This is a genomic window from Massilia rhizosphaerae, assembly GCF_016093545.1.
GTDB classification, from domain to species: Bacteria; Pseudomonadota; Gammaproteobacteria; order Burkholderiales; family Burkholderiaceae_D; genus Telluria; species Telluria rhizosphaerae.
In genome coordinates this window covers 1-113661 of the sequence record NZ_JADKYX010000024.1, presented here as the reverse complement: position 1 = coordinate 113661, position 113661 = coordinate 1, and the positions used below count along the sequence as shown (strand labels likewise).

At 66.2% G+C, this 113661-nt stretch carries 101 protein-coding genes and 2 pseudogenes (1 of these 103 only partly in view); 31 read left to right on the top strand and 72 right to left on the bottom strand.

Annotated elements, in window-relative coordinates:
• Positions 1 to 1157: the 5' portion of a DUF3108 domain-containing protein gene (locus tag ISF28_RS26645; RefSeq protein WP_198120208.1), read on the bottom strand. 19 nt of this gene lie to the left of the window's left edge; only the first 1157 of its 1176 coding nucleotides appear in the window; it begins with the start codon at positions 1155 to 1157; the stop codon falls past the left edge of the window.
• Positions 1158 to 1279: 122 nt separating this feature from the next.
• Here ISF28_RS26645 and ISF28_RS26640 point away from each other — a divergent pair, with 122 nt between their 5' ends.
• The gene (locus ISF28_RS26640; protein ID WP_198120207.1) at positions 1280 to 2023 is read left to right on the top strand and encodes a PhaM family polyhydroxyalkanoate granule multifunctional regulatory protein; all 744 of its coding nucleotides are present in this window, start codon (positions 1280 to 1282) and stop codon (positions 2021 to 2023) included.
• A 98-nt stretch (positions 2024 to 2121) separates the two neighbouring features.
• Here ISF28_RS26640 and ISF28_RS26635 read toward each other — a convergent pair whose 3' ends face one another.
• The 4 genes from ISF28_RS26635 to ISF28_RS26620 form a co-directional block, all read right to left on the bottom strand.
• Positions 2122 to 3795: a tetratricopeptide repeat-containing response regulator gene (locus ISF28_RS26635; RefSeq protein WP_198120206.1), complete on the bottom strand. Its 1674-nt coding sequence runs from the start codon at positions 3793 to 3795 to the stop codon at positions 2122 to 2124.
• Entirely contained in the window at positions 3792 to 4514 is a 723-nt protein-coding gene (locus ISF28_RS26630; protein WP_198120205.1) for a sensor histidine kinase, read from the bottom strand. Before ISF28_RS26630 ends, ISF28_RS26635 begins: the two co-directional genes overlap by 4 nt.
• Before the next feature lie 72 nt (positions 4515 to 4586).
• A complete protein-coding gene (gene mnmC1, locus ISF28_RS26625; protein WP_198120204.1) occupies positions 4587 to 6245 on the bottom strand; it encodes an FAD-dependent 5-carboxymethylaminomethyl-2-thiouridine(34) oxidoreductase MnmC1 in 1659 nt (552 codons plus the stop codon).
• A 4-nt stretch (positions 6246 to 6249) separates the two neighbouring features.
• Positions 6250 to 6813 (bottom strand): DNA-3-methyladenine glycosylase I, encoded by a 564-nt coding sequence (locus tag ISF28_RS26620; RefSeq protein ID WP_198120203.1) that lies wholly within the window; start codon positions 6811 to 6813, stop codon positions 6250 to 6252.
• Between the two features lie 68 nt (positions 6814 to 6881).
• Between ISF28_RS26620 and ISF28_RS26615 the strand changes: the two genes are divergently transcribed.
• From ISF28_RS26615 to ISF28_RS26600, 4 genes are all read left to right on the top strand, one after another.
• Positions 6882 to 7907: a serine/threonine-protein kinase gene (locus ISF28_RS26615; protein ID WP_198120202.1), complete on the top strand. Its 1026-nt coding sequence runs from the start codon at positions 6882 to 6884 to the stop codon at positions 7905 to 7907.
• An 18-nt stretch (positions 7908 to 7925) separates the two neighbouring features.
• On the top strand, positions 7926 to 9089 hold the full coding sequence (locus tag ISF28_RS26610; protein ID WP_198120201.1) for a GAF domain-containing protein: 1164 nt from the start codon (positions 7926 to 7928) through the stop codon (positions 9087 to 9089).
• 75 nt (positions 9090 to 9164) lie between these two features.
• Positions 9165 to 9989, top strand: coding sequence for a PP2C family protein-serine/threonine phosphatase (locus ISF28_RS26605; RefSeq protein WP_198120200.1), 825 nt, complete (start codon positions 9165 to 9167; stop codon positions 9987 to 9989).
• 140 nt (positions 9990 to 10129) lie between these two features.
• Complete coding sequence (locus ISF28_RS26600; RefSeq protein WP_198120199.1) at positions 10130 to 11314, top strand: PEP-CTERM sorting domain-containing protein; 1185 nt, start codon at positions 10130 to 10132, stop codon at positions 11312 to 11314.
• Positions 11315 to 11321: 7 nt separating this feature from the next.
• Here the strand turns inward: ISF28_RS26600 and ISF28_RS26595 are convergent.
• Positions 11322 to 11423: pseudogene (locus tag ISF28_RS26595) on the bottom strand (NAD(+)--rifampin ADP-ribosyltransferase); the annotation flags it as partial.
• 89 nt (positions 11424 to 11512) lie between these two features.
• On the opposite strand from ISF28_RS26595, the gene ISF28_RS26590 reads away from it, so the two are divergent.
• Entirely contained in the window at positions 11513 to 12172 is a 660-nt protein-coding gene (locus tag ISF28_RS26590; RefSeq protein WP_198120198.1) for a glutathione S-transferase family protein, read from the top strand.
• A 9-nt stretch (positions 12173 to 12181) separates the two neighbouring features.
• On the opposite strand, the gene ISF28_RS26585 is transcribed toward ISF28_RS26590, so the two are convergent.
• A complete protein-coding gene (locus tag ISF28_RS26585) occupies positions 12182 to 14095 on the bottom strand; it encodes a glycoside hydrolase family 2 protein (RefSeq protein ID WP_198120197.1) in 1914 nt (637 codons plus the stop codon).
• A gap of 181 nt (positions 14096 to 14276) precedes the next feature.
• Between ISF28_RS26585 and ISF28_RS26580 the strand changes: the two genes are divergently transcribed.
• Positions 14277 to 16001, top strand: a complete 1725-nt coding sequence (locus tag ISF28_RS26580; RefSeq protein ID WP_198120196.1) for a PAS domain-containing sensor histidine kinase — start codon at positions 14277 to 14279, stop codon at positions 15999 to 16001.
• A 58-nt stretch (positions 16002 to 16059) separates the two neighbouring features.
• Positions 16060 to 16362 carry a YciI family protein gene (locus ISF28_RS26575; RefSeq protein ID WP_198120195.1) on the top strand — a complete coding sequence of 101 codons (303 nt, stop codon included), beginning with the start codon at positions 16060 to 16062 and terminating at the stop codon, positions 16360 to 16362.
• 25 nt (positions 16363 to 16387) lie between these two features.
• Here ISF28_RS26575 and ISF28_RS26570 read toward each other — a convergent pair whose 3' ends face one another.
• On the bottom strand, positions 16388 to 17851 hold the full coding sequence (locus ISF28_RS26570) for an FAD-binding oxidoreductase (protein WP_198120194.1): 1464 nt from the start codon (positions 17849 to 17851) through the stop codon (positions 16388 to 16390).
• A gap of 468 nt (positions 17852 to 18319) precedes the next feature.
• Between ISF28_RS26570 and ISF28_RS26565 the strand changes: the two genes are divergently transcribed.
• The 3 genes from ISF28_RS26565 to ISF28_RS31320 are packed head-to-tail and all read left to right on the top strand — an operon-like array spanning position 18320 to position 19518.
• Positions 18320 to 19132 (top strand): PAS domain-containing protein, encoded by an 813-nt coding sequence (locus tag ISF28_RS26565; protein ID WP_198120193.1) that lies wholly within the window; start codon positions 18320 to 18322, stop codon positions 19130 to 19132.
• A 6-nt stretch (positions 19133 to 19138) separates the two neighbouring features.
• Positions 19139 to 19465: an ATP-binding protein gene (locus tag ISF28_RS31325; protein WP_370663503.1), complete on the top strand. Its 327-nt coding sequence runs from the start codon at positions 19139 to 19141 to the stop codon at positions 19463 to 19465.
• Positions 19435 to 19518 (top strand): hypothetical protein, encoded by an 84-nt coding sequence (locus tag ISF28_RS31320; protein WP_370663502.1) that lies wholly within the window; start codon positions 19435 to 19437, stop codon positions 19516 to 19518. The genes ISF28_RS31325 and ISF28_RS31320 overlap by 31 nt, the downstream gene beginning before the upstream one ends.
• 47 nt (positions 19519 to 19565) lie before the next feature.
• Here the strand turns inward: ISF28_RS31320 and ISF28_RS26555 are convergent, their stop codons facing one another.
• From ISF28_RS26555 to ISF28_RS26510, 10 genes and pseudogenes are all read right to left on the bottom strand, one after another.
• Positions 19566 to 19877: a DUF1330 domain-containing protein gene (locus ISF28_RS26555; RefSeq protein WP_198120191.1), complete on the bottom strand. Its 312-nt coding sequence runs from the start codon at positions 19875 to 19877 to the stop codon at positions 19566 to 19568.
• On the bottom strand, positions 19878 to 20165 hold the full coding sequence (locus tag ISF28_RS26550; RefSeq protein WP_198120190.1) for a DUF1330 domain-containing protein: 288 nt from the start codon (positions 20163 to 20165) through the stop codon (positions 19878 to 19880).
• Positions 20166 to 20187: 22 nt separating this feature from the next.
• Positions 20188 to 20958, bottom strand: a complete 771-nt coding sequence (gene fabG, locus ISF28_RS26545; RefSeq protein ID WP_198120189.1) for a 3-oxoacyl-ACP reductase FabG — start codon at positions 20956 to 20958, stop codon at positions 20188 to 20190.
• A 92-nt stretch (positions 20959 to 21050) separates the two neighbouring features.
• Positions 21051 to 22448 (bottom strand): annotated as a pseudogene (locus ISF28_RS26540) (FAD-binding oxidoreductase); the annotation flags it as partial.
• Positions 22445 to 23353 carry a fumarylacetoacetate hydrolase family protein gene (locus ISF28_RS26535; protein ID WP_198120187.1) on the bottom strand — a complete coding sequence of 303 codons (909 nt, stop codon included), beginning with the start codon at positions 23351 to 23353 and terminating at the stop codon, positions 22445 to 22447. The pseudogene ISF28_RS26540 and the gene ISF28_RS26535, both read right to left, overlap by 4 nt.
• Positions 23354 to 23355: 2 nt before the next feature.
• Positions 23356 to 23787, bottom strand: a complete 432-nt coding sequence (locus ISF28_RS26530; protein WP_198120186.1) for an acyl-CoA thioesterase — start codon at positions 23785 to 23787, stop codon at positions 23356 to 23358.
• Position 23788: 1 nt separating this feature from the next.
• Positions 23789 to 25603, bottom strand: coding sequence for an acyl-CoA dehydrogenase family protein (locus ISF28_RS26525; RefSeq protein WP_198120185.1), 1815 nt, complete (start codon positions 25601 to 25603; stop codon positions 23789 to 23791).
• A 10-nt stretch (positions 25604 to 25613) separates the two neighbouring features.
• Positions 25614 to 26858 (bottom strand): beta-ketoacyl-[acyl-carrier-protein] synthase family protein, encoded by a 1245-nt coding sequence (locus tag ISF28_RS26520; RefSeq protein WP_198120184.1) that lies wholly within the window; start codon positions 26856 to 26858, stop codon positions 25614 to 25616.
• Positions 26855 to 27091 (bottom strand): acyl carrier protein, encoded by a 237-nt coding sequence (locus ISF28_RS26515; protein WP_198120183.1) that lies wholly within the window; start codon positions 27089 to 27091, stop codon positions 26855 to 26857. Before ISF28_RS26515 ends, ISF28_RS26520 begins: the two co-directional genes overlap by 4 nt.
• A 39-nt stretch (positions 27092 to 27130) precedes the next feature.
• Positions 27131 to 28177 carry a beta-ketoacyl-ACP synthase III gene (locus tag ISF28_RS26510; RefSeq protein WP_198120182.1) on the bottom strand — a complete coding sequence of 349 codons (1047 nt, stop codon included), beginning with the start codon at positions 28175 to 28177 and terminating at the stop codon, positions 27131 to 27133.
• A 185-nt stretch (positions 28178 to 28362) separates the two neighbouring features.
• On the opposite strand from ISF28_RS26510, the gene ISF28_RS26505 reads away from it, so the two are divergent.
• From ISF28_RS26505 to ISF28_RS26485, 5 genes are read left to right on the top strand one after another with little or no spacing between them, the layout of a single operon-like run.
• Positions 28363 to 28872 (top strand): flavin reductase family protein, encoded by a 510-nt coding sequence (locus ISF28_RS26505; protein ID WP_198120181.1) that lies wholly within the window; start codon positions 28363 to 28365, stop codon positions 28870 to 28872.
• A gap of 13 nt (positions 28873 to 28885) precedes the next feature.
• The gene (locus ISF28_RS26500) at positions 28886 to 29548 is read left to right on the top strand and encodes a glutathione S-transferase family protein (RefSeq protein WP_198120180.1); all 663 of its coding nucleotides are present in this window, start codon (positions 28886 to 28888) and stop codon (positions 29546 to 29548) included.
• Positions 29545 to 30657 (top strand): 3-isopropylmalate dehydrogenase, encoded by a 1113-nt coding sequence (leuB, locus tag ISF28_RS26495; RefSeq protein WP_198120179.1) that lies wholly within the window; start codon positions 29545 to 29547, stop codon positions 30655 to 30657. The genes ISF28_RS26500 and leuB overlap by 4 nt, the downstream gene beginning before the upstream one ends.
• A gap of 24 nt (positions 30658 to 30681) precedes the next feature.
• Positions 30682 to 31995 carry an LLM class flavin-dependent oxidoreductase gene (locus ISF28_RS26490; protein ID WP_198120178.1) on the top strand — a complete coding sequence of 438 codons (1314 nt, stop codon included), beginning with the start codon at positions 30682 to 30684 and terminating at the stop codon, positions 31993 to 31995.
• Positions 31988 to 33379 (top strand): MFS transporter, encoded by a 1392-nt coding sequence (locus ISF28_RS26485; protein WP_198120177.1) that lies wholly within the window; start codon positions 31988 to 31990, stop codon positions 33377 to 33379. The genes ISF28_RS26490 and ISF28_RS26485 overlap by 8 nt, the downstream gene beginning before the upstream one ends.
• A gap of 10 nt (positions 33380 to 33389) precedes the next feature.
• Here ISF28_RS26485 and ISF28_RS26480 read toward each other — a convergent pair whose 3' ends face one another.
• The 26 genes from ISF28_RS26480 to pdxR all read right to left on the bottom strand — a co-directional run bounded on the left by ISF28_RS26480 (position 33390) and on the right by pdxR (position 66357).
• The gene (locus tag ISF28_RS26480) at positions 33390 to 36653 is read right to left on the bottom strand and encodes an ATP-binding protein (RefSeq protein WP_370663501.1); all 3264 of its coding nucleotides are present in this window, start codon (positions 36651 to 36653) and stop codon (positions 33390 to 33392) included.
• A gap of 7 nt (positions 36654 to 36660) precedes the next feature.
• Positions 36661 to 37308: a response regulator transcription factor gene (locus tag ISF28_RS26475; protein WP_198120175.1), complete on the bottom strand. Its 648-nt coding sequence runs from the start codon at positions 37306 to 37308 to the stop codon at positions 36661 to 36663.
• Positions 37309 to 37677: 369 nt separating this feature from the next.
• On the bottom strand, positions 37678 to 38286 hold the full coding sequence (locus ISF28_RS26470) for a transposase (protein WP_229519408.1): 609 nt from the start codon (positions 38284 to 38286) through the stop codon (positions 37678 to 37680).
• 6 nt (positions 38287 to 38292) lie between these two features.
• Positions 38293 to 38415, bottom strand: coding sequence for a helix-turn-helix domain-containing protein (locus ISF28_RS30765; protein WP_229519407.1), 123 nt, complete (start codon positions 38413 to 38415; stop codon positions 38293 to 38295).
• Between the two features lie 109 nt (positions 38416 to 38524).
• Positions 38525 to 39142 (bottom strand): type VI secretion system-associated protein TagF, encoded by a 618-nt coding sequence (tagF, locus tag ISF28_RS26465; protein WP_198120174.1) that lies wholly within the window; start codon positions 39140 to 39142, stop codon positions 38525 to 38527.
• Positions 39139 to 42666 (bottom strand): type VI secretion system membrane subunit TssM, encoded by a 3528-nt coding sequence (tssM, locus tag ISF28_RS26460; RefSeq protein WP_198120173.1) that lies wholly within the window; start codon positions 42664 to 42666, stop codon positions 39139 to 39141. The genes tagF and tssM overlap by 4 nt, the downstream gene beginning before the upstream one ends.
• A gap of 25 nt (positions 42667 to 42691) precedes the next feature.
• Positions 42692 to 44020, bottom strand: a complete 1329-nt coding sequence (locus ISF28_RS26455; RefSeq protein WP_198120172.1) for a DotU family type VI secretion system protein — start codon at positions 44018 to 44020, stop codon at positions 42692 to 42694.
• A gap of 43 nt (positions 44021 to 44063) precedes the next feature.
• Positions 44064 to 45395 carry a type VI secretion system baseplate subunit TssK gene (gene tssK / locus ISF28_RS26450; RefSeq protein ID WP_198120171.1) on the bottom strand — a complete coding sequence of 444 codons (1332 nt, stop codon included), beginning with the start codon at positions 45393 to 45395 and terminating at the stop codon, positions 44064 to 44066.
• Between the two features lie 36 nt (positions 45396 to 45431).
• Complete coding sequence (gene tagH / locus ISF28_RS26445) at positions 45432 to 47012, bottom strand: type VI secretion system-associated FHA domain protein TagH (RefSeq protein ID WP_198120170.1); 1581 nt, start codon at positions 47010 to 47012, stop codon at positions 45432 to 45434.
• Positions 47013 to 47068: 56 nt separating this feature from the next.
• A complete protein-coding gene (locus ISF28_RS26440; RefSeq protein ID WP_198120169.1) occupies positions 47069 to 48553 on the bottom strand; it encodes a serine/threonine-protein kinase in 1485 nt (494 codons plus the stop codon).
• A gap of 14 nt (positions 48554 to 48567) precedes the next feature.
• Entirely contained in the window at positions 48568 to 49446 is an 879-nt protein-coding gene (locus tag ISF28_RS26435) for a c-type heme family protein (protein WP_198120168.1), read from the bottom strand.
• Positions 49447 to 49483: 37 nt separating this feature from the next.
• Positions 49484 to 50383 (bottom strand): hypothetical protein, encoded by a 900-nt coding sequence (locus ISF28_RS26430; protein ID WP_198120167.1) that lies wholly within the window; start codon positions 50381 to 50383, stop codon positions 49484 to 49486.
• 7 nt (positions 50384 to 50390) lie between these two features.
• A complete protein-coding gene (locus ISF28_RS26425) occupies positions 50391 to 52460 on the bottom strand; it encodes a type VI secretion system Vgr family protein (RefSeq protein ID WP_198120166.1) in 2070 nt (689 codons plus the stop codon).
• Positions 52461 to 52480: 20 nt separating this feature from the next.
• Complete coding sequence (locus tag ISF28_RS26420; RefSeq protein ID WP_198120165.1) at positions 52481 to 52870, bottom strand: DUF4280 domain-containing protein; 390 nt, start codon at positions 52868 to 52870, stop codon at positions 52481 to 52483.
• Positions 52871 to 52889: 19 nt separating this feature from the next.
• Positions 52890 to 53306 (bottom strand): hypothetical protein, encoded by a 417-nt coding sequence (locus ISF28_RS26415; RefSeq protein ID WP_198120164.1) that lies wholly within the window; start codon positions 53304 to 53306, stop codon positions 52890 to 52892.
• 28 nt (positions 53307 to 53334) lie between these two features.
• Entirely contained in the window at positions 53335 to 53856 is a 522-nt protein-coding gene (locus ISF28_RS26410) for a hypothetical protein (RefSeq protein ID WP_198120163.1), read from the bottom strand.
• A 32-nt stretch (positions 53857 to 53888) separates the two neighbouring features.
• Positions 53889 to 56591 carry a type VI secretion system ATPase TssH gene (gene tssH / locus ISF28_RS26405; RefSeq protein WP_198120162.1) on the bottom strand — a complete coding sequence of 901 codons (2703 nt, stop codon included), beginning with the start codon at positions 56589 to 56591 and terminating at the stop codon, positions 53889 to 53891.
• A 21-nt stretch (positions 56592 to 56612) separates the two neighbouring features.
• The gene (tssG, locus tag ISF28_RS26400) at positions 56613 to 57620 is read right to left on the bottom strand and encodes a type VI secretion system baseplate subunit TssG (RefSeq protein WP_198120161.1); all 1008 of its coding nucleotides are present in this window, start codon (positions 57618 to 57620) and stop codon (positions 56613 to 56615) included.
• Positions 57605 to 59485, bottom strand: coding sequence for a type VI secretion system baseplate subunit TssF (gene tssF / locus ISF28_RS26395; protein WP_198120160.1), 1881 nt, complete (start codon positions 59483 to 59485; stop codon positions 57605 to 57607). The genes tssG and tssF overlap by 16 nt, the downstream gene beginning before the upstream one ends.
• Positions 59482 to 59988: a type VI secretion system baseplate subunit TssE gene (tssE, locus tag ISF28_RS26390; protein ID WP_198120159.1), complete on the bottom strand. Its 507-nt coding sequence runs from the start codon at positions 59986 to 59988 to the stop codon at positions 59482 to 59484. Before tssE ends, tssF begins: the two co-directional genes overlap by 4 nt.
• Positions 59981 to 60775: a type VI secretion system accessory protein TagJ gene (locus ISF28_RS26385; RefSeq protein WP_198120158.1), complete on the bottom strand. Its 795-nt coding sequence runs from the start codon at positions 60773 to 60775 to the stop codon at positions 59981 to 59983. Before ISF28_RS26385 ends, tssE begins: the two co-directional genes overlap by 8 nt.
• A gap of 81 nt (positions 60776 to 60856) precedes the next feature.
• On the bottom strand, positions 60857 to 61348 hold the full coding sequence (locus ISF28_RS26380) for an Hcp family type VI secretion system effector (protein ID WP_198120157.1): 492 nt from the start codon (positions 61346 to 61348) through the stop codon (positions 60857 to 60859).
• A gap of 72 nt (positions 61349 to 61420) precedes the next feature.
• Positions 61421 to 62908, bottom strand: a complete 1488-nt coding sequence (tssC, locus tag ISF28_RS26375; protein WP_198120156.1) for a type VI secretion system contractile sheath large subunit — start codon at positions 62906 to 62908, stop codon at positions 61421 to 61423.
• Positions 62909 to 62932: 24 nt separating this feature from the next.
• Positions 62933 to 63433 (bottom strand): type VI secretion system contractile sheath small subunit, encoded by a 501-nt coding sequence (tssB, locus tag ISF28_RS26370; RefSeq protein WP_198120155.1) that lies wholly within the window; start codon positions 63431 to 63433, stop codon positions 62933 to 62935.
• Between the two features lie 48 nt (positions 63434 to 63481).
• The gene (gene tssA / locus ISF28_RS26365; protein ID WP_198120154.1) at positions 63482 to 64546 is read right to left on the bottom strand and encodes a type VI secretion system protein TssA; all 1065 of its coding nucleotides are present in this window, start codon (positions 64544 to 64546) and stop codon (positions 63482 to 63484) included.
• A gap of 320 nt (positions 64547 to 64866) precedes the next feature.
• Entirely contained in the window at positions 64867 to 66357 is a 1491-nt protein-coding gene (gene pdxR, locus ISF28_RS26360; RefSeq protein WP_198120153.1) for a MocR-like pyridoxine biosynthesis transcription factor PdxR, read from the bottom strand.
• A 102-nt stretch (positions 66358 to 66459) separates the two neighbouring features.
• On the opposite strand from pdxR, the gene ISF28_RS26355 reads away from it, so the two are divergent.
• Positions 66460 to 66933: an OsmC family protein gene (locus ISF28_RS26355; protein WP_198120152.1), complete on the top strand. Its 474-nt coding sequence runs from the start codon at positions 66460 to 66462 to the stop codon at positions 66931 to 66933.
• The gene (locus ISF28_RS26350) at positions 66924 to 67499 is read left to right on the top strand and encodes an FMN-binding negative transcriptional regulator (RefSeq protein ID WP_198120151.1); all 576 of its coding nucleotides are present in this window, start codon (positions 66924 to 66926) and stop codon (positions 67497 to 67499) included. Before ISF28_RS26355 ends, ISF28_RS26350 begins: the two co-directional genes overlap by 10 nt.
• A gap of 12 nt (positions 67500 to 67511) precedes the next feature.
• Here ISF28_RS26350 and ISF28_RS26345 read toward each other — a convergent pair whose 3' ends face one another.
• Positions 67512 to 68324: a DUF4142 domain-containing protein gene (locus ISF28_RS26345; RefSeq protein WP_198120150.1), complete on the bottom strand. Its 813-nt coding sequence runs from the start codon at positions 68322 to 68324 to the stop codon at positions 67512 to 67514.
• Positions 68325 to 68713: 389 nt separating this feature from the next.
• On the bottom strand, positions 68714 to 70381 hold the full coding sequence (locus tag ISF28_RS26340) for an acid phosphatase (RefSeq protein WP_198120149.1): 1668 nt from the start codon (positions 70379 to 70381) through the stop codon (positions 68714 to 68716).
• A 187-nt stretch (positions 70382 to 70568) separates the two neighbouring features.
• Here ISF28_RS26340 and ISF28_RS26335 point away from each other — a divergent pair, with 187 nt between their 5' ends.
• Both ISF28_RS26335 and ISF28_RS26330 read left to right on the top strand, forming a co-directional pair.
• Positions 70569 to 71957, top strand: coding sequence for a S41 family peptidase (locus ISF28_RS26335; protein ID WP_198120148.1), 1389 nt, complete (start codon positions 70569 to 70571; stop codon positions 71955 to 71957).
• 205 nt (positions 71958 to 72162) lie between these two features.
• A complete protein-coding gene (locus tag ISF28_RS26330; protein ID WP_229519406.1) occupies positions 72163 to 72747 on the top strand; it encodes an O-methyltransferase in 585 nt (194 codons plus the stop codon).
• Positions 72748 to 72872: 125 nt separating this feature from the next.
• Here the strand turns inward: ISF28_RS26330 and ISF28_RS26325 are convergent, their stop codons facing one another.
• On the bottom strand, positions 72873 to 74393 hold the full coding sequence (locus tag ISF28_RS26325; protein WP_198120147.1) for a CYTH and CHAD domain-containing protein: 1521 nt from the start codon (positions 74391 to 74393) through the stop codon (positions 72873 to 72875).
• Between the two features lie 239 nt (positions 74394 to 74632).
• On the opposite strand from ISF28_RS26325, the gene ISF28_RS26320 reads away from it, so the two are divergent.
• Positions 74633 to 75382 (top strand): DUF6345 domain-containing protein, encoded by a 750-nt coding sequence (locus ISF28_RS26320; RefSeq protein WP_198120146.1) that lies wholly within the window; start codon positions 74633 to 74635, stop codon positions 75380 to 75382.
• A 2-nt stretch (positions 75383 to 75384) separates the two neighbouring features.
• Complete coding sequence (locus ISF28_RS26315) at positions 75385 to 76329, top strand: hypothetical protein (RefSeq protein WP_198120145.1); 945 nt, start codon at positions 75385 to 75387, stop codon at positions 76327 to 76329.
• A 31-nt stretch (positions 76330 to 76360) separates the two neighbouring features.
• Here the strand turns inward: ISF28_RS26315 and ISF28_RS26310 are convergent, their stop codons facing one another.
• Positions 76361 to 77572, bottom strand: a complete 1212-nt coding sequence (locus ISF28_RS26310; RefSeq protein WP_198120144.1) for a CaiB/BaiF CoA transferase family protein — start codon at positions 77570 to 77572, stop codon at positions 76361 to 76363.
• 485 nt (positions 77573 to 78057) lie between these two features.
• Here ISF28_RS26310 and ISF28_RS26305 point away from each other — a divergent pair, with 485 nt between their 5' ends.
• The 3 genes from ISF28_RS26305 to ISF28_RS26295 all read left to right on the top strand — a co-directional run bounded on the left by ISF28_RS26305 (position 78058) and on the right by ISF28_RS26295 (position 79377).
• Positions 78058 to 78384 carry a hypothetical protein gene (locus tag ISF28_RS26305; protein WP_198120143.1) on the top strand — a complete coding sequence of 109 codons (327 nt, stop codon included), beginning with the start codon at positions 78058 to 78060 and terminating at the stop codon, positions 78382 to 78384.
• A 120-nt stretch (positions 78385 to 78504) separates the two neighbouring features.
• Entirely contained in the window at positions 78505 to 78891 is a 387-nt protein-coding gene (locus ISF28_RS26300; RefSeq protein ID WP_198120142.1) for a lysozyme inhibitor LprI family protein, read from the top strand.
• A gap of 258 nt (positions 78892 to 79149) precedes the next feature.
• Positions 79150 to 79377: a hypothetical protein gene (locus tag ISF28_RS26295; RefSeq protein ID WP_229519405.1), complete on the top strand. Its 228-nt coding sequence runs from the start codon at positions 79150 to 79152 to the stop codon at positions 79375 to 79377.
• Between the two features lie 792 nt (positions 79378 to 80169).
• On the opposite strand, the gene ISF28_RS26290 is transcribed toward ISF28_RS26295, so the two are convergent.
• The 3 genes from ISF28_RS26290 to ISF28_RS26280 are packed head-to-tail and all read right to left on the bottom strand — an operon-like array spanning position 80170 to position 83393.
• Complete coding sequence (locus ISF28_RS26290) at positions 80170 to 81789, bottom strand: right-handed parallel beta-helix repeat-containing protein (RefSeq protein WP_198120140.1); 1620 nt, start codon at positions 81787 to 81789, stop codon at positions 80170 to 80172.
• Between the two features lie 36 nt (positions 81790 to 81825).
• Positions 81826 to 82620 (bottom strand): PEP-CTERM sorting domain-containing protein, encoded by a 795-nt coding sequence (locus ISF28_RS26285; RefSeq protein WP_198120139.1) that lies wholly within the window; start codon positions 82618 to 82620, stop codon positions 81826 to 81828.
• A gap of 32 nt (positions 82621 to 82652) precedes the next feature.
• Positions 82653 to 83393: a PEP-CTERM sorting domain-containing protein gene (locus tag ISF28_RS26280; protein ID WP_229519404.1), complete on the bottom strand. Its 741-nt coding sequence runs from the start codon at positions 83391 to 83393 to the stop codon at positions 82653 to 82655.
• Positions 83394 to 83885: 492 nt separating this feature from the next.
• On the opposite strand from ISF28_RS26280, the gene ISF28_RS31315 reads away from it, so the two are divergent.
• From ISF28_RS31315 to cysS, 6 genes are all read left to right on the top strand, one after another.
• Entirely contained in the window at positions 83886 to 84335 is a 450-nt protein-coding gene (locus tag ISF28_RS31315) for an SMI1/KNR4 family protein (RefSeq protein WP_198120138.1), read from the top strand.
• A 152-nt stretch (positions 84336 to 84487) separates the two neighbouring features.
• Positions 84488 to 84727: a hypothetical protein gene (locus ISF28_RS26270; RefSeq protein WP_198120137.1), complete on the top strand. Its 240-nt coding sequence runs from the start codon at positions 84488 to 84490 to the stop codon at positions 84725 to 84727.
• A 199-nt stretch (positions 84728 to 84926) separates the two neighbouring features.
• Complete coding sequence (locus ISF28_RS26265) at positions 84927 to 85418, top strand: GNAT family N-acetyltransferase (RefSeq protein WP_198120136.1); 492 nt, start codon at positions 84927 to 84929, stop codon at positions 85416 to 85418.
• A 1482-nt stretch (positions 85419 to 86900) separates the two neighbouring features.
• Positions 86901 to 87737 carry a hypothetical protein gene (locus tag ISF28_RS26260; protein WP_198120135.1) on the top strand — a complete coding sequence of 279 codons (837 nt, stop codon included), beginning with the start codon at positions 86901 to 86903 and terminating at the stop codon, positions 87735 to 87737.
• A 21-nt stretch (positions 87738 to 87758) separates the two neighbouring features.
• Positions 87759 to 88445, top strand: a complete 687-nt coding sequence (locus ISF28_RS26255) for a hypothetical protein (protein WP_198120134.1) — start codon at positions 87759 to 87761, stop codon at positions 88443 to 88445.
• Positions 88446 to 88627: 182 nt separating this feature from the next.
• Positions 88628 to 90007: a cysteine--tRNA ligase gene (gene cysS, locus ISF28_RS26250; protein WP_198120133.1), complete on the top strand. Its 1380-nt coding sequence runs from the start codon at positions 88628 to 88630 to the stop codon at positions 90005 to 90007.
• 6 nt (positions 90008 to 90013) lie between these two features.
• On the opposite strand, the gene ISF28_RS26245 is transcribed toward cysS, so the two are convergent.
• From ISF28_RS26245 to ubiE, 21 genes are all read right to left on the bottom strand, one after another.
• Positions 90014 to 90787 carry an enoyl-CoA hydratase gene (locus ISF28_RS26245; protein ID WP_198120132.1) on the bottom strand — a complete coding sequence of 258 codons (774 nt, stop codon included), beginning with the start codon at positions 90785 to 90787 and terminating at the stop codon, positions 90014 to 90016.
• Between the two features lie 72 nt (positions 90788 to 90859).
• On the bottom strand, positions 90860 to 92056 hold the full coding sequence (locus ISF28_RS26240) for an acetyl-CoA C-acyltransferase (RefSeq protein WP_198120131.1): 1197 nt from the start codon (positions 92054 to 92056) through the stop codon (positions 90860 to 90862).
• 29 nt (positions 92057 to 92085) lie between these two features.
• On the bottom strand, positions 92086 to 94482 hold the full coding sequence (locus tag ISF28_RS26235; protein WP_198120130.1) for a 3-hydroxyacyl-CoA dehydrogenase/enoyl-CoA hydratase family protein: 2397 nt from the start codon (positions 94480 to 94482) through the stop codon (positions 92086 to 92088).
• Between the two features lie 34 nt (positions 94483 to 94516).
• The gene (locus ISF28_RS26230) at positions 94517 to 96307 is read right to left on the bottom strand and encodes an acyl-CoA dehydrogenase C-terminal domain-containing protein (protein ID WP_198120129.1); all 1791 of its coding nucleotides are present in this window, start codon (positions 96305 to 96307) and stop codon (positions 94517 to 94519) included.
• Between the two features lie 35 nt (positions 96308 to 96342).
• A complete protein-coding gene (locus ISF28_RS26225) occupies positions 96343 to 96972 on the bottom strand; it encodes a TetR/AcrR family transcriptional regulator (protein ID WP_198120216.1) in 630 nt (209 codons plus the stop codon).
• A gap of 166 nt (positions 96973 to 97138) precedes the next feature.
• Complete coding sequence (locus ISF28_RS26220) at positions 97139 to 97522, bottom strand: RNA-binding S4 domain-containing protein (protein WP_198120128.1); 384 nt, start codon at positions 97520 to 97522, stop codon at positions 97139 to 97141.
• Positions 97523 to 97536: 14 nt separating this feature from the next.
• Positions 97537 to 98697: a cardiolipin synthase ClsB gene (gene clsB, locus ISF28_RS26215; RefSeq protein ID WP_198120127.1), complete on the bottom strand. Its 1161-nt coding sequence runs from the start codon at positions 98695 to 98697 to the stop codon at positions 97537 to 97539.
• Positions 98698 to 98699: 2 nt separating this feature from the next.
• Positions 98700 to 99527, bottom strand: a complete 828-nt coding sequence (locus tag ISF28_RS26210) for an endonuclease/exonuclease/phosphatase family protein (RefSeq protein WP_198120126.1) — start codon at positions 99525 to 99527, stop codon at positions 98700 to 98702.
• 104 nt (positions 99528 to 99631) lie between these two features.
• Positions 99632 to 99826 (bottom strand): hypothetical protein, encoded by a 195-nt coding sequence (locus ISF28_RS26205; protein ID WP_198120125.1) that lies wholly within the window; start codon positions 99824 to 99826, stop codon positions 99632 to 99634.
• A 305-nt stretch (positions 99827 to 100131) separates the two neighbouring features.
• Positions 100132 to 101808 (bottom strand): ATP-binding protein, encoded by a 1677-nt coding sequence (locus ISF28_RS26200; RefSeq protein ID WP_198120124.1) that lies wholly within the window; start codon positions 101806 to 101808, stop codon positions 100132 to 100134.
• On the bottom strand, positions 101805 to 103088 hold the full coding sequence (locus tag ISF28_RS26195) for an HD-GYP domain-containing protein (RefSeq protein ID WP_198120123.1): 1284 nt from the start codon (positions 103086 to 103088) through the stop codon (positions 101805 to 101807). Before ISF28_RS26195 ends, ISF28_RS26200 begins: the two co-directional genes overlap by 4 nt.
• A 134-nt stretch (positions 103089 to 103222) precedes the next feature.
• Positions 103223 to 104899 carry a diguanylate cyclase gene (locus tag ISF28_RS26190; protein ID WP_198120122.1) on the bottom strand — a complete coding sequence of 559 codons (1677 nt, stop codon included), beginning with the start codon at positions 104897 to 104899 and terminating at the stop codon, positions 103223 to 103225.
• Positions 104900 to 105003: 104 nt separating this feature from the next.
• Entirely contained in the window at positions 105004 to 105459 is a 456-nt protein-coding gene (gene nudB / locus ISF28_RS26185; RefSeq protein WP_198120121.1) for a dihydroneopterin triphosphate diphosphatase, read from the bottom strand.
• Positions 105460 to 105550: 91 nt separating this feature from the next.
• Positions 105551 to 107344 (bottom strand): aspartate--tRNA ligase, encoded by a 1794-nt coding sequence (aspS, locus tag ISF28_RS26180; RefSeq protein WP_198120120.1) that lies wholly within the window; start codon positions 107342 to 107344, stop codon positions 105551 to 105553.
• 88 nt (positions 107345 to 107432) lie between these two features.
• Positions 107433 to 108053, bottom strand: coding sequence for a DUF502 domain-containing protein (locus ISF28_RS26175; protein ID WP_198120119.1), 621 nt, complete (start codon positions 108051 to 108053; stop codon positions 107433 to 107435).
• A 78-nt stretch (positions 108054 to 108131) separates the two neighbouring features.
• Positions 108132 to 108434 (bottom strand): FmdB family zinc ribbon protein, encoded by a 303-nt coding sequence (locus ISF28_RS26170; RefSeq protein WP_198120118.1) that lies wholly within the window; start codon positions 108432 to 108434, stop codon positions 108132 to 108134.
• Between the two features lie 283 nt (positions 108435 to 108717).
• Positions 108718 to 109341, bottom strand: a complete 624-nt coding sequence (locus ISF28_RS26165) for a methyltransferase domain-containing protein (RefSeq protein WP_198120117.1) — start codon at positions 109339 to 109341, stop codon at positions 108718 to 108720.
• Positions 109341 to 110909: a ubiquinone biosynthesis regulatory protein kinase UbiB gene (ubiB, locus tag ISF28_RS26160; protein WP_198120116.1), complete on the bottom strand. Its 1569-nt coding sequence runs from the start codon at positions 110907 to 110909 to the stop codon at positions 109341 to 109343. The genes ISF28_RS26165 and ubiB overlap by 1 nt, the downstream gene beginning before the upstream one ends.
• On the bottom strand, positions 110909 to 111562 hold the full coding sequence (locus ISF28_RS26155; RefSeq protein ID WP_198120115.1) for a ubiquinone biosynthesis accessory factor UbiJ: 654 nt from the start codon (positions 111560 to 111562) through the stop codon (positions 110909 to 110911). The genes ubiB and ISF28_RS26155 overlap by 1 nt, the downstream gene beginning before the upstream one ends.
• Before the next feature lie 233 nt (positions 111563 to 111795).
• Positions 111796 to 112737 carry a Tim44 domain-containing protein gene (locus tag ISF28_RS26150; RefSeq protein ID WP_198120114.1) on the bottom strand — a complete coding sequence of 314 codons (942 nt, stop codon included), beginning with the start codon at positions 112735 to 112737 and terminating at the stop codon, positions 111796 to 111798.
• A gap of 9 nt (positions 112738 to 112746) precedes the next feature.
• Positions 112747 to 113481, bottom strand: a complete 735-nt coding sequence (gene ubiE / locus ISF28_RS26145; RefSeq protein ID WP_036238917.1) for a bifunctional demethylmenaquinone methyltransferase/2-methoxy-6-polyprenyl-1,4-benzoquinol methylase UbiE — start codon at positions 113479 to 113481, stop codon at positions 112747 to 112749.
• Positions 113482 to 113661: the final 180 nt, after the last annotated feature.

The window sequence follows — 113661 nt, the reverse complement described above, 5'->3', positions numbered from 1 at the left end:
ATCACGATCTTGTTCACGGTCTGGGTCGTCACAGCCCCGCTCGCCTCGACGTTGCGGATCTGGACCGGATACCAGCCATAAGCCGGCGCCAGCCACAGTTCCAGCCGCGAATTGTACGAACCGGGCTTGGGCGGACGCACGAGGTGCCACGTGGCGATGCGGCCCAGCGGCGTGTCGATCTGTTCCTGTCCCGCCACCATGAACGTAAAAACGCTTGCGTCGCGGTCCTCGCCGACAAGGATGTCGATATTTCCCGACAATTGTTTTGGGTCACCGCGCGCGATGGCCGCCAGCTGCAGCGGCACGCTGGCCTTGTCCTGCGCGCCCGGCACCAGCGGATACGTCGCCGCCGACGCCGAAAACGTCAGCGTGCCCGCCTGGCGATTGAAATGCGTCGCCGTCATGGCGCGCCCGCGCCGCTTCTCCGTCATCAAGGTGGGCACGAATCCTTCGTCGCCCACCGTGCCCTCGCTCGTGAGGGCGAGCAGGTTCACGTGCGCGAACATGATGCTGATGCCCGCCTCGATGCGCACGCGGTAGCTGGACGGCGCCACCCGCCACGACAGCAGCGCATCGCCGCTCCACTTCGTGCCGTTCGCGTCCGTGCGCGCGACGTCGAGCGTGATGTCGGCCGACGGCGGCATGTCGACCTTGTAGCGGTGCGCTGCCGGCGCGGCCGGCGGCGGTGCCGGCGCCGCGGCGGCCTGCTGCGGCGATTGTACGGTGAGCGGGCCGGGGGCGGCGCCATCCTGACCCGTTTGCCGTCCGGCGGCGCCCGCGGCGGCGATACCGTCGGCTTGCGGCGTCAGTACGGGCACCGCATCGGCCGCCGTCCCGTCGGGCGTCCCCGGCGCCGGCACGGCATCGGCCGGGCCCGGCGGCGGTACGGCGGGGACCACGGGCACGAGCGCCACCTCGGGCAAGGGCGGCGGGGCCAGCGCGGGCTGCGGGGGCGGCATGGGCGACGGCGGCCGCGACTTGGGCGCCTCGACCAACTCGGCCGTCATGGACGCGGCTCGTGTCCGCAGCGGACGGTCGGGCAGGCGGCCCACCTGGCCGGCGAACCAGACGAACACGAGCACGTGAAACAGGATGGTGAGCACGCCCAGCACCAGTTGCCGGCGGCGGCCGCGGTTCGTAGCGTAAGCGGGACTCATCCGCGTAGTGTAGCCGGTCCCGCCACGCGCCGCCGGCCGTACGCACGCCCTACCTTGCATTCGCATCTATATCCGCTCTTATTTATCTGTTACGCTAGCGGCGACCAATTCGGGAGACCACCATGCTGAAACCCTCCGCCCCCATGCCCGGCATGACGGACACGCTGGACTTCGTCAAGAACCTGTGGGGATCCATGCAGATCCCCGGCACCGGCCTGTCCGGGATGCCGGGCATGGCCACGCCGCCGATGTCGGCAGATGATCTGGACAAGCGCATCGCCGACCTCAAGGCCGTCGAATCGTGGCTGAATCTGAACCTCACGATGCTGCGCGGGACCATCCAGGCCCTCGAAGTGCAGCGCGGCACGCTGGCGACGCTGAAATCGATGGGCGCCTCGATGGCCGAAGCGATGCGCCAGTCCGGCGTCAGCGCGGAAAAGATGGCAGGGATGCCGTTCGCGCCCTTCTTTGGCGCGCAAGCCCAGGGCGGCAGCGCCGCCGCGAAGGCGCCGGCGGCCAAGCCGGGCGCGCCGGCCGCGCCCGCGCCAGGTGCGGCGGCACCGGCTGCGGCTGCGGCGGCTGGCGGCGGCACGGCACAGCCGGGCACGGCCACGCCGCTGCCGTCCGGCGCACCGGATGCGTCAGCCAACCCGGCGGCCATGGCGATGCCGGCCGCCGTCGCATGGTGGAATATGCTGCAGGAACAATTTACGCAGGCGGTCGCCAGTGCGATGACGCCGGCGGCGGAGCCCGCAGGCGGCGCACCGAAAGCGGAGACGTCCAAGGCGGCGCCCAAGCCGGAAGCGGCACCGAACGGTGTCAATGGCAAGCCGCGCGCAACCCGCACAAAAGCCGACAAACCCTGACGTAGGGTGGGCATTTGAGGCCGGGGGCCTCAAATGAAATGTGCCCACCATTCAACGTTTGCGATACGCCGGCGTTTGGTGGGCACGGGGTGCCCACCCTACGCTGCTTCTGGCTCGGCCGTAGGCTGCAACTGCGCCAGCTGCTCCATCAATTGCGCAAAGCGCTGCTGCCCCGGCAGCAGGCGGTCGACGTGGTGCAGCACGTCGTAGGCTTCGTCCGACAGCGCGGCATCGTAGCCGTGCTGCTGCATGTGCGAGACGAGGATCTGGGCCGCGTTGAACAGGATACGCTGGTTGTTCGGCACCTTCTTGCGCGCCTGCCGCATCCACTCGACGGCGTCCTTGAGCTTGCCTGTCTTCCACAGCAGCACGCCCTGGTTCATCAGGTCGGTCGCCTCCTTCTTCGTCGCGCGGATCAGGTCCTGGCCTTCGTCGCCGAGGCGGGCCTTGTCGAAGATTTTCTGCACCTCGTCGAGCAGCAGCGGGTTGTCGTGGTTGTTGCGGATCACGTAGCACAGCAGCTCGACCGGCGCATCCTTCACGCCCACGGCGAACAACAGCGTGGCCAGTTCCAGGCAGGTCGGGATGTCGGGACGGTCCTCCGTCGCGTTCAGCAGATCCTCCAGCTCGTCGCCGGCCTTGCGCGCGCGCCGGTAATCGCCGCTCTCGTGGTAGACGAGGCCCTCCGTGATCTTGGAGCGCAGCGCGATGTCCGGATAATCGGCGGCGAAGTCGCGCTGGACCTGCAGCAGCAGCTGCAAGGCCTCTTTCGGATCGTTCTTCTGGCCGCACACGCGCGCCAGGCCCAGGTAGGCGTCGGGCGTCTTGAGGATCGAATACTCGCCGATCGCGATGCATTTGCGGAAGGCCTTTTCGGCCAGCTGCACATTGCCAACCTTGAGCGCGACGTTGCCGAGATTGCGCTGGCGCGGCACGGAATTCGGCGACAGCTTGGCGGCCCGTTCCAGGATCGCGCACGACTCTTCCAGCTTCCCCAGGTTCTGGTACGCGAGCGCGAGGTGGTCGTAGGCGTCGATGTAATAACGGTTTTCCGCGATCACGCTCTGGAAGGCCTGTCTCGCCTGTTCGAACTCGCCGTTGGCCATGCGGATCTTGGCGATGCCGGCGCGCGCCCACTGGTACTCGCGCTGTTCCAGCACGCGCTCGTACACGTCGCGCGCCTTGACCGGTTCGCCGCTCTTTTCCATCAGCTTGGCCTTCATGCGCAGCAGGTCGATCTCGTGCGCCTTGTGCGCCTCGACGGCCGCGTCGCACAGGCGCGCCGCGCGCAGGTAATCCTTCTCGGCATAGGCCTGGTCGATGAGGCGGAAGATCTGCTTCTTGTGCCACACGCGGTTCAGGCGCGTGAGCAGCACGCCTTCCGTGATCGGCTTGATCAGGTAGGCGTCCGGCTGGTGCTCGGCCGCGCCCATCACGGATTCCACGCTTTTTTCGGCCGATACCATCAGCCATACGGTGCTCGGATTGACGAGGTTGCGCACGCGCGCTTCCTCCAGCACCTGCTGGCCGTTCTTGCCGTCGCCCAGGTTGTAGTCGCACAGGACGACGTCGTAGCGGATGCGCGCGAGCAGGCCCATCGCCTCGCCGCCGGACGACGCCTGGTCGATGTTCTTCGCGCCCAGGCTGCGCAGGCTTTCGCGCAGCAGCTGGCGCACGCCGACGAAGTCGTCGACGATCAGGTAGTTCTTGTCGGCCCAGTCGATCTCGGCCACCGCCACGGCCTTGACGGATGCGTTGGCGGGCGCGTTCATGGCAGGCTCAGGATGAAGCAGCCGCCGCCGTAGCGGCCGCCGTTCTCGAGGCGCAGCGCGCCGCGCCGCTCGCGGTGGCGGTGCATCTTCGCGACCTCGCTCGAGAAATACAGGCCCAGGCCCGCGCTATTGGTCAGGAAATTCATCCCGCCCGCCGTGTCGCGGGTGGCGATCGCGCCCGCTTTCAGCAACGCGGGCGGGTAGCCGGGGCCGTTGTCCTCGACGCGCAGCTCGAGCCAGCCGTCCTCCGTCGCGCGGATCGCCAGACGCACCGTGTCGCAGGTGTAGTGGATGGCGTTGTTGATCGCATGCGAGAGCACGCCCACGATCAGGTCCTCGTCGAAATGCCAGACGAGTTCCGGGTCGTAGTCCAGCTCCAGCTTCATGCCGCGCGACGTCAGCAGCACGCGTTCCAGCGCCACCACCTGGTCGACCAGCTGTCCCAGCTCGAGCGGCTGCACGTCGAACGGGTACGCGGGCGTGCCCACCTGCTTGTACAGCGCGAGCAGCTGCATCAGGTTGTCGTTCAGGCGCTTGGTCTGGTACAGCATGTGCGCCATCTGCGTGTACTCGGGGTCCGTCTGCGGCGATGCCTGCGAAGAATGCGCGACCAGCAGCCGCTCCAGCGTCCCGGACAGGACGCTGATCGAATTCTTCATATCGTGCGCGGTCGAGGCGAGAAACAGGGACAGCTCTGGCGCGTCGGGGGTGTCGTCCATGTCCGGTGTGTGCGTAAAATGTTGCTCCGCACACATTATATACCGTTGAAACTTTCGGTTTCTCGAAAGAAATCAATTTCCGGCTTGTGCCCCCCGCGGCGCGCGGCGTGCGCGCAACACGAAGCGGGCCGGATCGAGGGCGTCGACGAGGCTGGATTCCAGCGGCAGCGGCTCGCCCTCGATCTGCGCGGCCAGCAATTCGGCCGCCAGGCCGGCCCAGATCAGGCCGCGCGACGCATACCCGAGCAATGCGTACAGGCCCGGATGGCGCGGCACGTCGCGCAGGCGCTCGGTGGTGCCGGCGGCGGCGAAATCGGGCAACCGGCCCACGAGCGGCAGGCGGTCCGGTGCGATGCAGCGAAACCCGACCCGCCCTTCCAGCGGCGCGTCGCGGGCAGCATCCGGGTCGGACAGCAGGCCGCGCAGGCGCTCCAGGTTTTCCGCGTGGCTGGCGGGCGACAGGGCCGGATCCGGGTCGGCGTCGTAGGTGGCGCCCGCGCTGCACACGCCGCCGGACGGCGGCGTCAGATACGCTTCGCGGCACAGCACGACGGGCAGCTTCGGCACCATGTCGGCCGGCACGTGCGACACCTGCCCGCGCAGCGTCGCCAGGGGCAGCGGCGCGGCCTGCGGGACCTGCACGGCGCCCGCGCCGTTGGCGAGGATCAGGTTCGGCGCGCAGGCCACCGTGGCGCCCTGCGCGTCCTTCAGGCGCCAGTGCTCGCCGGCGCGTTCGATGCGCACGTCGCCCACGCCGAAGCGGCGCTCCAGGCGGCCGCCGCACGCCGCCAGCATGGCCTCGCAGACGCTGCCGGGCCGCGCCCAGCCGGCGCCGCGGAACAGCCAGCCGCCGTCCGGCGCCGGCAGGCCGAGCAGCGCTTCCGCCTGCGGTTTTTCCAGCCACTCGGCGAAATCGGGCGGCAGGGACTTGTCCGCGGCGATGGCGCGCTGCACGGCCGCGTGATCGGCGTCGCGCGCCAGTTGCAGCACGCCGCACGTGTCGCCCTCGATGGCGCGGCCGATGCCGCCCAGGCGGTCCCAGTGGCGCAGCGCGTACAGGTAGGCGGCGCGCGTCAGGCGCGTGGGCACGTTGTCGTCCTTCGACAGCAGCGGCATGAAGATGCCGGCCCGGTTGCCCGACGCTTCCATCGCGGGCTGCGGCTGGCGGTCGACGAGGGTCACCTGCCAGCCGCGCGCGCACAGGCGCTCGGCCGCGGCGGAACCGGCGATGCCGGCACCGAGCACGATGGCGCGCCGCTCGGGCTTGGGCGGCGCCGGCGGGCGCGGCTTGCGGCTGGCGAAACGCGCGCGGCGGCCGTCGGCGTCGAACACGAAGCCCTCCGCCTTCAGCGCGGCGACTTGCTCCGGCGTGAGGCCTTGCGCGAGCACACGGGCGTCCCGCGCGGCCAGGCGCGCCACGTGGCGCGCGAAGTCGGTGCCGGCGTGTTCGATGTCGTGCAGGCGGAACAGGTCGACGCGCGCCGACAACTGGGCGAGCGCATCCGCGAGCGGCGCGCTGATCAGGTCGAGGGTCAGGCCCGGCTCCGCCTGCGGCATGCGGTGAAAGCCCGGCAGCAGGTGGTCGCACAGGGCGATCACGTGCAGGTTGGGCGAGCGGTGCGGGTCGGTGCGCCAGACGTCCGTCAGGACGCGGACCGCGGTCCCGTCGCCGTAGTGCGAATCGAAGACGGTATAGCGGGCCCGGGTGCACCAGCAGGCGCGGTAGTCCATGGGATCACCTCCGGCGGCGGCACAGGCAGGCGGGGTCGTGATCGTCCACCATGCCGATGCCCTGCATGTAGGCATACACGATGGTCGATCCGACGAACTTGAAGCCGCGCCTGGACAAGTCTTTCGAGATGCGGTCGGACAGTTCCGTGCGGGCCGGCCGGCCGCCCGCCTGCCAGTCGTTGACGATGGGCGCGCCGTCGACGAAGTCCCACAGGTAGTCGTTCAACGTCAGGCCCTGCTCGCGCAGGCGCAGATAGGCCCTGGCGTTGTTGATGGCGGCCGCGACCTTCAGGCGGTTGCGCACGATGCCCGGATCGGCCAGCAGTGCCGCCACCTTGGCGTCGTCGTAGCGCGCGATTTTTTCCGCGTCCCAGCCGTCGAAGGCGAGGCGGTAACTGTCGCGCTTGTTCAAGATCGTTTCCCACGACAGGCCGGCCTGCGCGCCTTCGAGATTGAGCATTTCGAACAGCGTCGTCTCGTCGTGGCACGGCACGCCCCACTCGTGGTCGTGATAGGCGATGTAGCGCGGATTGGCCGGATTGGCCCAGCTGCAACGGATGTCGTTCATACATCAAGTATAAACCCGCGGCGCCGGATTTCATTATCGGCAAGCCAATTTGATTTACACTTGCGGCCATGAACCAACCGACGCAGTTAGGCAGATACCGGATCGTGCGCGTGCTCGGACGCGGCGCCATGGGCGAGGTCTACGAAGGCCTCGATCCGCGCCTGGACCGCAGCGTCGCGATCAAGGTCATCTCCACCGCCTGCGGCGCCGATCCGGAGCTGCGCGCCACCTATTCCGCCCGCTTCATCCGCGAGGCGCAGGCCGTCGCCCGCCTGAATCACCCGCACATCGTCGGCCTGTACGACTTCGGCGAGGAAAACGACGTCGCCTACATGGTGATGGAGCTGGTGCGCGGCGAGGAGCTGGCGGCGTACTTCGACATGACCCAGGACTTCCACCTCGAGTTCACGCTCGAGGATGCCGTGCGCATGACGTGCGAGCTGCTCGACGCGCTCGGCTACGCGCACAGGAACGGCGTGATCCACCGCGACATCAAGCCGGCCAACGTCATGCTGAGCCACGACCTGTCCGTCAAGCTGACGGACTTCGGCGTGGCCCATATGGCCGCGCTGAACGCGGCCGTCCAGGACGCCGACGGCGCCGAGATGGTCGGCACGCCCAGCTTCATGTCGCCCGAACAGATCACGGGCCAGGCCGTCGGCCCGCAGTCGGACATCTTCGCCGTCGGCATCATCCTGTACCAGTTCCTCACCAACGAGCGGCCGTTCCGCGGCGCCGGCATGTTCGCCGTGCAGCAGAAGATCCTGCACGAACAGCCGGTCCCGCCCACGCTGCTCAATCCCCTGCTCGGCCCGGCCTTCGACCGCGTCGTGATGCGCGCGCTCGCCAAGCGCCCGGACCAGAGATATCCCAGCGCCGAGGCGTTCCGCGACGACCTGCGGCGCGCCCTCGACGGCGACGCGCTCGCGCCCTCGCCCTGGCGGCCGCTGGACACGGTCACACCACGCTCGCCGGCCGACGTCGTCCGCCATGCGCAGGACGATGCGGACGCCACCCGCGTGCAGCCGCGCGCGCCGCTGGCGGCAAGCGACGACGCCGACGCCACCCGCCTGGCGCCCTTGACCCGGCCATGAGGCGGCCATGAGGCAAGCATGAACGACGCAACCGTCATGGCCGGCGCGGAGGCGCGCGGCGACTTCTTCCGCCAGCTGCAGCAGCTGACCACTCGCATCCACGCCACGCGCAACGTCGACGAGATCATGCTCGACCTGTCCGAAGGCATCTGCGCGCTGTTCGGCGCGGACCGCCTGACGATCTACACGGTCGGCGAGGACAAGGCCAGCCTCGTTTCCAAGGTCAAGACGGGCATGGCGTCGTTCCGCCAACTGCGCCTGCCGATCTCCGCGCAGAGCGTCGCGGGCTACGCCGCGCTGGCGCGCCGCCTGCTCAACCTGAACGACGTCTACGACGCGGCCGAACTGCAGCGCTACGCGGCCGACCTGCGCTTCCAGCAGGGCGTGGACCGGCGCACGGGCTACCGCACGACGCAGATGCTCGTCGTGCCGATCATGCACGACGGCGAAGTGGTCGGCGTCTTCCAGCTCATCAACAACCTGCGCGGCGGCCCGTTCGACGGCACCGTCGTCGAAGGCGCGCGCTACCTGTGCGACACGCTCGCCATCGCGTTCGCCCAGCGCCGGCAGATCGCTCCGCGCGAACGCACGGGCTTCGTCGGCGCGCTGGGTTCACGGATGCTTTCGCGCGAGCAGGTCGAGCAGGCGGTGGAGCAGGCGCGCGCGCAGGGCCGCGACGTGGAGGACGTGCTGCTCGACGACTTCAAGCTGAAACTGCCCGTCGTCGGGCGCGCGCTGGCCGACCACTTCGCCGTTCCCTACCTCGCCTTCCACCCGGGACGGCGCGTGCCCGCAGCTCTCCTCGACGGCATGGACCGCGCGGCCGCCGAAGTGCGCCAATGGCTGCCGGTGGAACGCAACGAGCACGCGCTCTACGTCGTCTGCATCGACCCGGACAAGGTCAAGGCGGACAACGCCGTGACGGCCCTGTTTCCGCAGGCGCGTCCCGTGTTCTGCGTGACGACGCGGCGCGATTTCGCGGCGCTGCTCGACCAGTATTTCGGCCCGGCGTCCACGTCCGCGCTACCGCCCGCGCGCGCCGACAAGCTGGTCGACACTGTGGCGGCGCTCGTGGCGGGCAGCCATCGCGAAGGCTTGTCCGACCTGCGCATCGAGACGGCACCGGGCGAGCGGCCCGGCGAGATCCGCTTCACGGTCAGCGGCATCCTGAAGCTGCCCTGAAAATCGCCAACTTGCCCGGGGCCCGTGCTAGCATGCAGCCCTCGTATTGTATTGATATCGGAATCCGCGCCGTCGATGAGCACCTGGAAGCAGCTTACCCCGAGCATCTATCACCGCCTCGCGTTCGGCTGCGCGTACGGCATGACCGACGTCGGCCTCGTGCGCCAGTCGAACGAAGACAACTTCCTCATCGACCCGCTGCTGCGCCTGGTGGCCGTGGCGGACGGCATGGGCGGCCATGACGGTGGCGAGATCGCGGCCTGGCTGGCCCTCGAAACCGTGCGCGACGCCCTGGGCGCCGTCGACCCGAAAAAATCCAGCCCGGGCGACGCCCTCGACCCCGACGCGACCTGGCAGGACGAGCACATGCCCGCCATCGTGGCGGTGCACGAAGCCGTCGATGCCGCCAACGCGCGCGTGTACGGCGCCAACGTGCAGAACGGGCTGGGCGAAGGCGGCGGCATGGGCACGACCTTGACGGGCTTCTGGCAAAGCCTGCCGGACGGCCCGCTGGTCATCTTCCACGTCGGCGACAGCCGGCTGTACCGCTACCGCGACGGCGAACTGGCCGTGCTGACGCGCGACCAGACCATGTACCAGCAGGCGCTGGAAGCGGGCGTCTCCGGCGACTTCCCGCCGCGTAACCTGCTGCTGCAGGCGATCGGCCCGACGGCCGCGATCGCGCCCGACGTGAACGCCTGCACGCCGCGCGCCGGCGACCTGTACCTGCTGTGCAGCGACGGCCTGTACGGCAACACGCCCCACGCCGCCATCGAGCAGGTGCTGGCCGGCGCGCACGCGCAGTCGCTGGAACACTGCTGCGCGGACCTCATCGCCCTGGCCAAGACGCACGGCAGCCGCGACAACATCACGGCCGTGCTGGCGCTCGTCGAGCGCTGACACCGCCGGCGGGCGCGCCCGCGCCGGCGTGTCTCTATTTACACAATGCAAATGAAATTTCTCTATAAGAATGTTGATTTGTTATGGGGAAAGATGCTAGTCTGTAGGATCTCTCCTACTCCATCCTTCCCGAGCCGCGCATGGACTACCGTAGCGCCTACAATCGCCGGAGCCGAAAAGGGTCGCGCCTGAAACGACGCGCGGCTGTTTTCGTCCTGGCCGGCGCGGCGGGCTGCGCGGCCCTGTTCGCGCTGGCGCTGCGCGTGGCCGCCCCGCCGGCGCCGGGCGCGCAGGCACACACGGCCGCCGCGACGGCGACGCTGGCGCCGGCCGTGCTGCGTACCGCGGCGCAGGTGGAGGCACAGGACAAGCTGAAAAAGACGCGGCGCGTCTATCCCTATTCGATCGTGCCCGGCGGCCTGGCCGACCGCCAGGAACTCCAGCACGCCATCGTCGCGGACAAGGTCGTGGCGGTGCACTATGCCACATTCGACGCGGCCAGGGCCACCGTCGAGACGGTCCGCAAGGCGCGCGCCGTGTACGTCTCGTACCGCAAGGGCGACAAGGTGTACTGGACGGCGAAGAAACTCCATCTGGCCGAAGGCGAGACGCTGCTGTCCGACGGCCAGAACGAAATCCGCGGACGCTGCGGCAACCGCATTTCCGACACGCCCCGGCAGCCCGTCGAAGCGAAGGGCCCGAGCGAGGAAGAACTCGATGCGTCCGTCGAGGTGGCCCAGGACGGCGACGGCAGCGTCGAACAGGTGGCTCTCCCGGCCGAAGAGAATCCGGCGGGCGGCAGCTACCAGCTCAAGACGTTTGCGACCGGCAACCCCGCCCCGACCGGCGGCACGGCGCAGACGCCCGGCGGCACCTTCCCGGCGATCCCCGGCAGCAGCGGCACCGGCACCATCTGGGGTGGCGGCACGCTGCCCGTCGCCCTGGCCAGCAAGGTGTCGAGCGACACGGTGGGCACCGGCACGTCGGGCACCCCCACGTCGGATCCCGGCAGCCCGGGCACGCCGGACCCGGGCGGCACCAGCACCGGCGGTTCGGGCACCGGCGATCCGGGCACGAGCGGCACGCCCACCGGCGGCACGTCCGGCACGCCGGGCGGCACGCCGCCGACCACCGGCACGAACCCGGCGCCGCTTCCCGCCACGCTGCTGCCGCCGACGACGGACCTGCCCGGCAAGACCAACGATCCGGCCAAGACACCGACGAAACCTGCCAACGTGCCGGAACCGGGCACGCCATGGCTGGGCGCTGTCGGCGTCGTGGCGCTGCTGGCCGCGCGGCGCGCGAAGAAGCGCACGCGGCGCTGAACCGCGTGACGGTCGCCGGCGCGCGTGTGCGGTACGACTGCGTCGGGTTGCCGGGAAAGCGCTTGTTCGTCAGGTTGGGATCGTCCTCGAACGTCCCCGTCGGCTCCATTCTTGATGGGTCATGGTTGCATTGCTCCTCGATGCCGTTGCGCTTGCGGCTCGTGCTATCCTTGAGCCTCCTCCGAAAGCGATTCTGCCATGCCACTCGCACTCTACGGTCACCCCTTCTCGTCGTACACGCAGAAAGTGCTCATCGCGCTGTACGAGAACGACACGCCTTTCGAGTTCCGCTGCCTCGGGCCGGACACGCCGCAGCACGCGCAGGAATGGCTGCGGCGCTGGCCGCTGCGCAAGTTCCCGGTGCTCGTCGACGGGGCGCGCAACGTCGTCGAGACCAGCATCATCATCGAATACCTGCACCTGACGCACCCCGGCCCCGTGCGCCTGCTGCCGGACGATCCCCTGGTGGCGCTCGAAGTGCGCTTCATGGACCGGTTTTTCGACCTGCACGTAATGAACATGGTGCAGCATGCGGTGAATGGCGCGCTGACCGGCGACGCGACCAAACGCGCGGACGGCCTCGCGAAGGCGACGGAAAAACTGGCGCTCGCCTACGACTGGCTGGAGGGTTATCTGGCCGGCCGCACCTGGGCCGCGGGCGCGGACTTCTCGCTGGCCGACTGCGCCGCGGGTCCGGCGCTGTTCTACGCCGACTGGACGCATCCGATCCCGGACCGCTACCCGGTGCTGCGCGCCTACCGCGCGCGCCTGCTCGCGCGGCCGTCGTTCGCCCGCGCGGTGGACGAGGCGCGGCCGTACCGGCCCCTGTTCCCGCTGGGCGCGCCCGATCGCGATTGACGCGCCGCGTCAGCGCGCGGACTTGCCCTCGTAGCGCCGCTGCACGTCGTCGTAATAGCGCTTGAGGGTCCAGAACGCGAGCTTCTTCTTGCCGTCGTCCGAGATCAGGCCCTTGCGGTTCCAGAAGTCCTGGAAGTACGGATGCTGGCGGCGCGGCGAGCGGAAGTCGACGAGCACCCACGGCGTCATCCCGCGCAGTCCCGGGATCGCGGACAGCATCTTGAACTGGTTGCGGTACAGCGCGTCCTGGTACTCCTCGCTCCAGCGCGTGTCGGCGTCGGCGTGGTAGCCGCCCAGCGCCTCCGCGCCGAACTCCGAGATCACGACCGGCTTGTCATAGTGGACGTCGAAGCGGTAATTCAGCATCTCCGCGTTGCTGGCCCAGTACCAGCCGGCGTATTCGTTGAAGCTCGCGAGGTCGAGCGAATCCGCGAGCGGATCCTCCACCGTGATGTCGTTGCCCTTGCGGCGGATTTCCAGCGCCGCCGCGACGAGGCGCGTGTCGTCCAGCGCGCGCGCCGTCTTCGCCAGGTTGCCCATGAACGTGTTGCGCGGCGCGCTGACCGGCGTCTCGTTACCCACCGACCAGATGACGACGCTCGCGCGGTTCTTGTCGCGCGTGACGAGGTCCGTCAGCTGCGCGCTGGCGTTGGCGTAGGTGTCCGGGTTCGTCCACGAGATCGTCCAGTACACGGGCACCTCCGCCCACACCATCAGGCCCATCTCGTCGGCCAGGCGGATCATCTCTTCGCTGTGCGGGTAATGCGCGAGCCGCACGTAGTTGCAGTTCATCTCCTTGGCCCACTGCAGCAGCATGCGCATGTCGCCCGGACCGCGCGGACGGCCCGGGATCAACGGGTTCTCCTCATGCATCGAGATCCCGCGCAGGAACACGGACTTGCCGTTCAAGAGGATGTCCCGGCCGCGCGTCGCGATGGTGCGAAAGCCGATGCGGTCCTCCACCTTGTCGCCGCCGCCCGCCAGCTCCACCGTGTACAGCTTGGGCTGTTCCGGCGACCAGTACGTGAGTTTACCGACGGGGATGTCGAGCACCGCGCGGCCGTTCGCGTCCGTGCGCACGGTGGCCTTGATGCCCGCTTCGGGAATGGACACCGTCACCTGCTGCGCCTTCGCCGCGCCCGCCATCTGGACGAACCCCGCGATGCGGTGCGCGTCGCCTTTCGCCAGCTGCACCTTGTAGTCGGCGATGTACGTGGCGGGCAGTTCGGCCAGCAGCACGTCGCGCGTGATGCCGCCGTAGTTCCACCAATCGGTGTTCACGGTCGGGATCTCGTCCTGGTGCCGCGTGTTGTCCGCCTTGACGACGACGACGTTGCGGCCCTTCGCCAGCTTGTCCGTCACGTCGAACTGGAACGGCGTGAAGCCGCCCTTGTGCATGCCGAGCTTTTTCCCGTTCAGGTAGACGTGCGCCTCGTAGTTGACGGCGCCGAAATACAGCGCGTAGTGCTTGCCCGGCTTGGGATCGGCCTGGAACACCTGGCGCAGCCAGATCGTCCCCTCGTAGAACTGCAGTTTTTCGGCCTGCGAATTCCAGTCGCCCGGCACCTTCATCGTCGGCGCGCGGTCGAAGTCGTACTCGACCCAGTCCGTCTTGTCCTTCGGCTTGCGGTCGTCGTAGAAGCCGCCCTTGCCGCTTTCCGACTGGTCGAAAGGCACGTGGCGGTAGTCGTAATAACCGTTCTCGTACGGATCGATGATGTAGCTCCAGCGCCCGTCCAGGCTCACGTGGCTGCGGCCGTAGATGTTCTGCGTGGGCGCCATCAGGCTGCCGGCCTGCGCCGCCTGCGCTGGCTGGCCGGCCAATTGCACGTCGATCGGGCCGGCGTGGGCGGCGCCGGCAGCGACCCACGTCAAGGCGGAAAAATGCAGCACGGCCGTCAGCCGGGCAAACGGGTTTGTCATGAAGTCTCCTGATAATGGGTAGTTAGCGCTACCGCTGTTATTGCAGGAATGTTATCGCCGTGGCGTGTCTGGAGCAATATTTACAACTGACTTGGGACGGATACGACAGGCAGTGTGGCTATTTGGCGCATCGCGTTGAATTCAGTTGTTCGCATGGGCAGAAGCTGTGAGAATTAATTCCATGTCGAAATTAACGTTCCCAGAAAGCAAATCCGATGCGCTGGCGCTCGCAGCGCTCGCACAAGGATTGCATCGCATCGCGGCAGCCGCCGTCGCGGACAACGTGCGCCAGGAAACGGTGGCCGTTGCGGTGACGCTTTGCGGTGCCGAGCGCGGTGTTTGGCTCGGCGAGGCGGACGCCTGCGCCGGCGGCGCATCGGTCGCGGAGATCGTCGAACACGTGCGCCGCACGCGCGAGGTCGTCTGCACCGGCGGAACGGCTTGTTTCGCCGTCGGCGGCCCGGCCCGCACATCCGGCGTGGTGCTTCTGGAGCACGTGCGGGCGGCCGAATCCGGAGCAGCACTTCCCGACATCCTCGACATCATCGCCACGGCGGCGTCGGCCGCACTGGCGAACGCAACCCTGCGTGAACAAACCCGGCGTGCCCGCGACATGCGCGACAAGTCGGCCGCGGACCTGGCCTTCGAACAGACCCTGCTGCGCACCCTTGTCGACAATATTCCATTCCGTGTCTACGCCAAGGACCGCGACAGCAGATTCTTATTCGGTAACAATCGCATGGCCCGCCTGGCCGGCGTCGAGGCGCCCCCGCAATTGATCGGCAAGACCGACTACGATTTCTTTCCGGCCGAATTGGCGGCCAAATATTTTGCCGACGAAAAGCAGGTGATGGATTCGGGCCAGTCCCTGTTCGATTACGAGGAATTGGTCGAGGACCAGGATACGGGCGAACTGGGTTGGACCGTGACGACCAAAGTCCTGTTGCGCGATGAAGACGGTTCGGTGAACGGCATCGTCGGCATCGGTTACGACGTCACCCAGCGCAAGCAGATGGAGGCGCGCCTGCGCGAGCGCACCCAGGCCCTGGAAGAGGCCAATGCGAGGCTGGAGACCGAAAAAGCACACCAACAAATCCTGATTCGCAAACTGAGCGACATGCAGGGCCAATTGCTGCAATCCGAAAAAATGGCGTCGATCGGCCTGCTGGCCGCGGGCGTCGCCCACGAGATCAACAATCCGCTCGCATTCATCAGCTCGAATTTCGGCGCGCTCGAACGCGACGCCAAGGATATCCTGCGGCTCATCAGCGCTTTCGAAGGCGTCGAAGGACTGTTGCCGGGCGACGCCCGCGCGCCGGTCGCCTTCATGAAGCAGGACATCGGGCTGGACGACATCCGCCAGGACCTCGATGCCCTGTTCAGCGAATCGCGGGAAGGCCTGCAGCGGGTGAAACACATCGTGCAGAACCTGAAGGATTTCTCCAGGCCGGGCGGCACCACGAAAGAAATGGCCGACCTCGAACAGGGATTGAACAGCACCCTGAACGTCGCCTGGAACGAAATCAAGTACAAGGCGGACGTCGTCAAGGAATACGCCGGCGTTCCGGAACTGTATTGCCTGCCGTCGCAGATCAACCAGGTCTTCCTGAACCTGCTCATCAACGCGGCCCACGCGATCGAAGACAGGGGCCGGATCGTGGTGCGCACCGGATACGACGACAAGGCCGTCTGGGTCGAGATCGAAGACAACGGCAGCGGCATCGCGCCCGAGCATCTCGACCACATTTTCGAACCGTTCTTCACCACCAAGCCGATCGGCAAGGGCACCGGGCTCGGTTTGTCGATCGTGTACGGCATCGTGCAGAGCCACAATGGCACGATCGACGTGAAGAGCACCGTCGGCAAGGGGACGGTGTTCAGGGTGACGTTGCCGCGGGCGGCGTAACATGTACCGATAACGCCGGCGCTGCGCTACACTTGAGTTCCCAAAAAAAGGGGACTCCATGAACGAATACATCTTATTCATGCACGACGACGTCGCCGACGCCGCCATCGCCACCGACGAACAGCGGTGGACGCAATACATGTCGGCCCTGCGCGCCTCCGGCCAGTTCGACGGCGGCAGCGCGATCGGCAAGGGAATGGTGTTCAGGAAGGACCGTGCCGGCCAGGCCGCGACGACGACCGTGTCCGGCTATCTCCGCGTGCGCGCCGAGAACGCGGAAGCGGCGCAGCGATTCCTGGTCGGGAATCCGAACTACGACGCGGGCGGCACGGTGGAGATCCGGGAACTGCCGCGCACCTGACCCCGCAACGCGGCGGCGAGTCGTCTCAGTCGCCAGTATCCGCGGGCGCCCAGCTGCGCCGCGGCGCGTCCTCCCCGGCCACGCCCCACAACACCTTGCCGGGGTTGAGGATGTGCTGCGGATCGAATACTCGCTTGATGGCGCGCATCAGTTCGACGGCGGGCAGTCCGGCTTCCTGCACCAGGAAATCCATCTTGTGCATGCCGATGCCATGCTCGCCCGAACACGTGCCGTCGAGGCGGATCGCGCGCGCCACCAGCTGGGCGTTGAGCCGCTCGGCGCGTTCGCGCTGTTCCGGCTCGTGCGGATCGATCAGGTAGCCGAAATGGAAGTTGCCGTCGCCGACATGCCCGACCAGGAAATACGGCATGCCCATCTCGTCGGCCTCGCGCACCGACTCGAGCAGGCATTCCGCGAGGCGGCTGATCGGCACGCAGGTATCGGTGCTGATCGCGCGGCAGCCGGGCATCGAGGCGATGGCCGCGAAATACGCGTGATGGCGCGCCGTCCAGAGCCGCGTGCGCGCCTCGGCATCGGTCGCCCAGGCGAAGGCCGCGCCGCCGTGTTCCGCGGTCAGGGCCTCGACCGATTCCGCCTGTTCGCGCACGGACGCCGGCGTGCCGTGGAATTCCATCAGGAGCATCGGTTCTTCGCGCAGATCCAGCTTGGAATACCGGTTCACCATCCGCACGGCATTCACGTCGAGCAGCTCCATGCGCGCGATCGGGATGCCGGATTGGACGACGTCGATCGCGGCGCCGACGGCGTCGGCGATACCCGGAAACGAGCACACGGCCGCCGACTGCGCTTCCGGCAGCGGATGCAGGCGCACCACGATCTCGGTGAACACGCCGAGCGTGCCTTCGCTGCCCACCATCAGCCGGGTCAGGTCGTAGCCCGCGCTGCTCTTGCGCGCACGCGTTCCCGTATGAACGATCTCGCCGGCGGCCGTGACCACCTGCAGGGCGAGCACGTTCTCGCGCATCGTGCCGTAGCGCACGGCGTTGGTGCCGCTGGCGCGCGTGGCGCACATGCCGCCGATCGACGCGTCCGCGCCCGGATCGACGGGGAAGAACAACCCCGTGCCCTTGAGCGCCTGGTTCAGCTGCATCCTCGTCACCCCCGGCTGCACGGTCGCCGTCATGTCCGCCGTATCGATGGCGAGCACGCTGTTCATGCGGCTCACGTCGAGGCTGATGCCGCCCCGCGCCGCCAGCAGGTGGCCTTCCAGCGACGACCCCGCGCCGAACGGGATCACGGGCACCGCGTACCGGCCGGCCAACGCGAGCAGCGCCTGGACGTCAGCGACGCTCTCGGCGAACACCACCGCGTCCGGCGGATTCACGTCCACGAACGACGATTCGTCGCGCCCGTGCTGGTCGCGCACCGCGGCGGCGGTCGAGAAACGGGGGCCGAAGCGGGCTTGCAGTTCGGCCAGCACCGGTGCCGGCAGGCCCTGCCCCGCGTCCGATGTCATGCGGTCATTCATTCAAAACTCCTTGTCGATTGATGCGTTCCAGCGGATAGCCTCTCATGTTTTCACAAAAAGCGGAAATTCTGTTAACGACGCCCGCGCGCCCGGTTCGTGGACGAGTGTGGTGAATTTGCGGATGACGTCGAATTCCGTTGTTCGCGTGGGCAGAAGCTTCAAGAATTAACTTGTCATGTAGAAACAAAATTCCCAAAGAGACAACTCACAAGGGCTGGCGCTGGACGTGCTCGCGCAAGGATTGCGCCGCATCTCCGCATGCGCGAGCATGGAGGCAGTGCGGCAGTAGACGGTGGCCGTCGCGATGACGCTGTGCGATGCCGGCAGCGGCTACTGACTCACCGCCGATGACGCGCGGGGCCTCGACGCCGCGGTCGCGGACATCGTCGGGCACGTGCCCCGCACGCGCGGAGTCGTCTGCACGGACGACACGGCCTGTTTCGCCATCGGCGGCCAGGCGGCGTGGTCGTGCTGGACAACGTACAGGCGGCCGAATCCGCAGCCGCCATGCTCGACATCCTCGCCATGTCGGTGTCGGCCGCGTTGGAGAATGCGGCGCTGCGCAGGGAAATCCGGACCGACGGCGACGCACACGACGCATCGGCGGCGGACTTCGCCTTCGAGCGGAAACTGCTGCGCACCCTCGTCGACAACATTCCATTTCGCACCGACGCCAAGGACCGCGCCAGCCAATTCCTGTTCGGTAACAACCGGATGGCCCGCCTGGCCGGAGCCGGCACACCGGCGCAACTGATCGGCAAGACCGACTACGATTTCTTTCCGGCCGAACTGGCGGCGAAAGACTTTGCCGACGAAAAGCAGGTCACGGGTTCGGGCCAGTCGCTGTTCGATTACGAAGAACTGGTGGAAGACCAGGATACGGGCGAACTGGGCTGGACCGTGACGTCGAAGGTGCTGCTGCGCGATGACGACGGCACGGTCAACGGCATCGTCGGCATCGGCTACGACGTCACGCAGCGCAAGCGGCTGGAAGAGCGTCTGCGCGAACGCACGCAGGCCCTGGAGCTTGCGAATGCCAGGCTGGAAGCGGAGAAGGACTGCTGCCGGGCGATGCGCGCACCGGTCACGTTCATGAAGCAGGACATCGGACTGGACGACATCCGCATGGACCTCGACGCCCTGTTCAGCGAATCCCGCGAAGGCCTGCAACGCGTCAAGCACATCGTGCAGAACCTGAAGGATTTCTCGAGACCGGGCGGCACGACGAAGGAAATGACCGATCTCGAACAGGGCCTGGGCAGCACGCTGAACGTCGCCTGAAACGAAATCAAGTACAAGGCGGACGTCGTCAAGGAATATGCCGGCGTTCCGGCGCTCCATTGCCTGCCCTCACAGGTCAACCATATCTTCCTGAACCTGCTGATCAACGCGGCCCACGCCATCGCCGGCAAGGGCACGATCATCGTGCGCACCGGGTACGACGACAAGGCCGCCTGGGTCGAGATCGAAGACAACGGCAGCGGCATCGCGCCCGAGCATCTCGATCACATTTTCGCCCCCTTTTTACGACCAAGCCGATCGGCAAGGGGACTGGGCTGGGCCTGTCGATCACGTATGGGATCGTGCAGGGCCATCGGGGCACGATCGATGTGAAGAGTGTCGTGGGACGGGGGACGCCGTTCAGGGTGACGTTGCCGCGGGCTTGAGAAAGCCCGTTCGGCACGCCCCTGGTTTGCGGATCGTCTCCGACCGATTACCCGACGACGGGTGGCGCACCGTCGTAGCCTTCGACGATCAGCAAGTCGGCCGTCGAATATGGCAGACGCCTGGCCATCACGTCCGCGTACTCGCCCGATTCGTAACACGCCAGGGCCGTCGCGTAGTCGTCGAACTCGATGACGACCGTGCGCGCCCGGCTTGCGCCCTCCTTGACCACATGTTGCCCGCCGCGCACGACGAAGCGCGCACCGTACTTGGCGAAGACGTCGGCGTTGGCGCGAATATAGTCCTTGTATCCCTCGGGATCGGCGACGTCGACGTGACCGATCCAGTATCCCTTCGCCATTTACACGCCCTCCACCAGTGCCAGGTCGGCGACGGCAATACCGATGCGATGCCGCATCGCCGCCTGGTATTCCGGCGAAAAATAATAATGACGCGCCAGTTCGTAGGACTCGAATTCGAGCACCACGTTCCGCGGCCGTCCTTCGCCCTCGAGCGTTTCGCAACGTCCGCCGCGCACCAGCACCTTGCACCCGTGATGGGCGATCGCCGCGCCGGCGGCGGCGACGTAACGTTCGAAACGCTCGGGATCGGTGACGCTGAGGCGTCCGATGATATAAGCCCGTGCCATCAATTCTCCTGTTTGAGTTGGCTCATCCGGTCAATCCGCCGTCCACCACGAGCACCTGCCCGGTGATGTACGACGCATCGTCTCCAGCCAGGAACGCCACGGTCCTGGCCACTTCTTCCGCACGCCCGATACGGCGCATCGGGATCTGCGCGGTGGCCGCGTCGAGGCGCCTTTCGCCCAGCGCACGCGTCATGTCGCTGTCGATATAGCCTGGCGCGACCGCGTTCACCCGGATCCCGCGCGACGCCGTCTCGGCGGCAAGCGCCCGCGTCAAGCCGATCAGGCCGGCCTTGCTGGCACAGTAGTTCGCCTGGCCCGGCACCCCGATCATGCCGGCAACCGACGCCATGTTGACCACGGCACCGGCGCGCTGCTCCAGCAAGTAAGGCATCACGGCCTTGCAGCTGAAGAAGGCCCCGTCGAGGTTGGCGACGAGCACGCCGCGCCAGTCGTCCTCGCCCATGGCGTGGAATGCACGGTCGCGCGTCACGCCCGCATTGTTGACCAGCGCGTCGATGCGTCCGAAGCGCGCCAGGCAGCGCTGTGCAACCGCGCGCATCGCATCCGCGTCGCGCGCATCGGCCCGCACCGCCATCACACGTTGCGGACCGCACGCGCGCACCAGCGCCTCGGCCGCGTCGTCGTTGCTCAGGTACGTGAAACACACCTGGCCGCCCCGTTGCGCCAGTTCCCGCACCACCGCCGCGCCGAGACCGCGGGCTCCGCCGGTCACCAGCGTCGTACGGACCGGCGCCGTGGCACCCGACTCCTGTCCTGCCGTCTGTTCACTCATCAATCTTCTCCATTGTCCGAATCCGCGCGGATGACGTGGCCGGGTCCGGCCCAGCTGCGCCGCGGCGCGTCCGGTGCCGCCGTGCCCCACAACACTTTGCCGGGGTTGAGGATGTTCTGCGGGTCGAACACGCGCTTGATGGCGCGCATCAGTTCGAGCGCCGGCAGCCCGGCTTCCTGGACCAGGAAATCCATCTTGTGCATGCCGATGCCATGCTCGCCCGAGCACGTGCCGTCGAGGCGGATGGCGCGCGCCACCAGCTGGGCGTTGAGCCGCTCGGCGCGTTCGCGCTGCGCCGGCTCGTGCGGATCGATCAGGTAGCCGAAATGGAAGTTGCCGTCGCCGACGTGCCCGACCAGGAAATACGGCATGCCCATCTCGTCGGCCTCGCGCACCGACTCGAGCAGGCATTCCGCGAGACGGCTGATCGGCACGCAGGTATCGGTGCTGATCGCGCGGCAGCCGGGCATCGAGGCGATGGCCGCGAAATACGCGTGATGGCGCGCCGTCCAGAGCCGCGTGCGCGCCTCGGCGTCGGTCGCCCAGGCGAAGGCCGCGCCGCCGTGTTCCGCAGTCAGGGCCTCGACCGATTCCGCCTGTTCGCGCACGGACGCCGGCGTGCCGTGGAATTCCATCAGGAGCATCGGTTCTTCGCGCAGATCCAGCTTGGAATACCGGTTCACCATCCGCACGGCATTCACGTCGAGCAGCTCCATGCGCGCGATCGGGATGCCGGATTGGACGACGTCGATCGCGGCGCCGACGGCGTCGGCGATACCCGGAAACGAGCACACGGCCGCCGACTGCGCTTCCGGCAGCGGATGCAGGCGCACCACGATCTCGGTGAACACGCCGAGCGTGCCTTCGCTGCCCACCATCAGCCGGGTCAGGTCGTAGCCCGCGCTGCTCTTGCGCGCACGCGTTCCCGTATGAACGATCTCGCCGGCGGCCGTGACCACCTGCAGGGCGAGCACGTTCTCGCGCATCGTGCCGTAGCGCACGGCGTTGGTGCCGCTGGCGCGCGTGGCGCACATGCCGCCGATCGACGCGTCCGCGCCCGGATCCACGGGGAAGAACAGCCCGGTGCCCTTGAGCGCCTGGTTCAGCTGCATCCTCGTCACCCCCGGCTGCACCGTCGCCGTCATGTCCGCCGTATCGATGGCGAGCACGCGGTTCATGCGGCTCACGTCCAGGCTGATGCCGCCGCGTACCGCCAGCAGGTGACCTTCCAGCGACGATCCCGCGCCGAACGGGATCACGGGCACCGCATACCGGCCTGCCAGCGCGAGCAGCGCCTGGACGTCAGCGACGCTCTCGGCGAACACCACGGCGTCCGGAGGATTCACGTCCACGAACGACGATTCGTCGCGCCCGTGCTGGTCGCGCACCGCGGCGGCGGTCGAGAAACGGGGGCCGAAGCAGGCTTGCAGTTCGGCCAGCACCGGTGCCGGCAGGCCCTGCCCCGCGTCCGGTGTCATGCGGTCATTCATTCAAAACTCCTTGTCGATTGATGCGTTCCAGCACACAGCCCTTCGTCCCGCACCGCTGCGATACACCGCCGCCGCTGCAGTCCCAGGGGCACGACTTCGGCCTCGACGACATCCCCCGGCCGCAAAAAGGGCTGGCCGGGGCGGCCGTACGCCATGCCCGACGGACTGCCCGTCAGGATCACGTCGCCGGGTTCGAGCACCATGCACAGGCTGAGGTAGTACACCAGCGTATAAACATCGAACACCATGTCGGCGGTTTCTTCACTCTGCATCAGAACCCCGTTGACGCGGCAGCTCAGACGCAACCGGGCCGGGTCGCCGACCTCGTCGGCGCTGACCATGTACGGTCCCAGCGGCGCGAAGCCGGAGAACGACTTCCCCTTGATCCATTCGCCGCCGCGCTCGAGCAGCCAGCGCCGATCGGAGATGTCGTTGGCCGTGCAATAACCCGCGATGTGCGCGCGGGCCGCCTCCGGGCTGGCCAGATATTGCGCGCGCCGGCCAACGACCACGCCCAACTCCACCTCCCAGTCCGTGTGCGCGGACCCCGGCGGCAACACCAGCGGATCGAACGGTCCCGCCAGCGCGTGCACGGACTTGCTCGACACGATGGGCTCGGCCGGCAGCGGCAGGCCCGCCTGGGCCGCATGGCGGCGGTAATTCAGCCCGATGGACACGATCTGTCCGGGGCGTACCGGTGGGCCGATGCGCCCGGCGGCCAGGTCGACGACCGGCAATTCCTTCCACGCGCGCGCCAGCCGCACCGCCAGTGCGGCAAGCGCATCCGGATCGAGCACCGCGCCGCGCCAGTCGTCGACCCAGGCCGACAGGTCACGCGCGCTGCCGTCCGGGGCCAGCGCGCAGGGTCGTTCGCGTCCCGGCGGCCCCACTCGCAACAGGCGCATGGTCAGCTCCTCGCGCCGATGGCGCGCCGGTCTTCGAAATGGCGCTCGAAATAGGCGATTTCCTGCGCGGTCATGCGGCGCGGGTGCCGCCCTTCGTACGAGTAAGCCGCCATCGTCGTCGTCGCCTGCGCATACACCGTGTCCCCCTCGCGCACCTCGCACTCGATCGTCACGGCGGCGGCCTGGATGCTCGACACCCACATGTGGATCTCCACCGGCGCGTGCCGGTGCACGAGCGGCGCCTTGTATTCGATCGCGTGACGCACGACCACCGAGCCGCCGCCCAGGAAGGCGTCGCCCGGATTCGGCCCAAGGTTCCACACGAGGTCGACCCGCGCCTCCTCCAGCAGGCGCAGGAACGAGACATTGTTGACCACGCCGTACACGTCCATGTCGGACCAGCGCACCGGGCATCGATACACGTGGACGGCCATGTCAGGCGTCCCTGCGTGCTTGTGCCGCGGCCTCGCGGCAGAACGCGTCGATGTAGCCGTCGGCGGCGATCGGTGCGCGCAGCAGTTCGGGAGCCAGCGCAAAGCCGTCCAGCAGCAGGTCGATGTGGGGCCGCAGCGCGACGCACAGGTCGTCGGCGACGGCTGGCAGGTCCAGCACCTGTTCAGCGTCCAGCAGGCCGTGCGCCAGGTACCACCCGGCGTCGCGGCGCAGTTCGTTGATCCCGAACAGGCCGCATAACGCCCGCAGCGCTTCGCGCACCGAGCCGTCGGTCGCGCCCGCCGCACGGTGCAGGCAGGCCAGCGCTGTGCGGATGCCGCGCAGGCGCGCCATCTCGATGCCTTCGTTGCTGATGGCATTCCAGGCATCGAAATATCCGGCGTCGGCACGGGCCTCGCGCCGGCGGTTCAGATCCTCCCAGAGCCGCTGTTCGCGGAACAGGAACAGTTCGCCCAGCCAGGCGGCGTCCGGCACACCGCGTCCGCGCGCCTGCGGCGCCGGAATCCGCTCCGGCCACGAGGCCGCCAGCAGTTGTCCGGCCACCGTGGACAGCAGGACCTGGTTGTCGCCTTCGGCCGTGATCAGGCCCTGCAGCAGCAGGATGTAGTCGGAAATGCGGTTGACGTTGAAAATGCCCTGCGCCCCGCAGCGCTCGCGGCAGGTCGACGCCACGTCGGCCATTTCCCAGGTCGATACCGCCTTGGCGATGTTGACCATGTTGAGCACGTCGGCCGACGGTTCCTGCAGTTGCGCCAGGTAGTCGCGCTTGACCTGGTTGACCATCAGCGTGATCGCATACGCTTTCGCCAGCGCACCGAACGTGGCCAGTTGGTGGCTGCGGTATTCGATGACCGGCATGGCATTGGTGCCCGGCGCGTTGGTCAGGCGCTGCGCGGCGTGGCGCAAGGCGATGTAGACGCTGGCGCGGCCCATGCCGACGGCCGAGCTGGACACGCACAGGCGCCCCGGCACGATGCGCGACATGGCACGCAGGAAGCGCGAGCGCGCATTGCCCACCAGCGGTTCGAACCGGCCGTCATCGGTGATGCGCGCGCTCCTGCCAGGCAGCATGCTGTGCAGCGGCAGGCGCACGCCGTCGAACGCGGTCAGGCCGTTGTCCAGGCCCTGCACCGGCTTTTCCGGGCAAGGCAGGGCACGAATGCCGTCGCACAAGCCCTGCTCCGTCGACATCCTCACGATGAACGGGAACACGCCGCAATCCGCGTCGTCGACCTTCAGCCGCGCCATCACGACGGCGATCTTCGGAATATCGGTAAAGCCGCTGTACGACATGTATTTCTGCGCCTGCGGCGACGGCGTGCGCAGGATGAAGCTGCGGGTGGCGTGCTCGTACACGGCTTCCGTCTGCAGCGCGGCCACGTTGTTGCCGTAGCCGAGCTCCGTCGCCATGTAAGGCCCGAACGCGCGCAGCGAATTCAGCTCGTCGACGTAGCCGGCCAGTTCGGGGCGGTCGATACCGTGGTCGAACACCGTGCCCAGGCACAGGTTGTAATGCACCATCAACAGGGAAAAGCAGGCTACGTCCACGAGGCTGGGCCATTCGGCCAGCGCGAACAGGCGCTGGGGATTGCGCAGGAAGGCCAGCGGCTCTTCCAGGCGGCCGTGCACCAGCCGGCTGCGCGCGTACGACACGCGTCCGGCCTGCTCCAGCGTCAGGCCCGCGTGCGGGTCGAACGCCGGGTCGAACAGGACGGCACGGATATCCTCGTGCACCCGTTCGTAGTTACCGTCGAAGACGATGTCGCGCAGCACGGCGCTCGTCGAAGTTGACGTCATGGGATTCCCTTCAAGCTTGGCCGGCGCGCCCTTGCGGCGCGCCGATGATCAATGAAACGTTCTGGCCACCGAACCCGAACGAATTGGACAGTCCGACCCGCACGGCGCACGAACGCGCCGCGCCGGCGACCAGGTCGACTTCGATGCCAGGGTCGGGTTCGCGCAGGTTCGCCGTCGGCGGCAGTTGCCCGCGCGCCACGGCGAGCGCCGTGTAGGCCGCCTCGATGGCGCCGGCAGCGCCCAGCAGGTGACCGGTGACGCCCTTGGTCGAACTCACCGGCACACGCGTTCCGAACAGCGCCGCGATGGCGCCCGCCTCGACGACGTCGTTGCCCGGCGTCGACGTACCGTGCGCGTTGACATACCCGACCTCCGCGGCGTCCAGGCCGGCGTCGCGCAGGGCGGCGCGCATCGCCAGCGAGGCGCCGCGGCCATCGGGATGCGGCTTGGTGACGTGGTAGGCGTCGGCCGACGCGCCATAGCCGAGCAGCCGGGCGCGCACGCGCGCGCCGCGCCGCGCCGCATGCTCCTCCGATTCGAGCACGAACATGCCGGCGCCCTCGCCGATGACGAAGCCGTCGCGCGCCGCGTCGAACGGACGCGACGCACGGGCCGGATCGGGATTGCGAGACAGCGCCCGCATGCGCGCGAACGAGGCCACGTACAGGGGGGTGATCGGCGCCTCGCTGCCGCCGGCGATGACGATGTCGGCGGCGCCGCTGCGCAGCAGGTCGCGTGCGATTCCGAGCGCCGACGCGCCCGATGCGCACGCCGAGCACGGCGCCATGCAGGGCCCGCGCGCGCCCAGTTCGATCGCCACCTGGCCGGCGGCCATGTTCAGCAATCCCATCGGCAGTGTCAGCGACGAGATGTCGTCGGCGCCGTGCGCCAGCAGCACGGCATGCTGCTCTTCCAGCGTCGTGGTCCCGCCGGCGCCCGAGCCGAGGATGACGGCCACGCGGCTGTCGTCGTCCCACGCATGCGCCGTCAATCCGGCATCGCGCAACGCCTCCTGCGCCGCGACGAGGGCGAACTGGGCGTAGCGGTCCCATTGCCAGGGATTGCGCACGCCGGCGCCGGCGAAATCGAATCCGGGCACGCGGCACGCGATCCCGACCGGCAGGCCGGCCAGCGCGTCGTCATGCGCGGCCGCCGTCCGTCCGGACAGCACGCGCTGCCAGTTCTCCTCGATGCCGATACCCGCCGGGGTGACCAGACCGATACCGGTGATGGCCGCTGCGAACGGTGTCGTCATGCGAGTGCCACGGCATTCAGCGCGTTCAGGATGTCACCGATGTTCGCCATGTCATTGAGTTGCTCGTCGCTCAGGCGCACGCCCATCTTCTTCTCCAGCAGGACGGCCAGGTCGACGATCGACAGCGAGTCGAAGCCGAGTTCCTCGAAGCCCGCCTTCAGGGTCACTTTGGCGGGATCGATCTTGAAGCGTTCGGCGATGATTGCAGCCAGGGTGTCCAGGGTCATTTTCATAAATTGCTCTCAGTAGTGGTGGAAAGATTGTGTGATGAATCAGGCGGCCAGCGCGGCGCTGGCGCCATCCCATTCGGCGCTCTCGATCGCCAGCGGGGGCCATTGCAGCGAGACCGAGCCCCAGGACAGGCCGGCGCCGAACGCGCTGACGAGGACGCGCTGGGATGGAACGAGCCGGCCGTCCAGCGCCAGCTCGTTCAACAACAGCGGAATCGACGCGGTAAGCGTGTTGCCGATACGGTCGATGTTCACGGCGATACGGTGCTCGGCCAGTCCGAGCTCGAAGCCGACGGTGCGCAGGATGCGGGCATTGGCCTGGTGGGCGACGAACCAGTCCACGTCGCCGACGTTCCAGCCCGCACGTGCGAGCGCGGTACGGGTCGATGCGCTCATTCCGGCCACCGCGCGTTCGTAGACGGCGCGCCCGTCCATCTTCAGATACCAGTCCTCGGCCGCGAGCATGCCGTGTCCCAGGCCGCAGGCGGCGCGCTGGCGCGATCCGCCGGCAGCGATCGACAGCAGGTCGGCGCGCTCGCCGTCGCTGCCGACGTCGATGGGGCCGAAGGCGCCGGGCTCGCCGGCCACGCCGCTGCGCACCACGATGGCGCCGGCGCCGTCGCCGAAGATCGGCCGGGTAATCCGGTCGGCCGGATTGACCAGCGGGGTGAACGCTTCCGCCGCGATCAGCAATACGTGGCGCGCGACGCCCGCCGCGAGCAGGCCGGATGCGGTGGCCAGGCCGTACACGAAGCCGCTGCAGCCGGAGTTCAGGTCGAACGCCATCACGTTGCCCAGCCCCAGCGTCGCGGCCACCTCGGGCGCGACGGCCGGGGTGATGCGGTCGGGGGAACAGGTCGTCACCAGCACCGCGTCGATGCGCGGATGGCCGGCGGAGGCCAGCGCGCGGCGTCCGGCGACGATCGCCAGGTCGCGCGTCGACAGGCCGCCCGACACCATGCGGCGCTGCGCGATGCCGGTCATGCGGCGGATCCACTCCGGCTTGGCCTGCAGGGAGGGCGAGATGTCTTCGTTGGTCACCACTTGCGGCGGCAGGCAGCCGCCAATTCCGGTTAACACCATTGTCATGGATAGGCTCGATGTGAATGGGGATGGACAAGGTTCGCGGCGGCGCCGGACAGGCGGCAGGCGAATGGCGGCCATGATCGTGAGAATCGGCCGGAGGAGCAACTACCCGGCCGGGTAGTTGCTCCCGCGTGCCGGTTTGCCGATCATGTGTCGCCTGTACCACTCGACCCGCTCCGCTATCGACCATGTCCACGCTTGCTTCGCCCACCCGCCCGCATGCGCAATTGCGTGCCGCGCTGGGGATGTTCCCCACCGGCGTCACCATCGTCACCACGGCCGGCCCGGAAGGCCGCCCCATGGGGTTGACGGTGAATTCGTTCAATGCCGTCTCGCTCGATCCGCCGCTCGTCGCCTGGAGCCTGAATAACGGCTCGCGCTCGCGCGCCGCGTTCGAGCGGGCGGACGCGTTCGCCATCCACGTGCTGGCCGCCGGACAGCAGGCGCTGGCGCAGCGCTTTGCCGCGAAGCTGGACGATCCGTTCGACCAGATCGGCTGGCGCGGCGGCTGCGCCGGCGTGCCGCTGATCGACGGCGCCGCCGCCGTGTTCGAGTGCCGCGTGCACGCCCGCGTCGACGGCGGCGACCACGTGCTTTATCTCGGCCGGGTCGAACGCTTCAACTACCAGCTGGAGCGCGCGCCGCTGGTGTTCGCGAGCGGACGCTTCTGCCACAGCCCGCTCCCGCTGTCCGACTGACCGTACGCCGACCATGAACCCACCCACTCTCTACTACTGCCCCGGCCACATGTCGTTCGCGCCGCACGTCGTCCTGTACGAAATCGGCAAGCCGTTCGAGGCCGTGCACGTCGCGATCAAGGAAGGCGCGACGCAATCCGCCGAATTCAGGCGACTCAATCCAAAAGGGAAGATTCCCGTCCTGCTGGCGGATGGCCACGTCATCACGGAGTCGGCGGCGATCATGTACTACCTGGCGCTCAGGCATCCGGACAGCGGCCTGCTGCCGGACGACCCGCTGGGCGTGGCGCGCGCCGTCGAATGGACCAACTGGCTCAGCGCCGTGCTGGCGTCGTCCGTCAGCCAAACCCTCCACCCCGGGCGGTTTTCACCCGACGTTGCGACCCATCCCGCCGTCAAGGACAAGGGCATCGCCAATCTGCTCGACGCCTTCACCCACATCGACGGGCGCCTGGCGGAACAGGAATGGGCGCTGGCGTCGGGCTATTCGGTCGTCGATCCGATGCTGCTGATCTTCTTCCGCTGGGGCCACGTTCTCGGACTGGACATGGACCGTTTTCCAGCCTGGAGCGCGCACGTGCACCGGGCCGGACAGCGCCCGGCCGTGCAGGCCACGCTGCGCGCCGAGGGTATCACGATTCCACTTATCGTTTTTTCCAAAGGATGTAACGCATGACTACCCACAAACTGCTGATGCTGCCAGGCGACGGCATCGGTCCCGAGGTGATGGAACAGGTGCGCCCGCTGGCCACCCTGCTGGGCCAGGCCGGCGTGGCACGCTTCGAGGTCGAGACCGGCCTGGTCGGCGGCTGTGCCTACGACGCGTGCGGGCGCGCGATTTCCGATGCCGACATGGCCCTGGCGCAGGCGGCCGACGCCGTGCTGCTGGGCGCCGTCGGCGGCCCGCGCTGGGACGGCGTCCCGTACGACGTGCGCCCCGAGGCCGGGCTGTTCCGGCTACGCAAGGAGCTGCAGCTGTTCGCCAACCTGCGCCCCGCCGTCTGCTACCCGGCCCTGGCCGATGCCTCGTCGCTGAAACGCGAATTGGTCGATGGCCTGGACCTGATGCTGGTACGCGAGCTCACCGGCGGCATCTATTTCGGCGAACCCAAGGAAATCCTCGATCTCGGCAACGGCCAGCGCCGCGGCATCGACACCCAGGTGTACGACACCCACGAGATCGAGCGCGTGGGCAGGGTCGCGTTCGAACTGGCGCGCCAGCGCGGCAACAAGGTCACGTCGGCGGAGAAGCGCAACGTGATGAAGTCGGGCGTGCTCTGGAACGAGGTGATCACGGCGCTCCACCGCAACGAATATCCCGACGTTCACCTGGAACACCAGCTGGCCGATTCCCTCGGCATGCAGCTGGTGCGCGCACCGAAGCAGTTCGACGTGATCCTGACCGACAACCTGTTCGGCGACCTGTTGTCCGACGTGGCGGCGATGCTCACCGGTTCGATCGGCATGCTACCCTCGGCCTCGCTCGGCGCGGCCGACGCGGCCGGCGGCGGGCGCCGCGCCCTGTACGAACCGGTGCACGGTTCCGCCCCGGATATCGCCGGCAAGGCGCTGGCGAACCCGATTGCGATGATCAATTCCTTCGCCATGTGCCTGCGCACGTCGTTCGGCCTGGTCGATGCGGCCGGCCTGGTCGAACAGGCCGTTGCCAACGTGCTGGCAGCCGGGCTGCGTACGGACGATATCCGCACGCCCGGCACGCGCACGCTGTCGACCGGGGGGATGGGCCGCGCCATCCACGACGAACTGGCGCGCCTGCTTGGCTGAACCGCCACCACCGAGGAGCAATTCGTGAACAAACGACTCATCCTGGGCGCCTTCATGCGCCCGATCTCCCTGCACACGGCCTGGTGGAAGCACCCGCAAGCCGCACCGGACGCGAACATGAGCTGGCCGATCCTCAAGGATCTGGCGCTGAAACTGGAGCGCGCCTGCTTCGATGCGATCTTCATGGCCGACCACCTGGCCGTCATGTCGATGCCGCAATCCGCCCTCAGGCGCAGCGCCACGATCACATCGTTCGACCCGCTGATGGTGATGCCTGCGCTGGCCGCCTGCACCAGCCGGATCGGCCTGATTGCGACCGGCAGCACCAGCTACGAGGAGCCCTATCTCGTGGCCCGCCGCTTCGCCTCGCTCGACCATTTGAGCGCCGGCAGGGCCGGATGGAACATCGTCACGACCGTCAATCCGGAGGCTGCCTACAACTTCGGCTTCGAGAGCGCGGCGCGACACGCCGACCGCTACGACCGCGCCCGCGAATTCTTCGACGTCGTCACCGGGCTGTGGGACGGCTGGGACGACGATGCGCTGCTGATGGACAAGGACAGCGGCATCTTCTTCGATCCCGCCAAGGTACGCGCCCTGAACCACAAGGGCAGGTTCTTTTCCGTGAAGGGCCCGCTGAACGTGGCGCGCCCGGTGCAGGGCTGGCCCGTGATCACGCTGGCCGGCGGTTCCGACGCGGCGCGCCAGATGGGGGCCGAAAAGGCCGACTTGTTCTTTTCGAACTCGAGTACCTTCGATACGGCGCGCGCGTTCTATGCCGACGTCAAGGCGCGCGCATGCGCGGCCGGCCGCGACCCGGACCAGTTGAAGATCCTGCCGGCGAACCAGGTATACGTGGGACGCACGACGGCCGAGGCACACCGCAAGAAGGCGTTCATGGACGACCTGGTGCATGTGGACAGCCATCTGCCGAACCTGTCGCTGAAGCTGGGCGTGGACGCGTCGCAGTTCGATCTGGACAAGCCGCTGCCGGAGCTGCCCGAGACGGAACGAAGCAAGGGCCACCAGCAGGAATGGGTCGCGCTGGCACGACGCGAAAACCTGACCGTGCGGGAGCTGGCCCGGCGCGCCGCGCGCTCGGGCATCGGAGAAATGATCGGCACGCCCGGCGAGATCGCCGACCAGATGGAAAAATGGCTGCTCGGCGAAGCGTGCGACGGATTCATCATGGTGTTCCATTCGGCGCCGGAAGGCCATGACGACTTCGTCGAGATGGTGGTACCGGAGCTGCAGCGGCGCGGCCTGTTCCGCACCCGCTACGAAGACGACACGCTGCGCGGCAACCTCGGCCTGTCCCGGCCGCGCACCCATGGATAAGCCAACCCCGACCATCGCCGCCGCGCTCGCGGCGACAACGCCGGACGGCCTGCCGCCGCGGCAACGCGCCTTCGCCTTCCTGGCGATTGCCATTGCCGTCACGATGGCGGTGCTCGACACGGCCATCGTCAACGTGGCCCTGCCGTCCATCAGCCAGGCCCTCGCCGTCGACGCGGCGCAGGCGGTCTGGGTCGTGAATGCCTACCAGCTCGCGGTGACGGTATCGCTGCTGCCACTGGCCGCCCTGGGCGACCGGCTCGGTTACAAGAGGGTCTACTGGGGCGGGCTCGCCGTGTTCACGCTCGCCTCGCTGGCCTGCGCGCGCGCGCCCACACTGGCACTACTGGCCGGCGCGCGCGTCGTGCAGGGCCTGGGCGCGGCCGGGATCATGAGCGTCAACATCGCGCTCGTGCGCAGCCTGTTCCCGAAAGCGCAACTCGGCGTGGGCATGGGTTATGCCTCGCTGACCGTGGCCGTCTCGTCGGCCGCCGGTCCCACCCTGGCGGCGGCAGTGCTGGCGGTGGCCGACTGGAAGTGGCTGTTCCTGATCAACGTCCCACTCGGCGCGATCGCGCTGCTGGTGGCCGCGCTGGCCCTGCCGGCGTCGCCCACCTCCCACCGCCGCGTCGATGCCCTCAGCGTCCTGCTGAATGCCCTCACGTTCGGTCCGCTCATCGGCGGCCTGGGGTACTTCGGCGAAGCCGGCGGCGCGCAGCGGGGCGGCGCGCTCGTTGCCGTTGGCCTGGCGTGCGGTGCCGCCCTGCTGCGCCGCGAACGCCGCAGCGCGCATCCGGTGCTGCCGCTCGATCTGCTGCGCCTGCCCGTGTTCGTGCTGTCCCTGGCCACGTCGATCGGCGCGTTCGCCGCCCAGACCATGGCATTGATCGCCTTGCCGTTCTACTTCGAACGGACGCTCGGCATGTCCGAGACCGCGACCGGCCTGTTGATGACACCCTGGCCGTTGGCGACGGCGCTCGTCGCTCCGCTCGCCGGACGCCTGTCGGACCGTTTCGCACCAGGGCGCCTGTGCATCGCCGGCATGCTGTGCCTGGCGGCTGGACTGGCTGGCGTTGCGGCGCTCGGCGGCACGCCGGACCGTATCGGGATCGCCTGGCGCCTGGCCGTGTGCGGCTTGGGCTTCGGCCTGTTCCAGTCGCCGAACAATCGCGTGATCATGGGCAGCGCACCGCGCGAGCGCAGCGGCGGTGCGAGCGGCCTGCAGGCGCTCGGGCGGCTGCTGGGCCAGTCGCTGGGTGCGGTAGCCGCCGCCCTCCTGTTCGCCCTGGGGCCGGCCGACCCGACGGCGGCGCTGGCAACCGGCGCGGCGTCACTCGCGCTGCTGGCAGCCGGCACCAGCGCCATGCGGCGCAAGCCCGCCCCGTGAAAGACCGTCGTCATGGCGCCGCGACCCGGGCCGAAAACGCAGCCAGGATCGCGCGCGCAGCGCGATAGTTGAGCTGGTCGACGGCACGGCCCAACTCATCGAGCCGGGCGGCCCCGCCGGCGTCCGCCGCCGCATGGCGCAGCTGTGCGACCAGGCCGGCCGCGCCCATGCTGTTGACCGCCAGCGCGTCATCGAGCAGGCCGACCAGTTCCGATACGCTGCGACCCGGTCGCGGCGCCGGCGCGGCCACCACGGGCACGCCCGGCGGCAGTCCCGCGATCGATTCAAGCGCTCGACGCAATGCTTCCTCGAGCGCGGCCGGCATCGTCTCCGGCACCGGAAGGCCGTGCCGTGCAATGAACATTTCCACATGTCCCGCGCGCGCGGCCACCTGCCCCGCACCGAGGGCGGCTGCGGCACCGCGCAGGGCATGCGTCATGTGGTGCGCGCGTGCGCCGTCGCCGCTCGCCAGGGCGTCGCGCAACGCGGAAATCCAGTCGCCGAAGCGCGTACGGAATATCTGGAGCAGTTCGCGCAGCAGGATGTCGTTGCCGTTCACCCGGTCCAGCGCTTGCTCGAGCCCGTCGAAACCGGCCAAAGCCGGCGGCAGGGCGGTCCCCGCCGGGCGCGCCGGTTCCACGGACGCCGCGGCCGGCGCATGGCGTCCGGTGTGCGACGCGATCGCCGCCAGCAGCTGGTGCGGGTGGAAAGGCTTGGCCAGATGCGCATCCATGCCGGCCGCGATGCAATGCTGCACGTCCTGGTCCATCGCATGCGCCGTCATGGCGACGATCGGCAGACGAGCAAGGCCCGCCGCCCGGATCCGCCGGGCAGCTTCGATCCCGTCCATGTCGGGCATGCGCACATCCATCAATACCAGGTCATACGAGGCCGTCGGCGCCAGCGCCATGGCCAGCGCCTGCACGCCGTCCGCGGCCGTGGCGCAGACGACGCCCTGCGCCTGCAGGATTTCAAGCGTCATGCGCCGGTTGATCTCGTTGTCTTCGGCAATCAGCACGCGCACGCCACGCAGGCTGCGCTCCGCCGTCGACGCGGGCGCGGCCGCCACCGGCAGGGTGTCCGCCGGCGTCGCCCGCAACGGGCAGCCGAACGGCAGCCGCACGAGGAAACGGCTGCCCGCGCCAGGCGTGCTGTGCAAGGCAATGCTGCCTCCCATGGCTTCCGTCAGCTTCTTGCTGATGGCCAGTCCGAGTCCGGTGCCGCCATGGCGCTGCGTACTGCTCTGGTCGGCCTGACAGAACGGTTCGAACACGCGCTCGACGTTATCCGGCGTGATGCCGACGCCGGTATCGGCGACGATGAAGCGCAGCGTATGTGCCTGGCCCGGCTCGCATCCGAGCTCCACCGACACCTCGCCGCGCGCGGTGAACTTCACGGCATTGTCGACGAGGTTGAGCAATATCTGGCCAACCCGCATGGGATCGCCGACCACGGCGCGCGGCACCTCCGGCGCCGCCCGCACGACGAAGCGCAAGCACTTCGCGCGCGCGCGCAAGCCGATCATCGCCTCCAGGCGGGCCAGGACATCGCGCGGATCGAACCGGACCTGCTCGATCTGCATCTTGCCTGCCTCGATCTTGGAAAAGTCGAGGATATCGTTGATCACGCCGAGCAGCGCCGTCGCGGCGGCGTTCACGTTGGCCAGGTACCCTTGCTGGCGCGCATCCGGGCCGGTCTGGAGCGCCAGGTCGGTCGCGCCGATGATTGTGTGGATCGGCGTGCGGATCTCGTGGCTCATCGTCGCCAGGAATTCGGACTTGGTCCGGTTCGCCGCCTCGGCCGCTTCCTTGGCAGCCTCCAGCTCCGCGGTACGCTCGTGCACACGCTGTTCGAGCGTCCGGTTGAGTTCCTGGATCTCGTCCTCGGCACGCTTGCGGTCCGTGATATCGGTGGACACGGCGCAGATGGCGCTGATCGCCCCGCTTTCGTCGAACAGCGGGAACTTGGCGGACAGGTAGGTACGCACGCCGCCCGCCACCGGGATCGGTTCGTCGAACTGGTCGCCCTGGCCGGACCGGATCACCCGCTGGTCGTTGGCGGCCCAGATCCGCGCGAACTCCTCCGGAAAGAGCTCGTGGGCCGAGCGGCCGACGACCTCGCGGAGGGCGAGTTCCCTGAAGCGGCGGTTCGCCAGAAGGTAGCGCCCCGCCAGGTCCTTCATGTGGATCACCGCGTCGCTGTTGTCCACGATGGTCTGGAGGCGCTTCTCGCTTTGCCGCAGTGCTTCGTCACGGCGCGACAGTTCCGCCGTCACCAGCCGGTTCTGGTACATCCAGCGATGCACCAGAACGATGGTGGCGCACAGCAGGGTCAGGGCCACCAGCACGGCTGCGAGGACGTGCAGGATGATCGGCTCCCAATACTGCTCGGCGTCGACGTACAGGTAGATGCGCGCGCCCAGCGCCGCCGAATCGAACGATTTCTGGACGAAGCTCCGTCCCGGCAGGTCGGCGAAGCGCACCAGTTCCAGGCGCGGGCCGAGCACCTTGGCGACCGTGACCGGCAGCGGCGGCAGGGCGTTGTCCGCCGGGCTGCCAAGGGCGTGAAAGCGCCATCGCTCTTCCGGACTCGCCAGCACCATGCCGCGTGGGTCCGCGAGCAGGACGATCTCCCCGTTGCGCGTCCAATACTCGCGCAGATGTGCATTGAAGGGTTCGAGGGAGAGGCGCATGGCGACGACCCCGCGCAGCACGTGGTCGACGACTACCGGCCGCGCGAGGTAATAACCGATCGTCCGCCGTGTGACGCCGAGGCCCATGAACCATCCCGTCTGGCCCGCTTTCGCGTTACGGAAATACGGACGGCCGCCGTAGCTCGCACCGATGATCGACTTGCGCTGGCCGCAGTGGTTGGCCGCGAGCACCACGCCCTCGTGATCCAGCACATAGATGTCTTCCGCTTCGGTATGCTGGGCCAGCATGTCGAGGACGCGGTTGACCCGGGAGACGCCGCTGGGCCCGGGCCGTGTCAGCAGCTGCGTCACGTCGTCGGAGCTGGCGACGATCTCGGGAATGAGCCGGTAGCGTTCGATCGCCTGCGTGAGGTATTGGTGATGCGAGTTGATGCGAGAATCGAGAAAACGGTCGACCCGGGCGAGCGCCACGTCCGTGCCGCGCTGGTACGCGGCGCCAACCAGGAGCACGAGGCCGGCCAGATAGGCCTTCAGCAGGCCCCGCCAGTGGCCGGCGATGAAGCCCAGTACACGGCTGCTGCGCGGCAGGCCGGTGACTTGCGGTCCAGCCGGTGAATGCACGGACAAGCTATACGATGCCGCGCGGGTCGATGCGCGGATGGAGCGCCGCCACGAGCGTACGGTTGGACACGTCGAACACCCGCATGATCTTCTTCATGTGGTACTTCACGTTATCTTCCGAACAGCCAATGATCCGGGCGATTTCCCAATTGGTCTTGCCGGCCTGTACCCAGGCGAAGATTTCCTTCTGGCGTGCACTGAGCGCCGCAAGATCGGGTTCCGGAGTCGTCTGCATTCCGCTGGCGGCGGTCTGCGCGCGGCGGTAGCCGATATGCTTCTGCACCCGCGCCTTGACGGCCGAAAGGCGCAGAGGCTTGGTCACATAATCGATCGCCCCGGCTTCGAAGCCCTTGACCTCCTGCTCCACCGCATCCAGCGATGTGATGAAGATCACTGGAATGTCGGCGGTGGCGGGATCGCTCTTGAGCCTGGCGCAGACGGTATAGCCATCGAGATCCGGCATCACGACGTCGAGCAGGATGACATCCGGCGTCTGCGCCTGCGCGAGTTGCAACGCCTCGGCTGCGCTGCATGCGAACAGTACCTCGCATTCATCGGCCAATACGTCGGCGATCATTTTTATATTGATGACCTCATCGTCGACGATCAATACCGTGGGTTTGCCCTGCGTACGGCCGTAAGCAACAGAATGCATAAAAATCGAGTGGTGGGTTTATTTTATTTACTTAGTCGATATAACTTCCATCAATACTTTGACTTAAATTGCAAACAATGTCAACTAGATAAAATTTAGTTTTTCCGTTTAACATTTTCTCTTCGCGCGTCCGATTAAACCGCAACAAGAAGTGGCTATGCTTCCCGCATTTGAAATATCACGAATTATTTCAAAATCGGCGATGTCCGAATTTTCATATAATTCGGAAATTTTCATTAACCGAATGAAATAAATGCATTGCAAATGGCCGTGCACGACCGCCAACGAGACCGTGGGATCTGCTGAAGAAATTCCGGAACAAACCGGGCAGCTTCTGAATGCTGCGCAACGCACCGATGGCCAGCCGTTTCATCTCAGCCTTGTCGGTGACCAGTTTGCGCGACACCTTGGATTTGACGTGTGCCCATACCTGTTCGTCGGGATGCAAATGCGGCGAGTATGGGGCAGGAAAAACAGCTTGAGCCTGCCGTTCTGTTCGGCGACGAAGCGCTTCACCGCCGCCGACTTGTGGACGGGGTGACCGCCGACGATGAGAAAGGCGGGTTGTTCGGAGCCGATCAGGAGCCGCTTGAGGAACGTGATGAAGACAGCCGAATCAACCATCCCTTCATGGATCATGAAGCGGAAATCGCGCGTGGACTGACCGCTGAAATCATGTTGAAGGAGAAGCGGCGCCCGTCGCGCTGACGAACGGCGTTTCCCCTTTCGGCGCCCAGGTGGTGCCGGTGTGATAGTCCGAACGCAGCCCGGATTCATCGGCGAAAAACACCATGCCGACGACAGCACCAACGACTTGCCGAACTGGCGCTCGATCAGGCTACCGATCAACGACAGGGCCCAAAGGCCGACCTCGAACTTGAACTGCTGCGGCGAATGTTCGCGGATGTTCTTCGCCAGCCACGCCAGTTCTTCCTCCGTCACCTTGGACGGCCTGCCTGGAATCGCTTTGGCCAGCAAGGCGTTCTATCCGCCATTGGCAAAGTCGGCCAGCCAACGGTACACCGTCCTCACGTTCAGACCGAACGCGGCGGCATCCTGCGGCGCCGGCAGCCCTTCACGTACCGCCTTTACGGCTTGTTGGCGCATCGTCTGCAAGGCTTAAGGCTGTGCGCGCGGCCATCGGAGGAACGTTTGCATTTCATGCAGACATTATGTCTGAGAAAGTGGCTTTACTTTACGAAAAGTTAGTAATAAGTCAGATCCAGCTTCCATCCAACATCGCCCCAAACCCCTGCACCCTCGGCATCCCAGCACACACCAGCATCAACGGCTCGACACTTGAAGAACCTTCGGTCCACCACAAACTATGCCCCTGCAACACAGCCGCAACAACGCTCTCGCCAACCCCCTTATCGAGCGCAAACCGCCACGTCCCGCCCACCGGTGCGACCTGCGGGCCCGTCGCCACTCCAGGCTCCGGCAACCCATCGAACCGCTCCAGCCTGAACCCCACATCCAGCGACGCCCGCGCCAGATCCTCGATGGCGTCGTACCAGCCCGCATGCTTGTGAAACCAGTCCAGCAAAGGCGGCGCACCGACGGCGGCTATCATCAGCGGAAAATAACGCCCGACCCGATCCACACTGGGCATCATCACGCCGCCCAATCCTTCAGGGCCGAGAATCCCGGGCGCGATCGCAAACCGCCACACGGGACTGGTAAGATAGTGATTCAACCACTGATCGCCCAACTGCTGCTGGCTCGCATGAATGCACTGCTGCAGCCACGCATCCCACGCCGCGACCAGCCCGTCCGGCAGCCCGCGCGACACGAAGTCGCCGAGCGTCGAGACTTTGCCGAAGTACCCGGTCACAGCTTGTCCACGCAGCGGAACTGTTCCAGCACGGCGCGGCGGAACGGGTTGACGACGCTGTTCGCGGTCAGCTCCAGTGTGGTCTTGCGGCCGTCGGCGTCGAAGGTGACGTTGTAACGCTCGCCCTGCGCCGTGGGCACGACGGTGGCCTTGTCGAGCATGCGGAACCACGCCCACGGGCCTTCCGTGTGCAGCGAGCCGTGCGCGCTCGCGGGCGTCACGTCCAGCTTGACCTGGCCGCCGCCCTTCCCGCTCGGCAGCTGGAACGATGCAGCGGACAATGCGCCCGGCGCAGCACTCAGGACTTGTCCGTCGATGTCGAGCACGAACTTGGTGATCGATGGGTCGAGCGCCACCGGCTTCAGGTCGAAGCGCATCGACGCCTGGCGGCCGCCGTTCGCGAAGAACGCGTCGCGGATCTTGGCGGCGCGCTGGAAGTCGTCGAGCGTGGATTGCGGGATGCCGAGCGTGGCATCGTTCGCCGTCGCGCGCCAGCGCCACTGGGCGCCGCCCATGTCCACGTATTGGGCGAGGTTCTTCGCGAAGAAGTCGTCGATCAGGCCACCCGGGGCGAACATGCGGCCGAAATCGTCGGCGGTGACGTCCTGCGCGGCCGATTTCACGATCGGGTAGCGGCCCGCGACCGCCTGGCGGCAGAACTGCGCCGGGCCTGCGGTCCACAAGGCGTTCAGGCGTTCGCGCTCGCTGCCGGACGTGAGGCCCGCGCCGCCGCTGTCGATCGACTTGAGCATCGTGCCCAGCGGGGCCGGCTTGCCGTCCGCTTCCAGCTTGACTTTCGCGAGCGCGTCGCCCGGCGGCGGCGGCGCGCCCGTGCGCTTGGCGGCGGCCGCGCTGTCCAGGTAGACGGCGACGTCTTTCAGCATGCCCAGCGTCTGGTCCAGCGGCGACGGCGTACCGGCCGTCATCTTGTGCAGGTCTTCGAAGTGGGCGTCGACGGGGTTCGCGGCCTTGACGGGCGCGGTGGACGCGGCATCGTCGCCGCTCGCCATCGCGCTTTCCAGCTTCTTCTTGTACGCGTCCAGCTTGCCCTTGACGGCCGCCGTGACGGACGCCGCGAGCGGCGTCTTGGTGCCGCCCAGCGTCGTCTGCTTGCTGGCCTCGACGAGGAATTTACGCATCGGCGAATCCGCGCCGGACAGCAGGTTGGTGATGCGCGCGCCCTGCTCCAGCGTGCCGAACGGACGCAGGCTCACGTCGGCCAGCAGCGCATCCCATTGCGCGATGTAGTCGTCGTAGTACAGGCGCAGCACGGCCTGGCGGACCTGGTCGCGGTCGGCGGCCTGCGTGGCTTCCTGCTGCGCGAGGATCCAGCGTTCCTTCTGGACGTCGTCCACGGCCTCGTTGCTCATCTCGAGGAATTTGGCGTAGCCGGCGGGCGAGAACATGCCGTTCACGCCACGCGTGATCGGCTCGCCGCTCTTGCGCACGAAGACGTTCGCGGCCTCGCGCCCGCCCGCGCTCGCGGGACTGAACTCGGGCAGCTTCTCGCGCATCAGCTGGCGTTTCAGGCGGTTGTAGACGCGCTGTTCGAGCGGCATGCGCGCGAGCGTCAGGCGGGTGTCGCTGATCAGTTGCGGATCGAGCGTCGGCATCGCCTGGCCGTCGCGGAAGTTTTCCATCAGCGCCAGCTCGTGCGCGGCCAGCGCCTGTTTCTGGTCGTCGCTCGCGTCCTTCAGGTTGCGCGCGTCGTCCAGCGCGGCCCACGCCGCGACGGATTCCGCGTCGAAGTGGCTCGCGTCGCCCAGCATCAGGTAGACGCGCAGGACTTCGTACAGATACTCGGGGCTGTTGGCGCTGCTGCGGCGCAGCTGGTCTTCCATGCGCTGCTGCAGGCGCGGCAGCAGCGTGTCCTGCAAGACCTTGCGGTAGGCGATGCGCGCGGCTTCGCCCAGCTTGTCGCCCTGGTACAGGCCAAAGCGCATCAGGAACGGCGCGCCCTTGTCGCGGTCGTCGTAGCCGCCCGGCAGCCGGCGGAGCAGATCCAGCACGGGCAGCAGCTGCACGGTCGACCCTTGCGCGGGCAATGCGGCCACCTGCTTGGCGATGTCGGCGGACTTCGCCGCCATGTCCGCGACGTAGGCCCGGTTGCGCACGTAACTCGTGATCATGCCGGCACCCAGCAGCACGAAGGCGACGGCGATCGCGCCGACCGCGCCCCACTGAATCAGGCGCCGGCGCTTTTCCAGCGCGTGGTTCACGCCGGCCAGTTCGGCCTCGGGGAAGATCACCTGCTGCAGCAGGTTCGTGATGAAGTAGCTGCGGCCGCTGGCGGCGTTCGGCGCCAGCGCCTGGCGCTCCAGCCCGAACGACGCCGCCATCGCGCTCATCACGCGGTCCAGCGGGCTGCCTTCCTGCGTGCCGCTGCTGAAATAGACGCCGCGCAGCAGCGCCTCGCGCTCGTAGCGGTTCGACGCGAACACGTCGTCCAGGAAGCGTTTCAAGACGTCCTGCACGCCGGCGAACTGCTGCGGGAAGCTGTAGACCAGCGCGCGCTTGTGCGGATCGCGTTCCTGCTGCATGCGGGCCAGCACGCGGTCCTGCAGGCGCTGTTCCAGCTGTTCGAATTCGGCCGGGAACGCGGCCAGCGCGGCGTCGCCATCCATCCCGCTCTGCAGCGGGAACGTCATGCCCCAGACCTGCGCGCGCTCCTCGCGGCCCAGCGCATCGAAGAATTCGACGAAGCCACCCAGCAGGTCGCACTTCGTCACGAGCACGTAGACCGGAAAGCGCACGCCCAGCTGGTCGTGCAGTTCCTTGAGGCGGTCGCGGATCGCCTGCGCCTGCGCTTGCCGGCCTGCTTCCGTGTCCTGCAGCAGGTCGCTCACGGGCACGGCGACGATGACGCCGTTGATGGGACGGCGGCGGCGGTATTTTTTCAGCAGGTGCAGGAAGCCCGTCCACGCGGCCTTGTCGGCGCCGGCGTTGCTGTCCTGCGTCGTGTAGCGGCCCGCGGTGTCGAGCAGCACGGCGTCGTCGGTGAACCACCAGTCGCAGTTGCGCGTGCCGCCCACGCCCCCGATGGCGCCCTTGCCCAGCGCGTCGGCGAGCGGGAATTTCAGGCCGGACTGCGTCAGCGCCGTCGTCTTGCCGCTGCCCGGCGCGCCGATGAACATATACCACGGCAGCTGGTACAGGCCGCCCTTGCCGCCGGTCTTCGCCTTCTTGAGGATTGCGATGGCGTCCTGCATCCGCTTGTTCAACTGGGCCACTTCGGCGGCGCCTTCGGGCGCGGGCGCCGGTGCGGACTTCTCATCCTCGCCGGCCACGCTCTTCATCAATTCGCGGTTGGCGCGCCATGCCTTGAACCAGCGCCAGCCGAGCCAGCCGGCCCACAGCGCGAAGAAGATGAGGATGAAGGTCCAGCGCACCGACTCCGATGCGAACGGGAAGTGGCCGTCGTAGGACACCAGCGGCGCCTCGAACCAGATGACCAGCGCGAGCAGCAGCACGCCCAGGAAGGCCAGCACGGCGGGCTTGATCAGCCAGGTGAAGAACTTTTTCATTGCGGGTCGGGTTGTCGTGTTGGGTTCAGGGCGCCGTCGCGGGCGTCAGCAGGACGATCTCCACGCGGCGGTTGCGCGAGCGGCCGGCCGGCGTGTCGTTCGTCGCCAGCGGTTCCGTATCGCCGCGGCCTTCCACGCTGTAGCGCGCTTCGGGTCCCGCGCGTTCCGCGAGCAGGTCGCGCACGGCGGTCGCGCGTGCCTTCGAGAGTTCGTAGTTGGACGGGAAGCGCGCCGACAGTCCGGGTTGCGTGTTGTCCGTGTGGCCGATGACGATCACCTTGCCGGGCACGGTCTTCAACGCGTCGCCGATGCGGCCCAACAGGCCGAGATAGGCGCCGGAGACGTCGCCGCTGCCCGACGCGAACACGCCGTCGCCGCGCAAGGTGACGACGGAGCGGTCGGCGCTGTCGACGACGCTGACGAGGCCTTGCGCGATCTCGGGCGCGAGGAAGCCGGCCAGGCGCGGCACGGTCGGCGCCGGCGCCGCGGGTACAGCCACGGGCGGCGGCGCCGTCTTCAGCGACAGCAGGCTGGCGAACACGGGGTCGGACGCGTTGCCCAGGCGGTGGCCGAGGAACAGCTGCAGCAGGATCAGGATGACGGCGGCGCCGGCGGCCATGATCCACACGGGCACCATGCGCCACAACGGCTCGCCCTTGCCGGTGGCGCCCTTCCAGTGCGGCGACAGCTCGGCTTCAGCCGGCGCCTTGTGCTGCGCGATCAGCTGCTGCAGGCGTTCGCGCAGCGCGTCCAGCTGGCTGCGGCCGTTGTCGATGACGCGGTAGCGCCCTTCCAGCCCAAGCGCCAGGCACAAATACATCAGCTCCAGCGCGTCGATGTTCGCCTTCGGCGCCTGCGACAGCTTTTGCAGGATCAGGAAGAATTTCTCGCCGCCGAACGCCTCGTTGTGGAACGCGACGAGCAGGCTGCGGCTGGCCCACACGCCGCCGCCGCCCCACGGCGTCGACGAGATGGTCTCGTCCAGCAGCGTGCACAAGGCATAGCGCGCGGCCGCGATCTGGTCGTGCTCCACGTGCGCCGCCTTGGCGGCCGTCTCGAAGGTCTTGATGGCGCCGACGAGCTGCATGCGCAGCGTCTCGACGTCCGGATGCGACGCCATGCGGCGCAGCGGCGGCACGAGGTCGAGCAGCGGGTTCGCGGCGCGCACGAGCGGGTTCAGGCCCGCGCCATGCAATTGCGTCGGCAGTCCGCCCGGCGCGGAGCGCGGCGGCGGGTCGATTGACGGCGTGGCCGGCGTGGCCGGCGGTTGCGACGGCGCCGTGCGGCGCCCGCCGGGTGCGGGCACCAGCACGGTGCGGTCGGGGTCCTGCATCGGGTTGACGGGATCGCTCATGCGGTCTTCCTGTGTTCGTGGGATCGCCCGGCGATCCTCCAAATTACTTGCGGATCGCCCAGAACTCCATCTGCAGGCCCGGGTACTCGTTCGGGATGTGCATCGCGAAGCCGACGGAATTCTGCAGCTGGGCCCAGTGCTCGCCCGCCTTGTCGAGTTCAAAATAGGTGTAGCCGGCGTGGAACGGCAGCTGGCGCGGCGCCACGGGCAGTGCGCGCAGGGCGATGCCCGGCAGCTGCAGGTTGACCAGGTCGCGGATCTTTTCGATCGACCCGATCTTGACCATCGCCGGGAAGCCGGTGCGCACGGCTTCCGGCGGCATGTGCGCATTCACCGCCAGCACGAACGTGGCGCTGCGCAGCAGCTCCTTGTCCGGCACGACCGCGACGCGGATGCCGAACTGGCGTTCTTCCAGCGCCAGCGCGACGGCGCGCGGGTCGACGACGAGCGACAGCGCCGCGCGCACGTCCTCGATCAGCGGCGCGAAGCTTTCGTTCAGGTGGTCGTGGCGGTACACGGGATACGTGGCGGCGCGCTTGTCCGGGCGGCTGAACGTCGACAGCTCGCCCGCCAGTTGCGCCAGTTCCGCGTACAGCTGCTCCGGATGCAGCCCCGTCATGCCGGCCAGGTGGCCGAACAGCGGCAGGCTGCGGTTCAGCAGTTGCAGCATCAGGAAGTCCGCGATCTCGGCGGCGCCGGCGACGCCCGGCTGGCTCAGTCGCCCCGCCAGCGCCTGCGCGCGCTGGTTCAACAGGCCCACGAGTTCGTCCGCGAAGGCCGACAGGCGCGGCGCGACGCGGAAGTCCAGGCACGGCGGGCAGTACGCCGGATCGAGCACGACCCGGTTGTCCGGCCGGCGTTCGATTACGCGCGCGATGCCGAGTAGCGTGTAGGCGTTGGCGACGTCCTTCTCGAGCGCGACGCGCAGGCGCAGGTTGCCCACCTGCATCAACGCGCTGTTGTCGAGGCCATTGCTGTCCATCGCCTCGTAGTCGACGGGGCGGTGGCGCGCGAAATTGTCGGGGCCGAGGTCGTCACTGGTCTCGGCGATGCCCATCCGGCGCAACGGTAGCGCCAGCACGATCAGCGCGTCGCGCGCGTCCTCGGGGATGTCGAGCGGCTCGGGCAGCGCGTCGTCCTGCGGCAGGTTCAGCGTGGTGCCGTCCGGGAGCACGGCGCTGGCCGCCAGCAACGCGAGCTTGCCCTGGGCGAGCAGCTGTTCGTCGATGACCAGCTTCGTGAAGCCCCACGCGTAGGCGCGCACGCCCGCGACGCGTTGTTCGATCACGCTGTGCAGGTAGCGGTCGTGCTGTTGCAGGTGCTGGGGCTGCAGCAGCATGCCCTCCGACCAGATGACTTTACTATTCCAGGACATTCGTTGGCAGGGGTTTTAAGTTCGGTTGATGGGAGTTCAGCGGCGCGCCTGGCGCAGCAGCGCGATCTGTTCCTCGTAGGCCTGGCCGAAGGCTTCGCCGAACAGACGATGGAAATCGCTGTCCGCTTCGACGGCCATCTGCGTGTACAGCTCGACCATGCGGTCCCACATCTTGGCCTTGCGGTTCGCCGCGAGCACCTTGTCCATCACGGTCGGCACTTGCAGCCGGGCCTCGATGGCGGCCGGGTCGAAGCGTTCGAGCACACCCGCCAGCGCGGCGCGCATGCCGGCCATGATCGCCAGCTCGTGCGCCTTCAAGTCGTCGAAGGCGTTGGCGAACGCGCGCGCCGGCTGCATATAGCCCGGCATCGTCCCATTGATCATCTGCGTCAGGGCGCTGTCGGCGTCCGGGAAGAATTTCAGCGGATTGTTGGCGGCGGCCGAGATCATCGTCATGTCCAGACGGCTCTCGCGCTTGGTCATGGCGCGGCCCATCAGCACGCCCATCGTGCCCGCCGTCGCTTCGCGCAGCATGCTGCCCGCCAGTTCCGCGATCTCCTCGGCGCTGCGTTTCGTGTTCAGTTCCGACAGGCCCAGGCCGCGCATCAGGGCCTGGATCACGGGGTCGTCCGCGGCCGTGGCGCCGGCCGCGCGCGGGACCGCGGCTGGGGTCGGGGGCGGCGTCGGAGTCGGGGCCACGGCCGCCGGCGCCGGTTCGGCGACGGGAGGCGGCGCGGCCGGCACGGGCATCACGGGCGGCGTGGCGGGTGCGAACGCCGTCGCTTCGGCTTCCCCGGCCGGCATGGCGGGCGGCAGCGGCGCCGGTGCGGGCATGGGTGCGGGCGCCGGAGCCGGAGCGGGCGGCGCCGCCGCCTGCACGCGCGGCGGCAGAAAGTCGGCCAGCGGATCGTAATCGTCCGGGATCGCCATCGCGGGCACCGCTTGCGGCTGCGGCTGCGCCACGACGGGCGGCGGCGCGAAGTTGAGCGCGGGCGCGGGCTGAGGCATGTGCGGCGGCGGCGCGAACGGCAGCTGCTCCGGCGGCACGTGGTCGCTCTCGGCGCCGCGCCACGCCGGCACGCTCGGCGCGGCGGCCGGCGCCGGGCTGCCGAACAGGTTCAGGCCGAGCGGATCGAAGCTGGGATTGAGCGGATCGCCGCCCACGTCCAGGATGCCGGCGCTGGCCAGCGAATCGTCCGGATTCACGGGCAGTTCGGTCGCGACGGCGGCCGGCGCCGGTTCCACCTGCAGCGGCGACGGCGGCAGCGGCGCGGGTGCGGCGGGCATGAACGCCGTCGCCTCGCTCTCCACGCTCGCGAGCAGTTGATAATCGCCGATGGTGACGCGGTCGCCGTCTTCCAGCTGGACCGAGCGGCCGGCGCCGACGGGGCGGTCGTTCACGAGGCTCGGGTTGCTGCCGACGTCGACGAGCCAGAAGGCGTCGTCGCGGTACTCGACGCGCGCATGCAGGCGCGAGATGTATTTACCGGGATCGTCGAGGACCAGGTCATTGCCGGGCGCGCGTCCGATCGCGCCGCCCAGGCGGTCGAAGCGCCGCGTCAGCGCCTGTGCCGGCGCCGCGTTGCGGTACGTGTAGACGCTCAGAATGATGGGCATGGGAGTCCTGGGGTAGTCGAACGATTATACAGTTGCATGTTGTCGGAACCCAGCCCTCAGCCCTTGGCCACGTCCTTGAGGAAGCGTGCCCGTTCCTGCGGATCCGGCAGGTTCTCGGCCAGCAGCCGATAGAACTCGTCGACGTTCCCCGTCATCTTGGAGGCGCGCTTGGCCAGCACTTTCGCGATGGGGCCGACGTAGACCGCAAGCTTCATCTGCGCGGCCTCCATCAGCTCGGGGCTCAGTTGCAGCAGCGTGGGCATGCCCGTCATCTGCGTCAGCTGCGTGGCCGGCTTGCCGGTGCCCGTCTGGCTGCGGCCGCTCATCGTGGACAGCGTGGACAGGCCGTGCTTCTTCTTGATGTCGCGGACGCGTTCCTGGAATTGCGCGCGGCCCGCGTCCGAGCCGATGTGCGGCATCAGCTTGTCGCACAAGTCGTCCAGGTCGGCGGCGTCGCGCGCGGCGTTCTTGAGGACCAGTTTCGCGACGGGGCCGATCTGCGTCGACAGCGCGGTCTGCAGCTCGGGCGCGAGGCCCTGCAGCCAGTCCGGCGCGCTGGCCGTGAGGCCGGACGCGCTGCCCGTGGCGGCGGGCACGCTGCTGCCGTGCTGCGACACGCCGGCCGGGTGCGCGGGGCGCGCCGGTTCCGGGACGGCGGGCCGCTGGAACGCGAGCACCGTCCGTTCGTTGTCCTCGTCGGTGAGCGGCACGCCGCCCGTCTGCTGCATGTACGCGGCGCTCAGCGCATCCAGGAAGGCTTGCGCGCTCGGGTAGCGGTCTTCGAGGCGCTTGGCCATGGCCTTGGCGAGCACCGTGTCGAAGGCCGGATTCAGCGCCGGCTGGCGCTCGCTGGGGCGCGGCGGCGTCTCGTGGATGATCTGGTGCATGACGGTCGACGCCGGCCCGGAAAACGGCCGCACGCCCGTCAGCATCTGGTACAGCACGATGCCGACGGCGAACAGGTCGGAGCGGCCGTCGACGGTCTCGCCCTTGAACTGTTCGGGCGACATGTAGCTCGGCGTGCCGATCACGGCGCCCACCTGCGTCAGCGTCGAGGACTCGATCTTGGCGATGCCGAAGTCGGTGATCTTGACCTGCGCGTCGGCCGTGATGAGGATGTTGGCCGGCTTGATGTCGCGATGGACGACGCCGCGCGCATGCGCGTAGTCGAGCGCGCGCAGCAGCTGCGTGATGCAGGTGATGCTGGCCGCGAGGTCCATCGGCACGTCCTTGACGAGGAAGGCGTTCAGCGGCGTGCCGTCCACGTATTCCATCGCGATGTACGTCGTGTCGCCATACGCGCCGAAGTCGTACACGGCCACGATGTTCGGGTGCACGAGGCGTCCCGAGGCCTGCGCCTCGTTGCGGAAGCGCGCGACGATGTCCGCTTCCTGCAGGCCGTCCAGCAGTTCGTGCCGGATCGTCTTGAGCGCGACCGTGCGCGCGATGTCGGCGTCGAACGCCTTGTACACCACACCCATGGCGCCGCTGCCCAGCACGCCGTCGATGCGGTACTTGCCTATCCTGTCGATCGTTGCCATTGTCCTGCCTTGCCTTACTCTTCCAGCATCTTGAGTGCGCTATTCAAGCTCGTACGCATGCGGTTGAACGAGCGACCCAGGCCGCTGATCTCGTCGTTGCCCTTGACGTCGAATTCGTCGGCCTCGAACTTGCCCATGCTGACGTCGTCGGCGACGAGCGCCAGGCGCTTGATGCGGCGCGTGACGAACAGGTGCACCATCACGTTGAGCGCGATGAAGACGGCGACGAACACGCCGAACAGCGACAGCATGAAGGTCTTGAAAATCGAGTTGGCGCGCGCCAGCGGCACGGCCATCGGCACCGAGATCACCTGGGCGCCCACCACTTCGTTCAGCTTCCAGCCGAAGCCGTTGTTCGGGCCGTAGATGTCGACCATGGTCTTCGGCGCCTCGTTGGCCGTCGTGTGGCAGCTCAGGCAGACCGGGTCCTTGATCTGCAGCGGGCGCGCGATGTACAGGCTGTGGCCAGTCGCGGTGTCGCGCTCGCCGACGAATTCCTTCATGTCCGGCTTGTTGCGCAGGGTCTGGATGACGTCCACCTCCCAGTCCGACGCCTTGTCGCGCAGGTTGGTCGGATTCAGCGTCGCCTCCTTGTACGCGAAGTCGGGGTAGGACTTGAGGATCACGTTGAGGTTTTCAACGGCGGAATACGACGGCACCGACTGCGGGTGGAACTCGAATTTCATCTGGTTCTTGAGCAGCGGCTGGATCTGGCTCGCGGTGTAGCCGCGCACGCTCTTGGCCGCTTCCAGCAGCAGGCGCGCGTTCTGCAGGGTTTCCTCGCGCGCGCTCTGCTTGAGCAGGCGGTCGGCGACGACGCCGGCGGCGAGGAAGCCGACGGCGAAGATCGACACGAACACCAGGTTGAATTTGGCGGCGATCGAAAGTTTCATGATGTGTTCTCCTGATTGAATTCTGTGTGGCCCGGCGTCAGAACAGCGAACCGTCGGACGCCTTGGCCGGATGCAGCACCGGTTTCCACTCGGGGCTGCGGCCGAGCGCGCGGTCGAGCGCCTTGCGGAAGTCCGGATCGGACAAGCGCGGTTTGAAACGCGCGACGAAGCGCCGGCGCGCCGGCAGCGTCGACGCCAGCCAGTCGTCGACGTCGGCGAAATCGGCTTCGCGTTCCCTGGTCGGCGCCACCTTTCCGGGGTTTTTCACGTCCGGCGCCGGCGCCAGATGGTCGCGGAAGGACGGCGGCAACGCGCTCACGAACGCATGCGGCGGCCGGCCCGGCGCCAGGCGCGGCTTGCCGGCTTCGACGCCGGCATACTGTTCGACGGCCAGCTTGAGCGCGGGGCCCGCCCGGCCCTTGTCGTCCACGCGCGCCACCTGCTGGTCGCCCTCTTCCGCGAACACGGCATCCAGGTCGCCGCCCGCGTGCACGATCGTCGAGCCGGACGCCAGCGTCACCTGCAGCGCGGGCGTGACGACGACCGCGCGGCGGCCCTTCGCGTACACCTTGATCCAGCCCTGCAGCAGCTCCATCTCGACCGGCGACTTGCCATCCACCGCCAGGCTCGCCACGAGCGCGCGGCTGTGCGGGCCGAGGGCCACGATGGCGCCGGCGCCGGCTTCGACCTGCGCGCCGACGTCCGCGGTTTCGAGGATGTCGTCCTTCTGCACGGCGACGCCGCTGCCGGCCCGGTAGACCGCCGCGCCGCGGATCAGGCGCAGCGGCTGGTCGGCGACCGTCAGCACCGCGCGCTGCGCGGACTGCGCCTGTGCGGCCGGCGCGCCCTCGGCCGCGGCAGGTTCCTCGGCCCGGAGCGTCGCGGCGGCCAGCGTCAGGCAGGCGAACAGGATACGAGTACGGAAACGGATACGCATGGCTTTCTCAATTGATCTTCACGAGCGCGCCTTCGATGGTCATGATGGCGCCGGACTTCACCGTCATCATCGCGCCGGCCTTGATCTCCGTGTTGGCGTCGGACTGCACCGCGATTTCCGGCGACTTGATCGTGATCTTGGCCGCCTCGATCTTGATGCTGCTGCCGCCGACCTTCAGCTCGATCGACGTGGTGGCCTCCATGACGATGGTCTTCGACACGGTCACCTTCTGGTCGCCCGTGACCGACACCTTATGGTTGCCGGTGATGGCCGTGGTCTGGTCGCCGCCCACGTCGAGCTTGCGGTCATTGGTGATGTTCAGGGTCTGGTTGTTCTCGACCTTGCGCGTCTCGTCGTTCTTGACCGTCGTGGACAGGTTGTTGTCGATGGCGACCGTCTGGTCGTTCGTCACGTGCACCTTGCGGTCGTTGCCGACGTCGAGGCTCTGGTCGTTGGCGATCTGGATGGTCTGGTCGCCCTTGTCCTTCTTCTCGAAGCCGACCTTGAGCGTGTCGTTGTTCTTCACGACGCGGTTGAAATCCTTCTCGGCCTGGACGAAGATTTCCTCGCTGTCCTTCTTGTCCTCGAAGCGGATCTCGTTGAAGCCGTTGCCGCCCTTGGACGTGTTCGACTTGACGGTCGATTTGGTCTGCTCGTCCGGCAGCGTGTACGGCGGCATGCTGTCGCTGTTGTAGACGCAGCCCGTGACGAGCGGCCGGTCCGGGTCGCCCTCCAGGAAGGTGACGACGACTTCCATGCCGATGCGCGGCACGAACATCATGCCCCAGCCCTTGCCGGCCCAGCCCTGCTGCACGCGCACCCAGCACGAACTGGCCTCGTCGCTCTTGCCGTCGCGGTCCCAGTGGAATTGCACCTTGATGCGGCCGTACTTGTCGGTCCAGATCTCCTCGCCCGACTTGCCGACGACCATCGCCGTCTGCGGTCCCTGCACGAACGGCTTGCGCGCCGTGGCCGGCGCGCGGTAGCTGTGCTCCTTGCCGATCGCCTGGAACCGGCAGCGGAAATCGGGCCCGCCGGCGCCCCCGTCGGAGCGGTAATCGGTGCCCGTGATGTCCGTCTCGGCGGACGTGACCAGGAAGACGCGATTCTGGTCGTCGCGCGGATGCTCGGCCAGCGTGAACAGCGCGCCCGTCGTCAGCCCGCGCGCATTTCCTTCCGCGTCGATGCGTTCGCCCTGCCCGTGCAGCGCCTCCATGCGGCCGCGCGCGAACGTGTTGCCCGTATCCGTCACGAGGTAGCGCCCGGGGTAGTCGTAGTGTTCGTAACTCTTCTGCCCGAACGGCGCCGGCACCGTGGACTTGACCAGCAGGCCGCCATCGACGCTGGACGAGGCCTTCTCGAAATCGAAGTCGTTCAGCACCATCACGCTCGGCGCGATCTCGCCGCTCGGATGGAAGCGCGTCACGGCTTCCTCCAGCGCGTCGCGCGCGGTTTCCTCGTCGCGGAACGGGATGGTGTCGTAGCCGCTCGCGGTGGCGTGCGCGCCGTAGCCGTCGGCCAGCACCATCGTGTGCTTGTCTTCCGCGTGCGTGAAGTAGAAGTAGATGCCCTCTTCCTCCAGCAGGCGGCAGACGAAATTGAAGTCGCTTTCGCGGTACTGCACGCAGTATTCGCGCACCGCCGGCGTGCCCGACAACATGCGCTCGTCCAATTCGATCGCCACGCCGTACGCGCCGGTGACGGCCTTGACGATGTCGATCGCGCTCTTCTCCTGGAAGATGCGGCAGTTGGTCGCGCGCGTCAGCAGCCACAGGCTCGGATGCACGACCGCGAGATAGGCCGGCTTGCCGTCGCGCCAGCCCTGGTAGGCGAACCGCGTCACGATGCCGTGGAAGTGGCGCTTCCCGCCCTGCGGCAGGTCGAGGCTCACGGTCATGCCCTTGCCGAGGACGTCGGCGATCTTGACGTCGCTCCGCTCGGACGCCAGCTCGATGTGGAATTCGAACAGGCGGCCCAGCGCCTCGCTGCATTGCATGCGCTTGAACAGCAGCACGTCGTCGCCGAGGGTGGTCTTGACGGCGACTTCGCGGTGGGTCTGGGTGGGCAGGATGGGCATGCGAAAACAGGCTGGCTAGGTTAAGGGATCATGGTCTTGACGGTGCCGGCATTCGTGAAGCCGATCACGCCGCCCCAGTTGCACATGCACTTGGAGACGTTGTCGAGCGCCGGCATGTTGGAGATGAGGACCGTCGGTGCACCCGGCACCCACGGCGCGGACGTCGCCGGCACGCACGGCATGGGCGTGAGCACGCCCAGCGCCGCGGCCGTGGCGGCGGCCACGGTCGGGTTGGCGGGCGAGTTGCACACCCCGAACGGCATGATGTTCACGAGCGGGATGTGGTCCATGATGTTGGCGGCCGGCGGACCCTCCGCCAGCACCTTGTTCTTCGGCAGGACCACGAGCGAAGACGGCGCGGCACCGAAAGTACACGTCATCATGGCGCCCATCGACACTTGGTTTGGCATGGCGTCGTCCTCGGCGCCGTCAGCCGGACACCGGCGCCTGCACGTCGATATGGTTCAGGAATTCCATCACGGTCGTCCAGTTCAAGCTGGTCCTCTTGTCCGGTGCATTGGCCGGCACGACCGCGACGATATCGTTGTACAGCTGCGCGCGCATCGGCGACGCCGGGTGGTTTTGCCACTCCTGTTCCGGGTTCGCGGCGCCGTGATGGCCCTGGAGCCAGAAGCCGCCCAATGCCTGCAGGGCGCCGGCATTGTCGTAATGGACGTCCTGGCACACCCATGGACGCACCACGCCGCCGACAGTCGCCGTGACCCAGATCTTCACGAAGGTATTCGGGTACGCCGCCTGGTAACGATAGACGAACAACTCCTTCACGCATGGAAAACCTGCGTTGGCCCAGTTCGCGATGTGGCCGACAAGAATAGGTGACAGCATGATCGTTCCCCTTTCGTTTCGTTAGAAATCACCCGGCGACGGGAAAGCCGCCGTTGGACACCGCAAAAAAGGTCTGGAACGTCATCTGGTTATACGCCCACACATAGTTGCCGCGGTGGGTGACCAGGATGTCGTTCAGGTTGGCGTCGTTCACGTACACGTAATGATCGGTCGGGAAGTGCAGGACGTTGAGCTTCACCGAACCGTGGTTCGCGTCCTTCCAACTCCAGCGCCGGGTCAGTTCGTCGCGCTTCATGAAGTGGAAGCCGCCCGCATTCGTCAGCATCGCGACCAGATAGCTGTTGGCGGGCACGATCGGCAACGCCGACGGATCGCCGCCCAGCTGCTGGACCAGATGGCCGCCGTCGGCGAGCACGCCGGCGATCAGTTGCGCGACATTGCCGTTGTTCTGCACCGGCTGGCCGCCGGCCACGCCGGGACGCGCCGTGCGCGGCGGATTGCCCACTGCCGGATGCTGGCAATTGCAGGCAAACGCGTAGCAGTTCGCGTTGGCGCCCCAGTTATATTCTTCCTGATGTCCCAAACTCATGGTCCGATTCCGTTTCAGTTAAGTCGAGTGGTTCAAAACACGTACTGGAAATTCCCGTCGGCGACGCCGACCTGCACGCGCTCGACGGGCTTCCCATCCATCATCCGCGCCAGGAACTCTTTCGACACGTCCGGCAGCATCGTATTGGTCAGGATCGCGTCGATCATGCGGCCGCCCGATTCGCTCTCGGTGCAGCGCGACACGACCAGCTTGACCACGTCCTCGCCGTACTCGAACGGAATCTTGTAGCGCGCCTCCACGCGCTTCTTGATGCGGTTGAGTTGCAGCTTGACGATCTTGCCCAGCATGTCGTCCGACAGCGGATAGTACGGGATCGTCACGATGCGGCCCAGCAGCGCCGGCGGGAACACCTTCAGCAGCGGCGCGCGCAGGGCGCCGGCCATGCCTTCCGGATCGGGCATCAGGTCCGGGTCCTTGCACAGGCCCGCGATCAGGTCCGTGCCGGCGTTCGTCGTCAGGATGATCAGCGTGTTCTTGAAATCGATGAAGCGGCCCTCGCCGTCTTCCATGAAGCCTTTGTCGAAGACCTGGAAGAACATCTCGTGCACGTCCGGGTGCGCCTTTTCCACTTCGTCGAGCAGCACGACGGAATACGGCCGGCGGCGCACGGCCTCCGTCAGCACGCCGCCCTCGCCGTAGCCGACGTAGCCCGGCGGCGCGCCCTTCAGCGTGGACACCGTGTGCGCTTCCTGATACTCGCTCATGTTGATGGTGATGAGATTCTGCTCGCCGCCGTACAACGCCTCGGCCAGCGCCAGCGCCGTTTCCGTCTTGCCCACGCCGGACGTACCGGCCAGCATGAACACGCCGATCGGCTTGTTCGGATTGTCCAGGCCCGCGCGCGACGTCTGGATGCGCTTGGCGATCATCTCCATCGCGTGGTCCTGGCCGATCACGCGCTGGCTCAGGGTGGACGCGATGTTGAGAATCGTCTCCATCTCGTTCTTCGCCATGCGGCCGACCGGGATGCCGGTCCAGTCGCCGACGACGGCCGCCACGGCCTGGTAGTCGACGGTCGGCAGGATCAGCGGAGTCTCGCCCTGCAGCGCGGTCAGCTTCGCCTGCACGGCCTGCAGCTGTTCCTTCAGCGCGGCGCGCGTGGCGTCGTCCTGCGGCGGCGTCGAGTCGGCCGCCGCTTCCAGTTTGGAGCCCGTGCCTTCGACCGGCTGGGCGCCGTCGCGCAGCTGCGCGCGCAACGCCAGCAGCTCGTCGACGAGCGCGCGCTCCTCGTTCCAGCGCGCTTCCAGGCCGGCCAGGCGGTCCTTCTCGGCGGCCAGCGCGGCTTCCGTCTCGTGGGCGCGCGCGGCCACCTCGATGCCGATCGCGCCTTCGCGGCGGATGATCTCCATCTCCACGTTCAGCGCCTCGATGCGCTTGCGGCTGTCGTCCACCTCGGCCGGCGTCGCGTGCAGGCTCACGGCCACGCGCGCGCACGCCGTGTCGATCAGGCTCACCGATTTATCCGGCAGCTGGCGCGCCGGGATGTAGCGGTGCGACAGGCGCACGGCCGCTTCCAGCGCTTCGTCGAGGATCTGCACCTTGTGGTGTTTTTCCATCGTCGACGCCACGCCGCGCATCATGCGGATCGCCCGCTCCTCGCTCGGCTCGTCCACCTGGATGCTCTGGAAGCGGCGAGTCAGCGCCGGGTCCTTCTCGATGTGCTTCTTGTACTCGGCGAACGTGGTCGCGCCGATCGTGCGCAAGGTGCCGCGTGCCAGCGCCGGTTTCAGCAGGTTGGCCGCGTCGCCCGTGCCGGCCGCGCCGCCGGCGCCGACCAGCGTATGGGTCTCGTCGATGAACAGGATGATGGGCTTTTCGCTGGCCTGCACTTCGTCGATGACGGAACGCAGGCGCTGCTCGAACTCGCCCTTCATGCTGGCGCCGGCCTGCAGCAGGCCCACGTCCAGCGCCAGCAGCTGCACTTCCTTCAGCGCGGGCGGCACGTCGCCGCGCGCGATGCGCTGGGCAAAACCTTCCACGACGGCCGTCTTGCCGACGCCGGCCTCGCCGATCATGATCGGGTTGTTCTGGCGGCGGCGCATCAGGATGTCGACCATCTGCCGGATCTCGTCGTCGCGGCCGACGATCGGATCCATCTTGCCGCTTCTCGCCTGCTCCGTCAGGTCGACGGTGAACTTCTTCAGCGCTTCCTGCTTGCCCATCTGCGCCGGCGCGATGGCGCCGGATTCCTCGCCGGGGGCGGCGGCCTGGAAGCCGTCGCTGGCGCCCAGCTTCGCTTCCGGCGAATCCTTCAGCAAGGTGCCGAAGCGATCCGACAGGTCATCGGCCTTGACGCGCTCGAACTGGCGGCTGATCGCGTACAGCGCGTTGCGCAGGTTCGAGGTCTTGAGCATGCCGAACACCAGGTGGCCGCTGCGTACCGACGATTCGCCGAACATCAGCGTGCCGTACACCCACGCGCGTTCCACCGTCTCTTCCAGCTGCGACGACAGGTCCGTCACCGACGTGGCGCCGCGCGGCAGGCGGTCCAGCGCGGCCGTGATGTCGCGCGCCAGCACGGCCGCGTCCAGCTCGTAGTGGCGGATGATGCGGTGCAGGTCGGAGTCCTGCAGTTGCAGGATCTGGTGCACCCAGTGGACCATCTCCACGTACGGGTTGCCGCGCAGCTTGCAGAACACCGTACTGCTTTCGATCGCGCGGTAGCACAGCGCGTTGAGTTTTCCAAACAGTGCGACACGGGAGATTTCGGCCATGATCGGTTCTTTCGCGTGGGGTCAGCCCTGGCGGGCGGTCGGGTTGATCAAGAGTTGACGGGCGTCGCGCGCGGCCGGGCCGCTCGCGAGATAGGTGGTCCAGCCGAGCTTTTGGCTGCCCAGCTTCAGGGGGGGAATCTCGGGGCGCTTGAGCACCAGGCGCACGTCCCAGTCGAGCACCGTGCCGGCATAGCTTTTCACCCAATCGACGAGGCGCACCATGCTGGCGCCGCCGGGCAGCATGCGTTCGTAATCGTCGTAGTCGAGCGGGCCGATCACCAGGCGGAACTTGTGCTGGCAATCCCAGACTTTCTTCCCCAGCACGGCCGACGTGCCGAGGCGGTTGCCGCGGTCTTCCATGCCGATGCGGGTCTGGCCGTCCAGCGGGATCTTCATCCAGTGGCCGACGAACTGCTCGATCTCGACGGGCAGCTTGAAGTAGGCGCGCAGGATCGTCACGAGGCCCGCGGCCGGGCGGCGCTGGTTGGCCATCAGGCCGGCGAAATGCAGCTTGGCGAAGTCGCCGATCTCGTCGCGCCCGCGCATGGTCGGGGTGCCGATGCCGAACAGGCTGCCCACGTACTCGGCGAAGCGGTCGCTGTCCGGCCGGTCCACGCTGAGGGCCGGGTCGGCCGCGGCGCGGGCGCGGTAGAACAGCGACACCATCCGGTGGTGGAACACGTCGAGGAACGCGACCATCGTGTGGTCGCCGTGGTTACGGGCACGGTCGCGCGCATATTCCGTCAGGTGCAGCGGCAGCGGGCCGTTGGCGCCGAACAGCCCGAAGAAGTTGACGGCGAGGCGCGCTTTCACCGCACCGGTCGCGGGCGTAAAGCCGGCCAGGGCGCCGGGCTCGAAGCCGAGCGACGGGTCGCGTCCGAAGCGCACGGCGTCGTCGCGCGGGCGCAGCGACGCGCCGATGCGCGGCTTGTCCGGGTGCGCGTTCTCCAGCAGGCGCAGGGCCTGGAAGAAGTCCATGGCCGCCGCAGCTTCGCCCAGCTGGCGCTCGACGTCTACAGGATCGCGCATACGCCCTCGCGCGCCTTCCAGCGCATGATTTCGCCGCGGCCGACGGTGCGCACAACGGTCTCGGTGAACGAATTGATCGATACGTACTGCGCGAAGAAGTGGCTCAAAACGCCGCCCAGCACGAAGGCGCCGGCGCCCTCGAACGCGCCGTCGTCCATGGTCACCGTGATCTCCAGGCCGCGCCCGAACGTGATGGCGCCCGGCGCCGGCATGCGCCGCGTGATCGGTCGCGCCGACACGGAGCGCACGCCCTCGACCTGGCGCTGGCTCGCCACGTCGAGCGGATGGCAGTACAGCGCGAGCAGTTCGCGCAGGGCCGACGCGCCCTGGTCGGGATCGGTGTCCGCCAGCGACAGATAGTTCAGCGACAGCTGGTTGATCAGGCGCCACGCCATGCCGCCCTCGGCGAACGAGGGGAAAGGCTGGCTCGGACCGCCCAGCACGCGCACCGACTGCACCGGTCCGCCCTGCTCGAGGATGAAGTCGGTCTTGCCGACGCCGAGCGGCATCGCCAGCGGCAGGTCGCGGTTCGTGCACCACACGACGAGGCCGAGCTGGCGCAGGTCGTGGCGGTACGGCGCCTCCTGGGCGTCGACGAGCGTGATGAACGTCTCGCTGCCGATGTACGAGGAGCGCGGCCCGCGCTGGCGCTGGCGCTGCGACAACAGGCGCGGCTCGCGCCGGATCTGGTAGAACGCCTGGCCGGACAGCGTGGTTTCGCCGAGGTCGCGCGCGCTGTACAGCGGGTGGAATTCCTGTTCGGCGTCGGCGCCGGTGCCGTAGCCGGTCACGCTCTCGACCTGGTGCACCTCGAAGTCCATGGGACGGGTGCGATCGGGCAGCACGTGGTATTCGAACTGGTCGCCGGACAGGTTGATGCGGTCGGCGCGGCGCTGGAACAGGTTCACGACGGGCGTGCAATTCAGTGCGAAATTGCTGTGGTCGAGCGACTGTTCCAGGCGCGCGTCGCCGCGCGACAGCAGCACGACGATCTCGATCTCCTGCTCCGCGCACGCGGCCACTGCGGTCTTCAGGCCGGCCAGCTCGACGAACAGGAAGCGCTGCGCGAACGCGAAGTATTCCTGCAGCAGGCGGTAGCCCTGGAAGCTGCGCTGGCCGCTGGGCAGCAACGCATCCTCTTCGGCAAAGCCGCGCGGGCGCAGCGCCGTCTGCGGCAACAGGGTATGGCGGCCCTGGCGGCTGCCCGGCAGCACGAGCACGCCGACGGTGGCGCCCAGCAGTTTTTCGTAGATCTGGCCGGGCATCTCGTCGCTGCCGCGCAGGTGCAGCGTCAGGCGGTCCAGGGCCAGCTTGGAAAACGGCGCGCCGTTGGTCGTGCGCAGGCGCAGGCGCAGGCCCGCCTTCACGTTCGCGGGCAGGCGCGCGTCGACGCCTTCGATGCGGCCGCCGTGCGTGAAGAATTTCGCCTCGACGAGCTCGATCGGCCACAGGGTCAGCTCATGCGCCGTGCGGTATTCGCAGGCGGTGACGTCGTCCTTGCCGAGGACGCTGCGCATCGGGGCGCCGCGCGCGATGCGATAGCCGGCGTTCAGCGCCGGGTTGCCGAGGTCGGGCTGCACCTGCACGATCGCCATCGACGGCGTCGGCGCGAGGAAGTGCGGGTAGACGAGTTCGGACAGGTGCTGGGTGAAGCGCGGGAACTCGGCGTCGATCTTCAGCTGCACCCGCGCGGCCATGAAGGCGAAACCTTCCAGCAGGCGCTCGACGTACGGGTCGGCGCACTCGAAGCCTTCGAGCCCCAGGCGGCCGGCGATCTTCGGGTACTGGGCCGCGAATTCGCCGCCCATCTCGCGCAGGTGCTGCAGCTCCTGGCTGTAGTAGCGAAGCAGGCGTGGATTGGTCATGTCCGTGCGCCGGCGAATTCGGTGAGGCTGATCTGGGCCAGATCGAGATCGAGCTCGGTCTTGAGGAACAGCCGTTCCGGGTAAGGCTGGGCCCACATGTCGGCCTGGATCTCGAACATGATCTTGCTGATCGATTCCTGCTGCGGCACGACCTTGACCGACACGGAGGAGCGGATCAGGCGCGGTTCGAAATCCCAGATGGCCTGGCGGATCGCGCGTTCCAGGTCGGCCGCGCTCATGTTCGCCAGCGATGCCCCGGACATGTCCGGCATGCCGTAGTTGAGGACGGAGTTCGCCAGGTGCGGCAGGCGCGGCACGTCGGAGACCGACAGCAGGTTGGTCGTGTTCAGCAACCACGCGAGGTCGCGCAGCACGCCTTCGCGCAGGCCGCGCACCGACAACACGCGCCGTTCGCGCGACTCGACCTCCTGGTCGGGTTCATCGTCGGTGAGTCGGTCGAGCAGCGAAGGTTGCAGGCGCTCGCGCGGTGCCAGTTCAGCCATGGTCGCCGGTACTGTCGTTCAGGTCGAATTCGATCAGGCGCGCGTCCATCAGCGGATAGTCGGCCTCGCCGCTGGTGAACATGCGCTGGCCGAGCGGATGGTCGCCGGTCCACTCGGTCTTGCGCGCCAGTTTCAAGGCGTCGTCGCTCGCGTCGACGCTGCCCGGGTAGCGGGTCGGGATCAGGCCCACGGTCTGGGCGCCGTTGGACCACGTGAAGTTGGCGGCCGTCCAGACGGCGTCGCGCAGGTCGGCCGGCGGTTCGATCTCGATGCGCGCGATGCGCATGAACGGCACCCATACGTAGCGGCCGTTGACGATCGCTTCCAGCACGGGGCCGAGGCGGCCGTCGGCGTCGGCCAGCCAGTCGAAGCGCGTGTCGTCGATGGCGCCGGGAAACGCCGGTGCCGCGTCGAACGCGGCGGCGCGCAGTTCGGCCGCGGCGGCGGGGTCGGCGGCGTCCAGCTTCAGGGCTTCGGCCAGCTGCGCCATCCAGGGCTGCGGCTCGCCGAAGATCACGGGCGCGCGGCGACCGGCAAAGATCTCGGCGCGCAGGGCCTCGCACTGGATCGCCTCGCGATAGGTCTGCACCATCGGCAGCGCGCCGGCATCCAGTTCGCCCGCCACTTTCAGTTGCGTCAGGGCGCGGTTCCACTGGCCCAGCACGGACAGCAACTGGAACAGGAACACGCGCAGTTTCGGGTCGGCGCTGTTCTTGCGCACCGCATCCTGCAGCGCGGCGAGTGCGCCGGCCAGGTCTCCATCACGAATCAGCTGTTGCGCAAGCATTCGAACGCTCCCCTCCAAGAATTCTGTAAAACCGGCTTGCCGGCCGCTCGAACGCGGCGGCAAGCCATGCGCGATGCTCGATTAAGCAGCTGCGTTTTCGGCGATGTTCCAGGCGAAGGTCTTGTCGCCTGCCACGGTGCCCTTGCTGTCCTGCGGGGTGTAGGCGAAGGTCACCTTGCCGAAGTTCAGCGTGACGTTTTCGGTCAGGCGGTCTTCGCCGCCGCTGCCGCCGGTCGAGATCGACGTCACCAGCACTTCTTCCATGGTGATCAAGATGTACTTCTGCTGGCCTTCGCCGGCTTTACGCACCATCAGCACGGCCTTCTCGATGTGCGAGCCCTTGGCCAGGGCGGTCATCAGCGCGTTGGACGAGCTGTCGACGTACTTGGTGAACGAGATGTCCTGGAAGTTGGCCTTGCCGGCGCCGCCGCCACCGCCCGTGTGGGTGGTGCCCGACTGGCTCATGCCCCAGCTCCAGGCCAGGATGTCGATGTCGCCCTTCGGACCCTGGACCTTGTCGCGCGACTCGCCCTTGATCTTGTCGCCCATGTTGATGAACATATCCAATGCCATGTCTTTTCTCCTTGTTGGTTGAACTTCCTAAAGCGCGCGGACGACGGTCCGCGCGGGACTTCAAAAAAACGATCAGCCTTTTGCCGACGGCAGCTTCGACACGAGGCGCAGCGACACCGTCAGGCCTTCCAGCTGGTAGTGCGGGCGCAGGAAGAACTTGGACGTGTAGTAGCCCGGATTGCCTTCGACTTCTTCCAGCACCACTTCGGCCGCGGCCAGCGGCTTTTGCGCCTTGGTGGCTTCGCTGGAGCTGCCCGGGTCGCCGTCCACGTACTGCATGATCCACTTGGTCAGCCAGCGCTCCATCTCGTCGCGTTCCTTGAACGAGCCGATCTTGTCGCGCACGATGCACTTGAGGTAGTGGGCAAAGCGGCAGGTCGCGAACAGGTAAGGCAGGCGCGCGGCCAGGGCGGCGTTGGCGCTGGCGTCCGGATCGTCGTACTCGGCCGGCTTGTGCAGCGACTGGGCGCCGATGAAGGCGGCGAAGTCCGTGTTCTTCTTGTGCACCAGCGGCATGAAGCCGTTGGCGGCCAGCTCGGCCTCGCGGCGGTCCGAGATCGCGATCTCGGTCGGGCACTGCATGTCGACGCCGCCGTCGTCGGTCGGGAAGGCATGCACCGGCAGGCCTTCGACCGCGCCGCCGGATTCGATGCCGCGGATGCGCGAGCACCAGCCGTATTCCTTGAACGAGCGGTTGATGTTGACGGCCATCGCGTAGGACGAGTTGGCCCAGGTGTAGTTCTTGCTGCCCGGCGCGCTGGTGTCTTCCTCGAAGTCGAATTCCTCGACCGGGTTGCTCTTGGCGCCGTACGGCTGGCGTGCCAGGAAGCGCGGCATCGTCAGGCCGACGTAACGCGAATCCTCGGACTCGCGGAACGAGCGCCACGCGGCGTGTTCCGGGGTCTGGAAGATCTTCGTCAGGTCGCGCGGATTGGCCAGCTCGTTCCACGACTCCATCAGCATGACGGACGGTGCGGCGGCCGAAATGAACGGCGCGTGCGCGGCCGAGGCGATCTTGGCCATCGACGACAGCAGCTCGACGTCCGGCGCGGTGTTGTCGAAGTAGTAGTCGGCGACGATGGAACCGAACGGCTCGCCGCCGAACTGGCCGAATTCTTCCTCGTACATCTTCTTGAAGATCGGGCTCTGGTCCCAGGCCGTGCCCTTGAACTTCTTGAGGGTCTTGGCCAGGTCGTTCTTCGAGATGTTCATCACGCGGATCTTGAGCATCTCGTCGGTTTCGGTGTTGTTCACCAGGTAGTGCAGGCCGCGCCAGGCGCTTTCGACCTTCTGGAACTCCTCGGTGTGCATGATCAGGTTGATCTGCTCGGTGAGTTTCTTGTCGAGCGCTGCGATCAGGCTCTGGATCGTGCCCAGCACGTCGCCGGAGATCAGGCTGGTGCCTGCCAGCGCCTGCTCGGCCAGGGTGCGCACGGCGACTTCGACCGATTCCTTGGCCTTGTCGGATTGCGGCTTGAATTCCTTCTGCAGCAGCGAGCTGAAGTCGCTCATCTCGAGCGTACCGGACTCCTGCTGGGATTGTGCGAGGGCTTCGGACATGTCGTTCTCCTGTTCTCTCGTGCGTTATTCGGTGGGCTTCGGTGCGGACGTCAGCGCCTGCATCAGGGCCGGTTCGGCCAGCAGCTTGGCGATCAGCTCTTCCGCGCCGGTCTTGCCGTCCATGTAGGTCATCAGGTTGGCCAGCTGGCCGCGCGCCTCGAGCAGCTTGTTCAGCGAATCCACTTTGCGCGCGATCGCGGCCGGGGTGAAGTCGTCCATGCTTTCGAAGGTCATGTCGACGGCCAGGTTGCCCTCGCCCGTCAGCGTGTTCGGCACCTGCACCGCGACGCGCGGCTTCATGGCCTTCAGGCGCTCGTCGAAGTTGTCGACGTCGATCTCGAGGAACTTGCGTTCCGCGACCGGCGCCAGCGGCTCGGCGCTCTGGCCGGACAGGTCGGCCAGGACGCCCATCACGAACGGCAGCTGCACCTTCTTCTCGGCGCCGTACACTTCGACGTCGTACTCGATCTGCACGCGCGGCGCGCGATTGCGTGCGATGAACTTCTGGCTACTTTCTTTGCCCACGGTTTACTCCTCCTTGATTGAACTGCCTGAACTGCCGGCCTGCCGGATTCAATAATCGTCCGATCCGTTCGACTCGCCCGGTTGCGGTCCACGGATCACGTTCAACTGATGCATGCTGTCCGGCGCCAGGTTCTCCATGACTTCCATGAAGCTCATCGGCGCCAGGCGCTTGGCCCGCTCCAGCAGCATCGGCACGGGGCTCGACGGCTCGTAGCGCTGGTAGTAGGCGAGAATCTTGTCGATCATGCGGATCACGTCGGCGCGGCTGGCCACGTCGCCCGTGATGGCCGCGGCGCGGGGCGCGGCACCGCCGCCGCCCTGCTCCACCGCGCCGTCGTCGGCGGCCGGCGCATCGGCCGGGACGTCCTGCGCAGCCTGCGCACGGCTGGCCAGCAGGTCCGCCATGCGGCGCAGCTGGCGCGTCAGCGGGCCGAGGCTCAGCGCCTGCGTGCTGCCCACGTGGCGCACGAGCGCGGCCTCCAGGTTGACCGCACTGTCCAGCGCGCCGTTGACGGCGGCGCTGGCCACTTCCATGGCTTCGTCGGACACGTCGGCCAGCGCGGCGTCGATCGATCCGGGCGACAGCGCGGCCTGCCCGTCCGGCACGGGCGCCTCGCCGTGCGCCTGCTCCAGCACGCGCAGGGTCAGCGGGCCGAGGCCGGGCAGCATGACGAAGGCGGTCTCGCGCAGGTCGAGCAGGACCGTCGCCGGGTCGGTCAGCTGGGCCAGGGAATTGATGCGCAGCGTGGGGTCGTTGTCGTCGTCCGGATCGAGCTCGGGATGGACGCCGTCCCAGCGCTCCACGACGAGGCGCTCGAGCAGGCGCATGCCGTCGGCGAACCCGGGCAGCGCGTGCAGCGCCAGCAGCGCGCGCACGAGCGGCACCGCCACCCGCAGGTCGCGCGTGCGGGCGAACAGGTCGAGGGCCTGCTTCTTGACTTGCTTCCACTCGGGGGGGACGGCAGGGACGAGGGTGTCCCCATACTGGACTTCTGGCTTGCCGAGCGCACTCTGCTCGAGCTCCAGGAATGCGGGGTCGTACTCGAGGTTCGGCCCGCAAGGGGCGGCCTCCTCCAAATCCTCGAGCAGGACATCGACGTCGACAATACTCATGATTGTGCGCGTTCTAACTAGTTTTAGGACAATTGTCGAACTCGTCGTCACAGCGTCGAACGCCATGCGCGGATTCTTGCTTAATAGTTTTTTTCGCGGAGATATTACCCCACGAATCGCGCACTATACGCCATTTGGCGGCCCCATCGTTAGCAGGAAGCCTAATTTTTTTTGCACTGAAATCTGTGCGGAATGGTTGACAACAGTTTTAGAACACGCTCGTTTTTCGGAACAGCCGAGCCAAGACGGGGAGCAGTGGCCAAGCCTCATGAAACGCTGTCGATATTTTTACGACAAGCGACGTCAATACCGGTCCGCGCCTATCCCTTCGCGGACCGGGACGCCCGCTCGATGGCCTGCGCCAGGTCCGCCACGCCGGCCCGGATCACGTCCGGCGCGAACGCGGAAAACCCGAGCAATAATCCGGGCGCGACGGCGCAATCGGCGCCGGCCGCCGGGTTCGTGTAATAGCCCAGCGTGCGCACGTCGGCGCCGACGTCGCGGGCGTGGCGCGCGACGGTCTCCTCGTCCAGCGCTTCCGTAAAATGAACGCACAGGTCGAGGCCCGCGTCGGACGGTCCCTGGCGCAGCCGGCCGGCCAGGCGCGCGTCGAGCGCGTCGACGAGGGCCTGCCTGCGCTCGCCGTACGCGTCGCGCGTGCGCCGGATGTGGCGCGCGAAATGACCGCCGGCGATGAAGTCGGCCAGCGCGGCCTGCGCCACGAACGGACTGTGGCGGTCGACGACGGCCTTGGCCCGCGCCAGCGCGACGGCCAGCGGCGCCGGCGCGACGACGTAGCCCAGGCGCAGCGCCGGAAACAGCACCTTCGACAGCGTGCCCACGTAGATCACGCAGCCCGCGCGGTCCAGGCTTTGCAGCGATGCCAGCGGCGGCCCCGTGTGGCGGTACTCGCTGTCGTAGTCGTCCTCGACGATCCAGGCGCGATTCGCCTCGGCCCAGCGCAGCAGTTCGAGCCGCCGCCGCAGAGTCATCGTCACGCCCAGCGGGAGCTGGTGCGACGGCGTCGCGAACGCCAGGCGCGCGTCCGGATAACGCCGGGCCGCGTACGCGACGTCCATGCCCTCGGCGTCGACGGGCACCGGGCAAACGCGCGCGCCCGCCACCGCGAACGGCGCCACCGCGCCCTGGTAGCCGGGCGATTCGATCCACATCGCTTCGCCCGGCGCGAGCAGCAGTTGGGCCAGCAGGTACAACGCCTGCTGGGAGCCGGATGTGATCACGACCTGGTCCGCCGTGCACTGCACGCCGCGCGACGCTTTCAGATAGGCGCACAGCAGCTCGCGCAGCGGCGCGTGACCGGCGGCGCCTGCATAGCCGAGCGACGCGGTCGAATGGCGCCAGTGGCGCGCCTCCAGCCGGCGCCAGACGTCGAACGGAAACAGGTCCAGGCCAGGCATGCTGGCGCGGAAGGCGCGCAGCGGCCCCGCGTGATGCAGCACGCGCGCCATGCCGCCCGCGATCAGTTCGCCGCGCGGCGACAGCGGCCGCACCATCGCCGGCGCGGCGTCGGCCTTGCCCGCGCCGGCCGGCAGCGACGCGCTGACGAACGTCCCCTTGCCGACCGTGCCTTCCAGATAGCCCTCGGCCATCAATTGCTCGTACGCGGCCAGCACGGTCTGGCGCGACACGTCCAGCAGGCGGCACAGCGTGCGCGTGGCCGGCAGGCGCACGCCGGCGCCGATGCGGCCGTCGAGGATCGCCGTCTTGAGGTGGACGTACAACTGGCGGAACAGCGGCGTGGCGGCGCTGCGATCGAGCGTGGCGGCGGCGAGGATGTCGTGGACGTGCATGGCGGGTCGTCGAAATTGGTACGATCATCTTCGCGATAATTGGTCATTTGAGCAAGCCACCTGCCGTCCTAAGATGGAAGCTCTTTCGCACATGGGGACACGATGCAACGATTCGAAGCCACCCTGGCCTGGCAACGCGGCGACCAGGCCTTCACCGACCAGCGCTACAGCCGCGCGCACCGCTGGCGCTTCGACGGCGGCGTGGACGTGCCCGCGTCGTCATCGCCGCTGTCGGTGCCCGTGCCGATGTCGGACCCGGCCGCCGTCGATCCGGAGGAAGCGCTCGTCGCGGCCGCCGCGAGCTGCCACATGCTGTTCTTCCTGTCGCTGGCGGCCGCGCGCGGCTACGTCGTCGAGCGCTATGACGACCACGCCGTCGGCACGCTCGATATCGGCGCCGACGGCCGCCTGGCCATCACGCGGATCGTGCTGAATCCGGCCATCGCGTTCGGCGGCGCGCGCCAGCCCGACCGGGCCGCGCTGGCCGAGCTGCATCACGAGGCGCATGCGCGCTGCTACATCGCCAATTCACTGAAAGGGGACATCGTCGTGGAGGGATTCGAATCATGTACGTGACGTCGCCATTCGCGGCGGACTCGCAGTCCGACATGCTGGCGCTGGTCGCCGCCCATCCGCTGGGCGCGCTGGTGCGTACCGGCGCCGGCGGCCTGGAAGCGGATCACATTCCGTTCGAGCTGGTGCCGGCGTCGAGCGACGCGCCGTACGGCGTGCTGCGCGCCCACGTGGCGCGCGCCAATCCCGTCTGGCGGTCGGAGGGGAGGCCGGTGCTCGTGCTGTTCCAGGGTGCGTCGAGCTATGTGTCGCCGCTGCTGTACGACCTGGAGGCGGCCGGCGGACGCGCCGTGCCGACGTGGAATTACGCCGTCGTGCATGCGCACGGACGCTTGCGCGCGATCGAGGATCCGGCGTGGATCCTCGGGCAGATGAGCAGGCTGACGCGGCATCTCGAGGACGCGCGCGCCGGCTGGAAGGTGAAGGATGCGCCGCGCGATTACATCGACAGGATCGTGCGGGCGACCGTCGGCATCGAGATCGTCATCGAACGCCTGGAAGGCAAGTTCAAGATGAGCCAGAACCGCACGCCCGACGAACGGGCGCGCGTGCTGGCGGCCATGCGCTAGCGGCGACGCGGGTTACTTGCCCGCGGTCGTGCCGGACTTCGCCATGTGCATCTGCTCGGCGGACTTCAGGTGCTGCTCGACGACCGGCACGTGCTGGTCGGCCAGCGCCTTCACGTCCGCATCCTTGATCTTCCTGGCGTCGGACTTCAGCTTGGCGAGCACCGTCTTGTGATCCTTGACGCCGGCGTTCTTCATATAGGCCTTGTCGAACGCGTCGCCGCTCATTTTTTCCAGCTTGGCCGACATGGCCTTGTGCTTGGCATCGAGCTCGGTCGGCAGCGTGACGCCGCGCGCCTGGGCCAGCGCCTGCACCTTGGTCAGGGCCTGGCCGTGGTCGTCGACCATCTGCTGGGCGAAGGCTTTCACGTCGCTGTTCTGGCTCTTGCTCAGGGCCAGCTTGCCGGTCTCGACTTCGGCCATGTCGGCCATCGCCATGTCCTTGACGGCCTTCTCGTCGGCCGCGCCCAGCTTGGCGCCGGTGGCCGCGCCCGCCGCCGACTGGCCGGCGCCGCTGGCGCCCATGCTCGAGCTGCCGGTGCTCTTGGCGTTCTTGTCGCTCATGCCCGCCGCGCTTTGGCCGGCCATGCCCGAGGAACCCGTGCCGCTCGTCTGCTTGGCGCGGTTTTCCATGCCGGTGCTGTTGCTGTTGTCGATGGTGCCTTCGTGCGTGGTCTTGCCGGAGGCGTTCTGCTTGCCGGCGCTGGTGGTGCCGGTCTGGCTGGGGTTCGAGCTGAGCGACGTCTGCGCCTGCACGCCGACGGCACCGAACATGGCTGCCGCGGCCGAAACGGCCAGCAGCCCTTTCAAGATCTTATTGTTCTGCATGTTTCGCTCTCCTTATCGCTGTTATGAGTGCGCCTGGCGGGGACCAACCGTGCGCGAGCCCGTGTTCAAATGACAACGGCCGTGGCAAAAGTGTATCGCCGTGTTTTCTTGAACAGCGCGCGTTAGCCAGCCGGAAAGTTAAATTCGGGGTCAGAGCACAAATTCGGGGTCAGAGCACATTTCTGATCAATGGCTCAAAGTAAATGGGCCGCTCGCTGGGACGGATTCGCTCTCCCGATCGACGGTGGAATCCGCCTCGGTTCGGTGAATGAATTGCTGCCGAGATCGTGCACGCAAATGTGCTCTGACCCCGAATTGCGCCCGAAAAGTGCTCTGACCCCGAATTGGCCCTGACCCCGAATTGACCCCGAATTGGCCCGAACTGCCGCTCAGCGGAAGCTCAGTGCCCCCGTCAGGTCGCCCGGCGGACGCGCCCCGCGTGCCGCGAACGCGGCGTTGCGGGCGGCCAGGCCTTCCAGCAGCGGCAGGCCGTGCAGGCGCGTGATGAAGCGCAGGATCGACGTCGTGTCGTAGAAATTGTGGTCGACGGCGCCCTTCTTCGCATGCGGCGACACGACGATGGCCGGGATGCGCGAGCCGGGGCCCCAGCGGTCGCCCTTGGGCGGCGCCACGTGGTCCCACCAGCCGCCGTTCTCGTCGAAGGCGATGACGACGACCATGTCCTTCCACTGCGGCGACTTCTTGAGGTGCTCGATCACGTTGGCCACGTGGGCGTCGCCCGATTCGACGTCCGAATAACCCGCATGCAGGTTCAGGTTGCCCTGCGGCTTGTAGAACGCCACGGCCGGCAGCTTGCCCGCGATGGCGTCGGCGATGAACTTGTTCGAGATCGGGCTGTCGCCCAGGCCGCCGTCGCGCAGGTGTTCGGCGCGCGCCTTCGTGCCCGGCCCGAACTGCTTGAAATAGTTGAACGGCTGGTGGTGGAACTGGAAGTTCGGCCGCTCGCCTTCGCCGCGACCGTCCAGCGCCGCCTGCCAGGCGCCCGCATACCACGCCCAGCTCACGCCTTTTTCGGACAGCAGGTCGCCGATCGTGCGATAGGTCTGCGGCGGCAGCACGGCCGGGTCTTGCGGATCCGCGAGCTGCGCGTCGCCGCCCGGCGCCGGCCGCACGAAACTCGGCTGGTACGGCGGCGCCATCGTGTTGACCGCGTAGCCGTCCGGCGTAATGGCGCCGTTGTTGACGAACTTCGGTTTGCCGTCCAGCGCGGATTTCGGCGAATCCGGCGCCGGCGCCAGCCGATGACCGGTCGGGCCGTCTTCCAGCACGGCGATCTTTTTCGCGGCCGGGGTCGACGCCGCGTCGAAGAACTCCGGCACGCGGCCGCTGATCAGGAACTGGTGATTCAGGTAGGAGCCGCCGAACGCACCCATGAAGAAGTTGTCGCACAACGTGAACTCGCGCGCGATCTGCCACAGCCCCAGGTTCTGCGACGTTTCGCCGTAATGCCCCATCGTCAGCGCACCATTGTCGCCCCAGGCCACGAAGCCGTCGTTCTTGCCGCCGTTGATCTGCATCTGGTTCTGATAGAACAGATGCCACAGGTCGCGCGTGACGATCCCTTCCGGCAGCGGCTTGCCCGCGGCATCCGTCAGCTTGAACGGCGCGTTCGGCAGGTGCTGGATGTCGTCTTCCCGGATCAGATAATCGCGGCCGCCGATGTCCTGGCGCGCGGGCACCAGGCCGCCCCAGATCTTCGGCAGTTCCGGCAGGACGCTGCCGTCGCGGTCCTTCTGCCGGGCGGCTTCCGGCGCCAGCGCGGACAGCGGCTGCGCCAGGCCCGGAAAATCCGCGAACAGGTTGTTGAAGCTGCGGTTTTCCAAGTAGATCACGACGACGTTCTTGACGTGCGCCTTGAGCTTGGCGTCCAGCGAACCGGCCGCCGGCTTCGCGTGCGCTGCGTGTTTCGGACGGGCGTCGGCCGGCGGCACCATCGACGAAGACAGGCCCACGGCCGCCGCGGCCTGGAAGATGCGGCGGCGCGCGGGGCTGGCGGGCTGGTCTTCCGGATTGCGGTCGTCGTCGTGATCTGGCATGGCGTTCTCCTGTGGCGGCCACTCGCCGCGAGGAAATGATTATCTGTTCTTTTTGCCATCCGGAAAAGAGGAATGCCCGTCAATACGGACAAATGCCACACGGCGCGGACATCGCTTACAACTCCTTAACGCCGATTTACCCCCTGCCCTGCCAGAATGACATCGACGAATCGACGAAAGGATCACCATGCAACGCACCGCGCGCGCCGCCCTCGGCGCCCTCTTCCTGGCCTGCGCGCCCGTCGTCCACGCCGAGGACACGCCCGCGCCCGCGCTGAAGCTGCCCCAGGCCCAGGTGGAGCGGCTGCTGGCCACGTACGCAATGATCAAGCGGAACTACGTGGGCGAGACCGACGACAAGGCGCTGTTCGACGGCGCCATGGCCGGCATGCTGGCCGCGCTGGACGCCCACTCGAGCTACCTGGACAAGGACGCCATGCGCGACGTCGGGCGCGAGAACAGCGGCGAGTATGTGGGCATCGGCATCGAGGTCGAAGGCAACCGCGACCAGCTGCGCGTCGTCGCCGCCACCGACGGCAGCCCGGCCGAACGGGCCGGCATCGCGCCGGGCGACGCGATCGTTTCGGTTGACGGCGTGCCCGTCGCCGGCATGACGAACGAGGACGTGGCGCGGCGCATGCACGGCGTGCCGGGGACGGTCGTCGCGGTCGGCGTCGCGCGCCGCGGCAAGGTCGAGACGCTGCGCATCACGCGCGCGGACCTGCACAACGACACGGTACGCGTGCGCATGGCGGCGCCCGGCCTGGCGTGGATCCGCATCTCGGAATTCGGCGGCGCCACGGCGGGCGACCTGGCCGCCGCGCTGAAAAAACTGGACGGCAAGGAGGCGCCGCGCGGCCTGATCCTGGACCTGCGCAACGATCCGGGCGGCCTGGTGGCGGCGGGCGTGGCCGTCGCCGGCGCATTCCTGCCGCCGGGCACCGTGCTGTTCTCGGCGCGCGGGAGGGAACCGGGCGCCAACGCCACCGTCACCGTCGACGCGCGCTATTACCGCGCGCCGGGCCACCCCGACGTGCTGGCGGGCCTGCCCGCGTGGACCCGCACCGTGCCGCTGACGGTGCTCGTGAACGGCGCCTCCGCCTCGGCCGCGGAGCTGGTCACGGGCGCCCTGCAGGACCAGCACCGCGCCACCGTGATCGGTACGCGCACGTTCGGCAAGGGCTCGATCCAGTCCGTCGTTCCGCTCGACGCGGACAGCGGCATCAAGTTCACCGTGGCGCGCTACTTCACGCCGAACGGCCACGAGATCCAGGCCCGCGGCGTCACACCCGACATCGTCGTGGCCCCCGCAGTGCCGCCCTCCTCGGCCGCCGCCGACGGCCTGCTGCTGCGCGAGGCGGATCTCGCGAAGCACCTGCCCGCGACCCAGCCGCCGACGCCGACGGCGGATGCGCGGCGCGAACCGCCCGAATCGACGCGCACGTTCGGCACGCGCGACGACAAGGCCTTGCATGCGGCGGTGGCGGCCCTGACGCCGGCCGACAAGCACACGCCGACGTTGGCCGGCCTGCTGCGCCGTTGGGGCGGCGCCATCGCGTCCATCGGCGCGCCGTAACGGGGGCGTCACATGGACGTCAAACCGGCGTCATATTCGGCCGTCAGAATATGCGTCGCTCCTAGGGAAAAGAGCACAAGGCGGCGCGGCCGCCCTACCGGCGCCGGCGGTCGGGAAACATACCGGCACCAATTCGAAACGCTGTTTCCGCCCGCGCGGGAACAGCGTTTTTTTGCGTGCCCCTGTGGCAAGATAGGAGATTGTTTTGGACCCGCACCTCAAGACCCTGCTCGACGAACTGGCCGCCTTCGGCGATGCGCACGACGGCGACCCGGCCAACCGCGCCATCCGCATGCTCAACATCACGCCCGACACGGGCGCATTCCTCGCCGTGCTGGCCAAGGCGACGGGCGCCCGCCGCATCCTCGAGATCGGCACGTCGAACGGCTATTCCACGCTGTGGCTGGCCGACGCCGTGGCGGACGTCGGCGGCGCCGTCACGACGATCGAACTGGCCCACGGCAAGATCGAAATGGCGCGCGCCAACTTTGCCCGCGCCGGGCTGGACACCCGCATCACATTGCTCGAAGGCGATGCCGGCACGATGCTGGCGAGGCTGTTCGACGCGTCGTTCGACCTGATCTTCCTCGATTCGCAACGCAGCGCCTACCTGGACTGGTGGCTTGACGTGCGCCGCGTGCTGCGTCCGGGCGGCCTGCTCGTGGTCGACAACGCGACGTCGCACGCGGAGGAGATGGCCGATTTCACGGCGACGGTGCGCACCGACCGCGGCTTCACGACGAGCCTCGTCCCCGTCGGAAAAGGCGAGTTCCTGGCCGTGAAGGCTTGAGCTGCCTTCCAAGAACGGGTAGGGTGGGCACCCCGTGCCCACCAAACGTATGCGTCACGGTAACGCATGGTGGGCACGTGATTGATGCCCTCGGCATCAATCACGCCACCCTACTGGGATAGTGGTCAGAACCGCGCCCGATCGCGCAGCCGGCCCTTCACGTGGCGGCGCGCACGCGGCATCGCGTCGAGGGCGCGCTCGGCCAGCACGCCCTCGATGAAGCCGAGCAGCCCGGCCTCCTGCGGCACCCGGTCGCGCAGTTCCGCAACCAGCGTGCGCGCGACGAAGGCATCGTTGATCTCGCCCAGCTCGTCCTGCATGCCGGCCAGCAGATCGTGGCGCCGCGTCGCCGTGCGGTCGTGCGACAGCGCGACAAAGAACTCGCGCGCATAGCGCTCCTTCTTGGCCGCGATGCGCACCTTGTGCAGGCAGTCCGGCCGCTTCAGGTCGTAGCCGCGGGCCCGCTTGCGCACGCGCGCGGCCGCGTGCTGCACGAGTTTCGGCGCGGCCTTCGCGATCCTTTGCTCGAGCGGATCGGCCGGCAGGGTCGTGTGCTGCCAGCCCTTGCCCGCGATCCAGCCGCCCAGCGCCAGCATCAGCGTCGTGTAGCGCGGGCTGCCGACGGCCGACCGCACGCGCGCCCGATGACGCTCCGCCTCCTCGCGCGCGGCCGCCTCCACGCGCGCCAGCGCCGGCTTGTGCTCCTCCGCCAACGGCAGGCCGGGCAGCACGGATTCGAGGAACACGTCCCAGTTGCGCGCGTCGCCCAGTTCGCCCGCGAGCCATTCGATGTCGGCCGCCAGCGGTTCCGGCAGCTGCACGAGGGTGCGCACCATCGCCTGGGCGGCGCGCAGGCGGCGCAGGCCGACGCGCATCTGGTGCAGGCTCTCGACGTCGCCCGCCAGCACGCCGCCTTCGTTGGCCTGCATCTGCTGCAGGCAGTTCTGCAGGATGACGCCCAGCGCGTCGCCCAGCGTGGCCTTGCGCTTGACGGTCACCGGTGCCGCCTTGACGGCGTGCGCCTTGTCCTCGGTCGCCAGCGCATAGCCGCGCTCGGCCTTGCTGACGTTCTCGATGCGCACGGGCATCGTCTCGTGCAGCCGCCGCGCCAGTTCGTACAGGCAGGCGGGATCGCCATCCTTGACTTCGAGCTCCAGCTCGCGCACCTGGGCCGTGCGCTCGCCGTGTCGCAGCTCGCCCACGTCCAGCGCGCATTCGACGTGCGTGCCGTCCGGCAGCGCCAGCATCCACGACGTGCGCTTGGCGTGGTTGACGAAGACCGGTTCGGCGGCGAGCTGCTGGCCGTCGAGATGATGGGCCAGGTCGGGCAACGCGTCGCGCAATTGCTTGCCGAATAGGTCGGCATCGGGCGTTTCGGTCGCGATCTCGGCTTCCAGCTCGGTCCGCCGGTGCAGGCCGGCCACGGCGCTGCCGCCGCCCTTCAATGTCTGCACATGGTGTTCGCCGGCGCTGCGCACGCGCAGGGCGTAACCGTGCTTCCACAAGTCGAAGCCGGCGGTGTCGAAATAACGGTCGACATGCTCCTGGTCCTGCGGCTTGGACACGGCGTGCTCGCGCAGCACGGGCGACTTCCTGAGCTGCGCGGTACTGGCCGCGTCCACGGCCAGTTTGATTTCGCATTCCATGGTCTCTCCTGTCACGACGTCCCTCACTGTAGCGCATCCCCGGCGCGGCCGACACACGCACCGGCGATCGTAATCATTCTTCGCGTCATCAATATCGCGCTTCGGCTGGCGCGTACTCGGGTTGCATCAATGTCGTGCACGCGCACGGCTGATGCAGAGCAGGCCGGCATCGACCGCGCGCCTTTACCGTACAGGGGCTGCGCCGGCATTCATGCAATCGGCATTTCAAGGAGACAAATATGGCACGCTTCGGTGTCGAAGCCATCCGCTATTTCAGCCACGCGCGCGCGGCGCACGTGGACACGGCGGGCGACCTCACCTACACGTTCAATCGAAGTAACGGCCTGGACAACAAACTGCGGGGCGCGGGGCACACGCGTGCGTTCTACTGGGCCAATACGGATGTCTGGGAGACCGACATCCGCGACAGCGACCAGGGCGGCGACGACCGCCACTGGGCCGACGACGTCGACCTGTTCTGGATCGAAACCCACGGCAACCACGACGCCGCCGGCCACGCCGTGCTGCTGTACGACACGCCCGTCACCGAATGGCTGGCCAATTCGTCGCGCTGGCAGCTGGGCGAGGACTGGAACAACGAATGGGTGATGGCCTATTCCTGCGACACGGCGGCGCTGCCCACCGTCACGGGCCTGTGGAACATCTTCGCGCGCATGCACATCTACTGCGGCGCCTGGGACCTGATGTGGGACGGCATCACGACGGACGAATGCGGCGAGGACGTCGGCGACAGCCTCGTCCACGGCGACACGGTGGCGCACGCCTGGCACGACGGCGTCTCCGACTGGTGGGTCGACAACCATCCGATCACCGTCTGCGTGGGCGACGCCGCCACGTGGAACGACGGCGCCATCCGCTGGGAACGCAGCGCCATCAACCGCGATCACCTGTGGGGCCACGGCACGGTGACGCCCGACCTGGCGCCTGCGCAGCAGGCGTGTTTGCTGTGGTACTGGACGGAGGGCTGACCATGAACGACCACACCCTGCTGCACCTGCTGGCCGGCACCTGCGCCGACGCGCGCATTCCCGACCACGCCGACGTGCTGCTGCTGCAGACGCCCACGCAGGAACAGTTGCAGGCCCGCGCCCGCCGCTTCGTCGCACAACTGGCGGACCATGGCGACTGCCCGCACGACAACGGCGGCACCTGGCAGCAGCGCGACGACCACGCGGTCATCTACCTGCCGGACGGCGCGCGCGCCATGGTCTACCACGCGTCCGGCGCGCTGCGCTACGTCTCCGGCCTCGCCCCGGCCGAGCGTCCCTTCGAGCACGAGGCGGAACGCGGCGTCCTGCAACGCCTCGTCGAGGAACGCGCGCACAAGCTCAACCTGTCCGACTGGGCCGGACCGAACGGCGAACTGCGCTTCGAACGCCTGTTCCGCACACGCGGCCAGGGCGCCGACCCGGCGGGCAAGGCGTCCGCGACGACGCTGTTCCGCGCGCTCGGCGCGTGGCGGCTGTACGCGGGCGGCATCCCGGTCCTGGGCGCCGCGTCCGCCGCGCTGCGGCTCGCGGGCGACGGCCGCCTGGACGCCCTGTCCGTGCAGGTGCGGCCCGCCAACGGCGAAGTGCTGGACCGCGCGGCCATCATCGAACCGCAGGCGGGCGCGCGCCAGATCGTGGCGCAGCTGGGCGCCCTGCTGGGCCAGCACGACGTCCCGGGCGGCCTCGTGGAATCGGCGAACCTGCAATTCGGCTACCTCGACCTGGGCAAGCGCAAGGCCCAGCGCGTGCTGGCGCCAGGCTACGTGGCGCGCGTCGTCCTGCGCCACAAGACCGTGCGCCAGGCCTATGTACTGGCCGTGCGCGCGACGGAGCGGGCCTACCTCGAGCTGCCCGTGTACGGCGACGAGATCGTGGCCGGGCACGGGCGCACGGAGATCGCGCGCTGCGAGACGGCGCTACGGTGAGCGGACCGGCCAGCGTCCGGTCGCGTACGGGTCAGGCCACGACGCCGCGCGCGCGCAGCGCCGCGATCTGCTCCTCGCTCAGGCCGACCTCGCGCAGCACGGCATCCGTGTCCTCGCCCAGGTGCGGCGCGGCCGACCGGATGCCGCCCGGGGTGCCCATCAGCTTGGGCACGATGCCCGGCACCTCGACCTCGTAGCCGTCGCGCGTGGCCTGCTTGACGATCATGTCGCGCGCCCGGTAGTGCGGATCCTCGGCGATGTCGCGGGCCGTGTACACCTTGCCGGCCGGGACGCGGGCCTGGCCCAGCACGTCCAGCACCTCGGCCACGCCGCGTGTCGCGGTCCACGCGCCGATGGCGCCGTCGATCTCGCCCACGCGCGCCACGCGGCCCGCATTGTTGGCGAGGTCCGGCGCCTCGGCCAGGTCGGGCCGGCCGATGGCGTGCATCAAGCGCTTGAAAATGCTGTCGCCATTGCCCGCGACGAGCACCACGCCGTCGCGGCAGCTGTAGGCGTTCGACGGCGCGATGCCGGGCAGCGCACTCCCGCCCGGCTCGCGCACGGCGCCGAACGCGCTGTATTCGGGAATCAGGCTTTCCATCACGTTGAACACGGCTTCGTGCAAGGCAACGTCGATCACCTGCCCCTGGCCGCCATTCACCTTGCGGTGGTACAGCGCGGTCAGGACGCCGATCACGCCGTGCAGCGCGGCCAGCGTGTCGCCGATCGACACGCCGCAGCGCACGGGCACCCGTCCCGGCTCGCCGGTGAGGTGGCGCAGTCCGCCCATCGCCTCGCCGATCATGCCGAAGCCGGGCAGGTCGCGGTACGGCCCCGTCTGGCCATACCCGGAGATGCGCAACATGACCAGGCCCGGATTCAGCTGGGACAGCACATCCCACCCCATGCCCCAGCCTTCCAGCGTGCCGGGACGAAAATTCTCGATCAACACGTCCGCTTCGGCGACCAGCTTGCGCGCGATGTCCTGCCCCTCGCTGCTGCGCAGGTCGAGCGCCAGCGACCGCTTGTTGCGCGACTGGACCTGCCACCACACGGAGGTCCCCTCCTTGATCATCCGCCAGTTACGCAGCGGATCGCCGCCGTCGGGCGCCTCGATCTTGATGACGTCCGCGCCGAAATCGCCGAGCGTCTTGCCGGCGAACGGGCCGGCGATCAATTGCCCCATTTCGATGACGCGTACGCCCTCGAGCGGCGCGGCGGGGGTCTTGCTTGCTGTGTGCATGCTTGTCCTTCCATGAATTCGTTCCGGCTATTGTGCGCATGCGTTGCGCGATGGGCAAGCCTGGGGCCACTCACAAAACCAATGCTTGCCACAAAAGCAACATGAGACGAACACTGGACCGCCGATCGTGACACCACGTGACTTTTCCTCGTGGGCAACCTACTATGGTGAATCCAATGGCCAAGTTCGGCCAGAAGCAGTCGTTCGACCACGAGCGATTGAAGATGCTAAAGGAAAACGTGTATGTCTTATGAGTGTGCAAAATGCCATTCAAGTATGGAAGAAGGATTTCTGCTGGAGAAGGGGCATTACAACGACTTGTCATCGGAAGTCTGGGTGTCGGGCAGCCCTGATGAAAAGTCATTCCTAGGGGGGATGACTATCAAAGGCAAAGTGACATATAACGTGCGAACTTTCCGTTGTACGAATTGTGGCTACCTCGAATCGTACGCGCGGCAGTATTGCTAAAATTTTATTGAAAAATCATGTTTGTTGTCGAACACGAGCCATACACTTATTTTCTGCTGCGCGATGGGGATGATCTTTATTTGGATGCCAATTGCGATCATGGTGCAGTTGGCTACAGCGTTCTAATCCAAATGAATGATGAAGAAGTTAAGCATTACGTAGAAAATGGCAAAGCCTACGTGCGGGATCTAGCAGTCAGCATCCATAACAATGTGCCGATTTTAAGGCCTGGGTCTAAGTATGCTGTGCGCGATATTGCTTATGACTCCACGACAGGAAAAAGGGTTATGAACGCCATTAAATCATGGCAAAAGCAGAGTATAGGCGGCAGTGAGTCCAACTAAAGATCATTTCACCACTTTTGCCGGCTGCCGACCTTATGAAAGGCCCGCTTCGGGTCGAGAACTGCCGTACGTTCAACGACAGGTGCATGCCATAATTTTATCTCGTTAAAAATACTCGATATGGTGACCACGCGCTCAGCAATTCTTTATATTGTTATCACAATTTTCTCTGGAATCGCACAGGCACAGGGACCGATTTGCCATAACGATGGATCGGGTTTGGATAGCGCAATTTGTGCGCACGATGATTTTCTAAAAGCCGATGCACAGCTAAACAACGCTTACCAGGCGGCAATCAAACTCTTAGGGAGCGATCCCGACCGAGCTGCTGCGAAGGTTGCGTTAGTGACTGCGCAGCGAGAATGGGTTAAATTTCGTGATGCCGACTGTCAGGTTCAGGATCGCATTTTTCAGCATGGCTCAATGCGCGCCGCGTTAGTGGAATCGTGTCTTAAGGAACGGACGGAGCAAAGAACAAAAGAGCTAAAAGAGATCTGGTTACCTTAGCTGCGTGGGACGTTGAATCGACGAAGACGGTTGCGCTCAGCGTAAAAGCGACGCTTCGGGCCGGTCCCTGCCCGTCGTGACCGTCCGTGACTTTTCCGGTCCAGCAACATGTTATGCTGAGCCGAACGGCCGAGGTCGGCCAGTGGCGGTCATTGCGGGAATTTTGATTGATTATTCTTTTTGCTTTTCTACCTTTAAATATTTGGAATGCTCAAAAAGCGGCAAGGACCGCCGTCCCCACCTGAAGACCCTCTCTGCTTGGTTTTCATCCCCGCGCTTGTGACGGTTCTTCGTCATGCCGAAAAGACGGTGGGCAGGCCATTGACAGAGGCTGAAGCCATTGTCATTCGTGACAAAGCGGTTTGCATGACGATGCCAGCTTCGAAAGCTGCAATGATGGAAGCGAAACGCGGTTACCCGGACATTGTTGCAGAGGCGGCCTGGTCCGAGTGGCAATCGGCGCGACTGCAACTCGGTCAAACCTGAATATTTGATCTTCCGACTTACAAGCAAGCGCTCCAACGTCCGGCATGGGTCGAACTCGGCCATTCAGACCGCAGGCCGAAACCGGCCACGAGCGGGCCTTCATTACGGAGACCTGAATTGATTTGGGTATTAACTTTGTTTTCGATACCGACGTTCGTAGCGAGCGTTCTTATGTATTTCCTGGGGAATAATGCGCATGGAACGATTCGAAAAGCATTCATTGCGTTGCTTTACGTTATTCCATGGAACTGGGGCGCATCGTTTGGTTGGCATAAGCAGACGTCTCAGCGCGAAACGTTCTTTATCCTTTGGTTTGCCGCATTCGTATTTACACTGATCGTTCTATTGTGGCGCACGTGATGGCGGACAACGGCCACAAGCGCCTATTTAGCACCGGAGAAATTTGCATGCGCAAGAGCTGGATTGCCCGAAGAACGCGACACCGAAGGCGGAATTCTCGCTGTGACGATTTCCGATGTGAAGTTTCATAGGACGCAGGAGGAACTACGGATAGTCGCAAATTTCTTGCTCAAGGCCGCAGATGAGCTAGGCCGCGCGCAAGCCGACGATTTGGGATTTGAACACAGGTATCGAGCTCGGGAACTCAAGTCCTGCTTCCGGTGTGGGCCCAGGGGTAAACGTGATGCGACAGGCCGATCTGTAGATCACTACTCAACCGTCCGCAGCGGGCCGGCAGCAGCCTGTCGCGACAGCCCGCGACTTTTCCAGCCCAGCCCAGCCCAGCCCAGCGTATTATTTTGCGGCACCGTCTAGCCCACGAATCCAGCGCACTCACCGTCCGGCTCGAAAACTGCAGGTCTTGAGAAAACCATGGGCCGGGTCGCCGAAGGTGGCGTTCGAGCACGTCACGGAACCTGTGAGCACCTTGGTCACGTTTTCGGTTTCGGTACCGTAACGCACGCGATTGGTGCCGCTGAGCTGGCAGATGGCGCCCTCACCCGCGCAAGGCGTCCAGCCGCTTGCTGCGGCGGTGTGCGGCCGCGCGGCCGGCGCCACGGCGGGAACGTCGGCATAGCTGCAGGTCTTCGCGCGGCCATGCGCCGGGTCGCCGAACGCGGCAACCGTGCAGTGCGTGGACGCGGTCACGATCTTCGACGTGTACACGTCCCGGGTGCCGAAACGCACTTCATGCGTGCCGCTGAACCTGCAGACCTTGCCCTCGACGGCACATTCGGTCCAGGTGACCGCTTTCGCGCTTGCCGCGGCGCGCGGTACCTCATGGGCGCCGAGGTCCGGGGCGCCGGCCATGGGACGCTCCTCGCCTGACGCGACGTCCTTGTACTGCCCGGTCGGCGCCAGCGACACGCCGGAGGCCGACTTGCCCGGATCGGTGCCTGCGCCGATCACGAGCGCGCTGGCAAATCGCCGCAAGCTGCCGGTCGAGCGGTCGACGATGTCCGTCGCGAACGTGCGGTAATTGTTCTTCCGTACTGCAGCGGCCTGGCTGCAGAGCGTACCGTCGCCGACGAAAATATTGTTCTGGACGAGTGCTGGTGTCGACACCTTGCCGCTAACGAACAGGAACGTCCCGCCGGCGAAGTCGTTCACCACCGTATTATTGACGAAGTATAAGTCGTGGCCCGGATTGGTCGCACCTTCCTCACCGTAAGCCACGATGGTCGGATTCTGATTGGCGGCCGGTTGCTGAATGATGTTGCCGATGACGTAGGAGGTACCCGCGTTCGGGAGGTCGATCTCGTAGCTTGGCTGGCCCGCGACTGTGCTGCCCTTTTCGCCTGGATTCGTGCTCGAGAAACGGTTGTAGACGATCGTGTTCGTCATCGCACGCGACTTCAGGTTGTGGCCGACGTTCGCATCGTGCGAATAGCTGTAGCGGAACGTCAGGCTCTTGACCTTGCCGATATACAGGTTGTGGGTCTGGCCCGTGCCGCCGCCATTGTGGCCGAACTCGCTATACTCGATCAGGATGTCACTATCCGCGTTGGCGTTGGCCAGGATGCCGTTCTCGTTGTCGTGAATGAACGCATGGCGCAACGTAAAATTGGTGCCCTGGAGGCGGAGGGCGGCGCCGTTGGCATCCATTACCTTGGCACCGACCATCTCGACGTTGTCCACGGTGAGGTTGTTGCCGTTGACCACCCAGATACCCTTGTCGGCGGCATTCTTTCCGGCCGCGTCGATCTTCGGACGGCCGTTGACGCCGCGGATGGTCAGGTTGTTGCGGTTGATGCTGCAGGCGTCGCCACTGTACGTGGTGTTACCCGCAATGTCGATGGTGTCGCCATCCCGGGCTGCGGCGATGGCGGCGCACGGTGCGGAAAAGGCCATGCCGGGGCCGACGGACAGGGTAGCGGCGGAGGCGCTGCCGAGGGCGGCTGCGGCCAGCGAGATGGCCGCGATCGCGCGGAGTACGATGTGCTTGCTATGCATGGGTTGAGCATAGCATGGCGTGGTGTCGGATATCTACTAACAGCGCGTGCCTGCTGGAAGGCGGCAGTTCGCGTTTCGCCTTGCCGAAGTACGACGCCTGTACCAGGCAACCACGCCAGCGCCCGCCAAGAGCATCCATGCCTGGTTTGGCTCGGGGACCGGGCTGACGTAGCTCCAGGTGGCCGAACCGAGGCGGTCTGCCGAGGTGAAGTAGGTAAGCAACGTAGTCGCGCCCGCGTTGCTCCCTTCTCCCGGCCCAAGCGACGCATGGAACAAGGAGCTGGACAGTAACAGGTTCTGCTGTGTGTCGAAGCTGCGCTGCTGATCGAAGTCGGTGGCGCCGATGAACGGCTGGTTGCCCTTGCTTGACGTGTGCAGCTCGCTGCTGGCGCTCACGCGCGTCCCGCTCCCGGCGATGCCGTAGCCGCCGATCGAGGCGATGTCGGGCCGATCCTGGCTGCCTGCGCCCGCGGCGGCAAGCGTAATGTGCGCGAGCTGGGCGTCGGTGACGGTCCACGTATAGCGGTGTCCTCCTACGCTGACGGCGCCTGTCACCCGGGTAGGACGCAACGGATCCTGGATGGCCTCGTTGATGGTGCCGGCGGCGCCCCAGGTCGAGGCTTGCGGTACCAGGCCATCGGTGTCGATCGAAATCGACAGCGAGAACACCTGCCCGTCGAGCAGCCCGCCGCGGTTACCGAACAGCCCGATTTCGTCGATGCCTGCGGCGACCGTGCCGGTCGTGGCCAGGGTCACGGTGCCGGCCTGCGCCGAGGACGCGGCGATCGACACGATTGCGACTGCCGCCAGTTGGTGCATGCTTGTTTTCATGTTCGCTCTCCCTGGTGCGTCATTCGACAGGCTCAGGCAGGTGCCCGCAGCACGCTCCTGCGCCGGCGGGCAAGGCCGACAACACCCAGGCCAGCCGCCAACATGCCGTAGGCTGCGGGCTCGGGCACCGGGCTGGCGGTCCAGACGGCGCGCGGGTTGACCGCTTCCAGGTAAGTGGAAAATACCGCCGGGCCGCTCATGCCCGGGCACTGGTTGCACGGGATGTAGGGCATCGTGGTCTCGAAGTACAAGCCCGTCGAATACGAAGGCGCGAGCGTGTAGCCATCGAAGGCGATGGTCTGGGCGAAATCGGTGCCGTAGACGAAACGCGGCGAACTGGCGTCAGGCTGGATGTATTCGCTCATCCAGATGTCGTTCGAGTCCAGCATATTCTTGCCGCTGGTGCTCATCCCGGCCGAATTCCGGTTGCTGGACAGTCCGGCCGAGGCGCTACCGTCGTCGATCAGCCAGGAATAGGAACGGCCGGCAATGGTGAGTTCACCGGTTGCGAGCATCGGATGGCCGTGCCCGCCGTTGTCGACCCAGTTCTCGCCGCCGACCCGGCTACCCGACATCCGCGTCAAGTCGAGCGTCAGCGACAGGGTAAACGGCATTCCGGCGAGGCTGGTGTCGGGGGCAAGGAACAGGCCGATGCCGTCATACCCGCCCGACAGCGTGCCGGTCGTTGTCAGCGTGGCGGTGGTTTGAGCGCATGCGGGTGCTGCCAGGGCGGCGGCAAGGGTCATGGCAAGCGCGCTGCGAACGGGTCTCATGGCGACCTCCAATCTGTCTAGAGGATGCCACGCTAGCACCAGGATATTGAACATGTCGCACCGATGGGGCCGCTTGTAGCGGATTGGCGACTCAACAAGGCCGTGGTCGATATGGTCGCCCAGCGGGGGCTCGCGACCAACCGCCTCGCGCTGCAAACTGATGACCAACGCATAAGGAAACCCCACCGATCGGTTCAATGGCTAGAGCTCTCTTGTCGATAGCGATAACGATAGGTCCGCATGATCTCCCGGCCAGGGCTGGGCCTTGCGTTCTTGTTTTGGATGCTCGTGCCAGCACGCGGCGCACGAGGGGGGCGACGTTTGATGCGAAGGCAAAAAGCGGTACCGGTATGTCTGCTCAGGATCGGGGGCTGCCTGTCGTAACAATCGGAGAGTTTTCCTCGAGAGCGACCTGCTATCCTGAGCTGAACGGCCGAGTTCGGCCAAAAGCGGACATCGTTCGACGAGTTCAACGTAGGAAAGAGTAAACAAATGATAGGTGAACCTGAGCAGACGTTCTCAAACCGCCTCAGGAATGTAGAACATGCTATCGGTTCTACCTTGCCTCGGGACTACATTGAGTTACTCGAAAATGGCGTGCCTAAATACGATGTACCTCCAGTTGTTCCCTTCCGTGATGACGTATGGGATGTTCTGGATTTCTTCGAGCTGGGCGACGGTCCTAAATACGTTCAACTCGACGAGATGTGCCGGTTAGTATCTGACGTATTGCCACGATTTGCAGTCCCGATCGCTTCCGATCAAGCTGGTAATCTTTTTTGCCTTTATGTCGACGGCCCGCACTCTGGTCAAGTCGTTTGGTGGGACCACGAACGCGCAAGCGGTGACTACGACATAGAGGTCGTTTCGCCTTCCCTTTCTGCGTTCCTCAGTTCTATCCGGCAAGCCCCGGGAGACTCGGAACCAGGGCTTCGCAACTAGTTTTAATGTCCGCTTCGGGTCGGACTCGGCCGTTCGAGACGTTTGGTGATTTTTCCAGCTTGGCAACCTGTTATGCTGAGCTGACCGGCCGTGACCGGCCAGGGGCAGACGTTCGCTAGCCGTACCCTTTCGACCAATGACCAGCACACTTCATGGCCTTTTACATAGAAATTGTCAAGATCTCCGAAACCGCCGATGAAGCTATCTACGAGTTTTCAGATACGGAAGCCGGAAAGGGCGGGCTTAGACTCGACAAAGCGTCAGGTGATGTAACGGAAGTCATCGCGGCACCGGGTGATGTGCACGGACGCAGGTTTCAACGCGCCGCGGTTAAGGTGGTCCGGCATTGGAAGGAAGGACAGTTGCCGGACAAGACCTGTTGGGCATCATAGGCATGGATCGAATCACTTCGTTAGGTCCGCTTCGGGTCGGTTCCGCCGGTCGTGACAGTCCGTGATCATTGCAGATCAACGACCTGCTATGCTGAGCCGAACGGCCGAGACCGGCCAGAAGCGGTCGTTATCGACATTATGAATGTTGTCCCGATGTCATCTTCCTACGGTTTGTAGATCAGCAATTTTGAAGGATGTGATGCAAATTCGAATCACTGATGAGAAAGACTGGATGCTGTTGAAGCAAGTCCGGCTAGCAGCGCTCTCTGACGCACCGACAGCATTTGGAGTCAGTCATCAGACAGCCACTCAATACACCGACGAGCAGTGGAAAGAGCGAGCGTCGGCTAAGGACGGGCCAGAGTTCTGGTTAGCGTTTATGGATGGCGAGCCGGTTGGAATGATAGGTGGTGCAATCAGCGGTAGGCACCGCTATAACATGATCGGTATGTGGGTCGAGCCGCAGAGTCGAGGCTCAGGAATTGCTTCTCGTCTGGTTGAGGTAGTCAAAGCTCGCGCTTTACAGAAGGGGCATCGCCGCGTCTTTCTGGATGTTTCCCCTACCAATGAAAGAGCCGCCAACTTCTATCTCAAACAAGGTTTTTCTTTTATTGAGGAATACGAACCATTGGCAAGCCATCCGCAGATTACGGTTCAAACGATGGTATGGCCTTCGACTGATGGCATCTAGCGCCAGGCATGATCGTCAGGCGAACTTCCGCTTAGGGTCGGTTCCGGCCTGTCGTGACAGTTCGCGACTTTTCCAGTTCGGCAACCTGCTATGCTGAGTCGAACGGCCGGGTTCGGCCAAGAGCGGCCGTTCTGGTATCACTTTCGTTGCGTCTAGCGACTGAACATCAGCTAGACTGAACCAATCCAAACCACTCTCATCAATCATGCAATCAACAGGCAGAAGGCTCGCCGTGATCAGCATGCTCCTGTTGGCAGGCGCTGCATTGGCTCAGGCATCGCGGGCAGACAAGCCCATCGAATCAGTGCACCGCGTGGGGCCGAATGGCTTTGAAGGTTGGACAGAGAGATACCCTTTGGCGGACGGTCAGAGCTCCCCGGCCAACTTGGTTATCGCCCAGCGAAAGCATGTTATCCGTCGAATCCAAGGAGATCCGTTTGTATGGAGATGGATGTTTTGGGAAAACGGAAAACAGGTCGCCTACGAGACTGGATCGTTGCACTTCAACATGGCATGCAGGCTGGTCGAGATCGCAAGTGGCCGACAACTAGCCAGTCTGGATTGCTATCGCGACCTTGCCGAGGAGGCCCCTGCATGGGCGAAAGCCTTACGGAACGGCAAGTAAATTTGCAATCGCACTGCGCAGCGACAATACGCCAAGCCCGCTGCCCAATCCAATGCTATCGAATGACCGAAATGGGGCGAATCCGGACTGTCATGGGTTAGCCTACCTCGTCCGACCTGGGCGCACGCAATCCATACTTTCGCACGCTAAAGTGGCTGTCCGGAAGCCTTTTCTTGCATGCTATGCGACTATGTCATTACACTGGCCGTCTGCCAAGGACCGTATGCGACCAGGAACGGACGTTATGGCAAACCCGAATAAGGAACAAGTATGTCGACACGCACCAAGCTCGTAATAGCCAACGTGCTGATGTGCGCAGGGGTGGTTCCTTTGGCGTTCCTTGTCGTGTGGCTATTGGGGATCTTGACCTGGACACCCGGTCACCGAGCAATCATCCCGATAATGGATCCGCTCAGTATGATCGGTCCGCTCGCTCTGAGTTTCATCTTTACGGCAGCGGTCGCGGGCACAAGTGCAGCTTGGTCATGGGATTTAGTACGAGCAAACCCTCAAAGCCGCTCGCGAGTAGCTCTAGGATTGCGTTGGATGACTGCGGCGTTACTGGTCAGCCCGTTCGCGCTTCTTCTGGCGAAGTTTCTGCAACCGTAAACCCATCGGTGAAAGGTCCGTATTGGTCGACAGCTTCCGGCCGCCGTCGGGCAACAACCAACCTTTCGGCACCGTCATGCCTAAGTGGAACAGAACAGATTACGAGAAGATCAAAACCTCGCGCCCTGAAGACAGATTGTTTGCAAACGCCGGACGAATCCATATACGGACTGTCGCGATTTAGAACTCCTAACAAAAAAACCTGTGTCAGTGGGCACATCCATTTATCAATACAGCTAATTTCCAGCATGAACCGTATCCGACTAGCCGCTATTTTATTGGTGATGACAATAACCTTGCCGTCATTCCCCGCCCTGGCGAAAAGCATTCCTTCTGGTATGAATTGCACCGAGATCAAGGGTCTCGCCCCATACCTGCGCAGTCACCGAGTGGTTATGTTTGGCGAGGGGCACGGGACGAAGGAAATGCCAGAGACGTTTCTGCGTGTCGTCTGCAGCGCACTCAGCAAAGGCATGAGCGTCGCCGTGGGCCTCGAAATGCCTGTTGACCTGAGCGAGTCGCTAAAGGCATATATGCGTTCGACGGGTGACCAGTCGGCGCGAGCGTCGCTCCTGCAGGCCGATTTTTGGAAACTCGGCGAGGACGGACGCGCGAGCCTGGCCATGGTCGAGATGATCGAAGGCTTCCGCCGGTTGGGGCAAGCGGGGTATCCGATATCGATCTTCGCCATGCAGGGTAGCGGGAGAGACTGGCACATCAACAATGACGGAAAAATGGCCGCCAAGATTCGCGCCGAATACAGTGCCCGCCCTGAGTCACTCATACTGACCTTGACTGGCAATGTTCACAATATGAAAGTGAAGCCAGAATGGTTTCCCCCCGAGCTTCCGGCACCAATTCCTACCCATATCACTGACTTGAACCCTGCGACATTCAATCTGAGCTCGACGGGCGGAAGTGCCTGGAGCTGTACGGAGACATGTGGGATTCATTCTGTGCCAGTGCAGGCGAACGACAATGTCTTCGTGGTCCGGGAATCCGGTCTGAAGGATGCGTATACCGGCGACATCAGTGTGGGACGGACCACAGCCTCGCCTCCGGCCGTGGTCGCTAACGGCCCATAGTCGTTCTAGCAGGCCACCTCGATGCAAGACAATCCAGGCGCTGCCGTCGACGCCCCTGCCCGCAACCAGCCGCAGGTCCGGTCCGCCGCCCACGTGCTGATCGTCTTCGGGATTCTGGAACTGATCTACGGCCAGTACACTGCGCCTCCTGGGCAGATCAAGCTCGATGTCATGTTGCTGGCTGCCGGGTTACTACTCTATTTCGGGGGCGCCAAGGTCATTGCGGCAATACGCTGGATTGCCGTTTTCACCGTCGTTCCCGCAGTAACGTTGCCTGTACAGCAGGCACTGTTGGCCCCGCTCGAGCTGACCAAAGTGCAGCTTCGCCTGTATCCGGGCCAATTCATCTTGTTTTTCGTGCCGCTCATTGTGACCGCAGCGGTAGTATCAGTGGTCGCGTGGCGGCTCAACAGCGAGCCGGTCAGAGCAATGCTACGTGCGAATGGGAGGGTGCCGAGCCGCTTGACCATCCCTGTTGTTCTCGGCGTATTGGTCGCGACTGCCGGCACCGCCATTCTGGTCAACATGCTCCATGGTCCGGATGCGGCGCAAGCTGCCAAGATAGCGGAAACACGGTTTGGAGCGAAGTACAAGTACTTCACCAATCGGCTCAACGTGGTGAACGCTAACGGCACGACTGTGTACGCGACCGTGCAAATGTGGAACGACAAGGAAGCACTACAGGTGCCGGTGTATTGGCGCCGATAGTTGCATCGATTTCGTCTGGCCTACAGCACCATGCTACACCGCCCCCATGCATAAACACCCGAACAACGTTGGAGCATGTCGCCGGCGGCCCTAGAAGCCTGCCGATTGCATTTTCACATCCACAGTTTCTATGGGCCACAGCGAGAACCGTCTCCTGTGGCCTTTTCGTTTTTGGAGCACCGATGGAACTGACGCTGTACGACACCTACGAGCGGCGGCTGCGCCCTTTCACGAGCCTGGAACCCGGCCGCGCCGGCCTGTACGCGTGCGGGCCGACCGTCTACGACTACGCCCACATCGGCAACCTGCGCACCTACCTGTTCGGCGACACGCTGCGCCGCGTGCTCCAGCTGAACGGTTTCGAGGCCCGGCACGTCGTCAACATCACGGACGTCGGCCACCTGACGTCCGATGCCGACAGCGGCGAGGACAAGATGGAAAAGGGCAGCCGGCGCACCGGGCGGTCGGCGTGGGAGATCGCGGCCTACTACACCCAGGCCTTCCTGCGCGACCTGGAGCGCCTGCGCATCCTGGCGCCGACCGTGTGGACGCGCGCGACCGACCACATTCCCGAACAGATCGATTTCATCGCCGGCATCGAGCGCGCCGGCTTCACTTACCGGACATCGGACGGCATCTATTTCGACACCGCGCGCCTGGAGCGCTACGGCCACCTGGCCCGGCTCGACATCGCCGGCCTGCGCGCCGGGCATCGCGTCGACCTCGGCGAAAAACGCGCACCCACCGACTTCGCGCTCTGGAAATTCATCGGCGACGCGACGCGCCAGATGGAATGGGACAGTCCGTGGGGCGGCGGCTTCCCCGGCTGGCACATCGAGTGCTCCGCGATGTCGACGCGCTACCTCGGCGCGCTGTTCGACATCCACGTCGGCGGCGAAGACCACGTGCCGGTCCACCACTCGAACGAGATCGCCCAGCACGAGGCCTGCCACGGCCATCCGCCGGCACGCTACTGGCTGCATGGCGCCTTCCTGCGGCTGCAGGACAGCGACAAGATGTCCAAGTCCGACGGCAGCTTCATCCGGCTCGACAGCCTGCTGGCGCGCGGCTTCGATCCGCTGGCCTACCGCTACCTCGCGTTGACCGCCCACTACCGCTCGAAGCTCGTCTTTTCGTGGACGGCGCTGGAGGCGGCGCAGACGGCGCTCGGGCGCTTGCGGCGGGCCTATCATCAGCTGCCTTCCGGCGGCACGCTCGACGCGGCGATGCGGGAACGGATGCTGGCGGCGCTCAACGATGACCTGAACACGCCCGGCGCATTGGCGCTGGCATGGGAAGTGCTGAAATCCGATCTGCCGGGCGCCGTGCAGAAGGCGACGCTGGCCTGGCTGGACGAGGCGCTGGGCCTCGGCCTGGACACGTGGCGCCCGGAAGCGCGCGCCGTGCCGGACGCCGTGCTGGCGCTGATCGACGCGCGCCAGCGGGCCCGCGCGGAACGGCGATGGGCGGATGCGGATGCCTTGCGCGCGGAGATCGAGGCCGCCGGCTTCGCCGTCCGCGACACGGCCGCGGGGCCGGTCGCGGAACCGGTCCCCGCGTGAAGCGGGTCAGTCGAACTTGCTGAAGTCCGGCTTGCGCTTTTCAAAGAACGCGGTGAAGGCTTCCTTGGCCTCGCCCCCGGTCAGCATCGCGCTGAAGCGTTCGTTCTCCGCCGCGATGGTGTCTTTCACCAGCGCCGCGCGCGAACGCTTCATGAGGGCCTTCGTCGTGCGGATCGACGCGGCCGGCAGTTTCACGAGCTTGGCGGCCTGGCCTTGCGCGAACGCGAGCAGGTCGGCGGCCGGCAGCACTTTCGCCACGATGCCCATCTCGAACGCCTCCTGCGCGCCGAACGGTTCGCCCAGCATCAGCTTTTCCGCGGCGCGCGTGTAGCCGGCCGATTGCGCGACGAGCAGCGACGACGCGAATTCCGGGCACAGGCCCAGCTGCGAGAACGGCATCGAGAACTTGGCGTTGTCGGCGCAGTAGACGAGGTCGCAGTGCATCAGCAAGGTCGTGCCGATGCCGACGGCGGCGCCGGCGACGGCCGCGACCACGGGCTTGCCGCAGCCTTCCAGCGCGCGCATGAACTGGAACACGGGACGCGATTCCGTCATCGCGCCTTCGCCCACATTGTGCAGGAAGTCTTCCAGGTCGTTACCGGCCGTGAAGATCTCGGGCTTGCCCGTGATGAGGATGGCGCGGATCTGCGGGTCGGCGTCGGCGGCGCGCAGCGCGTCGGCCAACATCGTGTACATGGCGCCCGTGATCGCGTTCTTGCGTTCGGGGCGGTTGAATTCGAGGGTAAGGATGCCGTCGGCCGTGGTGCTCAGGATGTCCATTCAGTGTCTCCGTTGTATAAAAAAGGGCGCTGCGGTTGTGCCACAGCGCCCCTTCCGTTTACGACGTGTGGATTACACGCGTTCGATGATGCCCGCCGCGCCCATGCCGGCGCCGACGCACATGGTGACCATGCCGTACTTCAGGTTGTTGCGGCGCAGGGCGTGGACGACGGTCGCGGCGCGGATCGCACCGGTGGCGCCCAGCGGGTGGCCCAGGGCGATCGCGCCGCCCATCGGGTTCACTTTGCTGGTGTCCAGGTTCAGGTCGCGGATGACGGCCAGTGCCTGTGCCGCGAAGGCCTCGTTCAGTTCGATCCAGTCCAGCTGGTCCTGGGTGATGCCGGCGGCGGCGCACGCCGCGGGGATCGCGACCTTCGGGCCGATGCCCATGATCTCCGGCGGCACGCCGCGCACGGCGAACGAGGAGAACTTGGCCAGCGGGGTCAGGTTGTGCTCACGCAGGATCTTTTCGCTGACGACGATCAGCGCGCCGGCGCCGTCCGACATCTGCGACGACGTCGCGGCCGTCACGCTGCCCTTGGCGGCGAACACCGGCTTGAGCTTCGCCATGCCTTCCATGCTGGCGTCGGCGCGCGGGCCTTCGTCCAGGTCGACGGTGCGGCGCTTGACCTTGATCTCGCCCGTCGCCAGGTCCGGCGTGCGGGTGACGATTTCCACCGGCGTGATCTCGTCCTTGAAGAAGCCGGCCAGCTGGGCGGCGATGGCCTTGCGGTGCGATTCCAGGCCGAACGCGTCCTGGTCTTCGCGGCTCACCTTCCACTGGGCGGCGACCTTCTCGGCCGTCAGGCCCATGCCGTAGGCCAGGCCCACGTTCTCGTCCTCGAATACGCGCATGTTGATCGACGGGTGGTGGCCCATCATCGGCACCATCGACATCGATTCGACGCCGCCGGCGATCATCACGTCGGCCTCGCCGACGCGGATGCGGTCCGCGGCCATGGCCAGCGCCGTGATGCCCGACGCGCAGTAGCGGTTGACGGTGACGCCGCCGACGGTGGTCGGCAGGCCGGCCATCACGACGGCCTGGCGCGCCACGTTGAAGCCCTGCTCCGCTTCCGGGAACGAGCAGCCGACGATGGCGTCGACGATCACGGCCGGGTCCAGGTTCGGCACGGCGGCCATCGCGCCCTTGATCGCGGCGATCAGGAGGTCGTCCGGACGGGTCTTGTTGAAGAAGCCGCGCGGCGCCTTGCCGATCGGGGTGCGGGTCGCCGCGACGATGTATGCGTCTTGAAGTTGTTTGCTCATGTCAGTAGTCCTTGTTGTCCGCGCCGCGATCAGTTACGTACCGGTTTACCGTTTTGCATCATGCCCATGATGCGTTCCTGGGTCTTCGGATTGTTCAGCAGCGAGACGAATGCACGGCGTTCCATGTCGAGCAGCCACTGCTCGGACACGACGCTACCCTGGTCGATGTCGCCACCGGAGACGATCTCCGCGATCGTGTCGCCCAGGTGGTAGTCGTAGGCCGAAATGAAGCCGCCGTCGCGCATGTTGACCAGCTGGCCGCGGATCGTTCCCCAGCCATAGCGGCCGGTGACGGTGACCGGACGGCGCAGCGGTGCGCGGTAGCCGGCATCGAACATCGAGCGCGCGGTGACCTTCGCCACGTGCAGCAGTTCGTACGGGTTGAAGACGATGACGTCGTCGTCCTTCAGGTAGCCCATCGCCTTCGCTTCCAGGGCCGATTTCGACACCTGCGCGGTGGCCGCGTTGGTGAAGCCGGTCTTGAGGAATTGCAGGATGTCGTTGCCCTTCGATTCATTGGCCGCGCGCACTGCCGCTTCCTTCAGGCCGCCGCCGGCCGGCACCAGGCCGACGCCCACTTCCACGAGGCCGATGTACGACTCGATCGAGGCGACGCGCTTCGACGCGTGCAGCGCCATCTCGCAGCCGCCGCCCAAGGCGAGACCCGCCACCGCGGCCACGACCGGGATGTTCGAGTATTTCATCGCCATGAACGTGTCCTGCAGTTCCTTGACGATCGGGTCCATCGCTTTCGCGCCGCCCGCCATGAAGGCCGGCAGGGCCGATTGCAGGTCGGCGCCGGCCGAGAACGGGCCGCCGTCCGCCGCATCGGCATTCCAGATCACGATGCCCTTGTAGCCCTTCTCCGCTTCCGCCAGCGCGCGCTGGATGCCCTTGATGACGCCGTCGCCGATCACGTGCATCTTCGTCTTCAGCGAGATGACCAGCACCTCGTCGCCCGAGTGCCACAGGCGCACGGAGTCGTCTTCGAACACGGTGGTGCCCGCGGTCTTCGGATCGTCGCGACCGCTTCCCACGACCGGGGCACGGAATTGCTGGCGCTTGTAGACCGGCAGGTCGGAACGCGGCACGTAGGCGTTCTTCGTGACGGAGTACGAACCTTCAGGCGTGTGCACGCCCTTCTCCGCGACCGGCGCGCTGAACACCCACGCGGGCAGCGGTGCATCGGTCAGGGCCTTGCCGGCCTCGATGTCTTCCTTGACCCACTGGGCGATGGTGTTCCAGCCGGCGGCCTGCCACGTCTCGAACGGGCCGACGCTCCAGCCGAAGCCCCAGCGCATCGCGAAGTCCACGTCGCGCGCGTTGTCGGCGATCGAATCCAGGTGGAAGGCGATGTAGTGGAAGGCGTCGCGGAAGATCGCCCACAGGAACTGCGCCTGCGGGTTGGTCGATTCGCGCATCGCCTTGAATTTCTTGACCGGGTCCTTCTCTTTCAGGATACGCGCGACGATGTCGGCGGCCTTGGCGCCGCCCGGCACGTATTCGCCGGTGGCGGTGTCCAGGCGCAGGATGTCCTTGCCGACCTTTTTATAGAAGCCGGCGCCGGTCTTCTGGCCCAGCGCGCCCTTTTCGATCAGCTTGGCCAGCACGTCCGGCGTCTTGTACACGCCGAAGAACGGGTCGTCCTTCAGGTTGTCCTGCATGGTCTTGATGACGTGGCCCATCGTGTCCAGGCCGACGACGTCCGCCGTGCGGAACGTGCCCGACTTGGCGCGGCCCAGCTTCGCGCCGGTCAGGTCGTCGACGACGTCCACGGACAGGCCGAACTTCTCGGCTTCGTGGATCGTGGCCAGCATGCCGAAGATGCCGACGCGGTTAGCGATGAAGTTCGGCGTGTCCTTCGCGCGCACGACGCCCTTGCCCAGCGTGGAGGTCAGGAACGTTTCGAGCTGGTCCAGGATCTCCGGCTTCGTGGCGGCGGTCGGGATCAGTTCGACCAGGTGCATGTAGCGCGGCGGGTTGAAGAAGTGCACGCCGCAGAAGCGCGATTTCAGTTCGGCGTCGAAGCCTTCGGCCAGCTTTTCGATCGACAGGCCCGACGTGTTCGACGCGAAGATGGCGTTCGCGCCGATGTGCGGCGCGACCTTCTTGTACAGGTCGTGCTTCCAGTCCATGCGCTCGGCGATGGCTTCGATGATCAGGTCGCAGCCGGCCAGCACGTCGAGGTTGTCCTCGTAGTTGGCGACTTCGATCAGCGCGGCGTCGTCCTTGTTGCCCAGCGGGGCCGGCGACAGTTTTTTCAGGTTCTCGATGGCCTTCAGGACGATGCCGTTCTTGTTACCGTCCTTGGCCGGCAGGTCGAACAGCACGACCGGGACCTTGGCGTTGACGCAGTGCGCAGCGATCTGCGCGCCCATCACGCCGGCGCCCAGCACGGCGACTTTCTTGACGATGAAATTAGTCATCTCTCGTAATCCTTAATGTGGTGATGGTGCGTATTTAGAACAGGTCTGCGTCCAGCGCCAGCAGGTTGCTTGCCCCCGAACGCGCCTGGCGGATCAGCATCGCGGTTTCCGGATACAGGCGGGCGAAGTAGAAGCGTGCGGTCGCCAGTTTCGATTCGTAGAACTTGTCGCCCGAATCCTTCTTGGCCAGCGCGATCTTCGCCATCTGCGCGAAGAAGTACGAGAACACCAGGTGGCCCACGACGCGCAGGTAAGGCACGGCGGCGGCGCCCACTTCGTCCTGGTTCTGGAAGGCCTTCATGCCGATTTCCATCGTCAGCTTGCCGACCTTCTCGCCCAGTTCGCCCAGCGGGCTCACGAATTCGGACATCTGCTCGTCCAGGCCGTTGTCTTCGACGAACGCCTTGACCTTCTCGCCGAAGGCGCGCAGCTTGGCGCCGTTGTCCATCAGGATCTTACGGCCCAGCAGGTCGAGCGACTGCACGGTGTTCGTGCCTTCGTAGATCATGTTGATGCGGGCGTCGCGCACGTACTGCTCCATGCCCCACTCGCTGATGTAGCCGTGGCCGCCGTACACCTGCATCGCTTCCGACGTGGCGATCCAGCCGTTGTCGGTGATGAAGGCCTTCACGACCGGGGTCAGGAGGGCGACTTCGTCGGCGGCTTCCTTGCGGACTTCCTCGTCCGGGTGGTTCAGTTCGCGGTCGATCTGCAGCGCGACGTACGACGTCAGGGCGCGCGCGCCTTCCGCATAGGCTTTCGCGGTCAGCAGCATGCGGCGCACGTCCGGGTGGACGATGATCGGGTCGGCCGGCTTGTCCGGGGCCTTCGGGCCCGACAGGCTGCGCATCTGGATGCGGTCTTTCGCATACACGAGCGCGTTCTGGTACGCGACTTCCGTCAGGCCCAGCGACTGCATGCCGACGCCCAGGCGAGCCGCGTTCATGAACACGAACATCGCGTTCAGGCCCTTGTGCGGCTGGCCGATCAGGGTGCCGATGGCGCCGTCCAGGTTCATCTGGCAGGTGGCGTTGCCGTGGATGCCCATCTTTTCTTCGATGGCGCCGCAGAAGATCGGGTTGCGCGCGCCGATCGAACCGTCGGCGTTCGGCAGGAATTTCGGCACGAGGAACAGCGAGATGCCTTTCGAGCCTTCCGGCGCGTCCGGCAAGCGGGCCAGCACCAGATGGACGATGTTTTCCGACATGTCGTGCTCGCCGGCCGAGATGAAGATCTTCGAGCCGGTGATTTTATAGGTGCCGTCGGCCTGCGGTTCGGCCTTCGTGCGCAGCAGGCCCAGGTCGGTGCCGCAGTGCGCTTCGGTCAGGCACATCGTGCCGGTCCATTCGCCCGAGACGAGCTTCGGCAGGTAGAATTTTTTCTGGTCGTCGGTGCCGTGTTCCTTCAGGCACTCGTACGCGCCGTGCGACAGGCCCGGGTACATGGTCCATGCCTGGTTCGACGAATTCAGCATCTCGTAGAACGAGTTGTTCAGCGAGACCGGCAGGCCCTGGCCGCCGTATTCCGCATCGCAGGCCAGCGCGGCCCAGCCGCCTTCCACATACTGTTTATAGGCTTCCTTGAAACCCTTGGGCGTGGTGACGGTCTTGGCGGCGGCGTCGAAGTGGCAGCCTTCGCGGTCGCCGCTGTGGTTCAGCGGGAACAGCACTTCCTGCGTGAATTTCGCGCCCTCTTCCAGCACCTGGTTGATGATATCGGCGTCGATCTCCTGGTACGCCGGCAGGTTCTTGAATTCTTCGGTGACGTTCAGGAACTCGTGCAGAACGAACTGCATATCCCGAAGTGGCGCGACGTACTGACCCATGGTTGTTCTCCTGACAGGTAAATATTTGGTATGGATTACTGAGCGCGGACGGTATCCGCCTGGCTGCTTTGCTTATTGGGATTGCGGTAATCTTCGATCAGGCGCGCAAAGCCGCGGTGCGCGCGGTCGACGGCGCCCGGGATGCGCAGGAAGCGCGCATCGTGGTGCACTGCCAGCACGAGGCCGTACATCTCGTAGACGAGTTGCTCGGGATCCGTCTCCGCCTTCAGGTCGCCGCATTCGATCGCCTGTTGCGCGCAGCGCAGCAGGGCGCCCTGCCACGTGCGGACCATGGCGACGAGTTCTTCGCGGATCGGGCCCGGGCGGTCGTCGTACTCGACGGCGCCGCTGATATAGATGCAGCCGGATGCGATCTCGACCGACACGCGCTGGAGCCAGCGGTTGAACATCGCCTCCAGGCGCGGCAGGCCGCGGGCTTCCTTGAGGCTGGGGAAGAAGACTTCCTGCTCGAAGCGGCGGTGGTACAGCTTGAGCACGTCGATCTGCAGGTCTTCGCGCGAACCGAAGTGGGCGAAGACGCCCGATTTGCTCATGTTCATGCGGTCGGCCAGCAGGCCGATCGTCAGGCCTTCGAGACCGTCGCGGCTGGCGAGCTCGAGCGCAACATCGAGGATGGCGGCCCGCGTCATCTCGCCTTTGCGCATGCTCATCGATTTAGCTGTCGTATTAATAATATGCCTCGCGTAAGAGAGGATTTCATCTGACCGAAAAAATCCGAACGCTCGTACTATTATCTACCAGCCGTGAAATGTCAAACGGGAACTTAGAGGCACCGTTCTAGTGCCTTGGTCGCAACACGCGGCGGGCGGGTCAGCCGCCGGCGCGGGTCAGGGCGCGACGGTCGCGCTTGGTCGGGCGGCCCTTGATCGTGCTGCCCGGTTCGGGGAACAAGCGTCGTGCCTCTTGGTCGTTTTCGCGGCGCACGATGCTCTCCTCCGTCTCGCGGTACAGCGCCTGGGCGACGGGGGCCGGGCCCCGCTTGTCGGACAGGCCCAGCACGACCACTTCCCAGCGATTCGAACCGTTGTCGATGAAAATCTTATCATCGACTTTGACCGAGCGGGCAGGTTTGACGGGTTCGCCGCCGATCCGCACGCGTCCCCGGTCCACGGCATCCGCCGCCAGCGAGCGCGTCTTGAAGAAACGCGCCGCCCACAGCCATTTGTCGATCCTTACGTTGTCATTGTCCGTCATATTGTCATATCCAGTCATGCGTAGCCGATCGCGACGACCCGCATGGTCATTTTATAGAGAAGATAGGCCATTTCGTGGCCGCAGCGGCGCACCCAACTCACCGCCCGCAAATCCTCGAAGCCGATCGGCACGCCGTCGGCGACGCCCAGCTCGATCTGGCGGGCCAGCGCCGAGGCAAAGCGCGCGTCGCGCACGACGACGTTCGCCTCCTGGTTGACGAACAGCGACAACCCGTCGCAATTGCTGGACCCGACCGTGGCCCAGTTGTCGTCCACGACGGCAACCTTGGCATGCAGCTGGGTCTTGCGGTACTCGACGATGCGGACCCCGGCCGCCAGCAGCTGCGGGTAGAACGACGAGGCGACGGCGTCCTGCATGCGGAATTCGCCCACGCCGATCATCAGGCAGACGTCGACGCCGCGCCGCGCCGCCCGGCACAGCGCGTCGCGGAATTTGCGGCCCGGCGCGAAATACGGCGTGGCCATCAGCACGCGCTTGCGCGCGCGGCCGATCGCCTGCAGATAGGCGCGCTGGATCGTGCGGCGGTTGCGCAGGTTGTCGCGCACGACGAACGCGGCGCGCATCGGGTGGTCGCCCAGCGCGGCCGGCTGCTTGCGCATTTCGCGGAACAGGTTGATGCGCCGCACGAGGGGCAGGTGGCCAGCGCGCGTCCACTGCGCTTGCGCCTCGCGGTGGATTTCCGCCACGAGCGGCCCGCGCACGCATACGGCGAAATCCCAGCGGGGCGCCGGCAACGGGGCGTGCGGCTCGTAGTCGTGCAGGTTGTCGTCGTTCGTGTTGATGCCGCCGACGAACGCGACCTGGCGGTCCATCACCGCGATCTTGCGATGGCTGCGCGCGGCGCCCCGCTTGAACCACGGATTGAACATGCGGTAGTGCACGCATACCGGGCCGAACACTTCCTTCAGCCTGCACGCGACACGGTTGCCGGTGCCGAACCAGTCGGCCAGCACGCGCACCTTGACGCCGCGCTTCGCGGCGCGGATCAGCGCATCCGTGACGACGCGCGCCGTGTCGTCGTCGGCATAGATATAGGTTTCGTACAGGATCTCGTGCTGGGCCGCATCGATCGCGGCCAGCAGGGTCGGGAAATAAGTGCTGCCGCTTTCGAGGAGGGTGACGTCGTTGTTGGCTACATAAGTAACGGTGCGCATCGCTATGACAGCTGCAGGTTGGCCACGATCGGTGCGTGGTCAGACAGGCGCGCCCATTGGGGGCCGTGCAGCACTTCGGCATGCTCGACCTGGAAGCCGCGCACATAGATCCGGTCGAGCCGGAACCAGGGCAGCGCGGCAGGAAACGTCCGCGCCGGCACCAGGCGCTTTTCGCGCCCGGCCGCATTCCGGACGATATCACTGATTCGCGCGCCGAACCGCGCCGGCCGCTCCAGTTCATCGAATACCTCAACGACGCCCAGCTTGAGGCGCAGGCATTCGCTCAGGGTATTGCGCCAATCGTTGAAGTCGCCCGCGATGATGACGGGTTCGCCATGCGGTGCGGATTCCTCCACGCAATTGATCAGCGCCTCCGTCTGACGCCGGCGGCTGCCTTCGAACAAGCCCAGGTGGACGACGTAGCAGTGGACGTTGCAGGACGGCGTCTCCAGCACGCAATGCAGGATGCCGCGCTGTTCGTAGGCGTGGTCGGAAATGTCGTGGTTGCGGGTATTCGAGATCGCAAAACCGGACAGGAGCGCATTGCCGTGATGGCCGTGGTCGTATACGGCGTTCATGCCATATGCGGCATGCAGGTTTTCGCCGGCAAAGAATTCGTGCTGGGCCTTTTCCGGCCAGTGGTGATGGGGGCTGCGCACCTTTTCGCCGTAGCGGACCTGGTAGCGGTCGTGCCGCCCCTGCACTTCCTGCAGGAACACGACGTCCGCATCGAACGCGCCGATGGCTTTTTTCAGCGCCAACACGCGCGGCGTACTACGAAAGGAAGAGACGCCCTTGTGGATGTTGTAGGTCGCAACACGGATTTTCATGGGAACATTGTAACCCCATCAGTCCATGCTTTTCGCGGGCGAGGAGCGCAATCGTGCGCGGGCGCCTTCTCCGGCTTTTGGCCGGAAAAGGCGTTGAGGAAAGCTCAGGGGGCAACGGCTGCACGCCTGAATTCGCCGGTCGGCAGAGGACGCGCTTCGGGCGGGATGACGGGGTCGCGGTAAACCGGGTTGGTGCGTAGCGGGCCCATCAGGCGAAGACCGCTTAATAGCTCGATGCACAGGTAATCGTTATCGACGCCAACGTCCTTGACCTTCTGCTCGTGTCTGCGTTCGCTCATGATTCCTCCCTTGTTGGACATTGCTAAAATGAAAAGTCGTTACAAACGACCTGTGGACCTTAATAAAATCATTTCTCACTGTCAAACGAACGAATATATTGTGCGAATCGAAATTTCCTAAATTAAATTTCGTACATACAGCGAGAATCGGCCGCTCGTCAAGGAATCGAGCAGGATCGATCAAAGCAAATCTCTCGAATTATCACGACGATCGATGGCTTTGTGACGCGGGATGCGGCGATTCGGGCTTCAGTCCGCCACCGCCGATTTTTTGACCTGAGCAGCCTCAGGAAGTTCCGGACCGTTCAGATGGCCACGTCGGCGCCGGGCGCCGGCCGGCAGCGCGGCAGGACGACGCGGAACCGCGTGCCTTTGCCCACTTCGCTGTGCACGTCGATGCGCCCGCCGTGCTTCTGCACGATCCCGTACGACAGCGACAGGCCGAGGCCGGTGCCTTTACCCACCGGTTTGGTCGTGAAGAAGGGTTCGAAGATGCGCCCCAGCTTGTCCTTGGGGATGCCGGTGCCGGTGTCCTCGACTTCGATCCAGACCTGTTTGTCGTCGTGGCCCGTGCGCAGGATGATGCGGCCGTGCTTCTCGATCGCGTGGGCGGAATTGACCAGCAGGTTCATGAACACCTGGTTCAGCTGCGACGGGTAGCACTCGATCTGCGGGATCTGCGCGTACTCCTTGGTCACTTCGGCCTTGTACTTGATCTCGTTCCAGACCACGTTCAGCGTGCTGTTCAGGCCCGCCTCGAGGTCGGCGTACTGCAGGTCGCCGCCGTCGACATGCGAAAAATCCTTCATGTCCTGCACGATGCGGCGCACGCGGTCGATGCCGTCGAGCGATTCGCGCAGCAGCGGTTCCAGGTCCTCGCGCAGGTAGTCGGCGTCGACTTCCTTCTTCAGCCGCGCGATCGCGGCGCGGTCGTCCGGACTGAGCGAGCCTTCCAGCGCCTCGTAGCTGTCGAGCAGCCGGAGCATGGAGTGGGCATACCGCTGCAGGCTGCCCAGGTTCGAATTGACGAAGCCGATCGGATTGTTGATCTCGTGCGCGACGCCGGCCGCCAGCACGCCGATCGAGGCCATCTTCTCCGATTGCAGCAACTGGCTCTGGGCCTCGCCCAGTTTCTTGATCAACTCCGCCTGGCGCGCCTGTTCCTTTTCCAGCGTCGCATTCGCCTCCTGCAAGTCGCGCGTGCGTTCGCGCACCTTCGATTCGAGCTGGTCGCGCGACTCGCGCAGCGCTTCCTCGGCCCGGTGGCGCTCGGTGACGTCGGTGTAGCCGAACACCCGCCCGATCACGCGCTCGCCCAGGAACTGAGGTCGCGAACGGCATTCGAAGAAGCGGCCGCTCTTGAGCCGGAACAGGTCCTGCGTCTCGGTCGTATCGGCCACCTGGCGCAGCTGGCTGCGGATCAGCTCTCCCTGCTCGGCCTGGCCCGCGATGAATTCGATGATGCCGTCGTCGTCGCCGGCCTGCAGCAGCGCGGCGGGGATGTCCCACATCGCCGAAAACAACCGGTTCATGCTCGTGATCTTGCCGTGCCAGTCGATCACCAGGATGCCGTCCGCCGTCGATTCCAAGGTCGTGCGCAGCTGGGCCAGGGTCTGCTCGAGCAGGGCCTCGACCTGGCGCTCGTGGCGGCAGTCGCGCGCGCGCACCAGCAGCAGCGATCGCTCGCCGTCGTGGATCACGCGCACCGATTTCATCACCGTCAGCAGCGACGCGTCGGCGCACAGGTATTCGCCCTCCTGCGCCTCGACGTCGAGGTACTGGCCGCCGCGTACGTCCTCCCAATAAAACACGTCCTGCAGCGAGCTTTCGATGTCGGTGATGACCATCCCGCTCAACTGGGCGGCCGGATAACCGAGCACCTGTTCGACCGTGCGGTTGGCGACGAGAATGCGCAAGTCGGCCGGGTCGACCAGCATCACCATGTAGGGACTGTGGTCGACCATCAGTTGGTGCAGGCTCATGGCTGGTTCCTCCGCCCCGGATCGCTCGCGTCGAAGTAGTAGCTGACGCGTTTGCGCGGGCTGAGGTAGTTGTAGATGTCCTTTGGCACCTGGGACGGGCGGATCGACTTCACGATGTTCAGGTCCGGCTGCTGCTCGAGGTTGACCACGATCGCTTCCTCGCGCGGCACGCTGGCCTCGTAGATCATGACCTGGGGCCGGGTCGGCTTGGCGGTGTTGACGTTGACGACCATGCCGACGACGCTGTTGGCCAGCTGGACGATCGTGCCGGGCGGGTACACGCCCAGGCAGCGGATGAACACCTGCAGCAGCTTGGGGTCGAAGCGGCTGCGCATCTTGGCGAACATCAGCGACAGCGCCTCGTGCGGCGTGAGCGACTCGGCCGGGTTGCGCGGATTGCACAATTCGTCGTAATGGTTGGCGATCGAGACAATGCGGGCGAGGATGCTGGTCGCCTCGCCTTGCAGGTGGCGCGGATAGCCGCTGCCGTCGAACATCTCGTGGTGGTCGCGGATGATGGCCAGCGCCGGCGCCGCCAGGCCCAGCTTCTGGCCGATCTCGAAACCGCCCTGGCAATGTGTTTCGACGAGCGCCTGCTCGGCGTGGTTGTACGCGTCGAGCTTGTTCAGGATCCGGTCCGGGATGTTCCTCGTGCCGACGTCGTGCATCAACGCACCCATGCCGAGCACGCTGGCCACCTCGTGCGGCAGCTTGATGTCGCGCGCGATCATCATCGACAGCATCGTGACGTTGAGGGAGTGCACGTAGACTTCCTCGCCGCCCAGCTTGTCGCCCATCAGGTTGATCGCCAGCTCGGGCGCGGACAGGATCGAATCCGTGATCTGGCCGATCAGTTTGCCGGCCACGCGGATCGTCTCGGCCGGCTGGGAAAACAGGTTGCGGTCGATCTCGCGGATGGCGCGCGCCGTGTTCACGAACGCCTGCTCGATGCGCGCCGCGTTCTCGCGCTGCTCGCGGATGCGCGCCATCATCTCGCGTTTCGCCGCCATGACGGGCGACTCGGCGCGCGACTCCGGCGACACCGTGGCCGGCGCGGCGGGCGCCGGCTGGTCCGGCGCCGCCGTGGGCACCGGGATGTCGCTGAGCGCGGGATCCACGCGGACCGAGTCCAGGCCCAGTCCACGCAGGATGCGGAGCTGGTCCTCGGTCTTGACCTTGAAATGGCTGAACGCGAACGGGTGCTGGAACCATTTCAGGTCCAGGTAAATATACAGGCCGATCTGGACCTGGTCGATTGGGATGGTGAGCGTGTCGGCCATGATGCGCCTCGGAAGGTGGGCACTGGTGAAAGAATCCTTCAGAACCGAAAGTATCAACTCCCTCTATTTCGGTCAAGAAACATTTGTTTCTATGTGGAACTTACGACACATTTCCCCGGCGGGTGCCGCCGCACTCAGACTCCTGTCACCACCCGGTTCCGTCCATGCTGCTTGGCGCGATACAACGCCTTGTCGGCCGCCCAGAACAGCGCTTCGGCATCCTGGGCGTGGACCGGATACGCCGCCACGCCGAACGACGCCGTGATCCGTTCCGGCCCTTCTCCTTCCGCGTTCGGCGTGATGGCGGCCAGGGCGACGCGGATCGCCTCCGCGCGCGCGCCCGCATCCGCGGCCGTGCATTCCGGCAGCAGCAAGACCATCTCCTCGCCGCCGTAGCGGCAGGCGATGTCCCCTTCGCGGATGCCCAGACGCAGTTGCTGGGCGATCGTGCGCAGCACGGCGTCGCCGACGGCATGGCCGAAGCCGTCGTTGACGTCCTTGAAATGGTCGATGTCGACGAGCACCAGGCTCACGGGCACGTTCTTGCGCCGCGCCCGCGCCAGCTCGCGCTTCAGGGCGGCGTCGAAATGGCGCCGGTTGAACAGGCCGGTGAGCGGATCGAGCACCGATTGCCGGCGCAGCGACTCGCGCAGGCGCGCATTCCCCAGCGCGAGTGCGAGCTGCTCCGCGACCGTCACCGCCAGGCGCTCCTGCTCTTCCTGCATCGAGCCCGCCGTCAATCCTTCCAGATGCACCATGCCGACCAGTTCATCGTGCGTGACGAGCGGGATGCACAGGCGCGCCGCCGCGTCGTCCGACGGTTCGCGGTAATGGGCGCACGCCGGGTCGCCGTAGCCGGCCGTCTTGTAGCGCGCCCCGTGGCGCAGCCCCCAGCAGGCATCGATGTCGATGGCCCAGGGCTGGTCGGACGGCCGGCCCCATTGCGCCTGGCGGTCCAGCATGTTGTCGTCGTCGTCGCGCAGCAGGAACAGCGTGCCGGCCACGCCGGGCAGCAGTTTCGGCATGAAGCGCGCGATCACGGGGCCGGCGTCGACGACCGCCGGCACGGCTTCCACGGCACGCAGCAATTCCGCGACCAGTTTCAGTTCGCGGTTGCGGCGCGACGTCAGGGCGACCGCCTCCGCGAGCTGGCCGGCCTGCGTCTCCAGTTGCGCGGCGATGGCGCGCCGCTCGCGCAGCATGCGCATCACGACCAGCAGCAGCACGCCCAGCGCGAGGATATTGCAGGCGGTGGCCGCGACGCTCACGGTGAACGAGCGCCCGGAGCGCGCCAGCAGGTCCGCCCGCAACGCGTCGCGCCGCGCCTTGCCGCGCGCGTCTTCGGCCGCGACGAGCTGGCGCAATTCGTCCATGTATTGCTTGCCGCGCAGCGAGCTGACCACGCGCTCGGTCGCCTCGAAGCCGGCACGGCGGCGCAGCAGGATGGTCTCTTCGAGCTCGGCCAGCTTGAGATCCACCAGGCGCGAGATGCGCCACACGGTGGTCCGTTCGGCATCCGTGCGCGCCTTCTCCTTGGCGTCGTGCAGGGCCGAGGGCAACATGCGCCGGGTCCGTTCATACGGTTCGAGGAAGGTGTCGTTGCCGGTGATGACGAAGCCGCGCTGCGCCGTCTCGGCATCGCGCACGCTGGCCAGGATGGCATCGAGACGCTGCTGCGCGAGCAGCTCGGCGCGCGCCTGCGCCAGCAGGACGTTGACGGACCGGTTCAGCCAGAACGGCACCGCCGCCACCAGCACCATGACGGCGAAGACGGCGAAGGCGACGAATTTCAGGTATTTTGCACTGCGCATGCGGAGGCGGTCGGCTTTCGATTGCTACAGAGCAAGAAAAATAGCACAGATTGCGCCGCGCACGGTTGAAATGGACGATTTCGTACGCGCGATCCGGGTTTTGTTTACGCCGCGCGTACGTGCCGCGGCAATTGCAGGATCGCTTCCGCGTTCGAGCTGGAAAAGCACCGGTCGGCCGCTTCCAGCAGCGGCAGCCAGGCGTAGTGCAGATGTTCGCGCGGCGCGAGGGTGATCGGGATGTCGCGCGGGACGCAGACGGAGAACACGTGCTCCGTGTTGTGGGTGACGCCGGGCGCATAGCGGTGGCGCCAGGTCGCGTAGATCTCGTAGATGTTGGACAGGTGCCAGTCCTTGAGGACGATGCGCTCGCCATCGGCGACGATGCCCGTTTCCTCGAACAGTTCGCGCGTGGCCGTTTCCAGCAGCGGTTCGTCGGGGCGGTCGAGGGAACCGGTGACGGATTGCCAGAAGCCGGGACGGTCGGCGCGTTCGATCAGCAGCACGTCCAGGTCGGCGGTGTGGATGACGACCAGGACGGATTCGGGGATTTTGTGGGGCATGGCAGGCGTGGTGGCGACACATGGTGGGCGCGGGGGCACCCACCCTACTGCAGAGTTTCGTAGGGTGGGCACCCCGTGCCCACCAAACCCATCAAGCGACCTTCGGCTCGTTACGCAGACGGATATGCAGCTCGCGCAGCTGCTTCTCGTCGACTTCCGACGGCGCGTTGGTGAGCAGGTCCTGCGCGCGCTGGGTCTTCGGGAACGCGATCACGTCGCGGATCGACTCGGAGCCCGTCATCAGCGTGATCAGGCGGTCCAGGCCGAACGCCAGGCCGCCGTGCGGCGGGGCGCCGTACTGCAGGGCGTCGAGCAGGAAGCCGAACTTCAGCTGCGCTTCTTCCGCATCGATCTTCAACGCGCGGAACACCTTGCTCTGGACTTCCTCGCGGTGGATACGGATCGAGCCGCCGCCCAGTTCCCAGCCGTTCAGCACCATGTCGTAGGCCTTGGCGATGCAGGCGCCCGGGTTCGTCTCGAGCATGTCTTCGTGGCCGTCCTTCGGCGCCGTGAACGGGTGGTGCGTGGCGTTCCAGCGGTCGCCTTCGTCGTCGTACTCGAACATCGGGAAGTCGATGACCCACAGCGGCGCCCAGACGTCGTCGAACAGGCCGGCCTTCTTGCCGAATTCCGAGTGGCCGATCTTCACGCGCAGCGCGCCCATCGAGTCGTTCACGACCTTGGCCTTGTCCGCGCCGAAGAAGATCAGGTCGCCGTCTTCGGCACCGGTCAGCTCCAGCACTTTCGCGAGGACGTCGTCCGAGATGTTCTTGACGATCGGCGACTGCAGGCCCTCGCGGCCCTTGGCCTTCTCGTTGACCTTGATGTAGGCGAGGCCCTTGGCGCCGTAGATGCCGACGAATTGCGTGTACGCGTCGATTTCCGAACGCGGCATCGAACCGCCCTGCGGCACGCGCAGGCCGACGACGCGGCCGCCCGCCATGTTGGCGGCGTTGTTGAAGACCTTGAATTCGACGGTCTTCATCAGCTCCGTCAGTTCGGTGAACTGCAGCTTTACGCGCATGTCCGGCTTGTCCGAACCGTAGGAACCCATGGCGGTGGCGAAGTCCATCACCGGGAACGGGTTCGGCAGGTCGATGCCGGCGGCGTTCTTGAAGACCACGCGCATCATGTCTTCGAACAGGTCACGGATTTCCTGCTCGGTCAGGAACGACGTCTCGCAGTCGATCTGCGTGAATTCCGGCTGGCGGTCGGCGCGCAGGTCTTCGTCGCGGAAGCACTTGGTGATCTGGTAGTAGCGGTCGAAGTTGGCGACCATCAGCAGCTGCTTGAACAGCTGCGGCGACTGCGGCAGCGCGAAGAAGTTGCCCGGGTTGACGCGCGACGGCACCAGGTAGTCGCGCGCGCCTTCCGGCGTGGACTTGGTCAGCATCGGGGTCTCGATGTCGATGAAGCCCAGGTTGTCCAGGTATTTGCGCACTTCCATCGTGACCTTGTAGCGCAGGCGCAGGTTGTGCTGCATCTGCTGGCGGCGCAGGTCGAGCACGCGGTGCGTCAGGCGGGTCGTCTCGGACAGGTTGTCGTCGTCCAGCTGGAACGGCACCGGCACGGATGCATTCAGCACTTCCAGTTTCGTCGTGTTGATCTCGATCTTGCCCGACTTCAGGTTGGCGTTGGCGGTGCCCTCCAGGCGGTTCACGACGGTGCCGGTGACGCGCAGGCAGTACTCGTTGCGCACGTGCTCGGCGACCTTGAACACGTCCGCATTGTCGGGGTGGCAGACGACCTGCACGAGGCCTTCGCGGTCGCGCAGGTCGATGAAGATCACCCCGCCGTGGTCGCGGCGGCGATGCACCCAGCCGCACAGGCTGACGGTTTGGCCCAGCAGCTCTTCGGTCACGAGGCCGCAGTAGTGAGTACGCATGGAGGACATAGTTTTTCGATCCTGGTTGGTTGATTCGGTGGGCCCGCTGCGAGCGCCGGCCCTGGATTCTTTGCTGCCTTGTTCTGTCTTATTGCGCCGCCGCGGCCGCCTGCGCGAGCGCGGCGTCGAGCGGCGCCGGCGGCGCCACGACGCCCATCGAGACGATGTACTTGAGGGCCGCGTCGACCGTCATGTCCAGCTCGACGACGCGGCTTTTTTCCATCATCAGGAAGAAGCCGGAGGTCGGGTTGGGCGTGGTCGGCACGTACACGCTCACGTAGTCGCCCACCAGGTGGTTCTTGACGTCGCCGCCCGGCACGCCGGTGAGGAAGGCGATCGTGTACGAATTCTCGTGCGGGTACGGGATCAGGACGGCCTTGCGGAACGCATTGCCCGACGACGAGAACAGCGTGTCCGACACTTGCTTGACGCTGCCGTAGATCGAATTCACGACGGGGATGCGCTGCAGCAGCCGTTCCCACATGCGCACGAACCATTTGCCGACCAGGTTATTGGTCAGCACGCCGGTCAGGAACACGATGGCCAGCGTGATGACGGCGCCGAGGCCGGGAATGTAGGTGCGCGGCTGCCACTCGGTCGGCACGAGCACGAGCGACTGGTCCAGTGCGCTGATCACGAAGTTCAGCACCCAGGCCGTGATCGCCAGGGGAACCAGCACCAGCGCGCCGGTGATGAAATATTTACGCATCGATTGTCGTGACGGATCTCGTCCGGTGAAAGTGTCGGGTGCTCATTATGCGCCGGCCGCGCGGGGCCGGCGCCGCTGTCAGGTACTGCTGCCGTCCTTCGCCGGCGCGGCGGCCGGTGCCGGCGCGGGCGACGCTTCCGCGCTGCCTGCGCTACTATCGGACGACGTCGACGGCGCCGTGCCGGTCGCGGGTGCCGAGCCACCGCGGAAGTCGGTCACGTACCAGCCGGTCCCTTTCAACTGAAAACCGGCGGCGGTGACTTGCTTCTTGAACGATGACTTGCCGCACGACGGGCAAACGGTCAGAACCGGATCGGCAATCTTTTGCAGCACATCCTTGGCAAAACCGCATTCATCGCAGCGGTAGGCGTAAATCGGCATCTGAATACTCCGCAAAAATCATCAAAACCCTGAATTATAAAGCTTTTGCGGGGTCGATGGACGGGTGGCCAATTTGCTGCATCATGGAAATAGTGTTGTTTTTCGTCTGCGTACGGTTGAGTTCTGTTTGCCGAACATCAACTTAGCTGTTTAAATAGCATTCTCAGCAGCATCAATGCAGCACAAGGTCTAAGAAACAGAAGTTTGCGCGACCGGCTTCCGGCCCGCCGCAATACCGAAGAAAAGCACTTCAAATCGGGGCCCGCTTGCGGGCCTTTTCTTTTTATCGGCGCCGCCAGATCATCCAGCGTTCCTTGCCCGCGAACACCGGTATCGAATCCTCGACGGCCTCGTCGGCCACGCACTCGAACGCGGGCGTCAACAGCGCATCCAGCTCGGCGCGCGCGATGCCGAACGGCGGGCCCTTCGCCGCGTCATCGAAGTAAAAACAACCCGCCAACAAACCACCCTGCCCCAGCAATTCGGCCCAGCGCCGCGCCACGTCCGGCCGGCGTGCCGGCGGCAGCGCACAAAAAAATGCCTGCTCAACCACGAGGTCCAGGGGCCGCGGCGGTGCATACGCAAAGAAATCCGCCTGCACGATGCGGTCCGCCCACGGCCCGGCCAGCGCACGGGCGCGCGCGACGGCTTCCCGGGAAAAATCGATGGCGGTGGCGTCCCAGCCGGCCTCGCACATCAAGGCCAGCTCACGCGCCGAGCCGCAGCCGGGGAGCAGGACAGCCGGGGGCTGTCCTGCGACGGCTGCGAGCTGCCCCGCAGCCACGAACCGGCGCAAGGCCAGCGGCACCTCGCCCCGCTCCCACGGCGTGAACGCGCGCTCGAAGCGCTCGTCCCAGAATCGGGGCGACAGCGGATCGCGGCTGGAAAAGGCCGGCGGCGCGGCCATCACGGGGTCCAGTGCAGATGCCCGGAGACGAACATTCCGCCGACGAGCACGGCCAGCACGCCCGTCGCGCAGGCGAGGAAGATCAGCAGGCGCGTGGCGCGGCGCTGCTCGTGCACCATCTTCGCCATCAAGTCGCCCATATCGAGGTCGCTGTACGCGCGCTTGTGCAAGACCTGGTGCATCAGGCGCGGCAACTGCGGAAAGATCTGGGCGAAGCGCGGCGCCTCGGCCTTCAGGCGCTCGGCCAGGCCGCGCCAGCCCACCTGCTCGGCCATCCACCGTTCCAGATACGGTTTCGCCGTCTTCCACAAATCGAGATCGGGATCGAGCTGGCGGCCCAGGCCTTCGATGTTCAGCATGGTCTTTTGCAACAGCACGAGCTGCGGCTGCACTTCGACATTGAAACGGCGCGACGTCTGGAACAGGCGCAGCAGCACCTGGCCGAACGAAATGTCTTTCAAGGGCCGGTCGAAGATCGGCTCGCACGTGGCGCGCACGGCCGCTTCCAGTTCGTCGACGCGGGTCTCGCGCGGCGCCCAGCCGGATTCGATGTGCGCCTCGGCCACGCGCTTGTAGTCGCGCCGGAAGAAGGCGAGGAAGTTCTGCGACAAATAATCCTTGTCGAAATCGTTCAGGGTGCCGACGATGCCGAAGTCCAGCGCGATGTAGCGCCCGAACGTGGCCGGATCGACGGACACGAGGATGTTCCCGGGGTGCATGTCCGCGTGAAAAAAGCCGTCGCGGAAGACCTGCGTGAAAAAGATCTCGACGCCGTCGCTGGACAATTTCTTGAGGTCGACGCCGGCCGCGACGAGGCGGTCCGTCTGCGAGATCGGGATGCCGTTCATGCGCTCCATCACGATCACGCTGCTGGAGCAGTAATCCCAATACATTTCCGGCACGAGCAGCAAATCGGAATTCGCGAAGTTGCGGCGCAGCTGGCTGGCATTGGCCGCCTCGCGCATCAGGTCGAGCTCGTCGTGCAGGTATTTGTCGAACTCGGCCACGACTTCGCGCGGCTTGAGGCGGCGGCTGTCCGGCCAGACTTTTTCGATGAGGCCGGCGGCCATCTGCATCAGGGCAATATCCTCATCGATCGTCGACTTCATGCCCGGCCGCAGCACTTTCACCGCGACCTCCTTGCCGTTTTTCAGGGTGGCGAAGTGCACTTGCGCGATCGACGCGGACGCGATGGGCGTGCGCTCGAACGACGCGAACAGCATGTCAGGCGCGGCGCCCAGCGAACGCGTGATCTGGGCGACGGCCAGGTCGGAGTCGAACGGCGGCACGCGGTCCTGCAGCAGCGACAGCTCGGCCACGATATCGGGCGGCATCAGGTCGGGACGGGTCGACAGCACCTGGCCGAATTTCACGAAGATGGGCCCCAGCTCTTCCAGCGCCAGGCGCAGGCGGATCGCGCGGGGAGAACTGATCCGGCGCCAGAAGAAGACGGTATTGATCACGCGGGCGGTGCGCGGGACGTGCAGGCCGGAAATCGCGATCTCGTCCAGGCCATATTTGACGATGACGGTGAATATCTTCAGCAGGCGCAGGAATTTCAGGATCATCAGTGGTCCGAAGGCGTGTCAGGGAGGGCCGGTGCGGACTGCGCCAGCTTCTGCTCGAGTTTGGCGATGCGCTTGGCCGTGCGCTCGACGTCGTCGCGCAGGCGGCCGACGTCGTCCGCGAACGCGTCCACGGCCGCCGGCCGCACGAGCACGCGGCGTTCTTCCAGCAGGAATTCGGCGACGTTTTCCGCCAGCCGGCGTCCGGCAGTCGCGGCGCCCGTCACGGCCGAGCGCGCCCCACCGGCCAGCCGCACGGCGCCGATCGGTCCGAACACGCGCTCGAGGTCGTGCTCGGCGTCCCAGCGCAAGCCTTTGGACAGTTGCGAGATCGTGTTGGCGAACTCGGCATCGCCCTCGATGCGGACGTAGGAAAACGCGCGATCGCGGTTCTGCACGATCAGCGGCAGGTCGGCGAGCTTGACGTGGATGGTGACGCTGGCCCCGTCATCCGGCCCCGCCGTCTCGAGCATGCCGTCGCGCGCCACGCGCATGCGCAGGGCGAGGTGTCCCGTATCGATGCAGGCCGTCTTGCCGGCATGGCGCATCAAGGCGTCGCGCGCCCACGCTTCCTGCGCCAGCAGGTGATTGATCGTCGCCACGGCCGGGGCCGTCAGGCCGCGTTGCGGCGACAGGAAAGTAGAAGTCGAAGACATGACCATTCGTAATGACAAAATAAAACCGCCCGGCGTTGGACACGTCGAAAAACCTGCTGCGCGTTGCCCTGCTGTGCTGCGATGCTCGCTGTACTCTCGTACAGCTGCGCTTCTCCCACAGCATTGCTGCCGCTCGCGACGCTTTTTCGAGGTGCCCGTTGGTCGGGCGGTTTCGATCTTACCAGTTCACCGGAGCATAAAACCCGGAGCACAAGCTTTAAACTGGGAAATTCTTAAGTGATCTGCTGGATGCCCGCCAGCACCCAACCGCCATTGCCGGACAGCGGCTTGGCCAGGTTCCACACCTCGACGAACGGTTCCGGCTGCGCGCCGGGCGCGTTGCGGATCATGCCGTTGAACTGCACGCTGGCGAGGTAGTCGCGCTCGGTCGTCTCGATGCCCAGCAGTTGGGAATCGATATTGACCACTTCCGTGTAATCCGGCTGGCCGCCCCGTTCCTGGATCTGCAGCGACAGTTCCGCATACACCTCGGGCGACGTGAACTCGCGCAGGTCGGCCAGGTCGCCGCGGTCCCAGGCGGCCTGCATGCGGATGAACGAGGCCTTGGCGTGACGCAGGAAAGCGTCCGTGTCGAACCCGGCCGGCACGCCCCATGGCTGGTGTGTCGACGCCGGTTTATCGAGGGACGGCGTGTTCGAAAAGCCCGACTGGAAACCGCCCTGGTTGCCTTGATACGCACTGTTCAGGCCGGAACCGATTTCCGGCGTGGCCGAGGCCGGCACGGGGTTCGGATTAAAGCCGGTAAAGGTCGGGTTGGCGGGCGTGTCCTTGCGGCGGAACATGCGCACGATGAACATCACGGCGAACACGAGCAGCAGGATCATCAGCAGCGACGACAGCGCGCCGGCCATGGCGCCGCCGATGCCGAAGTGCGAGAACAACGCGCCCAGGCCGAGGCCCAGCAGCGCGCCGCCCAGCACGCCTTTCCACATGCTCGGCCGCCGCACTGGCAGCGGGGCCGGCACGGCCGGCGCCGGGGCCGGACGCTGATACGACGGCTGCTGGTAAGGCGCGGGCGCGGGAGCCGGCGTGCGCATCCGGCTCACCGACTGCGACTGGCGCCCGAACGAGCGGCTGCCGCCCAGCGGACGCGCGTCGGCGACGCAGGACAGCGTCATCAGCGCGATCATCATGCTGGCCAAGAACTTTTTCATCTGCTCACCTCAGAGTTTGATGCCGGTGTGCAGTGCGGCCACACCGGCCGTCAGGTTGTAGTACTGCACGCGTTCCAGGCCCGCCGTTTCCATCATCGATTTCAGCGTTTCCTGGTCCGGGTGCATGCGGATCGATTCCGCCAGATAGCGGTAGCTCTCGGCATCGTTCGCGATGCGCTGGCCCAGCCACGGCAGCACCGAGAACGAATACACGTCGTACGGCTTTTGCAGCGGCGCCGCCACTTTCGAGAACTCCAGCACGAGCAACTTGCCGCCCGGCTTGAGCACGCGGCGCATTTCCGCCAGGGCCTGATCCTTGTGCGTCATGTTGCGCAGGCCAAAAGCCACGCTGACGCGGTCGAAATAATTGTCCGGGAACGGCAGTTTTTCCGCGTCACACAGCAAGGTGGGGGTGACGAGACCCTTGTTCAATAGACGATCGCGGCCCACGCGCAGCATCGACTCGTTGATGTCCGTGAGCCAGACCTCACCGCTCGGCCCCGCCTGCTTGGCGAACGCCTTCGACAAGTCGCCCGTGCCGCCCGCGATGTCGAGCACCTTGAAGCCGGGACGGATGCCGGCCTGGGCGATGGTGAACGCCTTCCACACGCGGTGCAGGCCGGCGGACATCAGGTCGTTCATCACGTCGTATTTGGACGCGACCGAGTGGAATACCTTGGCTACCTCGTGGACTTTCTCGTCTTCCGAGACAGTCTTGTAGCCGAAATGGGTGGTGTTGGTCATAGTAGCAAGCCGTTTAGTCTTGCCACATTATACAAGCCGGGTGCATGCCCAGCTTAGAGCGTATCCCAGTAGAGCTCATCCGGAGGGACATCTGACGCATTTTTGAGTCTAAGTCCATGATCAGGAGAACTATCATGGGCATGCTGAAGCAAGACGATGGCTGGCGTTTGCCAGATGAGA

Excerpts from the sequence above, each read along its gene's own strand:
- ISF28_RS26640 (WP_198120207.1), top strand. The coding sequence starts at position 1,280 with ATGCTGAAACCCTCCGCCCCCATGCCCGGCATGACGGACACGCTGGAC.
- ISF28_RS26325 (WP_198120147.1), bottom strand. The coding sequence starts at position 74,393 with ATGGAATGCGAAATCAAACTGGCCGTGGACGCGGCCAGTACCGCGCAG.
- ISF28_RS26630 (WP_198120205.1), bottom strand. The coding sequence starts at position 4,514 with ATGGACGACACCCCCGACGCGCCAGAGCTGTCCCTGTTTCTCGCCTCG.
- ISF28_RS26530 (WP_198120186.1), bottom strand. The coding sequence starts at position 23,787 with ATGGCCGTCCACGTGTATCGATGCCCGGTGCGCTGGTCCGACATGGAC.
- ISF28_RS26555 (WP_198120191.1), bottom strand. The coding sequence starts at position 19,877 with ATGGCGAAGGGATACTGGATCGGTCACGTCGACGTCGCCGATCCCGAG.
- ISF28_RS26410 (WP_198120163.1), bottom strand. The coding sequence starts at position 53,856 with ATGAGTTTGGGACATCAGGAAGAATATAACTGGGGCGCCAACGCGAAC.
- tssH (WP_198120162.1), bottom strand. The coding sequence starts at position 56,591 with ATGGCCGAAATCTCCCGTGTCGCACTGTTTGGAAAACTCAACGCGCTG.
- ISF28_RS26600 (WP_198120199.1), top strand. The coding sequence starts at position 10,130 with ATGGACTACCGTAGCGCCTACAATCGCCGGAGCCGAAAAGGGTCGCGC.
- ISF28_RS26165 (WP_198120117.1), bottom strand. The coding sequence starts at position 109,341 with ATGGCCGCGCCGCCGGCCTTTTCCAGCCGCGATCCGCTGTCGCCCCGA.
- cysS (WP_198120133.1), top strand. The coding sequence starts at position 88,628 with ATGGAACTGACGCTGTACGACACCTACGAGCGGCGGCTGCGCCCTTTC.
- ISF28_RS26315 (WP_198120145.1), top strand. The coding sequence starts at position 75,385 with ATGAACGACCACACCCTGCTGCACCTGCTGGCCGGCACCTGCGCCGAC.
- ISF28_RS26615 (WP_198120202.1), top strand. The coding sequence starts at position 6,882 with ATGAACCAACCGACGCAGTTAGGCAGATACCGGATCGTGCGCGTGCTC.
- ISF28_RS26225 (WP_198120216.1), bottom strand. The coding sequence starts at position 96,972 with ATGCGCAAAGGCGAGATGACGCGGGCCGCCATCCTCGATGTTGCGCTC.
- tssA (WP_198120154.1), bottom strand. The coding sequence starts at position 64,546 with ATGAGTATTGTCGACGTCGATGTCCTGCTCGAGGATTTGGAGGAGGCC.
- ISF28_RS26345 (WP_198120150.1), bottom strand. The coding sequence starts at position 68,324 with ATGCAGAACAATAAGATCTTGAAAGGGCTGCTGGCCGTTTCGGCCGCG.
- ISF28_RS26525 (WP_198120185.1), bottom strand. The coding sequence starts at position 25,603 with ATGACGTCAACTTCGACGAGCGCCGTGCTGCGCGACATCGTCTTCGAC.
- ISF28_RS26260 (WP_198120135.1), top strand. The coding sequence starts at position 86,901 with ATGAACCGTATCCGACTAGCCGCTATTTTATTGGTGATGACAATAACC.
- ISF28_RS26430 (WP_198120167.1), bottom strand. The coding sequence starts at position 50,383 with ATGCGTATCCGTTTCCGTACTCGTATCCTGTTCGCCTGCCTGACGCTG.
- ISF28_RS26255 (WP_198120134.1), top strand. The coding sequence starts at position 87,759 with ATGCAAGACAATCCAGGCGCTGCCGTCGACGCCCCTGCCCGCAACCAG.
- ISF28_RS26510 (WP_198120182.1), bottom strand. The coding sequence starts at position 28,177 with ATGACAATGGTGTTAACCGGAATTGGCGGCTGCCTGCCGCCGCAAGTG.
- ISF28_RS26380 (WP_198120157.1), bottom strand. The coding sequence starts at position 61,348 with ATGGCATTGGATATGTTCATCAACATGGGCGACAAGATCAAGGGCGAG.
- ISF28_RS26220 (WP_198120128.1), bottom strand. The coding sequence starts at position 97,522 with ATGACGGACAATGACAACGTAAGGATCGACAAATGGCTGTGGGCGGCG.
- ISF28_RS26190 (WP_198120122.1), bottom strand. The coding sequence starts at position 104,899 with ATGCGCAGTGCAAAATACCTGAAATTCGTCGCCTTCGCCGTCTTCGCC.
- leuB (WP_198120179.1), top strand. The coding sequence starts at position 29,545 with ATGACTACCCACAAACTGCTGATGCTGCCAGGCGACGGCATCGGTCCC.
- ISF28_RS26520 (WP_198120184.1), bottom strand. The coding sequence starts at position 26,858 with ATGACGACACCGTTCGCAGCGGCCATCACCGGTATCGGTCTGGTCACC.
- ISF28_RS26285 (WP_198120139.1), bottom strand. The coding sequence starts at position 82,620 with ATGAAAACAAGCATGCACCAACTGGCGGCAGTCGCAATCGTGTCGATC.
- ISF28_RS26575 (WP_198120195.1), top strand. The coding sequence starts at position 16,060 with ATGAACGAATACATCTTATTCATGCACGACGACGTCGCCGACGCCGCC.
- ISF28_RS26425 (WP_198120166.1), bottom strand. The coding sequence starts at position 52,460 with ATGCCCATCCTGCCCACCCAGACCCACCGCGAAGTCGCCGTCAAGACC.
- tssG (WP_198120161.1), bottom strand. The coding sequence starts at position 57,620 with ATGCGCGATCCTGTAGACGTCGAGCGCCAGCTGGGCGAAGCTGCGGCG.
- ISF28_RS26240 (WP_198120131.1), bottom strand. The coding sequence starts at position 92,056 with ATGAGCAAACAACTTCAAGACGCATACATCGTCGCGGCGACCCGCACC.
- ISF28_RS26235 (WP_198120130.1), bottom strand. The coding sequence starts at position 94,482 with ATGACTAATTTCATCGTCAAGAAAGTCGCCGTGCTGGGCGCCGGCGTG.
- ISF28_RS26210 (WP_198120126.1), bottom strand. The coding sequence starts at position 99,527 with ATGAAAATCCGTGTTGCGACCTACAACATCCACAAGGGCGTCTCTTCC.
- tssE (WP_198120159.1), bottom strand. The coding sequence starts at position 59,988 with ATGGCTGAACTGGCACCGCGCGAGCGCCTGCAACCTTCGCTGCTCGAC.
- mnmC1 (WP_198120204.1), bottom strand. The coding sequence starts at position 6,245 with ATGGACTACCGCGCCTGCTGGTGCACCCGGGCCCGCTATACCGTCTTC.
- ISF28_RS26610 (WP_198120201.1), top strand. The coding sequence starts at position 7,926 with ATGAACGACGCAACCGTCATGGCCGGCGCGGAGGCGCGCGGCGACTTC.
- tssC (WP_198120156.1), bottom strand. The coding sequence starts at position 62,908 with ATGTCCGAAGCCCTCGCACAATCCCAGCAGGAGTCCGGTACGCTCGAG.
- ISF28_RS26245 (WP_198120132.1), bottom strand. The coding sequence starts at position 90,787 with ATGGACATCCTGAGCACCACGGCCGACGGCATCCTTACCCTCGAATTC.
- ubiE (WP_036238917.1), bottom strand. The coding sequence starts at position 113,481 with ATGACCAACACCACCCATTTCGGCTACAAGACTGTCTCGGAAGACGAG.
- ISF28_RS26580 (WP_198120196.1), top strand. The coding sequence starts at position 14,277 with ATGTCGAAATTAACGTTCCCAGAAAGCAAATCCGATGCGCTGGCGCTC.
- ISF28_RS26605 (WP_198120200.1), top strand. The coding sequence starts at position 9,165 with ATGAGCACCTGGAAGCAGCTTACCCCGAGCATCTATCACCGCCTCGCG.
- ISF28_RS26305 (WP_198120143.1), top strand. The coding sequence starts at position 78,058 with ATGTTTGTTGTCGAACACGAGCCATACACTTATTTTCTGCTGCGCGAT.
- ISF28_RS31315 (WP_198120138.1), top strand. The coding sequence starts at position 83,886 with ATGATAGGTGAACCTGAGCAGACGTTCTCAAACCGCCTCAGGAATGTA.
- ISF28_RS26195 (WP_198120123.1), bottom strand. The coding sequence starts at position 103,088 with ATGGCCGACACGCTCACCATCCCAATCGACCAGGTCCAGATCGGCCTG.
- ISF28_RS26205 (WP_198120125.1), bottom strand. The coding sequence starts at position 99,826 with ATGAGCGAACGCAGACACGAGCAGAAGGTCAAGGACGTTGGCGTCGAT.
- ISF28_RS26200 (WP_198120124.1), bottom strand. The coding sequence starts at position 101,808 with ATGAGCCTGCACCAACTGATGGTCGACCACAGTCCCTACATGGTGATG.
- ISF28_RS26265 (WP_198120136.1), top strand. The coding sequence starts at position 84,927 with ATGCAAATTCGAATCACTGATGAGAAAGACTGGATGCTGTTGAAGCAA.
- ISF28_RS26485 (WP_198120177.1), top strand. The coding sequence starts at position 31,988 with ATGGATAAGCCAACCCCGACCATCGCCGCCGCGCTCGCGGCGACAACG.
- ISF28_RS26620 (WP_198120203.1), bottom strand. The coding sequence starts at position 6,813 with ATGAACGACATCCGTTGCAGCTGGGCCAATCCGGCCAATCCGCGCTAC.
- ISF28_RS26455 (WP_198120172.1), bottom strand. The coding sequence starts at position 44,020 with ATGAGCGATCCCGTCAACCCGATGCAGGACCCCGACCGCACCGTGCTG.
- ISF28_RS26570 (WP_198120194.1), bottom strand. The coding sequence starts at position 17,851 with ATGAATGACCGCATGACATCGGACGCGGGGCAGGGCCTGCCGGCACCG.
- ISF28_RS26415 (WP_198120164.1), bottom strand. The coding sequence starts at position 53,306 with ATGCTGTCACCTATTCTTGTCGGCCACATCGCGAACTGGGCCAACGCA.
- ISF28_RS30765 (WP_229519407.1), bottom strand. The coding sequence starts at position 38,415 with ATGCGCCAACAAGCCGTAAAGGCGGTACGTGAAGGGCTGCCGGCGCCG.
- tssK (WP_198120171.1), bottom strand. The coding sequence starts at position 45,395 with ATGTCCTGGAATAGTAAAGTCATCTGGTCGGAGGGCATGCTGCTGCAG.
- ISF28_RS26335 (WP_198120148.1), top strand. The coding sequence starts at position 70,569 with ATGCAACGCACCGCGCGCGCCGCCCTCGGCGCCCTCTTCCTGGCCTGC.
- fabG (WP_198120189.1), bottom strand. The coding sequence starts at position 20,958 with ATGAGTGAACAGACGGCAGGACAGGAGTCGGGTGCCACGGCGCCGGTC.
- ISF28_RS26435 (WP_198120168.1), bottom strand. The coding sequence starts at position 49,446 with ATGAAACTTTCGATCGCCGCCAAATTCAACCTGGTGTTCGTGTCGATC.
- ISF28_RS26505 (WP_198120181.1), top strand. The coding sequence starts at position 28,363 with ATGTCCACGCTTGCTTCGCCCACCCGCCCGCATGCGCAATTGCGTGCC.
- tssF (WP_198120160.1), bottom strand. The coding sequence starts at position 59,485 with ATGACCAATCCACGCCTGCTTCGCTACTACAGCCAGGAGCTGCAGCAC.
- ISF28_RS26170 (WP_198120118.1), bottom strand. The coding sequence starts at position 108,434 with ATGCCGATTTACGCCTACCGCTGCGATGAATGCGGTTTTGCCAAGGAT.
- nudB (WP_198120121.1), bottom strand. The coding sequence starts at position 105,459 with ATGCCCCACAAAATCCCCGAATCCGTCCTGGTCGTCATCCACACCGCC.
- ISF28_RS26350 (WP_198120151.1), top strand. The coding sequence starts at position 66,924 with ATGTACGTGACGTCGCCATTCGCGGCGGACTCGCAGTCCGACATGCTG.
- ISF28_RS26340 (WP_198120149.1), bottom strand. The coding sequence starts at position 70,381 with ATGCCAGATCACGACGACGACCGCAATCCGGAAGACCAGCCCGCCAGC.
- ISF28_RS26440 (WP_198120169.1), bottom strand. The coding sequence starts at position 48,553 with ATGGCAACGATCGACAGGATAGGCAAGTACCGCATCGACGGCGTGCTG.
- aspS (WP_198120120.1), bottom strand. The coding sequence starts at position 107,344 with ATGCGTACTCACTACTGCGGCCTCGTGACCGAAGAGCTGCTGGGCCAA.
- tssM (WP_198120173.1), bottom strand. The coding sequence starts at position 42,666 with ATGAAAAAGTTCTTCACCTGGCTGATCAAGCCCGCCGTGCTGGCCTTC.
- ISF28_RS26515 (WP_198120183.1), bottom strand. The coding sequence starts at position 27,091 with ATGAAAATGACCCTGGACACCCTGGCTGCAATCATCGCCGAACGCTTC.
- ISF28_RS26635 (WP_198120206.1), bottom strand. The coding sequence starts at position 3,795 with ATGAACGCGCCCGCCAACGCATCCGTCAAGGCCGTGGCGGTGGCCGAG.
- ISF28_RS26590 (WP_198120198.1), top strand. The coding sequence starts at position 11,513 with ATGCCACTCGCACTCTACGGTCACCCCTTCTCGTCGTACACGCAGAAA.
- ISF28_RS26175 (WP_198120119.1), bottom strand. The coding sequence starts at position 108,053 with ATGCGTAAATATTTCATCACCGGCGCGCTGGTGCTGGTTCCCCTGGCG.
- ubiB (WP_198120116.1), bottom strand. The coding sequence starts at position 110,909 with ATGATCCTGAAATTCCTGCGCCTGCTGAAGATATTCACCGTCATCGTC.
- ISF28_RS26155 (WP_198120115.1), bottom strand. The coding sequence starts at position 111,562 with ATGTCTTCGACTTCTACTTTCCTGTCGCCGCAACGCGGCCTGACGGCC.
- ISF28_RS26290 (WP_198120140.1), bottom strand. The coding sequence starts at position 81,789 with ATGCATAGCAAGCACATCGTACTCCGCGCGATCGCGGCCATCTCGCTG.
- ISF28_RS26585 (WP_198120197.1), bottom strand. The coding sequence starts at position 14,095 with ATGACAAACCCGTTTGCCCGGCTGACGGCCGTGCTGCATTTTTCCGCC.
- ISF28_RS26355 (WP_198120152.1), top strand. The coding sequence starts at position 66,460 with ATGCAACGATTCGAAGCCACCCTGGCCTGGCAACGCGGCGACCAGGCC.
- ISF28_RS26420 (WP_198120165.1), bottom strand. The coding sequence starts at position 52,870 with ATGCCAAACCAAGTGTCGATGGGCGCCATGATGACGTGTACTTTCGGT.
- ISF28_RS26310 (WP_198120144.1), bottom strand. The coding sequence starts at position 77,572 with ATGCACACAGCAAGCAAGACCCCCGCCGCGCCGCTCGAGGGCGTACGC.
- ISF28_RS26280 (WP_229519404.1), bottom strand. The coding sequence starts at position 83,393 with ATGAGACCCGTTCGCAGCGCGCTTGCCATGACCCTTGCCGCCGCCCTG.
- ISF28_RS26535 (WP_198120187.1), bottom strand. The coding sequence starts at position 23,353 with ATGCGCCTGTTGCGAGTGGGGCCGCCGGGACGCGAACGACCCTGCGCG.
- ISF28_RS26475 (WP_198120175.1), bottom strand. The coding sequence starts at position 37,308 with ATGCATTCTGTTGCTTACGGCCGTACGCAGGGCAAACCCACGGTATTG.
- ISF28_RS26320 (WP_198120146.1), top strand. The coding sequence starts at position 74,633 with ATGGCACGCTTCGGTGTCGAAGCCATCCGCTATTTCAGCCACGCGCGC.
- ISF28_RS26230 (WP_198120129.1), bottom strand. The coding sequence starts at position 96,307 with ATGGGTCAGTACGTCGCGCCACTTCGGGATATGCAGTTCGTTCTGCAC.
- ISF28_RS26500 (WP_198120180.1), top strand. The coding sequence starts at position 28,886 with ATGAACCCACCCACTCTCTACTACTGCCCCGGCCACATGTCGTTCGCG.
- ISF28_RS26385 (WP_198120158.1), bottom strand. The coding sequence starts at position 60,775 with ATGCTTGCGCAACAGCTGATTCGTGATGGAGACCTGGCCGGCGCACTC.
- ISF28_RS26300 (WP_198120142.1), top strand. The coding sequence starts at position 78,505 with ATGGTGACCACGCGCTCAGCAATTCTTTATATTGTTATCACAATTTTC.
- ISF28_RS26270 (WP_198120137.1), top strand. The coding sequence starts at position 84,488 with ATGGCCTTTTACATAGAAATTGTCAAGATCTCCGAAACCGCCGATGAA.
- pdxR (WP_198120153.1), bottom strand. The coding sequence starts at position 66,357 with ATGCACGTCCACGACATCCTCGCCGCCGCCACGCTCGATCGCAGCGCC.
- ISF28_RS26150 (WP_198120114.1), bottom strand. The coding sequence starts at position 112,737 with ATGAAAAAGTTCTTGGCCAGCATGATGATCGCGCTGATGACGCTGTCC.
- ISF28_RS26550 (WP_198120190.1), bottom strand. The coding sequence starts at position 20,165 with ATGGCACGGGCTTATATCATCGGACGCCTCAGCGTCACCGATCCCGAG.
- tagH (WP_198120170.1), bottom strand. The coding sequence starts at position 47,012 with ATGCCCATCATTCTGAGCGTCTACACGTACCGCAACGCGGCGCCGGCA.
- clsB (WP_198120127.1), bottom strand. The coding sequence starts at position 98,697 with ATGCGCACCGTTACTTATGTAGCCAACAACGACGTCACCCTCCTCGAA.